Raw genomic sequence first — 115343 nt, forward strand, 5'->3', positions numbered from 1 at the left:
GTTATTTTGAGGAAAAATTATTCGATAGGCTAGTAATAGCAAGCATTACAGGGTTATGACTAAAAACGGACAATCAATAATAAATTTTATGATTCAGATATTATTTAATGTTTTTAAAAAAAGAAAGCCTATAATTAGTTCATTTCAAAAATATAAAAAGCATTTTGAAAATGAGCAAACTACTTTTATTGATAAAAATTCAAAAATACGTTTTGATGTTCCTGACAAGATTGAAGATAGAAAATATGTGAAAATTGGAGCTAAAGGAATAATAAATGCTAATTTTATATTTGAATCTGAAAGGGGTGAAGTAATTATAGGAGATAATGTTCATTTAGGTTCGGTTACTTTTATAAGCCGAAACAGAATTATAATAAAAAATGATGTTACCATGGCTTGGGGTATTACAATCTATGATCATAATTCTCATAGTATCTACTGGAATGATAGAAAGAATGATAATGAACAAAGCTATAGAGATTATATTAGTAGCGAAGGAAATACAATGGCAAATAAAGATTGGTCTTGTGTATTAGGTGCGCCCATTACCATAGAATCAAAAGTTTGGATTGGTTTTGATGTTTTAATTCTTAAAGGTGTTACCATAGGGGAAGGGAGTGTAGTTGCTGCAAAAAGCGTTGTTACAAAAAATGTAGAAGCTTGGACAGTGGTTGCAGGAAATCCTGCAGTTGTTGTAAAATATTTACCTGAATATAGAAGTACATGAAAATTTTAATAATTGGTTCAACAGGTTTTATAGGGAGCCATTGTGTTACTTATTTTAAGTCAAAAGGAGTTTCCGTTTGGCAAGCTGATGTTAATGATTCGAAGGAATTAAATTTTTATAAAATACAACGAGAAAATTCCAATTATACTGTGCCATTCAAGGAACACAAATTTGATGTTTGTATTAATGCTTCTGGGTCTGCTCATGTAGGTTTTTCGTTTGAAAATCCTTCCAAAGATTTTGAATTGAACGTGATTAATGTTCAAAAAATATTAGTAGCTATTCGGGATTATAATAGTGATTGTAAGTTTATTAATTTTTCGAGTGCAGCTGTATATGGAAATCCTCAAAGTCTTCCTATTTCTGAAAAAAGTGGTTGTAAACCTTTATCACCTTATGGGTTTCATAAACTACAAAGTGAGCTATTGTTAACAGAGTACCATAAATTTTTTGGATTGAACACCTGTAGCTTGCGCGTTTTTTCGGCTTATGGTCCTCGATTAAAAAAACAATTGTTTTGGGATTTATATCAAAAAACATTGCAGGGAGATTTAGTTTCACTTTTTGGGACAGGTAATGAAACAAGAGATTTTATATACATTGATGATTTATTGCAAATAATTGATTTAGTGGTTCAGAATTCTAATTTTGAAGGTGCTATTTATAATGTGGGTAGTAATCAGGAAATATCAATTACGGAGGCGGCACAAGTATTTATAAATGCATTTTCTCCTGAAAAATCTATCGAGTTTACGGGTGAATTTAAACTAGGAGATCCCGTTAATTGGTATGCAGATATGGAAATTCTAAAAGGAATGGGGTTTACTCCCCAATTTAATTTAACTTTGGGACTAAAAAAATATGCAGAATGGCTCAAAGATATAGAGTAGGAATCCTATATAGTTTTAATGAAAATTGGATTGGTGGTTCATACTATATTCAAAATTTGATACGTTCACTTAACTATCTTCCTGTTAAGGATCAAATAAAATTGCAAATTCTTACGGATAATAAGGAAACCTTTTTTGAATTACAAAAAGCAACTAAATATCGTTATTTAAATTTTATTAAATACAAACCTCATTACAATTTAATAGAATCATTGATCAATAGAGTTTCCAAAAAGTTTTTTGAAAAAAAAATTATTGAAAAGAAAGTTACGGTTAATTTAGTGTTTCCATTATACAGTTTGTCTCATGATTTAGAACATGTAAAAAAAATAATTTTCTGGATTCCAGATTTGCAAGAGAAATTTTTGCCTAATTTTTTTTCCTCTAGTGACATACAACTCCGTAATACTTGCTATGAGAAAATGATTAGTTTAAATCATCCTATAGTTTTTAGTAGCTATGCCGCACAAAATGATTTTCTTTCGTTTTATCCGCATGCTAAAAACGAAACAAAAGTAATGCAATTTGCGGTTGTACACCCTGATTTAAATTTGAAAACTATTGATGAGGTAAAGGAAAAATATGCTATTGAAGGAAATTATTTTATATCGCCTAATCAATTTTGGCAACACAAAAACCAAATAGCTATCATTGAAGCTGCAAGAATTTTAAAAGAGAAAGGTGTTGCTGTTCAAATTATTTTTACTGGAAAAGAGCACGATTATAGAAATCCCGATTATACGAATAATCTAAAACAAAAAGTGAGCACTTATGGGTTAGAAAATGAAGTTGTTTTTCTAGGTTTTATTGATAGAATTGATCAATTGTTGTTAATGAAAAATGCATTAGGCGTTGTTCAGCCCTCCTTGTTTGAAGGTTGGAGTACTGTCGTAGAAGATGCTAAAGCATTGAATCAAACCTTAATAGTTTCTAATATAGCCGTTCATCTTGAGCAATTAGAAAATAAAGGATATTATTTTGATCCACATGATTACACACAATTGGCGTTACATCTAATGGAAGTAATCAACAATCCAACTATTAAGTTGAAATATAACATAAATTATCAAGAAAGTATAAAGAGATTCGCTTTAAACTTTAAAGAACTAATTGAAGCAAATTAAAAATGTTTAAACTCTCCATTATAACAATCAATTACAACAACTTGAAGGGGTTGCAACGTACCGTAGAAAGTGTAATTAATCAATCATGGAAAGAGTTCGAGTATATTATTATTGATGGTGGCTCAACAGATGGAAGTAAGGAATATCTAGAAAGTAAAAAAGAGTATTTAGATTTTTGTATTAGTCAGCCAGATAAAGGGATCTACAATGCCATGAATAAAGGAATTAGCAATGCAACGGGAGAATATTTACTTTTTTTGAACAGTGGAGATCATTTATTTTACAAAGATGCGCTAAAAAAAAATAAAGATTTACTTATAGATTATGATTTAATTTATTTTGATTTGCAAGTTGTTAATCAGGCAGAATTTTATATTAACAAATATCCAGAAGAATTACGATTTTCCGACTTGTATTATGGTTCCTTACCACATCCAGCCACTTTTATAAAAAAAGAATTGTTTAAAAAAATAGGATTGTATGATGAAGATTTAAAAATTGTATCCGATTGGAAATTTTTTTTACTAGCATTATTTCAATTTAACTGTACTTATAAAAAAGGGAATGACACCTTTGCCACTTTTTATTTAGATGGTGTAAGTTCAGATTATAATAATAAAAAAAAATTGATTGCTGAAAGACAAAAGGTTTTGCATCATTATTTTGCCCCATTTTTATTAGATTACGAGGAATTGAATAGTGCTAGGATATATACTGGTATGAATCGCTACAAAATGTTAATTGAAATAGAAAAAACAAATATCGGTAGAAAAATAGTTTCCTTTTTTTTTAGATTTTATATTGTTTTATTTTTAAAAAAAAATGTAAAAGAAATTACAGATCGCAATCCCAAAAATCTTTTTTGAGTTAATATGTATAAACAGGTAATCTTTCAAGAATAAAAAAACAAAACTATAATGAAAAAGTATATTAATAAACTTTTGTTTTTGATAGGTTTAAATGACGTAATCGAAAAGATTAGAGGTGAGATTAAATTTTATTATCAATATTATTACAACAAGATTTTTAATCAAGTAGTCAGGAATCAGAATAAAAATTACAAAACGATTCCAATATTAATTATTAGTTATAATCAATTATTTTACTTGAAAAAATTAATAGAATTTTTAACAGAACGTAAGTATACAAATATTGTGATTTTAGACAACAATTCTACCTATGAGCCTTTACTAGATTACTTTAAAACAATAGAATCTAAAGTTGTTTTACATAGATTAAATGAAAATTTAGGTCATTTGGTTTTTTGGAAAAACAAAGAATTATTCGATAAATATTCTAAAGGTTATTATGTAATTACAGATGCTGATGTTGTTCCGGTAGTTGATTGTCCAGAATCTTTTTTACTTTATTTTAAAACAATATTAGATTTCTGCAAAACAGCTACCAAAGTTGGATTTAGTCTAAAAATTGACGATTTACCAACAACGAATTTGAATAGGGAAAAAATAATAAAGTGGGAGTCACAATTTTGGAAAAACAAAGATCATGCAGGCAATTTTATCGCCGATATAGACACGACATTCGCATTATATAGACCAAATTATAACTATAATGAGTTTGATTTTTATAGCGCATGTAGAACACCAAAACCTTTTACAGCCCATCACGGAGGTTGGTATGTAAATTCTAGTCAATTAACCAAAGAGCAACAGTTTTATTTTGAAACCTGTAACGAATCCAGCTCATGGCGAATAGACAAAAACGGTGATTTAAGGAAAAATATTTATAATTAAATTTTTTAAGTGTTTACTTTGCGAGTAATTTTGATACAATCTCAAAAAGTTAAATTTTATTGTTTTTATGGAAGAAATTAAAATAAATTTTATTGATTTTTGGACTGGTTATAATAAAACTAATAATTATTTTTTTAATCTTTTATCAAAAAGATATAAAGTTGTAATTGATGAAAATCCAGATTTATTGTTTTATTCTTGTTTTGGACAGGAATATTTAAAGTATAAATGTAAAAGAATCTTCTACACAGGCGAAAATGTGAGACCTGAATTTTTGGCTTGTGATTTTGCTTTTACATTTGATTTTAGCACTAAAAAAAATCACTATAGATTGCCTTTGTATTCATTATATATTGATACGCACCATATGCTGCCCCAACTAGAAAAAGTAAAAACTAGAGAAGAGGCAACAAAAATATGGAATGCTAAATCTAAATTTTGTTGCATGGTAGTTTCAAATCCAAATTGTGCTAAACGCCTAGATTTTTTTAAGAACCTTTCAAAAATAAAAGAGGTTGATTCTGGGGGTAAAGTGCTAAATAATGTTGGCGGGAGAGTACCTGATAAAAATGAGTTCATCAAAGATTATAAATTCGTAATTTCTTTCGAGAATAGTGAGCAAAATGGATATACTACAGAAAAAATAATGGAACCTATTTTTATGGACTGTATTCCAATTTATTGGGGCAATAAGTTAATTGATATCGATTTTAATTCTAAAAGATTTATTGATTATAATAAATTTCAATCGGAGAATGAGTTAATTGATAAATTGTTAGCCATTGACCAAAATGATGAATTGGCTATAGATATGTTAATGCAACCTACATTTAACCTTGATAAAATATCTCATGAAGAAGAGCATGAACAGGTGTTAACTATTTTGAGTTCGATATTTAAAAGTTCAGATAAACCAATAGCAATTCAGTTTTATAGGCATCTTTTTAGACTGAAATTATTATTTTACAAGAATAAATATCGTGTTTTAAAAATAATAAGATTTAAGAAAAAGCACTAATGCTGTTTTTTTAAAAATGTTTTTAAATTTAAATAATCATGGCCAAAGTTTCAATTATCCTACCAAGTTATAATCACGATAAGTTTTTGACAGCGCGTTTAGATTCAATTGTGAATCAAACATTCGTTGATTGGGAATTAATTATTATTGATGATTGTTCTACAGACAGTAGCCGATTGATTTTGGAACAATTTGTTGCTAGAAATCCGTTAAAAGTAAAGTGTTTTATTACTAATGAAAATAATTCTGGAAGTGGCTATTTATCATGGAAAAAAGGAATAGAATTAGTAGAAACGGAGTATGTATGGATAGCAGAAACAGATGATTATTGTGATGTGAATTTTCTAAATGAAACTGTCCATTTATTAGATTCAAATCCAGCTGCGGCTCTTGTTTTTGTTGGTTCGAATTATGTGGATGTTCATGGTAATTTTTTGTATGATTCTTCCAATAGAACTAAATCTCTTTCAGTAATTAATGGTGGGTGGGCTTTATTTAATAGTGTTATATTGACAAGTAAACTACCTCTAAATCCATTAATTACAAATGGTAGTAGTGTCCTATTTAGAAAACCAATTGTTTCTATACCAGAAAATATATTTTTAAACAGACAAATGTCTGATCTCTTTTTATGGTGTCATTTGTTGAAAACTAAACAATTTGTTTTTTTAAATAAAAATTTGAATAACTTTAGACGTCATGAGTCTTCTACAACAACAATAGCGAATATGAAACATAAACAAGAATTGTATTTTGAATATTCTAATTTTGTTAATTATTTTAATCTGTCTGATACGATTACTTATTTGATTGTTAAAGATTATATTTTGAATTTTTTACTAACTAATCACAATCAAAAAGGATTTTTTTATTTTGATCCAATAAAAAAAATTAAAAGTCTAAATAACCTTAATTTATTATTTTATTTAGGTAGAACCTTTTTTGATTTTTTTGTACTAAAAATTAGCAATAAAGTTCAGTCAATCAAAAGAACTAAATGATTAAAATAAATTGACTATAATTGTTATATGAAAGAAACAAATCCTTTGATTAGTGTCATAATTACTACCTATAATAGAGAAAATTATCTTGAAGAGGCAATTTTATCAGTAGTCAATCAAACCTATACTAGTATTGAAATTCTTGTTGTAGATGATGGCTCATCAGTTAATTATGCTGAATCAATTTGTGAAAAATATGCTAATTGTAGCTATAATCACAAAACCAATGGCGGATTATCTTCAGCTAGGAATTTTGGAATTACACTTGCAAAAGGAGCGTATATCGCTTTTTTGGATGATGATGATTTTTGGGAAAGTAGTAAAATCGAGCAACAAATAGCCATTTTAATTAGTGACTCAACCATTGACTGTGTTCATAGTTCAGCAGCCATTGTGGATTGTAATGGTAAAATGACCGGCAGTTTTATTGGAGCTTCTATTGACAAAGCATACAAACGTTCTGGATATGTTTTTTGGAATGCATTAGGCTGTTGGGTAGTAAAATCACCAACGCCATTGATCCGAAAAAAAGTATTTCAACCTGATTTGCTTTTTGACGAAACCATAAAAGTGGGTGAGGATGTAGATTTTTATCAGCGTATGTTTTATAGGCATAAAGTAAGTTATATTGATAAGCCGCTAGCTTTTTACAGAGAATATGAAAATACAGAACGGTTATCGCTACAAACCGTCAAATATATAGGTATCGAAAACAAGATGTATTTTAACTTTAAGAAAATGGGAATTAAAAACAAATTAATTTTACATTTGATTGCTATAAAATTATTGAAGAGTGCCAAAGAAAATTGGAATTTAGTTCATATTGATAAACCCATTAAAATAAATTGGCTTACTTTGCATACAAGACCTGTTTATGGTTTGAAGAATTATTTTAATCAATAAAAATGCGAGAAGGTTATAATCCTAATAAAGATAAAAACATCCATAAAACGGACTGTTTCCATCAAGTTATAATTCCTGTTTACATACCAAATCAGGAAGGATATTTTAAGGATAGTTTTAAAATTTTGGATTATTGTCTACAATCACTCTTTAAAACATCTCATCAACACACTTATTTTACCATTGTCAATAATGGTAGCTGTACCGAAGTCATTACTTATTTAGATACTTTGCTTCAGCAAAAAAAGATACACGAACTCATTCACACCACTAATATAGGAAAATTGAATGCTGTATTAAAAGGTATTGTAGGGCAACGATTTCAATTAGTTACTATTACGGATGCCGATGTGTTGTTCTTGAATAATTGGCAAAAAAAGACCTATGAGGTTTTTGAGGCTTTTCCAAAAGCTGGGGCAGTTTGTCCAACTCCTTCCTCAAAATCGTTTAACGATAAAACGTATAATATACTATTTGAAAAGTTGTTTTCTAAAAATCTTTATTTTACTGATGTGCTCGACCAAGATGCCTTGAGAGCATTTGCCCATAGTATTGGTAATGACAATTTTTATAAAAAAGCACATTTACAAAAATATTTAGTTGTGGCTAATGGAAAGGTAAAAGCAGTTGTTGGGGCGGGACATTTTGTAACTACTTATAGATTTGAGGTTTTTAAAAAAATAACAGTTACCTATTCAGAATTTGCACTTGGCGGTTTAAGTGAAAATCTATTGTTGGATAATCCTGTTGTTAAGAACGGTTTATGGCGTTTATCAACGCAAGCTAATTGCGCATACCACCTTGGCAATGTACTGGAAAGTTGGATGTCCGAAGTTATGGATACCATCGAGTATGACTTAAAGATGCCATTATTCAACTTCCCAAAAGAAATAAAGTCTGAAAATAAGTGTTTTTTGTGGATAAAAAATGATTTATTTGCCATAATATTTTATAGAAAAGCAATTAGGCGATGGTTTTTACAGTATAAAGGATTGTCGAAAAATGAGGCAAATGACTATTGATACGTTTCGCACAAGAATAAATTTGATTTATGTATAATAAAATTTTATATTTTGACACGTGTTTGATGGTTTTATAGAATGAATACATTTATAATTTATGAAAATTGCCAAAATAATTATTACCGAACAGTCCATACCTTATGCTAAAAATGGCTCTTGGACACAACGATTAGAACATTTTTTTACAAGCGATTACAATACTATTAACTATTGTATTTGTGGTGAAACGAATCAAAACATGGTGTCATCTACCGTTTTCTTTAAAGTAAAACAATACAAATCTAGAATTATACTTAAATTTTTTCCTAAACTACGGTTTCGTAATTATATAATTAAGATACAAGAATTAGCTCAAAAATACGATCATCTTATTCTTTGTGTTGTTGATAACATAAAACTTAAAAATGCAATAACTGATTATATTGATCGAAAAGAAATTAAAAAAAATAATACAGTATTGTTTTACAGTTGTGGTTTCTCCTATTTTTTAGAAGAAGAAGAACAAAAGAAATTACTTAAATATTGCGACGAATATATTTTTTTGACACAAAGTAGTTATCAGTTTAATAAAGTTAGATATTCAGAATTTATTCCAGAAATAACAATATTGAGTAATCCAATTGAAAAAGAGGAATTTTATCAAGTATCAAAAATTGAAAAAAAAAATCTAATTGAACAATATGGATTAGAAGGAAAAATAATCTTTTTGTGGCTTTCACATGATAGAGAAAAGAAAGGGTTAGATTTAGTATTACATGCATGGGAAGCTTGGAGTTATTTAAGGGAAGACGTGCAGTTGCTAGTAGTAGGTGCTAAAAGGGATTATCAGCAAAAAAACGTTCAGTTTTTAGGACAAGTAAATAGTGATAGTGTTACTTTATATTATCAAATGGCTCATGTATATTTGTTCCCAACACTATGGAAAGAGGGTTTTGGTTTAAGTTTAGCACAAGCCATTTGTTGTGGATGTTATTGTATCGCTGCCGATAATGGAGGTGTTTCTGATTTTTTATTAGAAACGGATGGTGTTTTGATAAATAATCCGAATACAGTTTCGGATTGGGTAAAGGCGATGGAAAATGCTGTAATAGCTATTCAATCAGGTTGGAGTAATACTTCAGCAGGAAAACAAATTTTAAATTATAAACAATGGGAAACTCAATTTGATGCGATTTTTAAAAAATGGGAAAACAGAATAAATAAATAGCCTATGTGTGCCATTAGTGGAATAGTAAATTGGTTAGGAACTAAAGAGTCAGATAAAACAAAAGTGATCACATCGTTAGCCGCAATGGAATATCGTGGGCCTGACTTTTCGGCTATTCAACAAAGAGAATTCACAGTTTTAGGTCATAATCGATTAGCTATTGTGGATTTAAACCCAAGATCAAATCAACCAATGACCACTATTGATAATCGTTACACAATTGTTTTTAATGGTGAAATATATAATTATACTACTTTAAAAAACGACTTAAAAAGTCAAGGAATAGCATTTAATAGTACCTCCGATACCGAAGTTATATTGAAAGGTTTTGTTAAATATGGTAACTCTTTTATTGCTAAATTGAGAGGAATGTTTGCTTTTTCAATTTGGGATGAATATACAAAAGAAATGCTACTAGCAAGAGATCGTTTTGGAGAGAAACCTTTTTATTATATGTATGAGGAGGGTCTGTCTTTTGCGTTCGCTTCAAATCTTTCTGGGATAGTTGCTTTAACTAATCAAAAATTAAATATTAATAAGCAAGCCGTTTATGAGTTATTGAGTCAGCAATATATTACTAATGAAAGCTGTATTTATGATGGTATAAAGAAGCTAGCTCCAGGGCATTATATGACTATTACCGCTTCGAATTGTGTTGTTAATTCATATTGGCAGCTGGATTACAGCGATAAATTAGATTTAAGTTATGAGGAAAGTAAAAATACGGTTCATCAATTAATATCGGAATCTGTATCAGAACAATTGATAGCAGATGTTCCTGTTGGCCTTTTTTTGAGTGGTGGAGTGGATTCTTCTATTATAGCTGCTGTGTCTTCTAAAAAGAAAAAAGATATTACTGCAATCACAATGTCTACGCCGGACGATAAAAAGTTTGATGAAGCAGAAGCAGCTTCTTTTATCGCTATAAAATTAAAAATTAATCATAAAATTGTTTTTCTTGACAAAAGTTGTGTCAATGAACTTCCTTATATCTTAAAAAATATTGAGCCACTGGCAGATGTCTCTTTAATTCCAACTATGGCAATCGCTAGAGAAGCTAAAAATGATTTTAAAGTAATGCTTTCGGGGGATGGGGGTGATGAAATTTTTGGAGGTTACAAGCAGCCGGTACTTTTCAATCAAACAAATTTTAAAGAGACAGTTTGGTCAAAAAGACTGGCGAGTTTGGTTGTTAAAAACACGCATTATTTCCCTTTTAATTATTTAGAGTCTAAAATAAATGATGAGCGAATTTATAAATGGGGAGGTTTAGATACTTATTTTTCAAAACTAATACTGCAGCCCAGACAAGGAAAGAAAATACTAAAAACAACACAAATTTTAAAAAACTCAAATGAATTTTATTTGAATCAAGCTATTAATTTTACATCAGATGAAGCTGATAAATTGTTGTATGTAGGTGTAAAATCAAAACTTGTAGGCGATTTTTTGTACAAGATGGATAGTGGTAATATGCATGCTGGGATAGAGTCTCGTGCCCCTTTTTTAGACCATCGTATTGTTGATTTTACGGCTAAACTGCGAATAAAACAATTAATGCCTAACGGAATTGATAAAGAAATTTTGAAAAGTATTGGAACAGAATACCTGCCTAAAGAGGTTTTTTTAAATCCTAAAAAAGGATTTTCGATACCTTATTATGAATATCTTAAGACAAGTTGGGGCATACTGTTAGAGAAGTTTATAAAAGAAGGAATATCTTCGGAATTGGGTTTAATTGAACCAAATTGCGTTTTAGAATTAGTCAAAATATACCGATTGAAACCTAGTTTTAAAATAGGAAAGTTACTGTATAGCATTTTGGTTTTTGAAATATGGTTGCGTGTTTTTCATTTAAAGATGGATCCTAATGAAATTAATTTGAATGTATAATTATAGAAAAAGTATTTTTGGAATCGAATCATAACAAAAAAAAGTAAGATAAAAATAAAATTAAAAAGTCTCAAAATGAATAAAAAATTACAACGATTAGTGAATGCTATCCAAATAAGGTTTATCTCTCCTTTTCGTCACAATTACCTCCCGAAAGAAAAACAAGTACTTGTTTATTTAGGGGTACATACTGGAGCTGGATTGGATGAGTTAATACAATCTTATGCCGTTTGTTATGGGTTTGAAGCTAATCCTGAATTATATCATTTGTTGCTGAAAAAGTATAAAAAGTATAATAATATCCATATTATTAATGCAGCAGTAACAGATTATAATGGAGTAGTTTCATTTAATATTAGTAGTAATAACGGAGCCTCATCATCGGTTGGTGCTTTTAAAGCAGGTTGGAATGATAGTATAAAAATGGTTCGTACAATAAAAGTTCCTGCAATACGCCTTTCTGATTTTTTAAATGAAAAAAGCATTAATTTTATAGATACCTATTGTTCTGATATTCAAGGAAATGATTTGACCGTATTAAAAACATTAGAGTCGCTCATTAGAGCTAAAAAAATTGGAAGTATATCTTGTGAAACATCCAAAGATAAATATGAAAATATTTATGAGTTAGGCGATAATAGTGAGTCTGGATTCAAAGCATTGTTAGGTGAGAATTATTATTTAGCTGCCAAAGGATGGGGGATATTAAAAGATGGAGAGTTTGTTGAGGTAGATGATAATTGGTGGGAAATGGATTGTAAATGGAATTTAAAACCAGAATAAATAGTGTATTGCTTTTGTTTAGTAAAAATATTTTAAATCACTTTTTATTAGGAAGAAGTATAAATTATTTTTTAATATAAAAGCATTGTTTTGTAATGTTCATTTGTTATTTTATATTTTAAAATTACCAATAACTGGAATTATTCGAGGTATTACAATTTTCAATTGCTCAAAAAAAGTCAGATTTTAGCCCCTAATTTTCTGCTTTTTTTATGGGTTTTAACGATTAAATAAACACGTTACCGATTTTTATTTAGCACTGAAGAAAGGATTAGGAAGTAGCTGTTTTTTTGCACAGAGTCTTTTTTAATCGAAATATACTTTTTTTATCTTTTCTACAAGAACAAGACTTTTTTTTGATATATCAAGATGTAATGAGAACAAGGTCAAGACGTTGTTTGCATTGCGTCAAGACGAATTGAACCTAATGAAGTTGTCTTTTTTACATAAAAAAAGATATCGGACACTGGAATATCCTTGGTCTTACAATAATCAATCGCAATTGATTATGAGTTTCTTGTCATTTTTATTGAAGGACAAACCTACTAGCATCGTGAGTAGCTTTTTAGCAGGACGGAATAAAATATGTCTTTTGGTGATAGCTGCGCTTCTGAAGCTATTTCCTTTTCCTCGGAACTAATTCCAACCTGAAAATTGCCTAACCGTCGCAGTTTTACTATACAACCTTGGTCTAATTCACTAGCAATATTGTGCTCAAGCGACAATAAAACTGCGTAACAGTCCGAAGCGGTAACGGTGCATTGGTAGGGAATCAACTCTACGAGTCTATTCAAACCGACTTCGTTATCTGCTTTTTCAGCGACATAAAATTTTTCGGGAGCCTTGAATCTCTCGGGTTCTTCCTTGGAAGAATTTGACACTTAATATTCATTTTTGGTATTAAATGGTTATATATAAAATTTCACTTTAGTATACTTGTTAAAGTAGCTAACTGACTTAACAAAGATAACTTCAATTTGTGGTCAATAATACTATACTTATTCACAAACGAAGCTAGTTTTAACAAAACAGTGTAAACAAACGGGTTTATTATATTTTTAAAGTTGGCTTAAATGCTTAAAAACGAAATTGTAAATATGATTTTTTAATCATTCAGTTCTCGGTGCAATTTATATTTTTAAGCAGTCGCTTTAAAATAAAAATCACTTGAACAAATGTTTGGTGCTCAACGTTTTTTTTTATTTAGGGACTTCTGTTCGAATGATTTCTGCTTGTAAAGAGGACAAACTATAGAATCAAAAATCGTTTATTAATTTTAAAAATTATTTCATTCGGTATTTATAAAAAAGTATTTTTACAGCTTGATACTAGTATAATGAAAACAATCGCAATAATTCCAGCACGTGGCGGATCAAAACGACTATTGCATAAAAACGCCTTGTTGCTGGATGGAATACCCTTGGTAGCACATAGTATTTTATATGCACAGCAAAATCATTTGATTATAGATGAAATTTATGTTTCGACAGATGATAATGAAATAAAAAAAATAGCTTTACAATATGGTGCTAAAGTGATTGATAGACCTCCTAGTATTTCGGGAAGTTTTGAACCAACAATAACTGCATTGCAACATACATTACAGCATGTTGATTCCCTTATTTCAACAATAGTTTTATTGCAGCCAACCAATCCATTACGTCCAAAAAACTTGCTGAAAGAGGCTTTTAATTGTTTTGAGAATAACGACTGTGATAGTTTATTTACGGTTACTAGAAATCATAATAAACTAGGTAAAATAATAGAAAATAAATATTATCCCTTTAATTATAGTTTTGGGCAACGCAGTCAAGATTTGGAACCTCTTTATTTTGAAAATGGATTGTTGTATATTACTAAAGCTGCATTTATTTTAGAGCATAAAATTATTACAGAAAATGCATTTCCTTTGGAAGTAAATCATATTTTTGCTTCAGTTGATATCGACACACAAGATGATTTTGAATATGCGACGTATTTAATTAAGAAAGAGTCTCGACTGTGAATATAATTAAAAAGGTATTATTATCTTGAGTTCAATAAAACATAACTTATAATTCATTTATGAATCCATACATAACAATAGCAGGTAGGAAAATAGGAATAGACTATCCACCACTAGTAATAGCCGAAATAGGCATTAATCACGAAGGCTCTTTAGCAATTGCAAAAGCTATGGTAGATGCTGCTTTTAGAGCAGGAGTTGAAATGGTGAAACATCAGACCCATATTGTTGCTGATGAAATGAATGGTGCTGCCAAAAAAGTTATACCAGGAAATGCCAATGTTTCGATATATGAAATTATGGAACGTTGCTCCTTGAACGAATCTGATGAGTTAGCACTAAAAGGATATGTTGAAAGTAAAGGAATGATATTTATATCAACTCCATTTTCTCGAGCTGCAGCTGAACGATTGAAAAAATTTGATATTCCTGCCTATAAAATTGGTTCAGGTGAATGTAATAATTATCCTCTTTTAGAGCATATTGCGTCTTTTGGTAAGCCTGTTATATTGAGTACTGGGATGAATACTATTGCGAGTATACAAAAGGCGGTTGCTATTTTTGATAAATACAATGTTCCAGTTGCCATACTCCACACAACCAATTTATACCCAACTCCAATTCATTTGGTTCGTTTAGGCGCTATGACTCAAATGCACGAAGCCTTTCCTGAAAAAGTATTTGGGCTATCTGATCATACTTTAAATAATAATGCTTGTTTGGGAGCGGTAGCTTTAGGTGCGAGTATTTTAGAACGCCATTTCACTGATCACATGCAACGAATTGGTCCTGATATTATATGTAGTATGGATGAACAAGCAACTGCCGATTTGGTATTGAATTCCAATGAAATATGGCAGATGCGTGGTGGTGTTAAAGCTCCTGCTCTTGAAGAACAAGTGACTATAGATTTTGCCTTTGCCACGGTTTGTACTATTCAACCTATTAACAAAGGCGAGGTACTATCCAAAGAAAATATTTGGGTAAAACGACCTGGTACTGGAAAGATTTTAGCAGAAAATTATAATATAGTTTTAGGGAAAATAGCTTTAAGAGATATTGGCAATGACGAGCAACTTGATTTTGTAGATTTTGAGTAAGCCTAAAAAAATCCTTTTCTTAACTGGAACTCGTGCTGATTTTGGTAAGATAAAATCTTTGATTGCCATACTTGAGGAGGAACAGTCTTTTTTGGTACATGTATTTGTAACGGGTATGCATCTATTACATGAATACGGCTACACTCTAATAGAAATTGAAAGATGTAACTATAAAAACGTACATACTTTTGAAAATCATACGCATGAAAGTACGATGGATTTAACTTTAGCTAAAACCATTGAAGGATTATCGCAATACGTAAAAGAATGTGAGCTAGATATGATTGTGATTCACGGCGATAGGGTAGAGGCTTTGGCAGGTGCCATAGTAGGTTCTTTAAATAATATTTTGGTGGCGCACATAGAAGGCGGTGAAGTTTCAGGGACTATCGACGAATTGATTCGTCATGCAACAAGTAAAATGAGTCATGTTCATTTTGTGGCTAATGAGGCAGCCAAAAATAGGCTAATTCAAATGGGAGAATTAGCAACAGCTGTTTTTACAATAGGTTCGCCTGATTTTGATAGTATGTTAGCAACAAATTTACCAGCTCTGAATAAAGTGAAGGAATATTATGAAATTGAATTTGAAAAGTATGCCATTGTTATGTTTCATCCAGTAACTACAGAAGCACTATTCATGGAGAAATATAGTACTGATTTTGTGAATGCATTACTATATGATGATCATAATTATATTGTAATTTTTCCTAATAATGATTTAGGAAGTAAAACTATTATAGCAGCATACGAAAAATTGAAAAGCAACTCGAGATTCAGGATATTTCCATCCCTACGATTTGAATATTTTTTAACCTTGTTAAAAAATGCTCAATTTATTATTGGTAATAGTAGTGCTGGTATTCGAGAAGCACCTCATTACGGAATACCTGTTATCAATATTGGTACCAGACAACATAATCGTTCGTCTAATACTGCTATACTTAATGTGAATTATTCTAAAAAAAGTATCATTAGCGTGCTTTCAACAATTGATTTGTATCAAGCATTACATAGCAATGAGGATTATGGCTCTGGAAATAGTGCACAATTATTTTTACAAACTTTAAAAGCTTCTTCAATTTGGAAATTAAATCACCAAAAACAATTCAGAGATATTTGATTATTTTTTTTAAGAATTATAGTATTAACTTAATGTTCTTTTCTTTATAAAACGTTTGTATAGAGCATATATAAACAAACAAAAACATACAAATTTTGGAAAATAATTATTTAAAACAGCTACAGAAAGAGTTTTTAGTACGAAAAGAGTCCGCTTTTCGGTTTGGAAGCATGGGAGACGGTGGCTATTATATTTCGCCCAAAAATATACTTGAGGCGGATATTCTGTTTAGTGGAGGTATCTCGTCCAATACTGAATTTGAGTATGATGTGTTTCGTTATAATAAAAATATTCAAATTGTTATGGTGGATCCTACCGTTTCTAGAACAAAGTTAGCAGCAAAGGCAGTACTACGCTCTTTTTTAGGAAAAAGCGAGAAATTACGGTATGGTATAAATACGTTGGTTTTTATGTTGATGCTTCGATCTGGTAGAGCATGGCACATCAAGAAATGGTTGTCTAATTCAACTGGGATTTTAGATTGTATAAAAGAAAAAACAACTATTTTAGAAAACCAAAAGATACTCCTAAAGCTGGATATTGAAGGGAGTGAATATGATTTGCTAGACGAAATTCTAACCCATCTTCATTTGTTTAATTGTATGGTATTTGAATTTCATGATTTAGATAAACAAAATTTAGTATTATATGATTTTCTCAATAAATGTGCCTTACATTTTGATATGATTCATTTGGAAGTTAACCCTTGTGGAGGATTTTCAAAAAACGGACAGCCCAAAGTGGTGGAATTGTCATTAGAAAGAAGACTTTAGTTTTAACTTTATTTTTGTTTATTTTGTTGCTTAAATTAAATTATGTTCTTCAATTCCCAGTCCTTTGCTTTATTTCTACCAATCGTTTTTGTACTGTATTGGTTTGTTTTTAATAAAACCAAAAATGCGCAAAACGCCTTGCTTATTGTGGCGAGTTATTATTTTTATTCCTGTTGGGATTGGCGGTTTTTATTTTTGTTGGTGTTCTCGACTTTTTTAGATTATTATACGGGGATTCAAATTGAAAAAAGTACCCACGAAAAAACACGTAAATTTTGGTTTTGGTTGAGTATTAGTGTTAATCTTGGATTTCTAGGTATTTTTAAATACTACAATTTTTTTGCCGTTTCGTTTTCGGAATTAGTCGGTGGTTTTGGATTTCAGGTGAGTCCCCTGCTCGTTCAAGTCATATTGCCTGTTGGGATTTCTTTTTATACGTTTCACGGATTGTCGTATGTGATTGATATTTATTACAAACGCATCAAAGCCGAGCGAAATTTTGTTGATTATTCGCTATTTGTGAGTTATTTTCCGCTGTTAGTGGCTGGTCCAATAGAAAGAGCCACTCATTTATTGCCACAAGTAAAAGTAAAAAGAACCTTTGATTTTGACAAAGCCAAAGAAGGAATCTATCAAATCCTATGGGGGCTGCTCAAGAAAGTCGTCATAGCCGATACTTGTGCCACGTATGCTAATGCTATTTTTGACCATCAAGCGGGTATGAATTCGTTGTCGTTACTATTAGGAGCGGTATATTTTGCCTTTCAAATTTATGGAGATTTCTCGGGCTATTCGGATATGGCATTGGGGATGTCCAAACTATTTGGATTGGATTTGTTGCGTAATTTTAATTACCCGTATTTCTCCAGAGACATCGCCGAGTTTTGGCGTCGTTGGCACATTTCGTTGTCATCTTGGTTTCGGGATTATGTGTATATTCCGTTGGGTGGCAGCAAGGGAAGCAAAGCCAAACAAGTACGCAATGTGTTTGTTATTTTCCTGTTGAGTGGTTTTTGGCATGGTGCCAATTGGACGTTTATCGCTTGGGGATTCATCAATGCTTTGTATTTCTTACCGTTGTTATTGCGGGATAAAAACCGTTCGAATCTGGAAATGGTTTCCTTACATTGGAATTGGAATTCGTTTAAAGACATCTTGCGAATGGTAACCACCTTTGGACTCACGTGTTTGGCATGGATTTTTTTTAGAGCCAAAACCATACAAGGCGCATTCGATTATATCATTCAAATGGCAAGCAACCGCAAATTTGCCCCACAGTATTTAGAAAACGAACGCTATAGCTACGAAATTTTGCTGTTATTAGCGGTCTTTATAGCCGTAGAATGGCGTTACAGAAATCAATTAGAACCCTTATCAGGAAAGTACAGTTGGCTAAAAGTGGGCGTTTGTATCGCTGCTATTGTGGCATTAGGAACGTATTCGGATTATAAAGAGTTTATTTATTTTCAATTCTAGTTCTCGGTACAATTTATACCTTTCACGCTGGGCGCATGCAAGGTATAAATCACTCGAAATGACGGGTTCTCGGTACAATTTATATCTTGCACGCTGGGCGCATGCAAGGTCTAAATCACTCGAAATGACGGGTTCGCATAACGAGGTTTTATTGATTAACGAGCGTCAGTTCGAGTGGTTTTATATTGTAAAGCGTTAGCTTTACAATATAAAATTGTATCGAGAACACGGACGGGTTCTCGGTACAATTTATACCTTTCACGCTGGGCGCATGCAAGGTATAAATCACTCGAACTGACGAGTTCGCACAACGAGGTTTATTTTGTTAACAAGCGTCAGTTCGAGTGGTTTTATGTTGTAAGGCGTTAGTTATACAATATAAAATTGTATCGAGAACTGACGGGTTCGCATAACGAGGTTTATTTTGTTAACGAACGTCAGTTCGAGTGATTATATGAAAAATGCGATAGCTTTTTTTATATAATCGTATCGAGAACAAGGGGGGGAGCATCCTTTTTAAAAGAAAAACATTAAATTAAAATGAAGCGTTTTGTATTATTGGTTTTGAAAATGGGTATTGGTATTGCTTTGATTGCAATACTATTAGACCTATGCTACACACAAGTGTACCTGCACGACGCAAAGCGCAACAAAGTAGCAATGGTATACCATAGTAAACCCACTAGGTATGATGTGGTAATATTGGGTTCCTCGCGAGCTAACAATCATTTTGTGGCACCTATGTTCGAAAAAAAAGGATTGAAAACGTTCAATTACGGCATGAGTGGTGGCCATTTATTTGAAGCTTCGTTAATGTTGAAAGTAATGCTGGAGCGAGGATACACATTAAAAAATGTAGTATTGGAAGCTGATTTAAGTCTCGCCAACGAACAACAATCGGAGTTGGTGGCAGCTAAATTTTTGCCTTACTTGCACGATTCCAAAACGATAGCCACCCATTTTGCAACGCAACCTAATTTTTGGGCTTGGTATTACCTCCCGTTTTACCGCTACATTGCTTTTGAGCCTCAAATAGGAATGCGAGAGGTGTATGCTACAAGTACACAAAAACAAACCAATGTTTTGGATAATTTGGGCTATTATCCGTTAGGGAAAAAGCCAAATGCAAACATGAAAAATAATTTAACCAATTTAAAGCCTTTGCATAACCGATATTACCAAGAAATAAAGCAAATTTGCAAAACCCATAACATTCATTTGATAACACTAATGACGCCTATGTGTACTAATGTTGTTGGAATAGACTATTTTGATAAGGTAAAACAGCTGTATCCTGAAATCTATAATTATGAAAATGCAGTAGAAGGGGATCAGTATTTTTCGTCTTGTGGGCATCTGAATGATGCGGGAGCGAGACGGTTTACAGCGAGAATTATAAAGGACTTTTTTAATAAATAAAATCTAACGATAAAATCTTTAAATTTGTGAGGAAAATGAAAAGGTAATATTAGAATTTAAATTTTATAAATAGTAAAATAAATAAGGTGGTATTTAAATGAAAACTAAACCTAATAAAGTTCTTTTTTTAGTACCCGATGGTGTAGGGGTACGCAACTATTTGTATTCAGATGTTATTGAGCACCTCAAAGATAGTACAACGATTTGTGTGTGGTCAGCCCTTCCCAAGGTGGCATTTGATGCAGTGGAACAATGGCATGGCATTGCTATTGACTATCAATTTTTAGCCTTACAAAAGCAGGGTATTCGTTCCAAAATTGCAACGGAATCCGCAACCTATGCCCGATTGCTTCGGAATGCACAGCTAGTAAACAATCCAACCATTCTTTCTAATTGGAATGACTCCAGCGCCAATTGGAAACAATATCTTCAAAAAAGAATCACGAAGTCCATGGGATTCTGGGCTTCTAAAAAATACAGCCGCATACTTTGGCTCGAAAAAGTAAGTATGAATTCTTGGAACGATACGGCGGTTACCCGATTAGAGCAACGATTAGAAGCGTTACAACCCGACACTGTTTTTATTACCCATCAACGCGTGGCTGGACTTATGCCCGTTTGTATCGCAGCACAAAGGCAAAATATAAAAGTAGTAAGTGCCATCTATTCGTGGGATAATTTGCCCAAGGCACGTTTGGCGGTACAGGCCGATTTTTATTTAGTATGGTCAAACTATATGAAAAATGAAATGCAATTGTACTACCCCGAGATTTTACCAGAAAAATCTGTGGTTACGGGTACCCCTCAATTTGAGTTTTATTCCCAAAAGAATCGTATAATCTCCAGAGAAGCTTTTGCTGCACGCTATAATTTGGATGCCTCCAAAAAGTGGCTTTGTTTTAGTGGAGATGATACTATTACCTCTCCTAATGATGATTTGTATTTGAAAGATATAGCCGAAAGTATTCAAGCTACCTCTTTATCAGCTAGTGTTCAAGTTATTTTTAGACGTAGTCCAGCGGACTTTTCGAATCGCTATGATGTTGTTTTAAGCGATTATCCTACTTTGATAAAAGCGATAGACCCTTTTTGGAAGAATTTCGGAACCGGTTGGGGAAGTAATTTTCCGCAATTGGAGGATGTTACCTTATTAGTCAATTTGGCTTTTCACTGCGAATTAGTCCTAAATGTAGGTTCCACGATGGCACATGATTTTGCCATATACGACAAGCCTTGTTGCTATTTTAAATACAACCATGCTGCATCCCCTCATTGGAACGTGGAAACGATTTACAATTTTCAACATTTTCGAACCATGAAAAATCTGGATGCAGTAGTATGGATAACTGCAAAAGAAACTCTTGCAAAGCAACTGGAAGTAGTACTTCTTCGTCCAAACGCAGTAGCTATAGAGCGAAAAGTATGGTTGCAAACTATAGTACAGCATCCGTTAGAAGCGAGCAGTTCAAGTATTGCTAGTGTTTTAATACCCTCAAAATTAGTACTAGCATGATACAATTATATACTGGAACCGATTTTAATGAGCCTCAAAATACTGGATATGCCCATCCTTTGTTGCAATATTTGTTTTTAAGATTCGAAAAATTAGAGGAACTTTTTCAACTCACAGCTATGTTAGCAACTGCTGATTTTGTTGTTTTACCGTTGGCAATAGAGTATTTTCAAACTACAGCACAAAAGCACTATTTGCACGCTTTTGTAACAACAGCGAAACAAAATAACAAGCCTATTTTGCTTTTTTCGACGGGTGATTTTGGGACAACGCTACAGGAAAGAACAATTTTCACCCTGCGTTTAGGGGGCTTTGATAGCCTGCTCAATACTCGAACCGAAATCATGTCGCCCTTTATTGAGGATCCCTTATTGCTATTAGGTTTGAAATTTAAAACACTAGCTAAAACTCAAGAGCCGCAAATTGGTTTTGTAGGTCATGCCAATGGTGGAGTATTAAAATATGGTAAAGAGATACTTTTGTTTGCAAAGGGAAATGCAAGGCGTCTAATTGGAAAGGACACTACTGATTACCAACATTTCTATCCATCGAGTTATTACAGAAACAAGTACTTGAAAAAGATTCAAAAAAAGCAAGGTATAGTTACTCACTTTATCTTTAGAAAACACTATCGGGCAGGAATAGTTACTATGGCTGACAAAAGAGAGACTTCACTGGAATTTTATACTAATATTTTTCAAAATCAGTATGTGTTCTGTTTGCGTGGAACAGGTAATTTTTCGGTTCGGTTATATGAAACACTTGCTTTAGGACGAATTCCAGTACTTATCAATACCGATTGTAGGCTACCTTTTCAAACCCAAATCAATTGGAAGTCCCATTGCTTGTTTATAGAAGAGCACGACGTAGATAAGATCGGGGAGAAAATACTTGAATTTCACAACACACTTACCCCTACTGCGTTCGAAAAATGGCAAAAGGACAATAGAGCATTGTGGCAAACCTATTTTACCAAAGAAAACTATTTTGTTCAGTATGCCAAAGTAGTTCATGATTACCTCTTAACAATAGCGAATGATTAAAAAAACTAAAAATAAAATCAGTGTTGCTTACAAAGAAATGCGAGCTGGTTTTCGGTATCTGTCTGTATTAAGAAAACCAAAGTCAATAGCGAGACCCCGCATTATTTTTTGTTGTGATGGTCTGTTTTCTCATGGTGGCTTATTGGATCGTATGAAGGGTATCATCTCTTTTTATGAAGTATCTAAACAATTGGGGTATGATTTTTACATTTATTTTAGTGACCCATTTCAATTGGATGAATTTTTAGAGCCTAACGTCGTTTCTTGGAAAATACCACTTGCTGAAATGAATTTTAGTTTTTTTGATACCAAAATTTGGTATCGGATGAATGTTTTTGATTGCCATTCCATTTCCGAAATAGAAAAAGCAACCACTACCAATTATTTGGTCTATGCTAATGTAGATTTTTTAGCCACACTGCATCCCCAGAATTCACAACAGGATAATGAAAGGCTTTGGAGGGATAATTTTAACGAATTATTTCGTAAAACTAGTCTTTTAGCAAATGAATTAGTAAGTTTACCCCAAGTGGAGCGATTGGTTTTTCATCTCCGTTTTACAAGTTTGATGGGTGATTTTAAAGATACGACACAAAAGGTATTAAATGCAGCAGCGCAAACCCTTTTGATACAAGAAATTAGAAATAAAATGGATGCTATTGCCAATCAATACCCACATCAAGCGATTTATGTGCTTTCGGATAGTTATTTGTTTTTAGAATACATACAAAAAAATACCCCTTATGCAGTATTAGCAGGGCAGCCGGTACATATTGATTTTACAAATAAAATGAAAGCTTCAAATAAAACCCATTTAAAAACGTTTTCAGACTTTTTTTTTATGGTCGAAAGTGATACTATCATCATGTTGCGACTTCAAGGCATGTACTCGAGTAGTTTTTCGAGGTATGCAGCTATTTTAGGAAACAAACGTTTTTTAATCATTCAATCATAAAAGAATATGCACGTATGTTATTTAACCAATGAATATCCAAAGCCGGGCTATCCTCACGGAGGGATAGGTAGTTTTGTAAAAACGGTAGCAGCTCCATTGGCGCAACGGGGTTATCAAGTAAGCGTCATAGGTATAAATTATACCGCGGATCAGGAGGAATTATTAGAAGACGGAGTTCATATTTATAGAATAAAAAAAGAAATAAAGAAAGGCTGGACATGGTGGCATAATTTTAATAGAATTAGTAAAAAAATTGCTGCTATTCACCAAGAGCAACCCATTTCTATAGTTGAAACATCGGAGTTGGGATTGGCATTTTTAAAAAAAGCACCAGGTATTAAATATGTGATTCGGTTGCATGGAGGACATCATTTTTTTGCCGAATCAGAGGATCGAAAGGTAAATTTTTGGAAAGGCTGGCAAGAAAAACGTTCTTTTCGAAAGGCAGATGCTTTTGTAGCAGTTTCTAATTATGTAAAAACACATACTGAAAACTATTTGAGCTACCACAATAAAGAAGTGACGTTGATTTCATACCCAATAAATACCAGTTTGTTTCAACCTCTTGGGATTCCTATTGTCAAGCATCAAATTGCTTTTGCGGGTACCGTTTGTAAAAAGAAAGGAATAGTTGAACTCATCAGAGCATTTGAACTGGTGAATCAAAAATTCCCCAAAGCTACTTTGATGATTTATGGAAGAGATTGGCTTTTTCCTAACGGTGAATCGTTTATTAGGATGTTAAAACAAACCGAAATGACTCGTTTAGGAACTGTTGCGGATGCGATTACTTTTGTTGGTCCAGTTGCCTTTGAAAGTATTCCAGTAAAATATGCTCAAGCTGAAGTATGTGTTTTTCCTTCTCATATGGAAACGCAAGGTCTGGTTGCTCCCGAAGCTATGGCTATGGGAAAAGCAGTTGTTTTTACACAATTAGGCCCTGGTCCAGAAACAATAGTTGATTTGGAAACGGGGTTATTATGTGATCCCTATTCTCCAGCTGATATTGCTAAAAAAATAGTATGGGTTTTTGAAAATCAGTTGGCTGCAGCCACTATGGGAAATAAAGCAAAAGATTTCGTTACACATAAATATGGGCTGGAAACAATTCTTGAAAAAAACATTAATTTCTATAATGCTATTTTAGATTAATTCGCTATGACACTCCTGAATTTAATTGTTTCTGATTATAAAAAGCATCAAAAATACGGCGCCACTTTTTTGGTAATTGTATTTTTGACCCAAGGTTTTTGGGCTGTTTTTGAGTACCGAATTGCTCATTTTTTTTTCAAACGATTACGAATTCCAGTAATAAGACAAATTTTACTTTTTTTATGCTTGCTTTGGCAAAAAGGAATCGAGATGATAACAGGGATTTCAATACCAGCCTCTGCTTGTATCGGGCATTCATTTTACATTGGACATTTTGGTGGTATCATAATTAATGCAGCTGCACAAATTGGATACAATTGTAATATTGCTCAAGGGGTAACTATTGGAGTCTCGGGATTAGAGGACAAAAGAGGTGTGCCAATTGTTGGGAATTCAGTTTTTATTGGGGCAAATTCAGTAATCGCAGGTAAAATAACTGTAGGGAACAATGCAGTAATTGGTGCTTGTTCATTTGTAAATACTTCTATTGCCGAAAATACTGTTGTTTTGGGAGTTCCCGCGGTGGTAATTTCTCAAAAGGGATCAAAAGGGTATATTTAATGAAACTAGTTGTAATTTCCTCTGCTCCATTTATCTATAAAAAAGGAATCGTTTATGCGTATAGTCCCTATGTTAACGAATTACTTATTTGGCAAAAACACACTGATTCGATAGTGTTTTGTTGCCCTACTTGGCGCAATGATAATGGACTTTTAATAACTGAAGTTCCTTTTAAAATCAAAAAACAGTTTGTTCTTCTTGATTTTAATTTGAAAACTTTGGCGAGTAGTTGTGCTGCTTTTTTTAATTCGTTTTATAATCTCTTTGTCCTATATAAAGTCATGCAACAAGCGGATCACATTCACCTGCGATGTCCTGGGAATATAGGTTTGTTAGCCAGTATGGTACAACTACTATTTCCAGCAACGCCTAAAACGGCAAAATATGCAGGTAATTGGGATCCTAAATCCCAACAGCCTTGGACGTATCGGTTACAAAAATGGCTTATTAGTAATCCGTTTTTAACACGCAACATTCAGGTTCTGGTATATGGAGAATGGGAGGGCAGTAGCAAAAATATCAAACCCTTTTTTACCGCTACGTATACCGAAGCTGATAAAACTCCCGTATTGCCTAGAAATTGGAGCACTACAATTCAGTTTGTTTTTGCAGGTACTTTGGTCAAAGGTAAAAATCCGCTGTACGCCATACAACTAGTGGAAGCATTGCATCAAAAAGGACATGATGTGCAGTTGACACTCTATGGCGAGGGGGTTTTACGGACTATTCTAGAGGAATACGTTGCTGCACAGCAGTTACAAGACGTCGTTCGATTAGCGGGCAATCAAACGAAAGAAACGGTGCAAAAAGCGTATCAAGAAAGCCATTTTGTACTCTTACCTTCTGATAGTGAAGGCTGGCCTAAAGTCATTGCCGAAGGCATGTTTTGGGGCTGTATTCCCCTGTCAACAGCAGTTTCCTGTGTGCCGTATATGTTGGATTACGGGCAAAGAGGGGTGTTGTTGGATAAGAAACTTTTCCATGACAGTCAGCAACTAATAGCGCTATTACAATCTCCAACTCGTTTAGCACTGGTTCAAGAAAGTGCCACCAGCTGGTCTAGAAGGTACACTATGGATGTTTTTGAAACAGAGATTAAAAAAATACTACAACCATGAGGGTTTTACAACTAATAGATTCATTAGCTGCAGGAGGAGCCGAACGAATAGCGGTGAATTATGCCAATGGGTTATCGGAACAAATTAGTTTTTCTGCTTTGGTGGCAACTCGGGACGAAGGGGAGTTAAAAGAGCAGTTACAAGAAGTTGTATCGTATTTGTTTTTGGGTCGTAAAAGCACTTTAGACTTCAATGCTATTTTTAGATTGAAGGCTTTTGTTAAAAGAAATGAAATTACCATAGTTCACGCCCATGGTACGTCTTTTTTTACTGCTTTCTTACTCAAAATAGTGTATCCAAAAATCAATATAATTTGGCATGAGCACTATGGGGCTAGAGTAAAAGAAACCCTTTTGGAGAATTGGATTCTTTTTATTTGTACTCGTTTTTTTAATTCAATTTTGGTAGTTAATTTAGAATTAGAGCAGTGGGTACGGGATACTTTACGATTTAAAAAAGTATTCTTTATCCCGAATTTTGCTGTTGAATGCGATAGTGCTGTCAAGGTTACTTTCTTGCAAGGCGAAGCGGGTAAGCGAATAGTATGTTTAGCCAATTTAAAAAATCCAAAAAATCATTTGGCATTAGTAAACGCTTTTCACGAATTGCAATTGCAGCAGGAAGGGTGGAGTTTGCATTTTGTTGGGAAAATCTACAATGATGCCTATTCCGATGCTATTAAAGCTTACATTGCTACTAATTTATTGCAGGATTGTGTGTTTTTATTAGATGTCCGTAGCGATGTGACGGCAATATTGTCACAAGCGACCATTGGTGTTTTGGCTTCAACTGCCGAGGGTTTTCCAGTTTCGTTATTAGAATATGGTTTGGCAAAGCTGGCAGTAGTCTCGACAAATGTTGGATATTGTTCTGAAATCATTCAAGATGGGGTTACAGGTTTGTTGTTTGATCCAACAGTCCCACTAGATTTGCAACACCAATTGTATAATATAATAGCGGAGTCAAATGAAAACAGAACTAAAATTGGGCTAAATTTGCAGAAAGTTGTTCAAAGTCACTATTCAAAAGAAGCACTATTGCGATTATTGCAAGCTTACTATAAATAAATTTAGCAACTAAAAAATTGTTAACTACTTTTAATTCTTTTTAAAAAAACTATTTTTCAAGGCATACGTTAATACTATAATCACTAATGATAAAAGAAGATTTATCCTATTTGAAATGGGTACTCATACATGTCGCCATTGGTGTTGCAGTTCAGTTTGTACCTTTTATTTCTAAAATTTATGGAATTGGAATGTATCTTTTCTGGATTTTATACATCATCAAAAAACAGAATAAGCATAATGAGGTACTTATTGCTGCTGCCTATATTGTGGGAAGCGAAGTTTTTTTGCGCATGACGCATGGTAACCCATTGTATGAGATCACTAAATATGGGGTCATGGTATTCCTCTTTTTGGGGATGTATTACAGTGGTTTGTCGAAAGGGGCAGTACCGTATTGGGTGTTTTTAATTTTACTAGTACCTAGTGTGGTAATTTCAACTTTTGTGTTGGATTTTGAAACCAATGTAAGGAAGGCTATTATGTTTAATATTTCTGGTCCTTTGTGTTTGGGGTTTGCCTCATTATATACTTTTAGACGCAAAATCTCTTTGGAGCAAATGAATACCATCCTCTTGGCTCTTGGAATGCCAGTCATAAGTTGCATGACGTATATTTTTATTCATGCTCCTAGTACCAAAGAAATTATAACAGGTACCAGTTCTAGTTCAGCGGCATCGGGAGGATTTGGTCCCAATCAAGTAGCCACAATATTGGGACTTGGAATGTTTATTTTTTTTTCCAGGATTGTTTTGTGTTCTAAATCAACTTTGCAAGTAGTCATTAATGCTATTTTAGCACTTCTTATTGGTTATCGTGGCTTGGTTACTTTCTCTAGAGGGGGTATGATAACTGGGGTTTTGATGTTGGGGTTATTGGTGGTGTTTTTGTACCGTAAATCAAATTTTAATGGGCGCATAAAATTAAATTATATTGTAGTACTAATTAGTTTTGTGTTGTTTGCGGGTTGGTCATACACAGCCTTGCAAACTAGTGGCTTGATTAACAAGCGTTATGCCAATCAAGATATTAATGGAAAAGAAAAAGCTAGTAAATTTACAGGTAGAGAGGACATAGCCAATGCTGAAATTGATTTGTTTTTTAAAAATCCTGTTTTTGGTGTTGGTGTTGGGAAAGGTTATGAATTGCGGAAAGCTGAATCTGGAGATGATGTGTTGTCCCATGATGAAATTACTCGTATGTTGGCAGAGCATGGTTCACTTGGGATTTTGGGGTTGATGATTTTGTTTTTTACGCCTTTGTTTTTATACATAGAAAATAAGTTCAACATGTTTTTGTTGTGTTTTGTTGTATTTTGGTTCTTAACCATTAATCATGCTGCTATGCGTACCGCAGCACCATCATTTGTATATGCTTTGTCCTTGCTGAATGTGCAACTGGGTGCGCCTGTAGTTAAGAAAAAGGAGGGTTCTCGATACGATTTATAGGTTTCTAGCTTGTCGCTAGAAAGATATAAATCACTCGAACTGACGGGTTCTCGATACAATTTATACCTTTCTAGCTTGGCGCTAGAAACCTATAAATCACTCGAAATGACGGGTTCTCGATACGATTATTAAGATAAAGGCTCGTGCCTTTATCTTAATAATCACTCGAACTGACGCATTTTCATTACGAGGTTTTGTTGTTAGCAAACGTCAGTTCGAGTGGTTTTCTGTTCTAAAGCGTCCAGTTTTTGAGGAGAAAATTGTACCGAGAACACGGGTGGGTTCTCGATACAATTTATACCTTTCTAGCTTGGCGCTAGAAACCTATAAATTACTCGAACTGACGCATTTTCGTAACTAGGTTTGGTTGTTAGCAAACGTCGCTTCGAGTGTTGATAAAAGAGTCTTTATTATTAACTAACGTCAGTTTGAGTGATTTTCTATTCTATAGCGATAGCGTTAGAATAGAAAATTGTATCGAGAACACCTACGTCAGTTCGAGTGATTTTATTTTTAAAGCGTCTGCTTTAAAAATAAAATTGTATCGAGAACCAATTTGCTTATGAAACAATCCTTTGTTTATATTTTAGAGTGTTCCGATGGTAGCTTTTATAAGGGTGTTACTAGTAATTTAGAGGGCAGAATGATACAGCATCATACAGGCTTTTATCCTACTTGTTACACCGTCAACCGTAGGCCTTTGCAGTTAGTTTTTTATTGTGAATTTACTGACATTACTATTGCTATCGCCAAAGAAAAACAAATAAAAAAATGGTTAAGAGCCAAAAAAAGAGCTTTAATCAATGGAGATTTTGAAAGCTTGATTAATTTGGCGAAAAAGCACTTCAACTAGTTCTCGATACAATTTATACCTTTCTAGCTTGTCGCTAGAAACCTATAAATCACTCGAATTGACGCATTTTCATTACGAGGTTTTGTTGTTAGCAAACGTCAGTTCGAGTGGTTTTCTGTTCTAAAGCGTCCAGTTTTTGAGGAGAAAATTGTACCGAGAACACGGGTGGGTTCTCGATACAATTTATACCTTTCTAGCTTGGCGCTAGAAACCTATAAATCACTCGAAATGACGGGTTCTCGATACGATTATTAAGATAAAGGCTCGTGCCTTTATCTTAATAATCACTCGAACTGACGCATTTTCATTACGAGGTTTTGTTGTTAGCATACTTCGGTTCGAGTGGTTTTCTGTTCTAAAGCTTCCAGCTTTAGAACAGAAAATTGTATCGAGAACCATTAAAAATGCAATTTAAACCCTTATTTTTTTAGAACTTCCCAAAAAGTCACTGAATTTTAGAAAGTTGGATTTTTATTCTTTGCAAAATGACTAAATTGCGCTCGATTTACTTTATAAAACATGGCTATCAAATACAAAATGCATTTTGAAATTTCGGAAAGGAAAGTGATTTTACGCCTTTTCGATGTGCTATTTGTTTTAACGGCACTTTACATCGTTGGCTATTTCTTTGAATTTGATTATTTTACCATTTCGGTGAACAATTTTAACTGGACGATAATTCTGGCGGTTTACCTTAATCTGTTTGGGTCTATTTTTGAAATGTACAATTTACAAGTGGCAAGTAATCAATTCTTGGTGCTGCGAAGTACTATTCTTACTGCTTCTTTAACAGTGTTGGTTTATTTGTTAACGCCTTATTTTTCGCCCACATTGCCCAATAATAGAATTCAAATGCTGGTGTTTTATCTAGCGGTTTTTTTGGCATTGTTTGCTTGGCGAATGTTCTATGTATTGTTTTTGGCTTCCAATCGATTTGTGCAAAATGCCCTTTTAATTTGTGACAAAGAACAAGTAGAAGAGCTTATCTTGGGATTAGAAAATATAGATCCCCATTATAAAATTGTAGCCTATGTCAATTCCGATGAAGCTGCCGGTAATGATTTTGAATATCATTATGTAAAAAACATTCCAATAAACGATATGGTGCGCTACGTTACCGAGAATCATATTTCTGAAATCGTAATTGCCTCTCAAAAACCCGAAGGAATTACCGTAGATTTATACCACCATTTGCTGTATTTATTAGAATCGGGAAATATTATTCGCGAATACACCCAAGTCTACGAAAACAAAACGCAACGCATTCCTGTACAGTATATAGCTAGAGATTTTTATCGGTTTTTCCCATTTAGCAGAAGCAACAACAACCATTTGTATTTGATAGTGGTACGTGCCTTTGAGATTGCTTTTTCTTTGACAGGATTAGCAATTGGGGTAGTGTTATTGCCTTTGATTTTGATAGGTAATGCGATTGGTAATAGAGGAAAATTATTTTATACGCAAGAACGAGTGGGTAAGGATGCCAAAGTCTTCTCTATTCTAAAACTGCGCACCATGATCAAAAACGCCGAGTCAAATGGTGCCGTTTTTACTACAACGAATGATGTGAGAATTACACCCTTTGGTACTTTTTTACGCAAAACCCGATTGGATGAAATTCCGCAATTTGTCAATATTTTAAAAGGCGAAATGGCTGTTGTTGGGCCACGTCCAGAGCGTCCTGTTTTTGTAGATGAAATTGCTGCTATGATGCCTTTTTATGAAACGCGTCATGTTGTAAAACCAGGTTTAACAGGTTGGGCGCAAGTCAATTATTCCTATGGTGAGACTATTGAAGACAGTTTGATCAAACTGCAATACGACCTGTATTACATCAAGCACCGCAGCATTTATTTGGATTTGAATATTGCTTTCAAAACCATTACTACCGTTTTATTTTATAGAGGACAATAAGTTGTATTGGTTTCTCTTTCATACTATTGTCTTTTTTTCCATTTGGGTTACTCCTTTTTTCGGTTTTGTTGTAGCAATCGAAAGAGCAATAGGCTGCTGTTAAGTACTAATGGAATCACAATAAACAAATGGGCTTTATTGACTAGAATAAGTACATAAATGCCTAGCGATAATAGGTTGAACACCGCCAAGTTGGTTACCCATTTGGTGTTTTTGCTACATGTAAAATAAAGCAATGCCAGCAAAGTGGGGTTAAACAAGAGGATGTTGTAATTGTATTCGAGTTCCAAATGATTGGAATATACCCCCATAAACAGAAAAAAGAGGCCTAACAGTCCCATCAAAATCAGGTAGATGACATCGATTTTTTTATTTCGTACTCCGGCAATCAGCAACAAAATGAGGCAATAACTAAAGGCATTATTCCACCACGAAAAAGGAATTTCTTTGGGGTAGGACAAAATAGTTTGAACGGGTTTGCTTATTTTTTGGTTGGCATAACGGGTGGTTTTTAGGTTTTCTAACAATTCAAACGGTAAGAAAAGGGTTGTGGCTTGCGCATCTACTTTTTTGCCAAAAATGATACTGGTTCCTAGTTGTTCATAAAAATGATGGTCAAAATAAGGATACAATATCGCTCTGTAAGTTGAAGTGGTGGTCGCTTTTTTGGTAATCATACTGCCTCCTAGAGTGGTGTTCAGGAGATCAATAACCATCGAAGTACAATTTTTATCAATAAATTTATAGGTATAATACCGTTCGTCTGATTGTAAAGTGGCATTGAGTTTGTCAAAAAGCTTTTGTTTCATAGCAACGGATATGTTGAGTTCTTGCTCGTAAACACTGCGTTTTTCGTATTGGTATTCCTTGATAAAATCCGAAAACGGATAGGCTACCATAAAATACTGTAAATCGCCTTTGGCAAATTTGGCCACAAAATTGGGCGTGCTAAAATCGAAAGCACCATAGTTATATGCTACATCAATAGCGTTGTAGGGATCACTAATGTGAATGGCGGTATGCCCAAATAGCGAGTAGGATTCGTTTCCTGTGCCACAAGTGACGACGCTAATTTTGGCATCCTTGGACAGCAATAGGTTTTGACTAAAGCTAGTCATACCAATCAAAAGGAACGTTATTATAAATGGGGTGTGTAGGTGTAGAATTCGTTTCATACGTGTTTTTTATACTATAATAACAATCTAAACGCAGTCAAAAGTCATTAGCGTTTTAATTTCTAAACATCCCTAAATCGACTTTAACCGAAAAAATATTGGAATACAGCGACGCACTTTGGTTGCCCAAATCGGTTAGTGCATAGTCAATTTGAATGCCTTTGTACTTGAATCCCAAACCAATATTAGGTTGAAATCCTACTTTTTGGGTGCTGTCTAATTGTTCCACTTTTTGAAAATTTCCCACACCAGCTCTCAAAAAAACGAGGTCAGTATAGCCAAATTCAAGTCCCAAAGCAGGATCAATACTAACAGCTTTACTGGAAATAATGTCATTGGTTCGTGTGAAACGCATGTTCATATTGGCTGCTGCCAAAAGACTGTAATCGTAGTGGAATAGGAATTTCTTGGAGAGTCCTAGTTGTGCTTTTGGAGCGGTAATTTCGGTGCTTTCGGGTAAGTCTTGGTTTTGACCTGGAATGGCATTGGCAATTTTTTTATAGGCTACTTCGTCGATATTCCAAATGTTATAGGTAGTGGTGATATCCCGAACCATTAATCCAAATTGCCAGTTGTCTCTTTCGAATTGCAGAGCAACGTCAAAACCAAATCCCCAAGAATTGGCAAAATCGCCAATGGTACGCCGAATCACTTTGGCATTGACCCCGTATTGAAAGCCTGGTACAGGTAATTTTCGAGCGTATGAAAACGTAAAACCATAATCGGCAGTAGAGAACAGGCTGATTCTATTGTAGTCAATGTTGCCCTGACTGTCAATTAAATCGGTGGTATTCAAGATATCGTCTACCCCAAAACGGATTAACGAAATCCCCCAAGCGCTCCGGTCGTCTATGGGTTTGGCGTAAGCAATGTAATCATATTGCGCAATATTGGCAAAATAATTAGCGTGCATAACAGCTACTTGATGGTCTTCGAGATGGGTTAAACCCGCTGGATTCCAATAGCCCGCATTGACATCAGTAGTCGAGGCAACTACGGCATTGGCCATGCCCAGTGCTGCTGCATCGACGCCAATATTCATAAACTCATTCGAGTATTTACGAACGGTTTGACCAAAATGGCTTTGGCTGACCAAAAGCAATAGGAGTGCTAGAATTTTTTTCAATACTACTTATTTTTACTGCAAAGACACAGTTTTTAATGATTTTTTTACTGCTATAAACCTTTTTGATCCTTTCATAAAAGGATTTTGTTGGGCTTACCCAATGGAGGCTTTCTTTTTTTGTCAAAAATATAATTTTTTACGGAGCTTATTCGGTCATTGTTAGTTAAATAATGCGAATCCCGAAATAGCCTGCAAAATCTCTATAGAAAACGCACTTCTCTTGAAGTTATTATACTAAATTTGTCTCTTATTAATTGACTTAAAAATGACTATAAAAAAACACATCCCAAATGGGATTACCCTGTTGAATCTTTTGTGTGGTTGTATTGCGTTGACTTTTGTGGTAAAAGAACAATTTGAAATCGCTTTTTATTTGGTTTGTCTGGGTATTTTTTTAGATTTTTTTGATGGTTTTTTTGCCAGATTATTCAAAGTTTCTAGTCCTTTGGGACTTCAATTGGACTCCTTGGCGGATATGGTCACCAGTGGTATAGTCCCTGGTTTGGTGATGTATTATATGATGTTGAGTTCTTTTGGCACTACAAATACTGCGGGCTTTGGTCAAGCGCATCTCTTGTCATTATTAGGTTTTGTAATCACTTTGGGATCGTGTTATCGTCTAGCTAATTTTAATATAGACACACGTCAAACCGATTCTTTTATAGGTTTACCCACACCAGCTAACGCTCTTTTTGTTTTAAGTTTGCCGTTAGTCTTGCATTATTCGGATTCGATTATTGTTCTTGAAATCTTGACCAATTATTGGGTTTTGTTGTTGATTGCGGTGGCAAGTGCGGTTGTTTTGAATGCCGAAATTCCGTTATTTTCTTTAAAAATAAAAAAATTGAGTTGGAAAGATAATACCTTTCAAATTGGTTTTCTATCCTTTTCGGTGTTGCTATTGGTTTTCTTTCAGTTTTTAGGAATTCCGCTAGTAATTATAACCTATGTGCTCTTGTCGTTACTGCACAACCGCTACTTTAAAGCGTAGTTTCTTTTTTTTAATGAAAAGAAAAGGCTCCAGACAATCCGTCACTTATTCTAGAAAGACAACCAAAAAGAAAACGGGTTCGGGCAGCTGGTTTCAGTATTTGGGGATTTTTGTAGTTGGGGTATTGTTGTTAGGAATTGGCTATCATTACCGTACAGGTTTTGCGTATTATTTGGGTTTTAAATCCCATAAAACAGAGGGAAGTACCGTATTCTCGGAAGTTCGAAATCTTAAAATTTTAGAATTGCACGAAGGTAAATCCATTGGTATTGATGTGTCCGAGTACCAAGGAACAATTCGCTGGTCGTATGTGGATACCATTGAAAAAAAATACCCACTGGATTTTGTTTTCATCCGTGCCACGGTGGGCAAAGACCGGCTGGATCATTGTTTCGAGAAAAATTGGAAAGGTGCCAAAGCCAATAAAATGATTCGGGGGGCATACCATTATTATCGTCCCAACGAAAATTCATTGGAACAAGCGACACTTTTTATCAAAACCGTTACCTTACAAAAGGGCGATTTACCTCCCGTTTTGGACATCGAAAAGCTTCCTAAAAACCAATCGATGACCAATTTGAAACTCGGATTGAAACGATGGTTGAAAATTGTAGAATTGCATTATGGCGTAAAGCCAATACTCTACACCTCCGAAAAATATTACGATGATTTCTTGAAAGCCGAGTTTGGGGAGTATCTTTTTTGGATTGCGAATTACAATTTTTACCGAGAAACCATTCAAGACGATTGGTTGTTTTGGCAGTTTACCGAGAAAGCCAAAATACCCGGAATACAAGGCAATGTAGACGTCACGATTTACAACGGCGATCTGGCACAATTGCAGTTTATTACTGTCGAGGATTATACTAATTAGTTTTTTGTATTGACAATCTGTGGTAAACTTATTTATAAGCGGTTGTTTTAGAGCCGTTTTGCAGTCAAATCCTAAACTTTTTAATCTGTGAAAATCTGTGAAATCTGTGGCAAAATAAGGGAGTAACGCTTCTGTCAAAGACTGAACGCTTACTTTGAATTCGGGGCTCTTTTTTTCTTTTTTCAAAAGCGTTAGCTTGGAGCCGTTTCGTAAAAACGCAATTAGTCAATTTTTTTTGGTAGTATTGCACTTTAGTACTTTTTTTTAAAATAACACTTTTTTTAATGCAAGACAACAGCAACACGAAACCTATTAATTCGGTTCAACACGTACTTTTTGGTAGTTTGATAGGCACCACAATCGAGTTTTTTGATTTTTATATTTATGCCAATGCTGCGGTTTTGGTTTTTCCACAACTATTTTTTCCGGGTGCCGATGCTACTACCTCCATACTTCAATCGCTTGCTACTTTCTCGATAGCTTTTTTTGCGCGTCCTATTGGTTCGGCTGTTTTTGGTCATTTTGGGGACAAAGTGGGACGCAAAACCACCTTGGTAGTGGCGTTGTTGACTATGGGAATTTCAACAGTTGCCATTGGGTTATTGCCGACTTATGCGAGTATTGGGATGGTGGCACCGCTCTTATTGATGGTGTGTCGTTTTGGTCAAGGATTAGGACTTGGTGGCGAATGGGGAGGTGCTGTATTGCTGGCCATAGAGAACGCCCCTCCCGGAAAACGGGCTTGGTACGGCATGTTTCCGCAATTGGGTGCGCCTATTGGTTTGTTGCTTTCAGGAGGAACTTTCTTGCTGTTGAGTGATACGTTAACTAACGAACAGTTTTTTGATTTTGGCTGGAGAATTCCGTTTATTGCCAGTTCCCTCTTGGTAGGAGTTGGGTTTTATATCCGATTAAAAATCACCGAAACCCCTTCGTTTGTCAACGCAATCGAAACCAAAAAAGAGGTTAAAATCCCAATGCTCACCCTTTTAAAATCCTATAAACGAGAACTTGTTTTTGGTACATTGGCAGCGGTAGCCACCTTTGTAACGTTTTATTTAATGACTGTTTTTAATTTGAGTTGGGCAACGACTAAATTGGGATTTGCACGACGTGATTTTTTAATCATCCAGCTTTTTGCCATTTTGTTTTTTGTGATTGGCATACCGCTTTCGGCACTTTTGGCAGATCGTTTTGGTCGCCGATGTGTGTTGCTGCTCATCACTGGTGCTATTGCCGTTTTTGGATTCACGTTTTCGTTCTTTATGGATTCAGGAAATACGACTTTGATAACTGTTTTTAGTTGTTTAGGAATGGGGCTCATGGGACTCACTTATGGGCCATTAGGAACTTTTTTATCGGAGTTATTCCCTACCGAGGTGCGGTATTCAGGCGTTTCGGTAACGTTTAATATGGCAGGAATTATAGGTGCTGCTTTTGCTCCTATGATTGCCATTTGGTTGGCGAGTGATTATGGTATTGGGGCAGTTGGGTATTATTTGGCTGTTGCTGCTTTGATTAGTTTTGTTTCGCTTTTGGTAATTTCTAGAAAAACACATCAGTTTTAAAAAACTTTTATGATGCATAAAAAAAGGTCTTCTGAAAAATTTTGAAAGACTTTTTTGGTTTTAAAATATTGAGTTGTTATCTATATACTTCTGTGTGACTTCCTATGTTTGGTCTTCTTGTAGTTTGCTATACTTCTGGATTCACACAATTTGGGTAGCCGCTATTTTTCTGTCCGTGTACAAAACAACCTCTTTTATAACTAATTTTTGAATGGCAGAAATTAAGATTTCCATTAATTTGTAATTTGGTTGTTTGTTTTTCACGGGTAGTGAAACTTTTTCAGTTTGTATTTTTCTATTACTAATACTATCTCCCCAAGAATATTTACGCCCTAAACTTTTGTTAATGCAAGTTGCAAGATATAATTGGTTTAATTTATTTTTTTCATCCTCTTTTCTTAAGTTTAAAATTAAATTATGACTATCATTTGAATAAAAATCATTTTCTTGGTATGTAACAACAAAAGTTTTACCACCTATAAATACACAATTACCCTTATCTAAATACTTTTCATCATACGAAATGTAAGAACTAATAGCATTGTTTTCTGTACTTGCACACAAATAAGGTATTTCTCCACTATTTTCAATAATATCTCTTGATAAAATATTTTTGGTGTTTTTAACATCAAATATGTCTAAAACATTAAATTCATCAAATTTCTCATTATCAAAATTTTTCAAAACCTCCTGTTCTTCGGATGTTAAAGTATAATCTTTTAACCTATTGATTGATAAATAGGTTTCTAGTTTAGCTAAACGTTCGTTTTCTAGTTGAGAAATAAAGGTATCCATAAAATCAAAATCTATATTTCCGTTTCTTTTTGGAAGTTGAATTTTTTTAGATTTAATTTTTTCCCAACCTGCTTTATTTGACCAATCGTAATTGCCTAAAATTGTTTTTGAAATAGAACTAGTTAAATACAAATAGTGATTTTCTGTAAGTAAATTATTTGTATATATCCAGTTAATAGCATAGGCATCTTGTAAAACAGTAAATTCTTTATTTTGATAAAATGTAGCACCTGTATTTGCACCGTTTGCAGAAATTGAAATTACATTTTTTAATATAGTTGTATTTTCCTTTGGTACAAAATTATTCAAACCTTGATTTTGAATTCCAGCTGTCAAAGCAGGTAAAATGAACTCTTTTGTTGGTTCACTGGGTAAATCAGTTGTTTTGAATTTTAAATATTTAACTTTGATTTTTTCAAACAAATCCTCAATTTTATACTCTCCCCACTCAACTTTTTCTAATTTTTTGTTAAGTAGGGAATCTACTTTCCCACACTTTCGTCTTTAATATTTTGTTGTTTTAGGATAGTTGAAACTTCCCAAGCCAAATAATCGCTAACGGTTTTTTTGAAATCTTGCAATGTGGGCTTTTCATCTTGTGGCGCAGATTGGTTCCAATCGGCTCCGTTTTTTGGGTCTATTGTTGCTTCGTGGTATTCCTTATTTGTATAAATATTGAGTTTGCTTTTTCCCAAACGCACCAAGTTTACCAACTCTTCATAGCGTTGTTTGGCTTGGTTGGTATCTTTTAAGTTATTGCTTGTTTTTTTGCGGTTGGTTCGTGTGTAACCATCAGAAGAAAAATCGATAAATTTTACCATTTCTTCTTTGTGGTGCTTTTCGTTTACTTTGAAAACATATATATTGGTTTGAACACTTGCTTTGCCTATAAATATATCAACAGGCATTTTGATACTTGCCAAAAGGGTGTGTTTTTCTAAAATTCTTTTGGTGTACTCTTTGGCTCTTCCTGAACCTGCGGAGTTTTGAATGATAATAGCGGCGTAGCCTTTATTCATCATATCTAACGCTTTTTCGACAAAGTTCATTCCGTTTCCGTTGGCAGAATAGGGCGGATTGAGTATAAAAGCATCGGCTGGAAACTTGCTGTTTGTTTTGCCAAAACCATAATTTCCGTCGAAATCTAATAAGGAATCTTTGTTTAGAATGTTTGAACTTCCGTCGCCCATTAAAATCATATTTAGAATGGCTAACATATACACGCTTGAAAGCAACTCTAAACCCAATAATTGTTCGGCTTTTATTTTGATTTCTTTTTGGGTTAATTCTTCTGGTGAAGTAATGGTATTTTTTGCATCGTTCAGCATTTCGTTCATTGCCGAAACTAATAAACCAGCCGAACCTGTGGCAAAATCCCAAACGTATGAATCTTTGTTTACACGAGCCAATTTTACCAAAAGATTGGAAACATAAGAGGGCGTGAGTACCACATCATTTAGTTTGTCTTGACTAAAACCTAACCAGCCGTACATTTCGTTAAAAAGTTTTCCTGTAAAATCGGTTGTTAAACCAATCTTGTAATATATACCTAAATCGTCGACGATTTTTGTAAATACTCTTTTTAGTTGGCTTTCGCCTTCTACAATTTTATTTATATTTTCTGTTGTTAACGTATTTTGTAAGGTGCGAAGAATTAGATTTTTCTTTTCTTCGGGAATTTCTTTAGCATCGAGAAAGGCTTTAATTTTTCTTACTATAATATCGCCATCGGTATTGCCAATTTCTATAGAAGATTTGAAATCGGTTTTTTCGAGTGGTGCAACTTTGCCTGGAATTCCGAGTGTCGCAATAATTGAAGCGGCAACGAGATAAACACGATCGTTTTCGCCTAATCCTTTTTCGTTGTCGTAAATATCGTGATTGAGTTTTCGTAAACTGGCATCAATTTCTTTTTCGCGTTGTTCTTTTAGTTTGTCAATTTCTTCTTGTGATAATTGTAATGTTTTTACTTTTTCAATGAAAGCATCGAAATTTTTGGGTGCTAAAAAAGAAAAATCGGAGAATTCGCCCACTTTTTGCCCAACGCCAAAATTGTTTTTCGAAACAAAATAGACACCAATTTGATGTTTAATATTTCCCGCCTCGTCTTTATGACCTGTCATTCCGATTGCAATAATGTCTGTATAACTGGTGTGATGCAATACGGCATTGGCATAATGCACCGCTCCGTTTACAGCAAAGGAGTTGATGTTTTTTAGATTCGGTTCGTTTTTGGCAGTTTTGTTTTCAACTTGATGGTTTGCATCAAGTTTTATTAAACTGTTTTTGTAACCCTTGTACTCAATAAGTATAGGATAGAAGTTTAAATTTTTGTCTTGCAATAGTATTTTTGCATCTACACGATTTCCGCCAACACCACCATTTTTGGAATAGTAGTCAGAAAGTGCTTTGTCAATTTCAGAATTTACAGATTCTTGCTCTAATTTATAAGGTAACTTATAGTTTTTTAGCCATCCGTTGGCTAAATCTGCAATATTTGGTTCTACTGATTGTGACATTTGTTTTATTTTACAGATTTTTTTCAAATGTAAAAATAAAATCGGTTGTAAACAATCGATTGAATACAATCGGTTAAAAACAATCTCGACATCATAATTTTATATTATGAAAAGGATAAGAAAAACAGAAATTCCACAAGCTGTTATTGAACTGGGTAATAGGATAAAAGATATTATTAAAGAGAAAAATCTTATGCCTAAAAACGTGGCATACGATGCAGGATTAGATGTTGAAAATTTGAGGAAATATATTAAGGGAATTCAAGAAATGAAGATTACTACTATGCTGAAAATTGCATCAGCTCTTGAAGTAGAACCATCCGAACTAATCAAGGATTTAAAAATCGATTTTGAAAAATAACGAATGTAATTATTTAGTAGAAACAAAGTTTTCTTTGTATTTTGTAATCTATTAAGTGCCCTACTATTCTTTAGCATTACTGTTGCACAATAAAAAAATAATATAAATCCAGACTTCCTCTGGGTTTTTATTTTCAATAATTTTTCTCGTTGTTATTTTAAAATCTTTAAAACAAGCGTAATTATCCCTTATTTTTGCATAAAACAATCGCACTTTTGAAACCAAAACTATTCCTCATCACGCCCCCGTTTACCCAACTCAATACGCCGTATCCAGCAACCGCTTACATCAAAGGGTTTCTCAATACGATAAACATCGAATCGGTTCAAGCGGATTTGGGTATTGAAGTGATTTTGAAATTGTTTTCGAAAGAAGGCATGCAACGTTTGTTTGCAATTCGCAACACCAAATCGTTAACACCTAACGCCCAACGCATTCTAGCTCTTCAAGACGAATACATTAAAACCATCGATTCGGTTATTGCATTTCTGCAAGGCAAAAACCCCACTTTGGCGCTTCAAATATGTCAGGAAGATTTCCTGCCGGAGGCTTCGCGATTTGTACAACTCGAAGAATTGGATTGGACTTTTGGAACGATGGGAACGCAGGATAAAGCCAAACATCTGGCCACGTTGTACCTCGAAGACATCTCTGATTTTATTGTAGAATGTGTTGATTCTAATTTTGGTTTTAGTCGGTATGCAGAGCGTTTGGGGCGTTCTGCCAATTCGTTTGATGAATTGTATGCCGCTTTGCAGCAAGAACCAACGTATATTGATGGGGTTTTACTTTCGATTTTAAAACAAAAAATAGAAACCATTCAGCCTACGATGTTCTTAATTTCGGTGCCGTTTCCAGGCAATTTATATGCGGCTTTTCGCTCGGCACAATGGGTCAAAAAGCACTATCCTAGCATCAAAATTTCGATGGGTGGTGGTTTCCCAAATACCGAATTGCGGTCGCTATCCGATCCTCGAGTCTTTGAGTTTTTTGATTATATCACCTTGGACGATGGCGAATTGCCAATCGAACTGTTATGCAATTTGATTTCTAATCCCCCTCCTTTGGAGGGGTTAGGGGAGGTTAAACGAACTTTTCTTCTTGAAAACGGAAAAGTAGTGTACAAAAACAATTCCACTCGAAGCGACTACAAACAATCGCAAGTCGGTACGCCGGATTATTCAGATTTGCTTTTGGATAACTATATTTCGGTAATCGAAATCGTGAATCCCATGCACCGCATGTGGAGCGACGGTCGCTGGAACAAACTCACGATGGCGCACGGTTGTTACTGGGGAAAATGCACGTTTTGCGATATTTCGTTGGATTATATAAAGGTCTACGAACCTGTTGCTGCCAAACTTATTGTAGATCGAATCGAGGAGTTGTCTCAAAGTACGGGACAAAACGGCTTCCATTTTGTAGACGAAGCCGCGCCGCCTGCCCTCATGCGGGAAGTGGCACTAGAAATCCTGCGACGCAAACTCGCCGTAACTTGGTGGACGAACATCCGGTTCGAAAAAAGTTTTACCCAAGATTTGTGTTTGTTGCTAAAAGCTTCGGGTTGTATAGCCGTTTCAGGAGGTCTCGAAGTAGCATCTGACCGATTGTTGCAACTGATTGACAAAGGCGTTACAGTCGAACAAGTGGCTCGAGTTACTCGCAATTTTACGCAAGCGGGTGTCATGGTACACGCCTATTTGATGTACGGATATCCCACACAAACGATTCAAGAAACGGTTGATAGTCTGGAAATGGTACGTCAATTATTTGAAGCGGGGGTATTGCAATCGGGATTTTGGCATCAGTTTGCCATGACGGCACACAGTCCGGTTGGAATGTACCCAGAGAAATTTGGTGTAGTAAAAGAAACCAAAACCGTTGGAACTTTCGCCAATAACGATATTAATTATGTCGACAAAACTGGAATCGACCATAATAAATTCAGTTTTGGATTAAAGAAATCACTTTTCAATTTTATGCACGGCATTTGTTTGGACTACGAATTGCAAGATTGGTTTGAATTCAAAATTCCAAAGACAAAAATACTTCCTGATTTTATTGCCAATGCTTTAGAAGAAGCCAATCCGTTTGCGATAAAACCCACCGCAAAAATCGTTTGGCTAGGAGGAAATCCAGCTGTTGCCCATTTTACCAAATCCAAAAAAGGAAATTCTTGGGAAATGATGACATTGACTTTTCACGATAAAAAAGAAAGCTTTACCATTCAAACCAATAAAGAAGAGGGCGAATGGCTGGTAGCACTACTCCAAAAAACGGCCATAAAAACAGGGAATAAAGGCATTACTTTTCAAGAAATAAAAGCGGATTTCGAAACTCATTTTGAAGATTTCGAATTGTTTTGGTATGCTAAACCAGTGCATACTTTACGAGAATTTGGATTGTTGGTGTTGTAACTTTTGTTTTAATTTTGAGTTACCCTAATACCGAGAATCGCTTTCTAAATTACAAGTATTCATTTTATTCTAGTATTTAAGGTTTTTTTTTGTTTTGTCACCAATAAAACGCTCCTTTTATAAACAGCAACGCAATACACTATGGCTTGGTGTTTTTTTATTATCATTTGACATTTTAGTATCTTTTATCCAAAAGTAAAAAGCGTAATTTTGTTTTTATATTTAATTTTTTGATGCTAATAAATTATGAATTTTAAAAATAAATGCAATTTAATTGTACTATTGTTATTTTCGATGGGAATGGTTGGTCAACAACAAGACCCCAAGAACACTCTTTTTACATACGCAGGACGTGTCGAAAAAGGAACCGACAATAAAGTCATTCTCATTGGGTCGGCCTCATCGGTTTCGTTTGATTTTACTGGAAAATCGGCTGTGATTTGGTTGCAAAGTGTGGATTCTTGGGAACATCAAAACTATGTTTCTCTAGAACTGGACGGCAAGTATATGGGAAAAATCCGAATTGAAAAAGGCGAAAAACAAGCGGTTCCTATTGCAACAACTACCAATCAAAAAACACACCGCCTTACTGTTTACAAAGCGACCGAAGCTACTAACGGAGGCGTTTTATTTGCTGGAACAACCGCAAAACTAGTTCCCTGCAAAACGCCTACAAACAAAAAGAGAATAGAATTCATAGGCGATTCTATCACCTGCGGTTTTGGCAACGATACGGCTGCGATTCCTTGTGGCACGGGCGATTGGTATGATCAACACAATGCGTATTGGGCATATGGCCCCATACTTTCTAGAGCTTTGAATGTGGATTATGTGTTGAGTTCGGTATCCGGATATGGCATGTACCGCAACTGGAATGACGAGCACCTTGACGAAGCGATTATCCCAGATGTGTACGAAAATTTATACCTCAATAAAGACCAATCCAAACCCTATGATTTTGCTTTTCAACCTGATTTGGTGAGCATTTGTTTGGGAACAAACGACCTCTCGGAAGGAGATCATAAAAAACCGAGATTGCCTTTTAACGAAGAAAAATACGTTTCAAATTACATTGCTTTTATCAAAACGGTTTACAAACACGCTCCCAATACTCGAATTGTCGTGCTGAATAGCCCCATGGTTTCTGGCGATAGGAATGTGATTTTGGTCAATTGTTTGCAAAAAGTACTACTCGCTTTTGAAAACGATAGCCAACATAAAAAAATTGCTTTATTTGAATTCCAACCCATGAAACCCAACGGTTGTGGTTCGCATCCCGATATAGCCGATGATAAAATCATGGCGGCAGAAATGAATTCTTTCTTTAAAAAAATACTCGATGAAAAATAGCATCATTACTTTCTTTTTTGTACTACTATTAGCGAATACTGCTTTCGCAAATGTGACGCTGCCAAACGTGTTTTCGGATAATATGGTCTTGCAACGCAATAGTGAAGTGACTCTGTGGGGCTGGGCAAATCCGCAGGAAGAAGTCGTAATTACCTCAAGTTGGAATCACGAAACCTACAAAATTAAAGCCAGCAATCAAGCCCAATGGGAAATTAAAATTCCAACTCCAAAGGAAGGCGGCCCTTACACGATTGTCATAAAAGGCTACAACGAAATCGTGTTGAAAAATATTTTGATTGGCGAAGTGTGGGTTTGTTCGGGACAATCGAATATGGAAATGAACGCCAGTTGGGGAATCGAGAACGGTGACGAAGAGGTAAAAAATGCTGCAAATCCCAACATCCGTTTTTTTACAGTTCCCAAATTGACAGCTACAACTCCACAAAATAATCTGTCAGGAACATGGACGGAATGCACGCCAGAAACAATGAAATATTTTAGTGCGGTGGGCTACTTTTTTGCCAAAAGACTGCAGGAAGACTTGAAAAATGTTCCTATCGGATTGATTTCGTCCAATTGGGGCGGTACACCAGCGGAGATTTGGATGCCCGAAGAAGTGATTCAAAACAATGCCGTTTTATTGGCATCGGCCAAAACTCGAAAGGAAGAAACCTATGGGCCAAACCAGCCTGGACGTGCTTTTAATGCTATGATTTATCCTTTGACAGGATTCAAAATTGCAGGTGTATTGTGGTATCAAGGCGAATCGAATGTGGGTTCCACGGTTTATGACCAAACACTTTCGGCTTTAATTGCTTCATGGAGGCAATTGTGGAAAACTGATTTTCCGTTTTATTTCGTTCAAATTGCTCCGTATAAATATGGCGAAGATCATTTTGGTGGCGCAATAATCCGAGATGCACAACGAAAAGTGTTGCAAGAAGTGCCTAATACTGGAATGGTTGTAATCAGTGATGTTTCGACGGTTGAAGATATTCATCCTAAAGACAAGAAATCAGTGGGAACTCGATTGGCGAATTTGGCTTTGGCCAAGACCTATAAAACCAATACTAATGTGGTAAACGGGCCTCTTTTTTCGGCTTTAAAAATTGAAAAAAACAAAGCAATTGTTACTTTCGATTTTGCCGATGGTTTGTATTTTGCCAACAAAAAAACAAATCAATTTGAGGTTGCTGGAGCCGATAATGTATTTTATGAAGCAACCGCTTTTATCAAAAAAAACACCGTTATTTTACAATCGGACAAAGTAAAACTACCTCTTAAAGTTCGTTTCGCTTGGAGGAATACCGCGCAATCGCAACTTTTTAATAAAGCGAATTTGCCAGCTTCGTCCTTTATAACCGAATGATTTTTATTTTCTTGCGCCATTTGGAAAGCTATTTAGGATTGGAAAATCTAAAAAAAATCGCCTAACTTGTAGGGTTATAAAAACCATTCGAAAAATAAAAAATAAACTATGAAAAACAAACAATTAATTACGATAGGGCTTTTTGCTTTATTTACCAGTACCACTATGATTGCACAAAACAAATCCTATTTAGACAAAACAAAACCAACAGAAGAACGCATCGATTTGCTAATGAAGCAAATGACTTTAGAAGAAAAAGTGGGGCAAATGAACCAATACAATGGTTTTTGGGAAGTAACAGGACCAGCACCAAAAGGCGGCAATGCCGAGTTAAAATACAAGCATTTGCGTGACGGTTGGGTGGGGTCTATGTTATCCGTTCGAGGCGTGAAGGAAGTGCGATCCGTACAGAAAATTGCCGTTGAGGAAACGCGATTGGGAATTCCGTTAATCATAGGTTTTGATGTCATTCATGGCTACAAAACCTTGAGTCCAATTCCGCTGGCAGAAGCTGCAAGTTGGGATATGGAAGCCATAAAAAAATCAGCTCAAGTGGCTGCAGACGAAGCTTCGGCAGTTGGAATCAACTGGACTTTTGGTCCTAATGTTGACGTTGCCAATGATGCCCGTTGGGGACGAGTGATGGAAGGAGCTGGCGAAGATCCTTATCTAGGAAGTAAAATCGCTACAGCAAGAGTAACTGGTTTTCAGGGAGATACAAAAGCTGACTTGCTTAAAGTGAACACGATTGCGGCTTGTGCCAAACATTTTGCCGCCTATGGCCTAGCCGAAGCAGGATTGGAATACAATACGGTCGATATTAGTAATTCTAAATTGTATAATACTGTCTTGCCTCCGTTCAAAGCCGCAGTTGATGCAGGTATTCGTACGTTTATGAACTCGTTCAATATCTTGAATGGTGTTCCTGCTACTGGAAATAGCTTTTTGCAAAGAGAGATTCTAAAAGGAAAATGGAAATTTGACGGTTTTGTGGTTTCGGATTGGGCTTCGGTTCGGGAAATGATTCCGCACGGATTTGCCAAAGATGGTGCCGAAGCAACGCAAAAAGCCGTAACTGCTGGTTCCGATATGGATATGGAATCGTATTTATACGTAGCCGAATTGGCAAAATTAGTTAAAGAAGGAAAGGTAAAAGAAGCTATGGTGGATGATGCTGTGCGTAGAATTTTACGTGTGAAATTTGAACTAGGATTATTTGACGATCCATACAAATATTGCGACGAAGCTAGAGAAAAATCGGAAGTGGGTAGCAAGGCCAATAATGATGGGGTTTTGGACATGGCCAAAAAATCAATTGTTTTGCTTAAAAACGCCCCCTCTCCTTTTGGGAGGGCTGGGGAGGGGTTGTTGCCCTTAAAAAAATCGGGTCAAAAAATTGCTTTAATTGGTGCTTTGGCCAATGATAAAAACAGCCCTTTGGGAAGCTGGAGAATCGCATCGGATGACAACACCGCCGTTTCGGTTCTGGAAGGCATGCAACAGTACAAAGACAACCAATTGACGTATGAAAAAGGTGCCGATTTAACCGTTGGGAAAACAGCTTTTATCGACGAATTGGTTTTTAATACCACCGACAAAAGCGGGTTTGATGCCGCCCAAAAAGTAGCTGCTAGCGCTGATGTAGTCGTTATGGTGTTAGGGGAACATGGTTTTCAAACGGGTGAAGGACGCAGTAGAACAAGCCTTGATTTACCGGGTGTTCAACAAGAATTATTGGAAGCAATTTATAAAGTAAACCCTAATATTGTTTTGGTTTTAAACAATGGTAGACCACTTGCTTTGCCTTGGGCTGCGGAACATATTCCAGCCATTGTTGAGGCTTGGCAACTAGGAACGCAAACCGGAAATGCGGTGGCGCAAGTGCTATATGGCGATTATAATCCGAGTGGAAAATTGCCCATGTCTTTTCCAAGAAACGTAGGGCAATGTCCTATTTATTACAATCATTATAGTACTGGAAGACCTGTAAATGCTGAAAAAAATGTATTTTGGTCGCATTATACTGATGTAGAAAAAACACCACAATTTCCGTTTGGTTTTGGATTGAGTTATACCACTTTTGAGTATAAAAATTGTAAAGTAAATAAATCCGCTTTCGCAAAAGGGGAGTCGGTGAAAATTTCGGTTGATGTGACTAATACGGGTAATTATGACGGAAAAGAAGTGGCGCAATTGTACATTCAAGACGTAGCCGCAAGTTTAGCCAGACCCGTGAAAGAATTGAAAGGTTTTGAATTAATCAATTTGAAAAAAGGCGAAACCAAAACAGTTTCCTTTACATTAACGGACAAAGAACTTGGTTTCTTTGACAACGATGGCAAGTATCTGGTAGAACCTGGAACTTTCAAAATTATGGTTGGAGGAAGCTCTGACAAAGGATTGGAAAGTAGCTTTGAGTTGCAATAAAAACCTAAAAAAATAGATTTTTAAACACATAGAATGACTAAAGTTTTATGTGTTTTTTTTTTACCTTTAATTTTTATTTTTCAACCTTTAAAAATACAAGAATGAAATACAATAGATGTGGAAAAAGTGGTTTGTTATTACCGCAAATTGCTCTTGGTTTATGGCATAACTTTGGCTCGGTTGATGTTTTCGAAAACGGAGAAAATATCGTTAAAACTGCTTTTGATAAAGGGATAACTCATTTTGATTTGGCAAATAATTACGGCCCAGTTCCAGGATCGGCGGAGACGAATTTTGGTAAAATCCTAAAAAATAATTTTCAAGGCAACTTGCGTGATGAAATCGTAATTTCGACCAAAGCAGGTTATGGCATGTGGGCTGGCCCTTATGGCGATTGGGGTTCTCGTAAATATTTGTTGTCGAGTTTAGACCAAAGTTTGAAACGGATGAATTTAGACTATGTAGATATTTTTTATTCGCATCGGTTTGATCCCGAAACGCCTCTTGAAGAAACCATGATGGCACTCGATTATGCCGTGCGAAGCGGGAAAGCATTGTATGCGGGAATTTCGAATTATAATGCCGAGCAAACTCAAGAAGCTACCGAAATTCTGAAACGATTGGGAACGCCTTGCTTGATTCATCAAGAAAAATACTCGATGTTTGTTCGAAAATGTGAAGCGGGATTACTCGACGTTCTGGAAGAAAAAGGAGTGGGCTGTATTGCTTTTTCGCCATTGGCACAAGGACTTTTGACCGATAAATACCTGAAAGGAATTCCTGAAGATTCTCGAGCACACAATCCAAATGGGCATTTACAACTCGAAGAAATCTCCGAAGAAAAAGTACATAAAATCATTGCCTTGAACGATTTGGCGAAAGCCAGAAACCAATCTTTGGCACAAATGGCTTTGGCTTGGGTGCTCAAAGACAATCGCATCACATCGGTTTTGATTGGGGCGAGTTCTGTAGGGCAATTGAATAATAATATTGAGAGTTTGCAAAATCTGTACTTTTCATCGGATGAATTAGTTGCGATTGAGGCGATTTTAGGGTAAGAAAAAAGGGAGCAAATACAGTATTTGCTCCCTTTTTTCTTTAAAAATAGTAGCTTATTTCAAGCTTATAATCGCGGATATTCCTCCTCCGCTTGCTAGATGAACCGTCATTTTGGTGGTTGAATCTACTGTGATTTTTTCTCTTTTATAATCTACGGCTGCTTTATCGGCATTTAGACCATCTGTAAATACATCAGCTTCGTATGTTTTTCCTTTTTCAAGGAAAGAGAAATCAATTGTAATGTCTCGAGCATCCCAATTGGTGATGGCACCAAGATACCATTTCGTTTCTTTTTTGCGAGCTATTGCTACGAATTTACCAACTTCGCCATCTAGAGCTACCGTTTCATCAAAAGTTGTTGGGATTTTGGCAATAAAATCAGTGCTTTCTTGCTCCTTCATATAGGCAGTTGGACTGTCTGCCAGCATTTGCAAAGGCGCTTCGAATATAGTGTACAAAGCCAGTTGGCGGCAACGGGTACCTTGGCTTTTTGGGTTGGAATGATCGGGTTTGAATTCGCTTTTTGTCGTATTTCGCATCGCACCGGGCGTATAATCCATTGGACCAGCCATCATCCGGATGAACGCAATGGTGCATTCATAACCCGGAACATCGTCGTTAGGAGTCCATTTGCTGTTTTCTAGTCCTTTTACCCCTTCAAAATTAAGAATGTTTGGGAATGTTTTTTGCAAACCAGTAGGTTTATACATTCCATGATAATCTAGCAAAAGTTTATTGGCAGCAGCAATTTTTGCAATTTCGTACAGCGAAGTAACCATTTTGGCATCATCACGATCCATAAAATCTACTTTGAAACCTTTAACCCCTTGATCGGCATAGGTTTTTAGAACAGATTGGGTGTTTTTGGTTAATGAAAACCACGAAGCCCACAAAATAATACCTACCTTTTTTTGTTTTCCGTAGTCAACTAATTCTTTTACATTCAGGGCTTTGTTTAGGTCTAATAAGTTGTCATCGGCACTCCAACCTTCGTCAATGATGACATATTCGAGTTTGTTCGCTGCTGCAAAATCAATGTAATATTTATAGGTTTGGGTATTGATTCCCGCCTTGAAATCGATGTTGTAAATGTTCCAATCGTTCCACCAATCCCAAGCTACTTTGCCGGGTTTTATCCAGCTTGCGTCCCCAATTCGGGATTGTGAAGCCAGTTTTTGAACCATATCGTTATTGGCTAACTCTTTGTCGTTTTCGCTAATAACCACAATGCGCCACGGAAAATTTCGAGTTCCTTTGGTCTGCGAAATATAATCCGCTCTTTTGGTCACAATTCTATTGATGTTGTTGTAGCCACCATTGGCTTCTTCTAGAGGAAATTGGGCAAAATCACCCACAAAACTAGTGCTTTTTGTCGGATTAGGAATCACATACATTCCGGGATAATCCTCGACATCTGCTTCTAGGAAAACGGCTTTTTTATGATTGGAATATTGTGTTAAGAAAGGCAAAAAAGCCAACGCATTGGGCGTGAATTCAGATATTTTTTTGTCCTCATACAAGGCTTCGAATGAGGAAATATAGGGGTCGATTGGGTTTCTTAAATCCCGAACATAAGGCATTAAAGTGTTGTAATCTTGATCGAAATTTAGAACCACTTCCTCGGATTTTACTGTAATGTCCTGCTTCTTTTTGGTGATAAATCGGTACGCTACGCCATCATCAAAAGCGCGGTATTCAATACTATAATCACCTTTGAAATTCAATACCAGTTGGTTATACTTATTCTCGACGGTTTTCTTTTTGTAAATAGGCGTTTCAAATGTGGTATGAATACTTTCTTTCTTGGTGTTTAAAAGTATTGGATTTTTACCCAAAATTTCGGCTTCATTTAGGGTCATAGCCATTGGCGAAGCCATCAAAATATTGCTTTTTTCGGCAGTAATAGCCCACGTTATTTTGTCCGAAAGTGCGATGCTAATTTCGATTTTTCCGTTGGGAGAAAGCAATTGAAAATTTTGTTTCTTTTGCGAAAAAGCATTGGTAACAAGCAACAAGGCTAGGAGTAAAAGGGTTGTTTTTTTCATAAGGGATAGTTTAGAAACTTAAATGTATGTATTTCTATTTTAATTCCAAATTGAATTTTTTTACAATCTCCAAAGTCGATTTATCCGATGAAAAAACAGAGTTCAAGCCCTGTGGTTCCTGCGGTGGATCCGTAGTCAAAGGGTCTCCGGGATTCCATTTTCCGTCTTTGTTAACCGCTTTTCCTTCGCCACCAAAACCCCAAAAATTAGCAGCTTGCAAGGCACCTTTTTTGGCAACACTTTCTGCAACTCGGCTAAAAATATAGTTATAAAAAATATCCCTATTGCTTATTGCTGCTGTGGCAACCAACGCTTCGTTCTCTCTAGGTAGACCAAATTCCTCAATAATAATTGGTCTTTTCAAATGATTGGCAACCGCAACATGCTCATCGATATATTTCCCAGCATTTTCTAGCGTTGTTGGCAAGGTTTTTTCGGCATTATCGGCCTTAAACCAATTCCAGTTTTTAGGCCAAATGTGCATGGTTAAGTAATCTATATTTTTATTGGCATGCGTTTTCTCGTAGGTTTCCATGTTGTCATTGGAACTGTTTCTGCCTTCGGAACCCGTCGAAATCAAATGGTTTTTGTCTAAACGATCCATTAAGTTGACTATATTGTTAAGCCAAATCGTGAATTTCCCTTCGTTTTCGGGTGTGAAACTACGGGGTTCATTCCCCACTTGCCACGCCATAATGGTATTGTCTTGGGTATATTTTCTTTTGGTGTAGGCATTAGTTCTGCTCATAATAAATTTCACATCAGCATTCAAAGCTTCCATACACGATTCGCAACTATAGAACTTGGCGGTATATTCCATGAACTGCGGCCAGGTATTAGGCGGAATCGCAGGAACGGGAATCGCACCTTTGCCGCTCCATTCTAGATATTGTGACATTCCGCCAGACCATTCCCAGTTATTGGTCAAGTACAACACGGCATACATCTTGCGTTTGCCCATCTCGGCAATCAAAAAATCCAAGCCATCCAGTAAATCTTGATCGTATTTTCCTTGCTCGTATTGCAAAGCGGGGCGAACGGTATAATCGTATTTTCCGCCATCGGCACCTACTAAAATTCGCAGGTTATCAATACCATTTTTGCGCATTACATCCAGCTCCCGAAGCAATCTCTTGCGGTCACCCACTTTCTTGGAAGCCAGTAAACTTCCGTACCAATAATTGGTTCCAATGTACGCATACGGTTTGTCCCCTTTAAAGAATTGAGTTCCTTTTACCGTAATTCTGGGTTGTTGTTTTTGTGAGAAACCCACATTTGCACTAAAAAGACAGAGCAATACACCCGCTATGGCAATTGATTTTTTCATATAATTTGTTTTTTTAATTTTTTACACCTTGGTTATCAGGCAATGTCATTAAGTTAAGAGATTTTCGATTGAAGATTAATGATTTTTGATTTCAGATTTGGTGTTAGTAAACAAAAAATTGTCGATTTTGAAGGTCTCGGACATCTGAAATCAAAAATCATTAATCAAAAATCTACAATCAAATTTATTGATTTTCCCTTAACTTAATAACAATGGGTTATTAGGAGCTATTTCCTGCTATTCGTTACAAGTCCTCACCCCAAAAGCAAAGTTTCTAAACGGTAAAAGGAGCTTCCTCTGGTCGCTCTTTTACCGCAAGAAACTTTTGCTTTTGGGTCTCCGGGCTTTTCACTCCTATCAGGGCTAGGGCATTGGGACGGATTTAGAAACTATTTTTTATTTAGGCAAAACATACATACTTGGCAGCGTATTTACGAGAGCAGATTTGGTTTTTGTAGCAAAATCTTTAAAATCTTGCGCATTAGCGGCAGTAGGAGTAGGCACATAGTAATTATTTCCGCCATTGTTCCAAAACATGACATAACTAATTTCGATACTATTTGCTGTCAAAGCATTGTATAAATAAGTAGAAAACCATCCTGAAACCGCTGTTTTTGTAGCTGTTACTTCGTAGCCCGTTTCGGTCATAGCAGCTATTTTTACTTTGGTTTTAGCCAAATCAGAAACCATTTTCAACTTTGCATTTGCTCTGTCAGACCCTGCTTGTCCTTGGTTGTTTAGATCGCCATAATTGTCCATTCCCAGAACATCTATATAGGCATCGCCTGGATAGCGACTCAAATAATTTGCCGAAGTCGTATAGGAATTATCAGGAGAAAAAGCATATAGAATGTTATGAACCCCTTTAGTATCTCTCAAATAAGTTACCGTAAATTGATATACCGCTTTGTAGTCCTCGGCCGAACAAAAGCTTGCTCCCCACCAAAACCAACTGCCATCAAACTCATGGAATGGTCTAAAAATGATTGGAATCAATTCGCCATTAGCTCCTTTTAAATTAGAAACTACGCTGGCCACTTTGTCTAGTTTGGTTTTGTACCACGCATGGTTTGTCCCACCAGGCAAAATACTCTTGAAAGCAGTTGCTTTTTGTTCCTCGGTTAAGTCTGCGGCATAAAAACTATCTTCTTTATTGGGTTCTCTCAAATGCCAACAAAAGGTGTTGATCATTCCGTTGCTGTAGGCAAGTTTTGCATCATCAAGAGTCTTTTTTTCTTGTTGGTAAAACCAATTGTTGCTTTGACCATTATTATTTTTATCCGTAATGAACATAAAATCCGAACCCATAAGTGCGGGGTCAAAACCAGTTGTTTTCTTGATGTCAGATAATCCTGTGGCATCCTTATAAAACCCACTATAAGCGGCTTGTTGTCCAATGGCGAACTTGGTTTTGGCAAGCTTTTTTAAATTATAAAACAAAGCCACCGTCTCTGTCGTAGCAGCTGGATCGACCATATATGTTTTTACGTTTTGGGTTGTAAGCGCATCAGTAACAACAACGGGAACTGGATTGGGATCTATGACTAGGGTTTCGTCTTCTTTACTTTTGGAACAACTAGCAATTACCACAGCAATACTGGCAATTATAAATTTTGTATATTGAATTTTCATTTTTTTGGAGGTTTAATTTTAGATTTAAATTTTATTGGTTGTCCATTTTTATTTGAATGTCATCCGCTACCAGTGTTCCGGTGCAGGCGCTCAAAGCAAGTATGATTCTAAATTTTTTGGTACCATCAGGAATGGGAATGTTTTTTTTGAAGTATGTCCAATCCGTTGTTCCTGTAACCGTTCCCACGAGTTGGTCGTCACTTGTTTTTATTTTCCCGTCTCTAGTTAACTCGATAATAAACATGCCGTTGTTCCAAGGATCTTTGCCTTGTTTGATGTCTTTGGCTTTAAGCCAACCCGAAATTTCGATTGTTTTTGTTCCTGCTGGCACATCGGCAGTTTGGTCGATTGCCGTCCATTCCGCAACGGTTGCCGTTATCGTTACCGCTGCATTTCCTGCTTTTTGGTCAGTAGTAAGGACAATTCCTGTTCCGTTCCAGTTTTGTAACCCGGCTTCAAAACTGGCGTTTACAAAAGGTTTTGGTATGGCTTCTTGCGCGATTGCTTCGGCTTGCATGATTTTGTTATATTCGTCCTCGGTAACGGTTACTGCTTTGATTTCGTCAAAAAATACAATGCCAGGCGTACTTTGTAAGGCGATTAGCATTTTGATTTTTTTGGCACCTTGGGGTACAAGAATAAGTTTTGAATACAATTTCCAATCTGCAGTTCCTTTGACTTGGGCAATGTTTTCGGAAACAATTTGCTTGTCGGCACCGTTTAGGAATTCGGCGTTAACAATGCCAGCACCATAGCTTTCGCCACCTTGTATGGCATCTCCTTTGACATAAGCGCTAAAGGCAATGGCATAGGTTCCTTTTGGAATGTTTATTTTTTGATCGGCACCTTTCCATTCTTTACCTACATATTGTACAATCATACAGGATCCGGCACCTACTTTCTTGACAACCCCATTTTGATTCAAGTTATCTGCCCACCAACCATCGGTGTTTTGATCAAAACCACCGTTAATGACTAGGTTTTTTTGAGCAAAAGTAAGCGAAGTGCTCATTGCGATTAGGATGTATAAAAGTGTTTTCATAGGGTTTGGATTGTGTTAAAAAAGGAGGAAGGCAGTATTAATTTGGAATGCGCTGAATCAATTCGATGCAAGCTCTACTGTTGTGATAGGGACATTTCCAAAAACCGGCTTTGTCTTTATCCATTTTGGAATAATCATCGTTTATGCCCCAAAACCATTCGCCGTTTTGGGTGTCTAGGATGTGGTTTTGTATAAATTCCCAATTTTTAAAAACAATATCCAAATAGTCTTGATTTCCAGAAAGCTCCCAAGCATTGAAGTACCCAATTAGTAATTCAGCTTGTGGCCACGAGTGTTTTTCGGCCATCATTTGGTTGGTTTCTGGGTCAAATTCATACCACAATCCACCATCAGTGTCGATTCCCTCCTTGGTCGCATTAGCAATTAGAAGGGCATGTTTTTTATACCGTGCTATTAAATTTTCGTCGCCTACAATTTGGGCACATTGGAGTAGGAGCCAAGCTGCTTCTATGTCATGACCGTATGAGATTACATCCTTTTTTTCGACCCAATTTTCGTCAAAAAACAAGTGTAAATGTCCCGTTTCTTCATTCATAAAATGCACATCGATGGTGGTAAGCAACTCGACGATGTCGTTTTTCAAGCTTTCGTCCTGCCATACTTTGTACAAATTGGCATAGCCTTCTACAATATGCAAATGCGTATTCATTGTTTTCTTTTCGTTGGCATCTTTTTCGCTCAAACGCAAATCCTCGATGGGTTGCCAATCTCTAGTAAATGCTTCTAGATAGCCTTTGTTTACAGGATCATAACTGTGTTCTTGTATTTTTTGGTACAAATGAATGGCTATTTTTAATGCGGATGTGTCATTAGAAATAGCATAATATTCAGCCATGCCGTAGATGATAAATCCTAAAGCATAGATTTGGTTTTTGGTATCTTTTGGAAATCCATCATGCGTTAGACTCCAATAAAAACCACCAAATTGTGTGTCATAAAAATTCGTTTTGATGTATTGAAACGCTCTTTTTGCGATTGCCTTTTGGTTTTCGTCCTTTGTAATTTGGAACGAAGCCGCAAAAGCCCATAAAATTCTGGCGTGCATGACAGCCCCTTTTTCGGCGGTTGTATTTACGTGATTATTACAATCGATTTGACCTATAAAACCGCCATTTTCTAAATCCAATGTATGGTTTGACCAATACGAAATAATCGCATTAAGTTCAGCTGTGAGCTCGGTTTTAAGTGTTTTTAATGGTGTTGTCATGCTTTAAATTATACTGTTTTTTTATTTTTTTCTACTTGTTCGATAATCGTATTTACCGATCCAGCAGAGGTAAAAGTATCTTCGGGAGAGTTCGTTACATAATCTACTAATTGCGCTACCGAAGAAACGGCAACATGCATACGAGTATCCGAGGAAGCGTAATAAATAAATACGGTACCGTCATTGTCTTCGATCCAACCGTTTGAGAACAACACATTGGATACATCACCAATGCGCTCTAAACCTTCGGGAGCCATAAAATGTCCTGCTGGTAAATGGGTAACTTTTGAAATATCATACAAGTCCGTCATGAACATATATAAAGTGTAGCGTAGTCCGGCAGCCGTGTTTCGAACTCCGTGGGCTAGGTGCAACCAACCTTTATTGGTTTTTATAGGAGCGGGGCCTAGTCCGTTTTTCAATTCATAAACGGTATGGTATTGTTTGCCATAAATGATTCTTTCATCATTTACAACGGGATTGGTCATGTCAATAATAAATCCTAATCCAATGCCGCCACCATTGCCTACATCGATAAATCCATCTTGCGGACGCGTGTAAATAGCATATTTTCCGTCAACAAATTCGGGATGCAAGACTACATTGCGTTGTTGTCCCGTATTCGAAATTAGGTCAGGAAGGCGTTCCCAGTGGATTAAATCTTTGGTGCGCACAATTCCAGCATTTGCAATAGCGGTACTGGTATCTCCTTTTGGCGCTTTTGGATCTTTTCTTTCGGTGCAAAAAATACCGTAAATCCAGCCATCTTCATGGTTTATTAAGCGCATATCATATACGTTCGTATCGGCTTCTTCGGTTTGTGGAATTACGCACGGTTTGTCCCAAAACTTAAAATTATCGACACCATTAGGACTTTCGGCAATAGCAAAAAACGATTTTCTATCGGCACCTTCTACACGAGCAACTAGAATGTAGGAAGCTCCCCATTTCATTGCGCCAGCATTGAAGGTGGCGTTAATGCCTATTCGTTCCAAAAGCAATGGATTTGTTTCTGGGTTGAAATCATATCGCCATTCTAAAGGGGCATGTTCTCCGGTTAAAATAGGATTTTTATAACGGGTATAAATTCCATTTCCTACGGTATTTTGAGGTTCGTTTTTTCGGGCTAATAAAGCATTGAATTGGTGTTGAAGTTCCAACTTTCTTTTTTCTAAATCCGTATTCATTTCTTGTGTATTCATAATTAAGAGTTCTAGTAAGGCGTATTATTTTATTAAATTTCTTTTGGTATTCAGTTCTTCTTCTATAGTTTGCAATTTGGATTCGGTAAGCGGGTAGAAAAGTATAAATACTACTGATAGTACAGCTGCCACCGCAGGTAGTAGGCTCAACATCAATTGAATTCCGTGTTGGGTAACGGCAGTTTGCTCGATATTTGCCTGAAATCCGTAGTATCCTAACAGCCATCCTGTTGCAGCACCACCTATAGTCCAGCCAAATTTTTGAGACATAGACGATGCCGAAAAGATAAGTCCAGTAGCTCTTCGGCCTTGTTTCCATTCCGAGTAATCCGCACTATCCGCATACATGGACCAAATTAAAGGGAATACACAGCCTGCGCAAATGCTGATTAAAACTTGGAAAGCCATGATGAGTACCACATCTCCTTTTCCGAAAAAATAGAAAACAACACTTAAAATTGCGGCTAAAGTCATGGCTCCAAAAAAAGTATTTTTTTTACCAATTTTATTCGCAATGGGCGTGGCTATTATAACTCCAATAATGTTTGCTGCTTGTCCTAAAACTAAATAGAGCGAAGTAGGCGTCATGGCAAAATTTTCGCCAAAAAGCGTAAAACTATAATTAACGGTACTGCTCACGTAGTATTTAAAATAATAAACAGCAGCTCCATCCCGAATAGAATTGAAAATTAAAGCACCCACTCCAGCACCCAAAAGAATCCACCAAGGTTTGTTTTTTAAGAGGTCATTCAAATCCTCTTTTAAATTTGGTTTTTCGTCATTGATAGGTTCTACTCGCTCTTTGGTCAAGAAAAAACAAGCCCAAAAGAATAAAGTGGTAATAACTCCAAATACGATTATGGTATACAACCAGCCCGTTTTTGAGTTTAAACTTCCTCCAAAATGAGTAACAAGTGGCTCTATTAACCAAAGCGCCAGTAGGCTTCCGCCAAAGGCAAAAACCATGCGATACGAGGAAAGCGTTGTACGTTCTTTCCTGTCCGATGACATTACGCCAAGTAACGATGCATAAGGCACATTAATGATAGAGTACACCATCATCATGAGTGAATAGGTTACGTAGGCATATATTATTTTCCCTTTTTCGTCAAAATCTGGGGTGTAAAAAGTCAATATTCCGATTAATGCAAAAGGTATGGCAGTCCATAATAAATAGGGTCTAAATTTTCCCCAACGGGTCTTGGTACGATCCGCAATAATGCCAACTAATGGGTCAAAACAAGAGTCCCAAATACGGGTTACCAGAAACATAGTTCCCACCACAGCAGGGGCTAACCCAAATACATCGGTATAAAAAAACATAAGATACATGCTGAATATTTTCCAAAACATGGATGAGGCTGCGTCGCCTAATCCGTATCCTACTTTTTCTTTTAAGCTTATTTTTTCATTCATTTTTTAATTGGTTTTAGGTTTTTGGTTGTTAGTTTTTTTTATAGAGATGGGCTTTGGCAGCTTCTTTTTCAAAAAGAGTTTTTGGAAGTTGGTAGAAATTTACAAAATCTTTTTCGCTTATTTGTCCCGTGTACGGCGCATAGTAGTGCATTTTTTGCTCTTTTTCTTGCCATCCAAAATTTCTCCAAAGCAGAACATACGAAATTTTGTAATCGCCAATTGCTTTTAGCAATGTATCCGTCCACCATTGTGCATACGGAATTCCTTCATAGCCCGCTTCGGCAAAAGCAATTAATTTATGTTGTTCGTGGGCAATTTCATCGATAATTTTAAATTGTGATTGGCACTCGTCTATAAAAGAAGTACTTTTTGTAGGATCGTTGTACTGGTAATTGTCAAAACTCAAAACATCAGCAAATTCAGTACCTGGATAGTTTTCTAGAAAAACTTCTCTGGTCTTAAAACCTCCAGTATTGTAGACGTAAATTAAGTTGTGAACCCCTTTTTTTTGCAAATAGGCGAATGAAAATTTCCATAAAGTTTTAAATTCTTCCGAGGTGCAGTTTTCTTTTCCCCACCAAAACCAGCCTCCGGTCAATTCATGAAAAGGGCGGTATAAAACAGGAATTGCTTTTCCTTTGGCGTCTTTTAAGGACAATAAAAAAGCCGCTTCTTTGTCCAGCCAAGTTTTGAATGTAGCATGATTTTCGCCACCAGGCAAAATGCTTGCTAGCGATTTAGTACTGTTGTCCCAAGCTGTTTTTCCAGTCATGGGATTGTTGAGGTGCCAACTGATGGTGTTAATACCGCCTCTTTTTTGAACCGCAATGATGTATTGTCTTATTTTGTCAAAAGGAACGCCGTCAAGATTTGTTTTGGAGTCGTTTTCAATACCGCCTAAATCCCATCCGTATAGGGCTGGAAAATCACCTACAACATCTTTTACATCGCTTCTTCCGTCCTCATATTTCCAGTTCACACCGTAGGCTAAATCATCTTGATGCCCAAATAAGAATCCTTTTTGGGTTAATTTATTCAAATTTTGGTATAAAATTTTGGTTTCAGAAGTCGCTTTTTTGTCGGATAAAGTTAATTTAGTATCAACACGTTGTGCTGTTAACGAAAATGAGCTTCCCAGGACAAAAGAAGTAAGTAGTACCGCAATGGTTTTTTTCATGTATGAAGTTGTTTAGGTATGAGGTGTTTTTTTAGTTGAATTTTGTTTTGTTGGTTTTGTAAAACCGAAATCTCACATTTTATTTTTTTGTTAATTTCATTATTAAAAGTATAAAATTTATAGTGATAAAAAATGATTTGTGTTTATTAAGACAACTGTTTTTATAAAATCAATAATTCTATTTTTCAAAGATAATTGTAAGCCTTCTTCTTATTTAGTATTATATTATCAATTATATATCATATTATTGCAAAAAAAAATACGATATGAGCAATTTGAAAAATTTTTATAGAGAAATAGCTCCGTTGTCTTCCGGAGATAGTTTTTTGGTGTTTGATAGAGTCAAGGATAATTTTGATTTTCCAGTGCATTATCATCCTGAATTTGAAATTAATTTCATTAAAAATGGACAAGGAGTTAAGCGTGTTGTTGGCGATAATATTGAGGAAATTGGGGATATAGAGCTGGTTTTGGTTGGGCCAAATCTCTATCACGGCTGGGAATTGAATAAATGTAAAAACAAGGAAATTCATGAAATAACCATACAATTTCATAACGATTTGTTTCATGATTCGTTATTGTCTAGACGAATTATGGCACCAATCAAGGAAATGTTTAATCGCTCGATACATGGTATTTTATTTTCAAAAAAAACAGCCGAAGAGCTTTATGACCGCCTAATTAAAATTTCAAAATTAGACGGAATGGATTATTTCTTGGAAATAATTTCTATCTTGTATGACTTGGCTAATTCTAGAAATCAAAGGCTATTGTCAACATTTACAGTTGATTACGATACGTTTGATGATTATGACAAAATGAAATTAGTCTATGATTATGTACAAAAAAACTTTGCCGAAAAAATAACACTCGAAGATGTTTCAAATGTGGCTAGTATGTCTAGTATTTCCTTCAATCGCTTTATCAAAAAACGTACTGGTAAGACATTTGTCAATTATATTAATGATATTAGAATTGGATATTCGGCTAGGTGGCTGGTAGAGAAAGACTTAAGTATATCTGAAATTGCTTTTCGCTCTGGTTTTAATAATATAGCCAACTTTAATAGAAGTTTTAAAGCCATTAAAAAACGAACTCCAAGCCAGTACCGTGATGATTTTTCGGGGCTAAAACGAATTTTATAATCCTTCCCTTTTTTTATAAAAAAGATACGAAATCGATTGAAACCCTTATGAGTATTGACTTCGCAATTGTTGTTATCGTAGTGTTTTGCTGTTTTTTTTATACATCTACTAATTTTTGGTTATTAATATTGAGTATGTCGCATGTGACATTGCGTTAAAGTAAAAATATTATCAATAAATGATATAATACTATTACTATACTGTTTTGTTGTGTTATAAATTTGTTAATTATAAACCAACTTAATTAATACCTATTTAACTTTTGATTTTTCATAGTCAGAAATTAATAAACTTAACTAACTAAACATTTATTATGAAAAAACTATTGTCTAATTTAACGCATTGGAAAGGCAATTTGAGAGCATTTCCGTTATTGTGTTTTTTATTACTAGCAAGCAATTTTATTGCTGCGCAAATCAAGGTTCAAGGTGTTGTTTCCGATCCAAATGGAATGACAATACCAGGTGTAAATATATTAGTAGTAGGGTCGAAAGAATCCGTGTCGACTACTATTGATGGGAAATATGAAATTGTTGTCCCAGCAAATGCCACTTTATTGTTTTCTTTTGTGGGATATGTTTCTCAAAAAGTTGCGGTAAAAGGTGCTACTAAACTTAATGTAACCCTAAAATCAGCTACCGAGGATTTAAAGGAAGTTGTTGTAAACGTAGGGTACGGAACTCAAAAGAAAAAAGACGTAAACAGTGCTATTTCAAGTATTAAAAGCAAGGATTTAGGAGATTCTCCTCAAGTAACTTTGGATCAAATGATGCAAGGAAGGGCAGCTGGGGTTACTGTTACCAATAATTCTGGACAACCTGGCGGGGATGTATCGGTAAAAATACGAGGTACAACTTCAATTGGAGGGACTAATGAACCTTTGTATGTAATTGATGGTATTCCCATTTCTGGAGATGCCACTAATTCATCTACAAGCGGGAGACCTTTGGCTGGAGCATATACTGGTTCCAATGCTGCAAGTGTTACCGTGAGTCCGTTATCCTTGATAAATCCTAATGATATTGAGACAATGGATATCCTTAAGGACGCATCAGCTACTGCAATTTATGGTTCTAGAGGGGCAAATGGTGTGGTTGTAATTACAACTAAATCAGGAAAAAAAGGCACTGGAAAATTAACCTACGATACGTATGTTGCCTCACAAGACCAAGCTAAATTGTTGGATGTGATGAATTTAAGACAATTTGCTACGCAACAAAATGCGTTGGCATTGCAAACTGGTAGAACGGATGCTTTACGTGCTGAGTTTGCAAAACCAGAGTTGTTGGGCGAAGGGACAAATTGGCAAAAAGAAATTTATAAAACAGGAGTATTAATGAGTCATCAATTGTCTTTTTCGGGAGCCAAAGATGGGATGAGTTACTACGTTTCTGGGGGGTATATTAATCAAGAAGGAACTGTCATCGGGTCTCGATACAAGCGGTACAACTTCAAAACCAATTTAGATACAAAAGTAAAAGAATGGTTGAAAATGGGTGTAAATATTTCAACGGGTATTTCTAATGAGGACATTACACTCAACGGATCGTCAAATGGAATTGTAAGTACTTCAATACTAGGAAGTCCAGATGTTGCCGTGAGAAACACAGATGGAACGTATGCTGGGCCACCTCCATCAGTAGCTGGACGTCCAAGTTATAACTTTATAAACCCAGTTGCAGCCGCATTTCTTAAGACCAATAATCTTATCCGAAAAAGCTTCATGGGTAATTTTTATTCCGAAGCAAAGTTAGCCAAAGGGTTAGAATACCGTTTTGAATTTGGAGGTAGCACTGAAATTAGTACTAACGAGGAGTTTAATCCTACCTATAAATGGGGCGCTTCTACTAATGAGCACGCAAGTCTTATTGAGAGAAATCAAAGTTGGTATAGTTTAAACATCAAAAACTTACTTACATATAAATTGACTTTAGGAAAAAGTAATTTTAATTTATTAGCGGGTCAGGAAGCCAATGATTCTCATTGGGAAGGAAGTGCCGTTGGGGTAAGTGACTTTTTGTCGAATGATTTGACGACGATATCTCTTGGTGATAAAGCTTCATTAGTTTATGGGGATTATAAAGGGAGTGCCGCTTTGTATTCTTATTTTGGAAGATTAGTTTATGATTTTGACGGGAAATATGGGTTGAACGCAACCATGAGAGCTGACGGTAGTTCTAAATTTGCCGAAGGGCATAAATGGGGTTATTTTCCAGCAGTTTCGGTTTCTTGGAAATTATCTAATGAATCCTTTATGGAAAACACCAAACAATATATTGACAATATCAAGTTTAGATTAGGATACGGAGAGACTGGAAATCAAAACATTGGTGGTGGTGCTTACTTGTCTAATATTAGAAAACTGGGTACTTTTGAAGGAAATGGATTCTTGGCTGATAATATTTCTAATCCAGCATTGCAATGGGAAACCTCAAAACAAGTAAACCTTGGTTTGGATTTTACACTGTTTGATTCAAAATTATCTTCAACAATCGACGTATACCGAAAAAAATCAGAAGGGTTTTTATACAAATTGCCTTTACCTATGTATTTGACCGGTTTAGAGTCCTACCAAGGCGGAATAAATGCTCCTATGTCTAATGTGGGAAGCATGGAAAACAAAGGAATTGATATTACATTGACGTATGCTAATAAATTTGGTAGTGATTTCTCTTGGAACTCCACCTTAATTTTTTCTAAATACGTAAATAAATTATTAGAAATTACCAATGGACTTAATCTACAAAGAGAAGCTACGCTTACTTCAAATGATGCAAAAACAGTTACAAATACTGTTGTAGGACAACCAATTGGTCAGTTTTATGGATTACAATCTTTAGGATTAATTCGTACCGAAGCACAATTGGCATCGGCACCAATTCCGCATCTTGGAACCAAAGACGAACCAAGTCAACTGGGGGATGTTTTGTATAAAGATCAAGATGGCGATGGTAAGATAACGAATAAAGATTATGTGAGTATGGGGAATCCTCATCCTGATTTTACTTACGGTTTTACTAATAGTTTTAAATACAAAACATTTGAATTGTCTGTAATGCTACAAGGTTCTCAAGGAAATAAAATTTTGAATTTAACTAGAAGAGCAGGAACAACAAACTCACAATTATATCAAAATCAATTGGCCGAAGCTGCTGATTTTTGGACTCCGGATAACATTAATGCCAAATATCCAAGACCAATTCTTGACGCCAAAGGGCATGCAAATATGGTTATATCAGATCGTTATGTTGAGGATGGTTCTTATTTAAGAATTCAAAATATAACATTCGCTTACTCCTTGCCATCGGAATTGGTGGCCAAAGCTAAATTATCTAAAGTGAGACTTTACACAGGGATTCAGAACTTATATACATTTACGAAATACTCTGGTTATGATCCAGAGGTAGGTTCTTTAAACCAAGATGCGTTACTTTCAGGAGTTGATAATGGACGTTATCCTTCTCCAAGGACTTTTACATTAGGTTTAAATGTTGAATTTTAAAAATAAAACAAAATGAAAAAAAATAGTATAAATATAAAAAGAGCAATCTTATTTTTTGTCCTTGCATTATCGACTTCCTGCTCAAAGGATTTTCTAGATCGTCCTTCGGAAGATGGATTTGATACCTCCAATTTTTATTCCTCGGATGAGCAAGTCGTTCGTTCTACCTCTGCTTTGTACGGAAAAATTTGGGCACCATTTTTTACTAAATGTTTCTATGCACTTTCAGAGGTGTCTTCTGGAAATTTATATGCTGGTGATGACGGAACAGAATTAATTAAGTTTCAAGCCTCGTCAGAAAGTCCTTTGTTGTTAAACCCTTGGGGAACTTGTTTTGGTGTTGTAGCACAATCGAATAACTTAATAAACACTCTTAAAGCTTCAGTTGGGCCAAATGTTTCGCAACCTGTTCTTGAAAATACCCTTGCCGAAGCCCACTTTATGCGTGCTATTGCCTATTTTTATTTAGTAAGAATATGGGGTCCAGTACCAATTATTGAGAATGGTTTGGATTATGTAACCAACCCAAATATCAATAACAATAGAGTTGAAGATGTTTATACACTAATCGAAAAAGATTTGCAATACGCAGCAGATAATCTTCATACAAAAGTAAGAGGAGCTAATTATTCTCAAAACATTAGAGTTTCAAGTGGTTCAGCCAAAGCTTTTTTGGCCAAAATATATTTGTACCGTAAAGAATATGCTAAAGCAAAAGCCTTATCAGAAGAAGTAATCAACAGCGGTGAGTTCAAATTGATGGCTAATTACGGGGATCTTTTTAGAATTAAAAATAATAACAATGAGGAATCTATTTTTTCTTGGCAATGGATTGCTGATGGAGGCTACCAAGATGCAAATTTTTCAAATGTTCAATATGGTCCTGATGTACTGAATGAAGTAAGTTATGGTGCTACTTATATCCCGTCAAAAGATATCATAAAAGCTTTTGAAACTGGCGATAAACGCAAAAGAGAGAGTATCATGACGGATGGGGATTATTATCCTGAATTGACCCATGATGGTGGCGTTGGTTTTACGTGTTCAAAAGCCAATGGTTTTCTTGATGCAACGGGCGCCTTGGTAAAAAAATATGTGGTAGGCAAAATATCTGCCGAGACTGGAGCACAAGATGCTTGGGGTGGTACCAATTCCTGTAACTATATCATGCGTTACTCTGATTTGTTGTTAATTCATGCCGAAGCTATTATGGCTGGAAGTGCGGAGACGACAGATGCTGCGGCTTTGGTTTCTTTCAATCAAGTTAGAAATAGAGCTGGATTACCCTCCAAAACCAAAATTACGCATGCCGATATGATGCAAGAACGAAGAGTTGAACTCGCTTTTGAAGGAGAATATTGGTATGATTTAGGGCGTTTGCCAGCAGCCGAAGCAATCTCGATAATGTCAAAACAAGATAGAAGTGCCTATTCTAAAACACCTGCTTACTACACGCCAACCGAAACGGATCTTATCTATCCTAAACCAAGTAACGATGTAAACAAAAATCCAAAACTTAACGAGCCACCAGTTCCTTATGTTTTTAAATAATTAATCTAAATAAACAAAATATTATGAAAAAATTAAATTTTTCACATTTGCGGAGCTTCCTTGCAATAGCTTCCTTGTTCTTGATAAGTTGCCTTGCGTCATGTAACAATACAGATGATAGCGCATCGACTACGACAACAATTGAGAGTGTTAATACAGCATTAAACACACCTACTGATGGATCACCTGTACAAATTGACGTACCTACCCAAACTGGACTTCCTAATAATACCTATTTTATAAAAGGAACTGGATTCTTGACGCTTCAAAAAGTATATTTCAATGGAGTGGAGAGTTATTTTAACCCAACACTAGTTACGGATACCGTAATTGTGATCACAATTGATCAAGATACCCCTTATGAAAATGTATCTAGTGAGTTGAAAGTGGTTACAAAAAATGGTACAGCAACATATCATTTTGTGATTGCACCCCCAGCACCAGTTTTAACAAGAGGATTTAGCCCAGTAAATGCAGCTGATGGTTCTACAATGACTATTTATGGGGACTTCTTTCTAGATCCAATTGTTACTTTTGGAACAATTCCTGCTACCGTAATTTCATCCACTTTGACCGAAATTAAAGTTAAAGTTCCAGTAGGTGCCGATAAACAGTTAGTATCAGTAAAAACTATATCAGGAACAGCAACCTCTACGTATGCTGTTGGTACTGCAATTTTTGATGAGGTTGGTTTTTATGGTCTTGATTTTCCTAGTTGGAACAATCATACAATTGTATCGGACGAAAAAGCAGATCAGGGGCTCGTTTACATCAAAAAGAAAATGGATGCTTGGGGCAACATACAAGGAAACTGGGGTTGGTATGATAAAATTGCCGATTATAAAGGAATAAGATTCTCGATAAAAGCAGAAAGTTCGGGTAAGTTAAGGTTGATTTTTAATGGTGGTTGGAGTGATGATGTTGCACCAGAATTGGATGTTACTACTGAATGGACAACCTATGAATTCACGTGGGAACAGTTACAGAATGCAACAAGAGTTCAAAATATTTCATTTAAAAACACCTCAAAAAGTGGAAATGATGGTATTGAAAATACTTTTTACATAGACAATATAGGATTTGTTTTGAAAAAATAATTTTTGTTTTTTTTGAGTTAGTTTTAAGAAATTCCCTAATCTGAGCAATTAGGGAATTCTTTTTTATAGCTATTTCAGTTGGTTTAAGGTGAAATTCTTTGCCGTAAATTAACTGTTGTTATAGTTCGTGGATTGTAAAGGATGTATTTCTTCCCCAAGAAAAGAATGCTTCAGCAAGGGTGTTTCAAAATAAAATAATAGCAACAATTGAAAAAAAAGTATCACTATCTTTAGTTACTATTCACTATTCTTGTAGGTTGAACAATTCATTAGCTCGTTAAAAATCATTAAATGAAAAATTCCCATAAAAACCTTTTCTTATTCCTTATATTCTTTAGTTGCTGCCTATCCGTTTTTTCGCAATCCAATACCAAGAACCGCGAACACATTTCCATCGACAAAAATTGGCAATTTGCCTTCGGACATCCCTTTGATACCGCCAAAGATTTCGGGACAGGAACGGGTTATTTCTCCTATCTGGCCAAAACTACTTATGGCGATGGAGCATCGGCAACCGATTTTGACGATCGCTCTTGGCGAAAACTCGATTTGCCACACGATTGGGCTGTCGAGCAAGGTTTTAGCGAAAAAGCCAGTTACAGTCACGGTTTCAAAAACATAGGAAGACCCTTTCCAGAAACCAGCATTGGCTGGTACCGAAAAAAAATAAACATTCCCGAAGCCGATTTAGGGCGTAGAATCCACATTGCCTTTGATGGTGTTTTTCGCAATTCAAATGTTTGGTTCAACGGGCATTATCTGGGCAATAATCCATCGGGATATTTGGGTTTTGAATACGACGTAACCGATTATATCAACTATGGAGGCCAAAATACCATCGCCGTTCGAGTCGATGCGATGATGGAAGAAGGCTGGTTTTACGAAGGTGCCGGTATTTATCGCCACGTTTGGATCAACAAAACCAATGCGTTGCACGTTCCCGCAGACGGAACTTTTGTAACCTCCAAAATCACTAAAAACACGGCTCAACTAACTTCAAAAGTTTCAGTGATTAACGAAGGTACTAAAACTCAAAATTTCAAAATCGTTCAAACTGTTTTGGATGCAACAGGAAAACCAATCGCCACAGCCACTATCGATAATCTGAATTTGCGACCAATGGAAACCAAAGAATTTGAAGCAGAATTAACCGTTGCCAATCCAAATTTGTGGTCGGTCAATACGCCGTATTTGCATAAAATGGTAACCAATATTTATTCAGGAACAGCACTAACCGACACCCAAACCACCACTTTCGGAATCCGAAGCCTGCGTTTTGATGCCAACGAAGGTTTTTTTCTGAACGGAAAACATATTAAAATAAAAGGAACCAATAATCATCAAGACCACGCAGGTGTTGGGGCTGCAATGCCCGATGGTTTGCAAGATTTTAGAATTTCCACTTTAAAATCTTTTGGGTCTAATGCTTACAGATGTTCGCATAACCCGCCCACTCCGGAGCTTTTGGATGCCTGCGACCGCCTAGGAATGCTAGTCATTGACGAAACCAGATCGATGGGAATCACAAACACCCAACTAGGAGAATTAAAACGAATGATGCTTCGAGACAGGAACCATCCAAGTATCATCAGTTGGTCTATCGCCAACGAAGAATGGGGAGTTGAAGGGAATATCATTGGGGCTAGAATGGCACGAACTATGCAGGATTATGCCAAAACCATCGACACCACCCGTGGAATTACAGCCGGAATTAGCGGCAATTGGGACAACGGAATTGCCACTGCCGTAGATGTTGTGGGCTACAATTACATCAAACACGGCGGTAAGGAAACCACCGACAAGCACCACCGTGAATTCCCGAATCTGGCCAGTTGGGGAACCGAGGAAGGTTCGACTTTTGCCACCCGAGGTATTTATTTTGAAGACAACCAAAAAATGTACAAACCCGCCTACGATATGCCGCAATCGCCCAACGCACACAGCATCGAACAGGGTTGGAAACACTACGATTCCAGAGCCTATCTCGGCGGAATGTTCATCTGGACGGGCTTTGATTACCGTGGCGAACCCACGCCTTACGTTTGGCCTGCAACGGGCTCTTATTTTGGAATGCTCGATCAATGTGGGTTTTACAAAGACGATGCCTGGTACTTAAAATCGTGGTGGGGAAGTGAACCCGTTTTGCATCTTTTACCGCATTGGAACTGGAAAGGCAAAGAAAATCAACCCATCGATGTTTGGGCATACAGCAATTGCGATGCCGTAGAATTGTTTCAGAACAAAAAAAGTTTAGGAAAAAAAACAATGGAAAAAAACGGTCATCTCGAATGGAAAGTCAACTACCAAGCCGGAACTTTGGAAGCTATTGGGTACAAAAACGGCAAGAAATTCCTAACCGAAACCATCAAAACCACTTCCGATGCCGTAACTATTGGTTTGCAATCGAACACAAAAACAATTCAAGCCAATGCGACTGATATTGCTATAATGACCGTCGATACCAAAGATAAATCAGGACTTTTTGTTCCTACTTCCGAAAACGAAGTAAGCTTCACCATTTCGGGCCCAGCCAAAATAATTGGCGTTGGAAACGGAAAACCAACTTCGGTAGAACCCGACCAGTTTTTAGAAACCATAACTGTTGTTCCTATCTCGAATCTGAAAGAAAAAATCGTTAATTCCATTGCAGAAGCTACAGAAACTGACGATAATTTAGATATTTCCAATTGGGACAATGCTTTCAAAGACAGTCGGGACACCATTTTTGCCAAGAAAGTAAAAGCCATTATTTACAGAGCCCATTTTGATTTGCCCGAAAATTTCAATCAGGCTAAAATCAACTTTTCTTATAACCCCATCGGCAAATCGCAATCTATTTATATTAATGGAAAACAAATTGCCAACAACATTCCCGAAAACAAAAATGGAGACAGTTTTATCTTGGATAAAGCCAATCTTCGGGCAGGAAAAAACAGCATCGTTATCGTAGCCGAGCCTTTAACCTATAAATATAGTTGGAATCCCGTAAACACCAGTCCTGGAACCATTCAACTCATTGCTGCTGCACCCATTTGCAAACGAACCTTGTTTAGCGGTTTGGCACAAGTGATCCTGCAATCCACAGGCGAAGCAGGCGAAATAGTTTTGACTGCAACCAGTAATGGACTCAAAAAAGGGGAAATAAAAATAAATGCAACAAAACCATAAAGGTTATTTGGGCGTGACCCTCCGTAAAAACTGCGGGTCGGGCTGTACGTTCCCGCTTTTTTATAGCTGGCAGAAAAAGCCAGCTATAAAAAGAGCTCCACTGCCATCCCTCACGCAAAACAAGGGAAAGCAAGACCATCCTATTGAAAATAATCTGCGTAAATCTGCAAGATCTGCGTGCCAAATAAAAAAACAAACCACTATAATTAAACACAATCTAAAATGAAAAAATTACTCCTCATACTACTTTTAAGCGGTAGTATTATTCAAGGTTTCTCACAAGGAAATAAGCACGCTCAAGGAGCAGGAAAATTTGAAGGACTTGCCATGACACCGCCCATGGGTTGGAACTCTTGGAACACTTTTGAAACCAACATCGACGAAAAATTAGTCAAAGAAACTGCCGATATTATGGTCTCGTCAGGTATGGTAGCAGCGGGCTACACGTACATCGTTCTCGACGATGGCTGGATGGCAAAGGAACGCGATGCAAATGGGGATTTAGTACCAGATCCAATCAAATTTCCGAGCGGCATGAAAGCGTTAATAGATTATGTACATGGCAAAGGATTAAAGTTTGGTTTGTACAATTGTGCAGGGACGCAAACCTGTGCGAGTTACCCAGGAACACGTGGTTATGAATATCAGGATGCTCGTTTTTATGCCAAATTAAACATCGATTACTTGAAATACGACTGGTGTAATACTGCAGGAATCAATGCTCCCGAAGCGTATGCAACGATGAGTAATGCTCTTAAAACTGCTGGGAGACCTATCGTTTTTAGTCTTTGCGAATGGGGCGACAACAAACCTTGGGATTGGGGAAAACCTATTGGAAATCTTTGGAGAATTTCGGGAGATATTTATCCTTGTTTTGATTGCGAGTTCCATCACGAAGAAGGAAATTGGTCCTCTTGGGGGTTTATGAAAATTGCCGAAATGCGCAAAGATATTCGTAAATTCTCCGGTCCCGATCATTGGAACGATTTTGATATGATGGAAGTGGGCGACGGAATGACCAATATTGAGGATAAAACTCATTTTGCCATGTGGTCTATGCTCGCATCACCCCTGATTGCTGGAAACGATTTTAGAAAAATGTCCAAGGAAACATTGGCTATTTTGACCAATAAAAATTTAATTGCTGTCAATCAAGACAAATTAGGAATTCAGGGCTTCAAATATTCGTCACAAGATGGATTGGATATTTGGGTAAAACCGTTATCCGATGGGAATTGGGCCATTACCTTTGTGAATAGAAGCGATGTGACCAAAAAAATTAATTTCGATTGGAAGAAAAACCCAATCAAAGATGCTGATTTTGGTTACGAAGCCGATTTTAACAAAATCATTTTCAAAATAAAAGACCTTTGGGCAAACAAAGAGATAGGAACTACCAAGAAAGTATTTGCTGCTGATTTGGCTTCGCATGATGTGATTACGCTGAAATTAACAAAATAAAACAGGATGAAAACTAAAATAATACTGCTCGTTTGTTTACTTATTTTTGGTTTATCGAATGCCCAATTTGTAAAAAACCATGGCAAGTTAAAAGTTCTGGGAACACAATTAGTAGATCAAAATAATGACCCAATTGTACTTCGAGGAATGAGTTTTGGCTGGCATAGTATGTGGCCAAGATTCTATAATCAAGGAGCTGTAAACTGGCTTGCCAAAGATTTTAAATGTACCGTTGTGCGTGCCGCAATGGGAGTAGAGCTAGGTGAGCAACCGTATATAAAAGCACCTGATTTTTCAAAAGCGAAGGTCGAAGCAGTGGTTGATGGGGCTATCAAAGCGGGGATTTATGTTATCATAGATTGGCACAGCCACAACATTAATTTGAAAGAGACAAAAGTTTTTTTTGCCGAAATGTCTAAAAAATATGCTAAATATCCCAACATTATTTATGAGGTATATAACGAACCCGATTACGAAACTTGGGACGAAGTCAAAGCCTATTCGGAGGAAGTGATTGCCGTAATTCGAGCCAATGACCCCGATAATATTATTCTGGTAGGTTGCCCACATTGGGATCAGGACATTCATTTGCCTGCAGCAAATCCTATAAAAGGCAATACTAATTTGATGTACACGATGCACTTTTATGCTGGAACACACACAAAAGAATTGCGTGATCGAACAGATGAAGCAATCAAAAGTGGTTTGCCCGTTTTTGTTTCTGAATCGGCGGGGATGGAAGCCACGGGCGATGGCCCTTTGAATCTTGTGGCTTGGAAAGAATACATTGATTGGATGGAAACCAAGAAATTGAGTTGGATTACTTGGTCGGTTTCAGATAAGGATGAAACGTGTTCGATTCTTAAAAAATCTGCCCAGTCAGAAGGGAATTGGAAAACCGAAGATCTCAAAGAATCTGGAATTATAGTCCGAGATTATTTAAGAAAATACAATACTCAAAAATAATTAGTTTGCCACTATTTTTTGAAACTCCATTTGTAAAAGCAAATGGAGTTTTTTTTTGAAATACTTTTTTTTGAAAAAAAACAGCAATGGGGGTAGGGTTTTTTTAGACAAAAGTGTTTTATCATAAGAAACCAAAATAGGCACGTTGAATTGGAATTTTAAAAAAAAACCAACTTGTTAATTTAAAGTAATGCTATTAGAATGGGATTGCCATTCATGGGATTTTAAAATGGAATAAATATGAATTTGAAAATTATTTTTTTAAGTGTTATCCTTTTTTCTTTTTTAGCACAAGCGCAACAAAAAGATGTTTTTGATGTAGCCAGAAAAGGAACATTGGTAGAGATGAAAGCTATATATGATCAAAGTCCCGAGCTTATAAATACAGCAAATGAAGGGAAATCTACACCGCTACTTTTGGCTTGTTACCGCGGGAATCAGGATGTCGCTTTGTTTTTGAGTGATAAAGTCAATAATATTGACTACAATTCTGGAATGGGAACGCCCTTGATGGCGGCGGTTATGTCTGGCAATTTGGTCATTTTAGAAAAACTTATTGCACTTCATGCCAATGTAAATTTGGCGGATACTCAAGGCAAAACAGCATTGATTTATGCGGCTTTTTTTAACAAAAACGACGTTGTAAAAGTATTGCTCAAAGCGGGTGCCAATGCAAAACTAAAGGACAGTGATGGTAAAACAGCATTAGACTTTGCAAATTTTAACAAAAACACCGAGTTGATTATATTATTAGATCACTAAACATAGATTGATATGAACAGAAAAGAATTTTTTGCAAGAGTAGGTTTTGGAGCAGCAGCAATTTTAGTTCCTGCTTGTATTGCAGGTTTAGCAACCAGTTGTCAAAGCGAGGGATCACCAAGTGTAGCTCCGTCAAATGTTGATTTTAATGTTGATGTGAGTTCCGGTTCGCTAGCGACCAACGGCGGTTTTATGGTGAGCAATGGCATTGTTATCGCAAGAACTTTGACTGGAAGCTATCTAGCAGTATCGGCTTCTTGTACGCACCAAGGGACGAATGTGAATTATGATTCAACTGGCAATAAATTTGTTTGTCCCAATCACGGAGCACAATTTAGTAGCACAGGTGCTGTTACTCAAGGTCCAGCTTCGAGTAATTTAAAAATGTACAACACTGCATTGAGCGGTAACACTTTAAGAATTTATTCCTAAAATAATATCTTGAATGTAGTACAACTGTTTTTGGTTTAGGACAAAATCAATTAAAACCCTTTTTGAAGCAGTTGTATTTGATTTATAAGGACATACAATATTGAAAAGAAAACATAAAAAAACACTTATTTAACAACTTTTAAAAATTATAAACATGAAAAAAATCTACCTACTAGTATTGATTATTGGATTAACCACAGTATCATTTGCGCAAAATAAATCAACCGGAGTAGTAACGATGGGAACAATAAGTTTGAAAATTGATTTAAATCAAACTACTTCTTTGGTAACCTATACCATTACGGGGCCAACCACAAAATGGTTTTCTATTGGTTTAAATACAACATCGATGACCGCAAGCACGGATTGTGTTACGTATGGCACAGCACTCTTGGATCAATCGCTTCCGGGAGGTCATGTTGCCCCAGTCACGGATGCGACTAACAATTTAACATTAGTTTCCAATACAATAAGCGGAACCGTTAGAACGATTGTTGCCACCAGACCATTTAACACTAGCGACGCTAAAGATTATACGTATGCGTTTAGTTTGACTAATTTGAATGTGATTTATGCAATAGGTTCTTCTACCAATGTTGCGAATCAGCACCAAACATTTGGCAGTAAAACACTAACGTTCACTACTGTTTTGGGTTTGGCTGATAATACCACTTTGGACAAAGTAACCATTTATCCCAATCCTTCAACAGGGGTTTTTATGATTTCAAAAAACAATGCCACTACAGTATCAAAAATCAAAATCTTTGATTCTACCGCTAGACTTGTCAAAGAAATAAATGTGACCAATGATAAAGAAACAACCATCAATTTATCTGGTTTTGCCAAAGGCATTTATTTTGCCGAAATAGCAAACGAGGATAGTAAAGTGGTTAAGAAATTAGTAATAAAATAATAATTATGAGCAAAAAAGTAAAAATAATTGGGATTGTAATCGTGTTGATTGGCGTAGTGGGTTTGGGTGTGTTCCAATATGTGATGCATGGAGGAGAACGGAATTTAAGCACCGAAACAACTGATTTTACGCTCACTTCCAAAGCTATTTCGGATGAATTTACCGCTGATATTGATGGCTCCAACAAAAAATACCTCGAAAAAGCAGTGGCCATATCAGGAACGATAACAGCGGTAACTGCAACAGGAATTACTCTTGACACAACCATTATTTGTAACCTGAAAACTCCCGATGCGACTATTCAAAAAGGCAAAGTCGTTACCGTAAAAGGACGAGTGGTTGGGTACGATGATTTGATGGGCGAGTTGCGATTAGACCAATGTTTATTACTAAATAATAATTAAATAAATGAAAATGAAAAATTTTTTATCTTTTGTACTTGTGTTTTTTACGGTTGGATTTGCCGCTGCGCAAGATGATTTGTTAAATCAATTAAATGCAGAAAAATCAAATGTGAAAGACGTTGAAACTACCGCTTTCAAAGGACTGCAAATATGCAACATGCAATCGACAAAACTTGCGGCCAAAGGCGAATGGTACATGGTGGTGTCGCATCGGTTTGGGGATTTAACCCATGGTTTTGATAATTTCTTTGGGCTGGATAACGCCTTAACAAAAATTGGTGGTATTTATGGTGTGACCAATTGGTTGTCCTTGGGTGCTTCGAGACAAACTTATAATAAAACCTATGAACTAACAGCAAAATATAAATTTGCCAATCAAGAAGTGGACGGATTTCCTGTAGCCATTGTAGGGTACAATACCATGGATATTAACAGTGCATTAAAAACCGCTCAATACCCGTATTTGAAATTCAATGACCGCATGGCTTTTACGACACAACTATTGGTTTCCAGAAAATTTTCTAAATCATTAACGGTTGAGTTGGCACCTATTTATGTGCATAAAAATTTATATGATCCAGCCTTGGAACAAAAGAATTTGTTTTTGATTGGTGCAGGAGCACGTTATAAAATAGCCAAACGATTGAGTGTGAATCTAGAATATGCCGCTAGAGCCTCTATGCCAGAAAATTTTGTTTCTCCGTATCACAACCCACTTTCGGTTGGTTTAGATATAGAAACGGGCGGACACGTTTTTCAACTCGTGTTTTCTAATAGTCAGCCTATGAATGATGTGGCGGTGTTTTCGAACGCCTCGGGCAATTGGAACGGTGGTAGTCTTTATTTTGGATTTAACATGTATAGAGTTTTTTAAAAGAAAATAAATAAATTATGAAAAAAATAAATGTAATACTACTATTTGTTAGTGCACTATGCTTTGTTTCCTGCGATTCGGTTACTTATGATCAAATTTCCGAGGTGAATACGAATCCAACCTATGCTGCTAATGTGGGGCCAGTTTTTCATTCCAATTGTTCGGGTTGTCATAATTCAGGGGGACAATATCCATCGTTAGCCAATTATACTGAAGTGAAAGATGCCGTAGAAAACGGAAATGTTATTTGTAGAATCGATACCCAAACCTGTGGCTCCGTAATGCCTACAAGTGGCCGAATGAATCAGGGAACTATTGACATGATTAAACTTTGGGCGACCAATGGATATCCAAATTAAAACATAAAAAAAATGAAAAAAATAACACTTTTGGCGGCAATACTTTGCCTTGGTAATGTGGTTTTTGCCCAAAAAATGATGACACGTGTAGGCGAAATAAAATTTGAAGCTTCAATGCCCGCTTTTGAAGAAATTGCCGCAAAAAACAGTACTGTTTCTTCTATTTTAGACCAATCTACTGGCGATTTTGTTGCTTTGGCTTTGGTAAAAGCATTCAAATTCAAAGCACCTTTGATGGAAGAGCATTTTAACGAAAATTACATGGAATCGTCTCAATTCCCGAAAGCTACTTTTAAAGGAAAAATAGTAAATTTTGATTCCAAAAAACTTTCGGCTTCCAAAACAACCTATGATTTAGAAGGCGATTTGACCATTCACGGCGTTACCAAATCGATAAAAGCCAAAATTATTCTCGCCACTACAGCGGGTAAAATTAGTGCAGCAACTACTTTTTTAGTAAAACCGCAAGACTATAAAATTGATATTCCAAATCTAGTAAAAGGAAAAATTGCCGAGAACGTAAAAGTAGCTATTGATTTTTTGCTTCAAGCGAATTAATTGGCACTTAAAAATACTATTTAAACCAAAAACTCCATTCGCATTGAATGGAGTTTTTGGTTATATAAGTAACAATCATTGTATGATGACGTATTTTAAAAATTAGAAAAAATGTCATAATAGAATGATTTTGAACTATTGTTGATAATATTGCTTCTTTTGACTTTACGACATTAAAACTTTCGACTTACTTAGTTGTGGATTTTCTATTCCAAATGAGCATCAGCAATAAGCAAAGCTTCGGATATAATGGACAAACCTTCGTCTATTTCAGCTTTGGTAATGCACAAGGGCGGCGCAATAAAAATGTATCCCCAACGAACAAAAGTGTACAATCCCAAAGCTCTCAATTTTCCAGCAATAGCATTAGTAACCTTCAAATCATCTCCTGCGCCATTGTAAGGACAAATGAGTTCGCCTGTCGCTTTATTTTTTAAAACGTCCAAACAGCCTAGCAATCCGGTGTTTCTAAAAGTTCCCATCGAAGGGTGTTTGGCTCGCATTTCCTCGATTTTGGATTCTAGATAGGTGCTCATTTGACGGGTATTTTCAATCAAATTATCACTTTCGTAAATGTTGATAACGGCTAATGCTGCTGCCATTGTTACAGGATGTGCATTGTACGTAAGCCCAATCATCATGGGGGTATTTTCGAATTTTGCAGCAATGGTATCGGATACCATCAAGCAACCTAATGGGAGATAGGAGGACGTCAATCCTTTGGCCATACAAACCATATCGGGTATAATAGCATGATTTTCAAAACCAAACCATTTTCCTGTTCGACCAAAACCACTCATTACTTCATCGGCAATAAAAAGGATGTCGTATTTTTCGCAAAGTGCTTTTATGCCTTTGAGATAGCCTTTTGGATAATGCAAACAACCAGATGAACCACTTTCGCCCTCAAAAATAAAGGCAGCAATATTCGTTTTTCCTTCAAAATGAATGACTCTTTCTACATATTCAAGGCTCAAACTTAATTTTGTTGCCTCGTCTAGATTTTTCATTCCAAAAAAGTAATACGGATCATCAAGCAAAACGGTATTGGTCATTTGTTGGGAATCATTAGCTAATTTTCTAGGATCTCCACCCACAGACATACCGCCTATAGAACCACCATGAAACGCACGATAACGACCAATTATTTTATGGCGACCCGTGTACAAACGTGCTAATTTTATAGCATTATCCACAGAGGAAGTACCGCATAAAGTAAAGAACGCTTTGTTTAAGTGACCCGGACAAATTTCGGCTAATTTTTTAGCCAACTTTGCTCTAATTTCGGTGGTGCAGGATGGGGTTACAAAACTCACTTTTTGCATTTGCTCCACTACAGCTGCAGTAACTCTTTGATCGCCATGACCAATGTTTACCGACATTAATCCGGACGAAAAATCAATGATTTTGTTGCCATCGCAATCGTATAAATAAACGCCTTCGGCTCTTTCTATAGCGATTGGGTTGACACTTGCTTGGGCTGACCAAGAAAACAAACTGAATTCTTTGCTGTCACTTACTATTTGTTCTTTGCTTAACATTTTTTGTTTAATTATAGTTTTAATTATTTGACTGTGAGGTCGTAACTGTACAAAACTTCGTCTCTTACAAAACCCATTTTGTGATACAATCCTTGTGCTATGATATTGTTTTTGGCAGTTCTTAATCGGATGAGATTGGAACCTAATTCTTTGGCGAAAGCAACAGTTTCTAGAATAAGCTTTTCGCCAATGCCACTTTTTCTGATTTTTGTATCTACAAAAAGGTCATTTAGAATCACTATTTTGTTCAATGCCAATGACGAAAAAGTCACATAAAGTAATGTAAATCCAATGGCGATATCCAAATTAGAATCGTCAAAGGCTAGGAAAATCGTCGCTTCATTGTTCGTAATGCGTTCCTTTAAATAGGTTTTATGCTTTTCATAATTGGAAGGTTTTTTATAAAACACCACATATTGATCAAATAAATGGGTTACTTGGTCTAAATCGAGTATTGTAGCTTTTCGTATCATGATTGTCTTTTTTATAGGTTTGAATCTTAAAATTACAATTTTTTTTTAAGATTTGGATTTCTTTCCTTTAAATAGAATTGCAGCCATTATTTTTAACTCATCCAATTCGTTCCCGCTTCTGGGTTCCATTTGGTGGTGGTTTTCTTTTCTTTGGTAAAAAAACCAATCGAACTTTTGCCTGTAATATCACCAGAACCGAAGCGAGATTCATTCCATCCGCCAAAACCAAAAGGTTCGCGAGGTACAGGAACGCCAATATTTACGCCACACATTCCCGCCGAAGCATTTTCGGTTACATAATTCGCTAAACCACCACTTTGTGTAAATACGGAACACGCATTTCCATACGGATTTGCATTTTCTATTGCCAAAGCTTCGTCAATTGTATTCACACGAACAATAGCGAGAACGGGGCCAAAAACTTCTTCTCTAGCAATTTTCATATCGGCTGTCGCATAATCGATAAGCGTTGGGCCTACATAAAAACCATTTTCTTTTCCAGGAACTATTGTATTGCGTCCGTCAAGAATTATTTTGGCACCTTGTTGTTCCGCTTCAGTAATATAGTTTTCAATTCTGTCTTTGGCCGCTTTTGAAATTACAGCTCCTAAAGTTGTACCACATTGAATTTTTTGAGCGTCACCTATTAATTTGTCAAGAATCGCATCGCAATTTCCTACTGCAATTAAAGTCGCCGCTGCCATACAACGCTGCCCCGCGCAACCACTCATAGAAGCAATAATATTAGACGAAGCCATTTCAGGATGAGCGTCAGGTAATAATAGGATGTGATTTTTGGCACCACCAAGCGCTAAAACTTGTTTTAAATTTTGACTCGCTCTTTGGTAGACAATTTTGGCTACTTTGGTCGAACCCACAAAAGTTACCGCATGAATTTCGGGATGGTCACAAATATTTTCTACGGTCGTTTGCGTGCCATTTATAATATTAAAAAGACCGTCAGGAAGTCCTGCTTCTTTCAAAAGTTTTGCAGTGTATTGGCTACTTACGGGAACAGATTCGGAAGGTTTTAAAATAAAAGCATTACCAAGAGCAATGGCATTTACAATCGTCCAATGAGGTACCATTGTTGGAAAATTAAAAGGAACAATAGATGCTACAATCCCTAAAGGAACTCTGGTTGAGGAGCAAAAAACACCCTTGCTCACTTCCATGTTTTCGCCGTTTACAAATTGTGGGAGCGAACAAGCAAACTCGGTTAACTCGATTGCTTTATCAATTTCGGCTTTGGCCTCACCGTGAATTTTTCCGTTTTCACGATAAATAATTTCAGTAAGTGCTTCGCTGTTTTTTTCTAATAATTGTTTGTATCTATAAAAAACTTGCGCTCTTTCTTTCAAAGTTACTTTCTGCCAAGCTTTTTGTGCTTTTTGTGCATGTAGAATAATTTCGTCCAAATCTTCCCTAGTCGATTCGTTGAAAGTGGTTAATGTACTTCCGTCTAATGGGGAAATAACCGTATGAATTTGTGTTGAACTTCCCGATTTGAAAGCTCCGTTTATAAAGTTTTGTACTTCGTTATAGGTCATAATTACAGATTTATTTTTTTTCAAATATACAATTATATTCAAAAAAATAAAATTTATTTTTGCATGTATTAAAAATATTGTTAGATTTACAAAATAATATCGCTATTGTTAATTTATTTACAATATTAAGAAGTGTTTACTTTATTGTCTTTTACTTGTAAAAAGTACTGTATTTATAGGTAACTTTAGGAACTATTAAACCAAAACCAAAAATTACTAAAACCAAAAAATCTATGAAATCAATCTCAACTATTATTGGAGTCGGCTTACTGCTTCTGGCTGGACTTTGTTATTTTGTCAATTGGCACGCGCTTGTACCTGCATTTACGGTATTGGGTGTTGCTATTATTACTAGAAAAGCGTTAGAACCACTTATTATAGGCTGTGCTTTGGGCTTTATTTTATTAGCCATGCAAGGCGGATCCAAAGAATATTTTCCAGAAGGAGAAGGAATGATTTTTCCATTGAATATGTTTGACGGTTTGTATTCATCCATTGCGAGGGATGCGCATGATCAAGGATTGATTTGGGTAATTTTAGTTTGTATATTATATGGTGCTTTTGTCCAAATGGTGGTTGCTTCTGGCGGTATCAAAGCAGTAGGTAAATATTCAGAAAATCATGTAAAAACCAAGAAACAATCCCTCTTGATGACGTATTGGTTGAGTTTTTTCTTTTTCTTGGATGATTATTTTAGCGCTTTATCCGTAGGAAATACGATGAGACCCATAACCGATAAATTTGGAGTTTCTAGAGCTAAATTGGCTTTGGTATTAAGTTTTGTGTGCGTTCCATTGACTATTATTTTCCCAATTTCTACTTGGACTATTTTTTACGGTTCACAATTAACAGCGATTGAAGGTGGTGTAATGGACGCTGCTGGACATGCGATTACAAGTCCTATTGAAGCCTTTATGCACACCATTCCGTATAATTTTTCGGCTTGGATTTCCTTGATTTTAGGAGGATTAGTGGTGTACGAATTCATTCCTGATTTCAAAGGAATCAAACAATTAGAATCAGAAGTTGTTGTTGAAGAGAAAAAAGAAAAAATAAATAAAAAACCGAAGAAAGAGGGCAAAATGGTGTATTTCATAATGCCCCTGTTAGTTTTGATTTGGTGTACTATTTTGCCTTATCCTTGGGATTTTGATTACTGGGGAAGTGCGTTTCAATATGACATCAACTATATTTTTGGGAGCATCGATGCTTTAAGAGGAATTGCTACCGCTTGTGTATTTACTTATTTGTACTTCTTGGTATTCAAAATTGTTGATTTTCATAAAATATCAGACAATTTTGTAAAAGGATTAGAAACTATAACATTTGTATTGGCGGTTTTAGGATTTACCTATTTGTTGAAAGATGTTCAAAACGCATTGGGATTCAACGAGTTTGTTGCGTCACACTTGGAAGGCATTAGCTGGTTGAACAGTGCAACATTGCCATTTATTTTTTTTGCATTGGTAGCATGGATTTGTTGGGCAACTGGTTCAAACTGGGGAATTTATGCCATTCTTGTGCCTACAGCAGCTATTTTGTCCACTCAAGTTCACGCTAATTTTTGGTTGACGCAAGGAGCGTTAGCATCAGGAACTGTTTGGGGCGCGGCGGCTTGTTTTTTCTCGGATAATAGAGTTTTGACGGCACAATCGTGTAAAGTAGATATGATGAAACATGGGATTTCTCAATTTCCATATCAACTTATCATCTTTGGAGTATCATCGGTATTGTATTTAATAGCAGGATTTATTTTGTAATTTAAAAAAAAAGTATAAATGATTCATAAAGAAATTTTTAACAATGAATTTCTAATCAGAAATGCTACGACTGCCGATGTGGTTCAGATGGAATTTGTTCAAAAACAATGTTATCCTTCTTTAGACCAATCAGAGTTATTAAATAGAGATCACTTTATGAATCATATTAAAATTTTTCCAGAAGGGCAATTTGTTGTCGAAAGAGAGGGAGAGATAGTGGGGTCTGCCAGTACCATGCGGATTTTTTTTCCAAAAGAAAACCATTCGTTTTTAGCGACCACAGATAATTTATGGATTACCAAAACCCATCAAAAGGAAGGAGATTGGATGTATGGACTCGATATGGGAATACTTCCAGAGTATAGAGGTTTGGGGCTTTCGAGAGAGTTGTATTTAACCAGACAAGAAATAGCAAAAAAGTTAGGATTAAAAGGTCAAATCATTGCTGGAATGACCATTGGATACGGAAGAGTAAAAGACAGAATGACAATCGAGGCCTATTGTTATGCCTTGGAAATTAAAAAGTTTACAGATCCAACGGTTACACCACAACGGAAAGCAGGTTTTAGATGGATAAAACCATTGTACAATTATATCAATGATCCCGAAGCTGGATTTGCTTGTATCTTACTATATTTTCCTGTTGATGAGAATTATAAATTGAAATTAGAGGCTAAAGATGGTATATAAAGAGATTTTAAATGGTGCTTTTGTGGTCAGAAATGCCACGCTTGAAGATGCTATTCGGATGGAATTTGTGCAAGCAAAATGTTTTCCAACTTTGCATGAAACCGAATTAATGAATAGAAATCATTTTGCAAATCATGTAAAAGTTTTTCAAGAAGGACAGTTAGTTGTTGAAAAAGACGGATTGGTAATTGGCTCTGCGAGTACCTTGCGATGTGATTTTCCAGAACACGATAGTACTTTTCTAGAAGAAACGGATAATTTATGGATTACAAATGCCCATATTACTAACGGCGACTGGATGTACGGTATAGATATGGGGGTTTTGCCAGAATATAGAGGTTTGGGTTTGTCTAAAGAAATGTATAAAGCGCGTCATGAAATTTGCAAACAATTAGGTATCAAAGGACAAATCATTGCCGGAATGACCATTGGCTACGGGAAAGTAAGCGATCAAATGTCCATTGAAGAATATTGCAAAAGACTAGAAAATAACGAATTTACAGATCCAACCATTACCCCGCAACAACACGCAGGTTTTAGATGGATTAGAGCAATTTACGATTATATAAATGATCCCGAAGCTGGAAACGCAAGCATTTTAATGTATAATCCAGTGGATGAAAAGTATTATTTGTAACGAAAAAAAAGAAAAAAAACAGATTAAAAAAATTAAATTAAAATTAAAAATGGGAACTCAAATTAAAAAAGTATCAGAAATTCCAGGACCAAAAAGCAAAGAAATATTAGCAAGAAGAGCAGCTGCTTTGCCATCAGGTTTAGGAAAATCTACCGAAGTGGTTGTTGAGAAAGCCGAAGGAGCTTTGGTATGGGATGTTGATGGAAATCAGTTGATTGATTTTGCAGGAGGAATTGGAATGGTAAATTTGGGACACCGACCACAAGTTGTTGTTGATGCAATTAAGGATCAATTAGAAAAATACATACATACCGGTGCATTAGTAACCACTTTTGAACCGTATTTGGATTTTGCCGAAATGCTAAACGGAATCACGCCAGGTGATTTTCCTAAAAAAACATTGTTGGCTTGTTCTGGTTCCGAAGCCGTAGAGAATGCCATTTCAACGGCTAAATATTATACCAAACGCCCAGCAGTTATTTGTTTTGAAGGTGCCTACCATGGTAGAACAATGCTTACTTTGAGTTTGACTAGTAAATACGGTTTGTTCAAAAGAGGTTTTGGAACTTTTGCACCCGATATTTATCGTTTTCTGTCTCCAAATCTGTACAGAAAACCAGCAAATATGACCGATGACGAGTACATTGATTATTGTATTGAACGTTTCGATCAAAATTTAATTTCGCATGTAGATCCTTCTGCAGTAGCTGCTATTATCATTGAGCCTGTGCAAGGTGAAGGTGGTTTTATTCCAGTTCCAAAACGTTTTCTAGAGAAAATCAGAAAAGTGTGTGATGAACATGGCATCGTTTTTATTGCAGATGAAGTACAATCTGGAGCTGGTCGAACAGGGAAATTTTTAGCAATCGAACACAGTGGCGTTATTCCAGATATCGTGACAATGGCAAAATCTATTGGTTCAGGAATGCCAATAAGCGCCACAACTGGTAGAGCCGAAATCATGGATGCCCCCCATTTAGGTGGAGTTGGAGGAACCTATTCAGGAAGCCCGCTTGCAGTGGTTGCTGCACATGCAACCGTTAAGGAAATCAATACTCCCGAGTTTTTAGCCAAAGCAACTCACGTAGGTGATATTATAGTTAGCCGACTAACTGCAATGAGCAAAAAGTTTGAAGTAATAGGAGATGTTCGAGGATTAGGAGCCATGTTGGTAGTTGAATTTGTAAAAGACAGAACGACCAAAGAACCTGATATGGATTTTGCAATGGCAGTAATCAAAAAATGTGTTTCTAACGGTTTGATTTTAATTCGTGCTGGTTTATATACAAATTGTATTCGTTTCTTGCCTCCAATTGTAATTACTGCCGAACAATTGAACGAAGGAATGGACGTAATTGAAAATGCTATTGCAGCCGTTTTAGCGGAAAGAAAATAAATAGTCAAATGGCGAATGTCTTAAAGCCCAAAAGGAAAACAGACATTCGACTTTATAACTTTACGACATTCGATTTTATGACTTTAAGACTATTTTATAACGCCAACATCATTACTATGGATTCCGCTTTGCCCAAAGCGGAGGCCATGGTAATTAATGATTTGGGCAAAATCGAAGCCATCGGAATCGAAAGTGATTTACGAAATCAATTTGGTTCTTTTTCAGAAGAAATGAATTATAACGGGCAAACTATTATTCCAGGATTAAATGACGCTCACATTCACGTTTGGAAAATTGGTCATCTTCGAACGTATATGCTCGATGTTCGTGGCGTAAAATCTATTGTTGAATTCAAACAAAAACTAAAGGATTTTGCAGATAAAAATCCAACTTCCAATTGGATTATGGCACGCGGAATTAACGAAATGGTACTCGATGAAAAACGATTACCGACCAAAGAAGATTTGGATGAAGTGATTGTCGACAGACCCGTTTTTGTAATTAGAACTTGCGCTCATATTGGTATTGCTAATTCCAAAGCCATGGATATTTCGAATGTTGATGCCACTACTGAAGTTCCTTTTGGAGGCGAAATTCGTAAAAACCAAGACGGAACACTACAAGGTATTTTTACCGAAAGAGCATTGGGATTGATTATGAATAACATTCCCGCCTTTACTTTTGACGAATATAAAAACATGATTCTCGAAGCGCACGCCTATTTGTTAAGCCTCGGAATTACTAGTGCTACAGATCCAGCAGCAAATGAAGAATTATTGGCGGCATACATTAAATTAGATCAAGAAGGATTATTGAAAGTGCGAATGAATGTTTTCCCGCTTCGGATTCCTGATGGAAGTGACGATATTCAGGTTTTGCCAGAACAATATGAGTCGGATTTTTTACAAATCAAAACGGTTAAGTTTTTCTCTGATGGCGGATTAAGTTCAGCAACAGCAGCTTTGAATATTCCTTATAAAAATACGGACGGTTACAAAGGGGTTTTGAGATTGGATTATGACACCTTTTACGAAACTGCTAAAGAAGCGGTAAACAAAGGATTTTCAGTAGCCACTCATGCCATTGGTCATCAGGCAGTCGATTTGACCTTGAAAGTGTATAGCGATTTATTCAAAATTAACCCAAATTTAAAACACAGAATTGAGCATGTTGGTTTTTTATCCAATGAAAATATTCAAGATTTCAAACGAATGAATATGACCGCAGCAATGCAACCCATATTTATTTATGAATTGGCCAATAATTTCAAAAGTACCTTGCCTGATGCGTTGTTGGATGTGGTGTATCCTTGCAAAACAGTTTTGGACAATAAAATTAATCTAGCATTATCTACTGATGGTCCTGTAGTAAAAGAAATAAATCCTTGGGTCAATATAGAAACAGCTGTGACTAGGAAAGCGGCTGATGGCTCTGTCATTGGCGAAAGCCAAAAAATTACGGTGCAGCAAGCATTGAAAGCCTATACCGTTGGAAGTGCAATAGCAGATAATTTAGAACATAAAAAAGGAAGTTTGACTGTTGGGAAATATGCCGATTTTATAGTTTTAAACAAAAATCCTTTTGAACTTTTGGATGTTTCTACGGTTGAAACTTTAGAAACTTGGATTAACGGCAAAATAAAACACAAAAAACAGCTTTAATTATTATAAATAAAACAAAAAAATCATTTTTTGTTGCAAATAAATTAATTACATTTGGCTTATTATTAATTTTTTACAAAAAAAATAAAATGAGCGCATTAGACGATGAATTAGATTACCAAATATTGACACTCCTTCAAAAAGATGGTAGAATGTCATTTACCGAAATTTCAAAAGAAATAAATGTTGCAGTAAGTACCATTCGGCACCGGTATATCAATTTAATTGAAGATGGAACCCTGAAGATAATAGGTAGAGTCGATCCCAACAAAATCGGGTTCAATGCCTATGCGAGTATTTTGATTTCGGTTAAACCAAAGTCTTACATGAATACTATTTTCGAAGCGTTAACAAAACTACCAGAAATTAGTTTTCTAGCTTCGGTTTCTGGAGATTTTGATATAGAAGCGAACGTTATGTGCCGCGATATGGAACATTTGAATGAACTAATAGGTGAGAAAATTCATGTTTTGGAAGGCGTTTTTGATACCAAAACCAATATGTACATGAAAATATACAAGTTCTCACAACCCGATTTAGAATTAGCAAAATTATCAAGCAAGCAAAATGAATAATACAGACAAATTATACGAAAGAAGAAAAAAAAGTGTACCAAACGCTTTGGGAATTTTCAATCCATCGAGTATTCAATCCGCCAAAGGAGCTATAATTATCGATGCCGACGGCAGAGAATTAATCGATTTTGCAGGCGGAATCGGTGTCAATAATGCAGGACATGGCGTACCAGAAATTATTGAAGCCATCAAAAATCAAGCAGATAAATTTATTCATGCTTCCTTCAATGTTTCGGTTTACGAACAATATTTAGATTTAACCGAAAAGCTATGCGAAATTTTCCCTCATGGCGAATCGACCAAAGTGATGTTGACCTTATCAGGAGCCGAATCGGTTGAAAATGCCATTAAAATCGCCCGTGCCGTTACCGGAAAATCAGGTGTAATTTGTTATGATGGTTCTTTTCATGGACGCACCATGATGGCAATGACCTTGACCTCTAACGTAAAATACAAAGAAGGAGCTGGCCCTTACGCACCCGAAGTGTACCGATTGGAATATCCGTATTACAAACCGAGTATGAAAAATCGAATGACGGAGGAAGAATTTGATGATTTGATGATTATGAAGTTGCATAAAACATTTTCATCAACGGTTTCGATTACACAAACTGCTGCAATTATTTTGGAATTGGTTCAAGGTGAAGGTGGTTTTACCGTGGCTTCCAAAAAATATGTGCAGTATTTACGAAAATTTTGTACCGAAAATAATATTTGTTTGATTTTTGATGAGGTGCAATCTGGCTTTGGTCGTACCGGAAAATGGGCGGCTTACGAGCATTATGATGTGACTCCAGATTTGTCTACTTGGGCAAAATCAATGGGTGGCGGAATGCCAATAGGTTGCGTTATTGGCAAGCAAGAAATTATGGATGCCATAAAACCAGGACTTATTGGAGGTACTTATTTAGGCGGGCCTTTGAGTTGTGTGGCTTCCTTGGCAAGTATTAATTACATGCAAAAAAACAATATCAATGCTGCTGGTGAAAAAGTGGGTAACATTGTTCGTGATAAATTCAACCAATGGCAAACTGCATATCCAAAAAACATTACAGATGTTCGTGGATTGGGCGCCATGTTGGCCATCGAATTTTCTAACCCAACAACAGGAATGCCTGACGGTGTTGCCACAAAAGCAATTGTAGATAAATGCCTTGCCAAAGGTTTAATTGTAATTACCTCTGGAACCTACGGCAATTGTATTCGAATATTGAGCCCTTTATTTATTGAAGACGAAATCTTGGAAAAAGGCTTGGCAATTTTAGAAGAAACGATTCAGGAAGTCATTTCATAAATTTTAAAATCCGTAATAATCTGTGTTTTCGCGGTAGCGAATCCGTTTTATCAGCGTACAATTTTTAATTAACAACATGAGAAAACAATATATAAATGGTGAATGGTGTGACGCAATTGACGGCGCAACATGGGAAGTACAAAGTCCCGCTACCGAAGAAATTTTAGACAACGTACCTTTTGGAAACGCTACTGATTGCAAAAAAGCCATTGCATCGGCTTCTATTTCATTTCAAACTTGGAAAAAGACAACGCCGTATTATAGAGCGGAATTTTTGAAAAAAACGGCCGATTATATTCGGGCAAATGCGGAGGCTTTCGCCAAAGAAACATCATTGGAAACAGGAAAACCAATGCTCGAATCTCGTGGGGAATGGCAAGTTTCAGCCAACCTTTTTGAATGGTATGCCGAGGAAGGAAAACGCAGTTATGGCCGCGTGATTCCATCCAGTAGAATCGATAAACGTTCCATGGTTATATACCAACCATTAGGTGTTGTAGGTGTCATTACCGCTTGGAATTTCCCCGCTTATAATCCTGCAAGAGCAGTTGCAGCCGCATTAGCAGCGGGTTGTAGTGTCGTAATGCGTGGTTCAGAATTTACGCCTTTGTCGAGTTTTAATTTGGCAAAAGCCCTACATGAATCTGGAATTCCAAAAGGAGTTTTCAACCTAATCAACACGGAACCAGTTTCAACAGGAACAGAGATGATTGAAAATCCGTTATTGGCTAAAATCAGCTTTACGGGAAGCACACGTGTTGGTAAGATTTTGATGGACGGCGCTTCTAAAACTTCGACTAAATTATCCTTGGAATTAGGAGGAAATGCGCCTGTAATTATTGATAAAGATGTTGATGTTGATGCCATTGCGCACCAAGCAATAATAGCCAAATTAAGAAATTGCGGTCAAGTTTGTGTTTCGCCACAGCGTTTTTATGTGCATTCCAGTATTTTTAACCAATTTGTTTCGGTTGTAAAAGAAGATATTTCAAAATTGAAAACGGGTGTAAATGGTGGTGACATCGATTTTGTAGGGCCGTTAATTAATAAAACACAACAAAACCATTCCTTGGCAATGCTTGAAAAAGCCAAAAGTGAAGGAGCAATTATACATATTGGTGGAGAAAAATCAGAAAAAGGATTTTTTGTACATCCAGCATTAATTGAAGCGAGACAAAATCAAGGGTTTATAAAAACGGAAGTTTTTGGGCCATTAATGATCGTAATTCCGTTTGATACACAAGAGGAAGTTATCGAATGGGCAAATGACACGGAATATGGTTTGGCTTCCTATGTTTTTACCAATCATATTAAAAATGCAAATGTGTATGCCGAAAACCTTGAATTTGGTATGGTGGGCATCAACGAATGGGCTGCTCATGGAACGGAATTGCCTTTCGTAGGAATAAAAAGCAGCGGAATTGGTCACGAATCGGGTTCCGAAGGATTGAAAGAATATTTAGAGATGAAATTGATCAGTTACGGAAATATGTCTTAATATATACCTGACAAGTTTTAAAAACCTGTCAGATATAAATCATCAAATTATGAAAAAAGAAATTTTAGGCAAATACATTTTGCAAACCGCCACGCCAGAATATGCCAATCAAGAAGCAGAATTGCAAAAAATTGTTTTTCCAACTTTATCGGAAGAAGAATTGATGACCGAAGCGCAGTATAAAAGACATATTGAAATTTTTCCTGAAGGGCAAATGATAGTTTTGGATGGCGACAGAGTTATTGCAGCGACAACTACTTTGATGCAGAATTATCACAAAGGACATCATACTTTCTTGGAAATTTCAGATAATTTATGGTTGGGAACACACGACCCAAAAGCCGACTGGCTATATGGTTTAGACGTTTCTGTTCATCCTGATTATCAAGGAAAAGGAATTGGTAGAGAAATCTATAATGCGCGTCAAGAAGTGGCTAGAGCAATGGGAACTAAAGGTCAAATGACCGCCGGAATGCCTATTGGATTTGATAAAGTAAAAGACCAAATGACAATTGCAGAATATTGCGAAAAATTAATAAAAGGCGAAATTATTGATCCAACTGTTACTGCTCAAACCAAATGTGGATTTATTCTCGTAGAACCATTATTTGATTATTTAGATGACCCAAGGAGCGGAAATTGTTCGGTTTTGATGTATTGGCCTTTGGATCCAAATACAAAATTGAGCGAACATCATTAAAAAAATACTCCAAGAATGCTCCGTAAAGTCTCCGACTTTGAGGATGTGATCAACGGTCTTTGACCGAAGTTAAACTGTTTTTCTATTAACAAAAACTATAAACCACATGAAAAAAATTGCATTATCAGTATTAGTAATTGCAGGCTTGTTTACAAGCTGTGGCAAAAAAACAGAAGAAGCTAAAGCTGAAACGATTGATTTAGAAGCTTTAAAAGGATCTACTTTGAACATTCTAGCTTGGGAAGGATATGCTGATGCTTCCTTTACCAAAGCATTTGAAGAAAAATACGGAGTTACTGTCAAAGGAACTTATTTTGGTTCTTCTGATGAATTGGTTTCCAAATTACAAAGTGGTGGTGGTGCAAGTTATGATGTGATTACGCCTTCTTCGGATGTAGCGGGATATATTGTTTCTTCGGATTTGGTGGAGCCATTAGCAACGGATGAATTAACAGCTTGGGCAACACTTTCTCCTGTATTAAAAGGAATGAAAGACGTTCAAAAAGACGGTAAAACATACGGTATGCCTTTTACTTGGGGGCCCGATTATTTAATTTATAATGCGGATGTAATTAAGGAAACGCCAACCTCATGGAATCTTTTCTTTGACCCAAAATACAAAGGAAAAATCGCCATGTACGATGATATTTCCTCTATTTATTTAGCCGCACAATTGTTGGGATATGACAAAACGGATCAATCGGTTTTATACAATTTGACCGAAGAACAATTGGCTGCTTGTAAAGCAAAATTAGTGGAATTAAAACCACAAGTGCGTAAAAACTGGGCTTCGGCTGGGGAATTAGACAATTTGTTCAAAAACAAAGAAGTAGTTGCTGCCGTGGGATGGCCATTGACACCTGCCAATTTAAATAAGCAAGGAATGAACATCAAAGCTGTAATTCCTAGTGAAGGCGCTACAGGTTGGATTGACCGTTTAATGATTGTTAAAGGTGCTAAAAACAAGCAATTAGCCCAACTTTGGTTAGAGTATGTTTCGCAACCAGCAGTTATGGCACAAATAGCAGAATTCACACAATATTATGTTTCAAATCCCGCTGCAAATGCGCTTTTGACTCCAGAAACTCAAAAATTAATGGATGTGGCGAGTATGGATTCTATGTTTAAAACCTTGAATTTCTGGCAACCTGTGAAAAATAGAAAACGCTACAATGAAATTTGGAGCGAAGTAAAAAATCAATAAATAATTCTATCAACCTGCAAGGTTTTTAGAGCTTTGTAGGTTTGATTTATTGAGATTTAAAAATGAATAAACAAGAATTATTTGCTGATTTAAAAGTAGTTGAACTTGCCGGAGTTTTGGCTGGTCCAGCGGTTGGAATGTTTTTCGCCGAACTCGGAGCGACCGTTTTTAAAGTGGAGAACCCATCCAATAATGGTGATATAACGAGGAGTTGGCGTTTGGAAACAGAAAGTGAAAATGGGCAATCGGGCTATTATAGTAGTGTGAATTATATCAAAAAAATCATTTGGGCAGATTTGAAAAAAGCAGATGATTTGGAAATAATAATGGGCCACATTGCTACTGCTGACGTTGTGATTTCAAATTTCAAACCTTCATCGGCTAGAAAAATGGGATTGGATTCGGAAACTTTGAGAAATAAATTTCCAAAATTGATTTACGCTCAAATTAGTGGTTATGGTATTGCAGATGATACTCCCGCATTTGATGTGGTTTTGCAAGCAGAAGCGGGTTTTATGTACATCAATGGAGAAGCGGATGGAATTCCGTTAAAAATGCCAATTGCATTGATTGATATTTTGGCAGCACATCAATTAAAAGAAGCAATATTGGTGGCTTTATTGCAACGTTCTAAAACTGGTTTGGGTTCAATTGCACATATTTCGTTATATAATGCGGCACTTTCATCATTGGCAAATCAGGCGACAAACTATTTAATGGGCAATGAAATTCCACAACGAATGGGAAGTTTACATCCAAATATTGCGCCTTACGGAGAAACATTTTATACCAATGATGGAAAAGCAATTGTGCTTGCTGTTGGGAATGACAAGCAATTTGTATTGCTATGTAAATGCTTGAATATAAAAAATGTTGCAGATTTCGATTTGTATAAATCAAATTCTCTTCGGATTCAAAATCGAATGGAATTGGGGAAAATATTGGCAAAAGCATTTTTGAAATTTGATAGCACAACACTATTAGCAGCCTTGAAAAATAATAATGTTCCATGTGGAGATATTCGTTCGATGGACGAAGTTTTAGATAACGAAACCGCGCAAAAATTGATTTTATCAGAAACCTTAAAAGACGGCCAAATCACAAAACGAATGGCTACGGCAGTTTTTGATATTTATTAAATAAAATAGAGGTTTTCCTGCAAGGTTTTTTTTAACCTTGTAGGTATATTTGATAGTTAGGCATCATTTTAAAACAACTTTATGGAAAAACCATTTAGATTAGAAGAAGGTATATATTTTGAAGATTCTAAACAAATGCTTGTTTGGGGAGAAAGTTTTGAAGAATTACATAAAATTGATAATCCAGAAATAAGTGAAAATGGTGACACCCTAAAATGGTATGGTAAATTATGTTTAGACGGTCAAAAGTTAAATGTAATTGTATATAAAAACCAGTACACGAATAAAAAAGGAATTCTAGAACTTATAAATTTTGAAGAAGAAAAAGAAAATCAATTAACAATTTATAAAACCGCCGAAAAATATTCTGCTTTCTTTGAAAAATATTTTGGAGAACCAAGTCAGACTAAAACAATATATGGAAGAACTACAGAGCTTTGGAATATTAGTGATTTACAAATAATTCTTGGAATTGGAGAAAGATTTTCAGACTTTCTAATTTTTGGAATGCATTATGGTGAAAATTTTTATTAGCTCAAAGAATATTAAAACAAAGCTTCGGTACGAATGAATACCTACAAGGTTAAAAAAAACTTGCAGGAAAAAGAGAAATAGTAAATACATTAATAATGTATTTGCTGTATTTCATAAAAGGAAATTACAAATGAAAAAAAGAAGTAAATACCTATTGATTTTTCCACTTTTACTGTGGTTATTCCTGTTTTTGGTATTGCCATATCTTTTCATTTTGACACAAAGCATATTAGCAACAGATGATTTTGGTAAAGTGGTATATACCTTGAATTTTGATTCTTACATCAAGATTTTTACCAATCCTTTGTATTACGAAACGCTCACAAGAACCTTTATTTATGCCATAATCGTAGCTTTGGCTTGTATTGTATTAAGTTTGCCTTTGGCTTATTTTATTGCTTTCAAAGTGACCAAACACAAGTCGTTTTATTATACTTTAATCGTTTTGCCTTTTTGGATGTCCTACATTGTTAGGGCTTATGCTTGGAAAATTATTCTTGGAGAACAAGGTGTTTTGAATTCCTTTTTTATGTATTCGGGGGTGATTAAAAAACCCTTAAGTTTTATTTTATATTCTGATTTCTCGGTACTACTTTGTTTGATTTATATTTTTTTGCCTTTCGTTTGTATTCCTATTTACACTTCATTTGAACAAATATCCAAATCATTGGTAGAAGCCAGTAAAGATTTAGGAGCGAATTCTTGGACAACTTTTAGAAAAATTATTTTTCCTTTAATCTTACCCGGAGTCATATCTGGTGGGACATTAGCATTAGTTTTAACACTTGGAGATTTTCTTGCGGCATCGCTTTTGGGAGGACCTAATACCCTTTTTATTTCGAATATTGTTCAAAATTTATTTGGTACTTCCAATGACAAACCATTAGGGTCAGCAGTTGGAGTGGTTTTATTAGTTTTGGTTTTTCTGTTGTTAGAAATATCCTCTCGTTATGAGAAAAAACACGAAACACAGTAAATAATTAGCAATTTCAAAATTCAATAGTAGTATAAACAAGCAATTAGAATAAAAATTTTAAATGGGAATAATGCCAAAAGTAAAAACAAAACATGAAAAAAGTTAGAGCCTTTATTATCTCCTTTTCAGCCTTTTCGGTGTTGTGGTTTTTGTATTTTCCTATAGTCATTATTATGTGGTTTTCATTCAATAAAGACTCTGTTTCTTCGTTTCCTATTGCTCATTATTCCATGGATTGGTATGTAAAATTATTTCACAATCAATCGATGATGCAAGCGGTACGAGTTAGTTTTTTTATTGCTATTTCCAGTACAATTGCAGCATTAATTATTGGAATTCCATCGGCGTATGCCTTGCACAAATACAATTATTTTGGAAAAAGTCTTTTATTGAAAATTATTTTATTGCCCATCACGCTTCCCGGAATTGTAACAGGTGTGGCCATGTTGAGCTTTTTTCCAATGCTGGGAATTCCATTGTCATTAGAAGCGGTTTTAATTGGACATACCACTTTTTTGATAGCCATTATGATTACCCAAATTTTGGCACGTTTCAAGAAATTAGATCCGTATTTAGAAATGGCAGCTTTCGATTTGGGCGCAAGTCCATTGCAAGCTTTTTTTAAAGTCATTTTACCCAATATAAAAACAGCTATTATTGGTGCCGTTTTATTGTCATTGGTGCTTTCTATGGATGAAATTCCAGTGACATTTTTCTTGATTTCAAGAGAAAATACCTTGCCAATTGAGATTTACGGAATGATGCGTCGTGGCATTACACCCGAAGTGAATGCAGTAGCGACTTTGGTTTTTTTGGTATCATCTACGGCGATTTTTATGTCGTTAAAATTTAATAAGGAGCAGTAAGCATGAGTAAATTAGAATTAAAAGGAATCAGTAAATCATTCGGAAGTTCGCTTATTGTAAACAACTTGGATTTAGAAATTCAGGATGGAGAATTTTTGACCATTTTGGGGCCAAGTGGATGCGGAAAAACGACCACTTTGCGAATGATTGCCGGTTTTGAAACGCCTGATAAAGGACAAGTTTTACTCAACAATCAAGATATTTCGCAGTTACCTCCTTATAAAAGGAATGTCAATACGGTTTTTCAAAATTATGCTTTGTTTCCCCATTTGAACGTGGAAGAGAATATTGCTTTTGGTTTGCACCAAAAAAAATTAAGCAAATCCGAAACGAATAAACGTGTAGATGAAATGCTGGAATTGGTTCAAATGGAAGCTTTCAAAACCAGAAAACCTTTTGAAATGTCGGGCGGACAACAACAAAGAGTTGCCATTGCCAGAGCGATTGCACCTGATCCAGAAATTTTATTGTTGGATGAGCCACTTGGCGCTTTGGATTTGAAATTGAGAAAACAAATGCAATTTGAGTTGAAACAATTGCACAAAGATTTGAATAAAACCTTTGTGTATGTGACGCACGATCAGGAAGAAGCATTGACAATGTCTGACCGAATAGCGGTGATGAATCAAGGAATTATCGAACAATTGTCCGATAGTCAAACCTTGTATAATTTGCCAAAAACCAAATTTGTAGCTGGATTTATTGGCGAAGCGAATTTGATTCTGGTGCAAATAGAGAATCAAAAGTCGTTTTCATTTGAGGCTAAAACCTATGAATTTGAACATAAAAATATAGACAAACAAGGTGTATTATTCATCCGCCCCGAAAATGTTTCTTTTGACGCCATTTCCGAAATTGCAATGAAAGTTACAATTGAAGATGTCATTTTTGTGGGCAATCATCGCAAGTATAAATTGGTTACGGCATCAGGTCAAAAAATCATCAAAACAGAGGATTCTTCTGTAGCGTTGACAAAAATTATTGGACAGTCGGTGACTATTTATTTGTCGCCTAATTTAATTCAGATTTATAATTCATAAAATAAAAATTATGTATAAAATGTATATCAACGGCGCTTTTGTAGATTCGGTTTCCAAGAAAACCAGAAACATACTAAATCCTGCTACAAAAGAGGTAATAGCAACCGTTCCAGAAGCACAAATCGAAGATGTAAATGCCGCTGTCGATGCAGCTAGAGCCGCATTTGACGGAGAAGAATGGAAAAGTAAAACGGCTCAAGACCGTCAGAAAATATTATTTTCCATCGCTGGGAAAATAAGAGAAAATTTCGAAGCTTTCGTAAAATTGGAAGTAGAAAATAATGGTAAGCCCATTCGCGAAGCTGAATTTGATATTGATGATGCCGCTTCTTGTTTTGAGTTTTATGCTGGATTGGCTACAAAAATTCACGGCGAAACGATGAGTGTGCCAGGAAATTCATTTAGTTATGTAACGCGAGAAGCGATTGGTGTTTGTGCGCAAATTATTCCGTGGAATTTTCCGTTTTTGATGTGTGCTTGGAAATTGGGACCGGCAATCGCAGCAGGAAACACGGTAGTTTTAAAACCATCCGAAGTGACGCCATTGACGGCTTTGTTTTTGGCACAATTAATAGATGAATTAGACATTCCAAAAGGAGTAATTAACATCGTAACTGGTGATGGCCCAATTGCTGGAAACGCTTTAATCAGTAACACCAAAATTGATAAAATTGCTTTTACTGGAGGAACTTCAACAGGAAAATACATTGGTAAAATTGCTGCCGAAAATCTCAAAAAAGCAACATTAGAATTGGGTGGAAAAAACCCAGTTGTCATTTTTGATGATTGCAAAATGGATTTGGCTATCGATTGGGGATTGTTTGCGGCTTTCGCCAATAGCGGTCAGGTTTGTACAGCCGGTTCCCGAATTTTGATTCAAGACACAATCTATGACGAGTTTGTAAAACAATTTGTAGCAAGAGCGAAAAATATAAAAGTGGGTGATGGAAGTGATGCCGAAAATACGATGGGACCAATCGTTTCTCAAGCTCATTTTGACAAAATTAAAGCCTATATCGAAGTTGGAAAAAGTGAAGCTACATTGGCTTTTGGAGGAAACTCCGATGATTCAAAAGGCTTTTTTATAGAACCAACCATTTTTACAAACGTAACTCCAAATATGCGAATAGCCAGAGAAGAAATTTTTGGACCCGTTGTAGCATTATTAAAATTTTCGACTGAAGAAGAAGCAATTGCAATGGCAAATGATACCGAATATGGTTTGGGTTATGGATTATTCACGCAAGATGTAACACGTGTTCATCGTGTGATGCCAAAAATCCGAGCAGGAATTGGTTGGGTAAATTTCTACCATCCTACGTTCAATGAAATGCCTTGGGGCGGTTACAAACAGTCCGGAACTGGCAGAGAATTAGGATTGTACGGCATCGAAAATTACCTCGAAGTCAAACAAGTCAACATCAATTTAGACACTGATCCCGTGGGTTGGTATTAATAATTTAATGATTGAAAGATTTAACAATTTAAAAATTAGGAATAACAGAATTTAAAATCTTTCAATCTTTCAATCTTTTAAATTTCTATTAAAATGATATTCAAATCTATAAATCCGTTTACGCAAGCTGTAATTGCAGAGCACGAAGTTTTGACTAATGCCCAATTGAATCAAAAGTTGGAATTGGCGGCAACGGCTTTCAAAAGCTGGCGTACGACCACTTTTCAAGAAAGAGCGGATAAAATGCAAAAAGTAGCCGATATTCTTCGTGCCAATAAAGACGAATTGGGATTGCTTATTTCGAATGAAATGGGGAAAATCCTATCGGAAGGTATAGCCGAAGTGGAAAAATCAGCTGGAAACTGCGATTTTTATGCCGAAAATGCCGAGAAAATGTTGAAAGACGAGCACTATAATACGCCGTTCAAAAGCATGTCGGTTTATGATCCGTCAGGGGCAGTTTTTGCGATTATGCCTTGGAATTATCCGTTTTGGCAAGTGTTGCGGTATGCGGCTCCAGCGATTATGGCGGGAAATGTAACACTTTTGAAACACGCTCCAAATGTTATTGGCTGTGCCAAAGCTATAGAAAATGCCTTCTTGGAAGCAGGTTTCCCAGAGGGTGTTTTCCAACAAATAAACATTGATATTCCACAAGTAGAAACCGTTATTGCGGCCGATATTGTGTCTGGAATTACCTTAACGGGTAGCGAAATGGCCGGTTCATCGGTGGCGGCATTGGCTGGAAAACACATCAAAAAATCAGTTTTAGAACTTGGAGGTTCTGATGCGTTTATCGTTTTGAACGATGCCGATTTAGAGAAAGCCGCCACTGTAGCCACGCAATCTCGAATGCTCAACGCAGGTCAAGCCTGTATTTGTGCCAAACGCTTCATCGTAACCGAAAAAGTAGCCGATGAATTTGCGTCGCTTTTTGCACAAAAAGTAAGTGCGCTGCAGCAAGGAAATCCTTTACAGAACGGCATCAATATGGGGCCTTTGGCACGAATTGATTTGGCGGAGAAATTAAGTTATCAATTGGAGCATTCTTTACAACAAGGAGCCAAAATTTTGGTGGGTGGTGAGCGAGAACATTGTAATTTCCAGCCCACATTAATAGATTTTGTAGATGCCAATAATATTGCTTTTCAGGAGGAAACTTTTGGACCACTGGCAACCATAATTCGGGCAAAAGACGAAAATGATGCCATTATGATTGCTAATAATCACCGCTATGGATTGGCTTCGGCGATATGGACAGTAGACAGAGAGAAAGCCTATCATTTAGCCAGACGCATTGATGCTGGCAATGTTTTTGTGAATTCCTTGGTGCGTTCGGATTCCCGAATTCCCTTTGGAGGAATAAAAAAATCAGGCTACGGAAGAGAATTATCCGAGATAGGAATCAAAGAATTTATGAATATGAAATCAGTGATTATTGAATAAAAACAAAGTGCATTTAGATAGCTAACCAAACCAAACTCCTATGAAAAATCCAAAATCAACCGTTTTAAAGAATATTCTTTTGAATTTAAAAATGGCTCAATTTTCGAATGAAAATCCAGAAATTGAAGTTGAAAAAATAATCGCTTTCAAAAATGCTGATGCGGTAACCAGAAGGAAATTTGTTGCAGATGTGGCTAAATTTGGCTTACTGACTGGAGTTATTGGAACGTCAATAATTAGTTGTAAAAAAGAAAATACTCCTGAAAAAACAATAATTTCTGACGAAGGAGAAGGCATTGCAAATGCAAATGATAAAAAAGTTGTTGTTGTTGGTGCTGGAATGGCAGGTTTAAATGCTGCTTATCAATTGAGTAAAGCGGGAATTAATGCCACGGTTTATGAAGGAAGTTTTAGAGTTGGCGGTCGTATTTTGACTCATTATAACGATGCGTTGCAAATGGGGATTCATCCTGAATTTGGTGGTGATTTTATCGATACAACGCATGCGGATATGATTGCTTTGTCCAAAGAATTCAATTTAGAATTAATCGATATGTATGCCGAATCGAAAGCGGCAGGTTTAGTTCACGAGACATTTTTCTTTGATGGTAGACATATTCCTGAAGAAGAAATTATAAAGGAATTCAAAAAAATCGCACCAAAATTACACAAAGACACCGAGAGTTTAGGTGAAGATTATGATACGCCAGCCGCATTAATTTTGGACAAAACTTCTTTGAAAGAATACATAAAATCCTTGAAATGTGCTCCATGGTTGAAGGAGGCTTTGACAGCGGCTTATTTGGCTGAATTTGGTTTGGATACTTCGGAGCAATCGGCTATCAATATGCTCGATATGATTGATACGGACACTTCCGAAGGATTTAAGATTTTTGGAGATAGTGACGAAAAATACCGAATCAAAGCTGGAAACTCGAAATTGATTGAAAATATTGCTTCAAAATTGCCCAAACCTGTTGTACTAAATTCGATGCTTACGGCTATTACCAAAAAAGAAGAGAAATATATTTTGTCGTTTAAGGGTAAACAAGATGTCGAAGCTGATTTTGTAATTCTAACCCTTCCGTTTACGATGCTCCGTGACGTGCAACTGGATTTGCCAGATATGACTCCCGAAAAAAAGAACTCGATTCAAGAGTTAGGGTATGGACAAAACAACAAACTGTTTTTGGGATATCAAAATAGACCTTGGCGAGAAGGTAAAAACAAGTTTTATGGCTACTTGTTTCACAAAGACATTCACGATGGTTGGGATTCTAGTAGTATAAAAAGCGTCGAAAGCAACAAAGGTGTGTATTGTTGTTTCTTTGGCGGCGATGAATCCATCCGCTTGGCAAAAGTGGCCATAAATAATAAATACGCCCCAGCCAACCACATTTGGAAAACCGATTTGCCACAAGCAGAAATTAATAAATACATTGGTACAATGGAAACCGTTTTTCCAGGGTCAAAAAAAGCGTATGTGGGCAAACATGTATTTGCAGCTTGGTCCACCTATCCATGGGTAAAGGCGAGTTATACGTGCCCAAAAGTGGGACAATGGAATACGGCTATGTTGCATACGCAAGAATCAATTGGAAATGTATTTTTTGCGGGGGAGCATTGTAGTGTAGAATTTCAGGGCTATATGAATGGCGCTGCCGAGACAGGAAGGGTTGCTGCAGAAGAAATTGTCAAATTAATTAATAAAAAAGTCTAATCTAAAAAAGTACAAACCAAAACCAAATTAATAATTAAAACCAAATTAAACATGAAAAAAGTAATTGTAATTTTTGTAACGCTACTAACAAGTGGTCTAACATTCGCGCAAGATGCACCTGTAACAGCACCAGCAGAGACGGAAGCGCCAGAACCAAAGTTGACAGCAGCTGTCGATGTTGTGTATCCTTATTTGTGGAGGGGAATTAAATATTATGGAGATAAAATCGCTTTTCAACCCTATTTGAATTATGCTGTTACCGATAAATTATCAGTAGGAGTATGGGCAACAACCAATTTTTCTAATGCTGCCGATGCTTATAATGAGTTTGACTGGAATATTTCTTACCAAATTTCACCAATAGTTAAAGTGATGTTGAGTGATTACTATTGGCCCGCAACGAAAAAAAATATGGATTGGGAAAGAAGTAGTTATTTTGATTATTCCGAAGGATCAGCACAGAGTTTGGATCTTTCCATTTTGTTAGATTTTTCAGATAAAGGAATTCCTTTGGATTTTCAATGGAATACTTTCATAGGAGGAGGAGATTATAAATATGACGCCGATGGAAATGTTGATGGAAGAGCTTTTTCTAGTTATGCCGAAGTTGGTTATACTAAAACATTTGAAAGCGTTGGAATAGATGTTCGCCCTTTTGTAGGTGCAGTTGTTATTAACGGTGGATATTATGGCGCTGACGCAAGTGGTAAATCTGGTTTTACATTTTCTAATGTTGGTGTCAACGTTGCCAAAGAACTTAAAGTTGCCAAAAATTATAGTATCCCTGTATTTGTGAGATATACTAATAATGATTATGGTATTCAAAAGTTGGATAGCAACGGCGATTTGACCAAAACGGTTAGAAATTTCTTTTCATGCGGGATGACATTTAGCATAAGATAAAAAGAGTCTAGTTATTTTTTAACCTTAAATTCAGTATTTACTACAGAGATTGAATTTAAGGTTTTTTTGTAGCACTTATTTTTAGATTCTTTTTTACACCCCCATTTTTTTAGGGGGTATTCATTTAAATAGTATAAAATATTTTTTTAATCTTTTTTTTTGTGATTAATAAAGATAGGTGTGGTGTTTTAAATAGGGTTTGTTTTAAAAAAGTCTATTATCGTTTTTTTAAAATATCTAAATTAAAATACGAAATACTTAAAATTAGTCGGTGATTTTTAGATATTGACAATTCTTTTTAGAAAAATATAAAAAAATTTTGTTGTTAATTAAAAGTTAATAAATTCGCTTCAGGATAAAGAAAAACAACCAAATTCGAACGTCCGATTATTAAATTTATAAACTAAATAAAGTAAACATGAAAAAAGTAATTACTATTTTATCATTAATTTTGACTACAAGTATAGCATTTGCTCAAGATGCTGAAAAGCCTTCTCCATTAGAAATTTCAGGTTCAGGAGATTTATATTACAAGTATGATTTTTCTAAAACTGGAAACATTCCAACAAGTTTTGCTAATGAGCAAAATTCAGTATCATTAGGGATGCTTGATGTTATTTTGAAAAAATCTATGAAAAAAGTGTCTTTTGTTGGAGAAATATCTTTTGGGCCAAGAGGTCAATTTCAATCAATTCCTAACGCTGATGGTACTTATAATGACTCAAACTCGAATTCATTTCACCTTCAAAATTTATATGCTACTTATGCCGTTTCAGACAAATTTAGTTTGACAGCAGGGTATATGGGGACTTTTATAGGTTATGAGGTAATTTCTCCTTTGGCTAACTTTAGTTATTCTACTTCGTATTTATTTACCAATGGACCATTCCAAAATGCGGGTATCAAAGCTAATTATAAAATATCTGACAAGTTTGGGGCAATGCTTGGTTTGTTTAATGACCAGTGGAACAAATACCAAGCAGATCCAATTAAAGGATTGAATGCTATTGGAGGTCAATTATCCTATGCTGGAAAAGGAACTAGTGCCTACCTGAATTTTATGGACGGTTCCGTAAGTGGAACAATTGTTGATTTAACTGCAACATTTCAAGTTTCTGAAAAATTCAAACTAGGTGTAAACGCCGCTGATTTTTCTAACGATGGTAAAGTAGGTTATACAGGAGCTGCTTTGTACCCATCTTATGCAATCACTGATGCTTTTGCTTTAGGATTACGTGGTGAATATTTTAAATACAAAGAAGGTTCTGGAGATACATCAGTAACTGCTTTTACTTTTTCAGGGAACTATAAAGTAGATGGACTAACTATTATTCCAGAGTTTAGATTAGATAGCAATTCAGACAAAGTATTTGTTGACTCTAATATGGCTCCTACAAAATCTGCATCTCAATTCCTATTAGCTGTTGTTTATGGTTTTTAACACAGTAAGTTAAGGAATAATACAGAATTAAAAACTTTTTTTTTACTGCCAAGATGCTTTCGAGTGTTTTGGCAGTTTTTTATTGCTTATTGTTCAAATCACTTCAATGGTTTTTTACCTGAAGTAAACTTCTACCAAGAATTGTGTGGAAAAAAAATCCAGCTAGAGATTACACCAATGATAAACTTTTTAATTGAATAAAGCGATTTTTAATAATTATAGAGGAATCATTTAACACCATTTTTTTTCTGTGAATTTTACCAATACTATTTTAGAGGCAGTAAATTGGTAATTATAGCTACTTTTACAAATTCTCTAATTCCAATCAATAAGTTGAAGAATAGAGAACGACCAGATTGAACTATTTTGTAATACAGATTGGCATTAGTTTTAAATAACAAAAAGGCTTTTGAATACCTCAAAAGCCCTTTTGTTATTTTAAAAACTACATTACTGTTTCTTATAAATAGAATAAATAATGTTGATTGTTTTTTGATCTAAAACAGCATCTACTTCTGATTTTACATAATGCAATTTGAATGCTTTGATGGCTGCAGGAAGATTTTTGGTATCGTATCCAATGATGCGCAATCCTAATTCGGGATTGAAATCCGCGGGAGCTTCGTCTAGAAAGTTGTCTTGCCACAATCCAAATCCTTTTTCGGCTAATAATTGCCAAGGAAATAAAACGCTCGGGTCTTGTTTTCGTGTGGGCGCAATGTCCGAGTGGCCTATTATGTTTTGGGTGGGAATATTGTAGTCTTTTTTTAATTTAGTCAAAAGTGCCAATAAACTATTAATTTGCAATTCCGAAAAAGGTTCTAATCCATTATTGTCCAACTCAATACCTATGGAGGACGAATTGATATCGGTGTTTTTGCCCCAACTGGAATTTCCGCCATGCCAAGCACGCAAATAATCGTTGAGCATGTGGATCACGCGGCCATTATCAGCTATGACATAATGGGCGCTCACTTGACTGGCTGGTTTGGTAAAGGTTCGCAATGTTTTTTCTAACGAATCTTGTGCCGTATGGTGTATGATAATGAAGTTGGGTTTTCGTAAATTAAAATTCACCGTACCAATCCACTCGGTAGTTACGCCGTTTTGCAAAGGTGTAGGCCCCATTTTTGAAATCGAATCCTGAAAAGTATGCAGTTGTTTGGTGTACAAGGTGTCAACACTTTGTGCGGTGTTGGGCACATTTTGTAGTGGTACCGTTTCCTTGCTCGAAATGGTTTCTTTTAATTTATCAAGCTGATTTTCATATACTTTTTCACTCTTTTTGTACGGATTTGTGGAGCAAGAAACAACCACGATAGCAAAGGCAAGGGTACTTAAATATTTTTTCATACTGCTTTATTTTGCGTTTATAATAGGGGTATTAATGCTTTTTGGCTCTTTTAGTTTTACTTTCTTCATTCATAAGTTTGTATTTTACCTTTTGATCAGCATCTAAAAATTCCATGATTTTTCTATCGGTAACTTCGGAAAGTGCTTGAATGTCTTTCATTTTGTCTTCTTGACTCGATTCTTGCTTGATAATAACTCCTTGTGCTTTTAAACTTTCAATCAAAACATTGGCAATAGCAATTTCCTGAAGTGCATCAAGGTTAAGTTCTGGTTTTATTTTTTCCATTATTTTGCTAACGGTAACTTCTACAGGAATGACCTTTGGCGCTTCGGGTGTGTCGTGATTCATCTGGCTCATGCGATTGCTACCATAACCGTTACCATTATTTCCGTAACCGTTGCCATAACCACTGTTGCCATATTGTGCCGTAATTGTATTTGCCGAAAAAAGAATTCCTGAAAGTACTAATAAGAATCGAAATGTTTTCATGTGTTCGCTTTTAGATCATTTTAAACGGGTTCTCCGTATAAATCAAATTCGGTGGCTTCAATAATTTTTATCATTACAAATTCACCTGTTTTTACATAATGCTTGGTGGCATCAATCAATACCTCATTGTCAACATCAGGACTATCAAACTCTGTTCGCCCTACAAAATGTCCACCTTCTTTTCGGTCAATAATGCATTTAAAGGTTTGTCCCACTTTTTCTTGGTTTAAATCCCACGAAATTTGCGATTGCAATTCCATTATCTCATTGGCACGGTCTTGTTTTACCGTATCAGAAACGTCGTCTTCGAGTAAGTAGGCATGCGTATTTTCTTCGTGCGAATAGGCAAAACAACCCATTCTGTCAAATTTCATTTCTTGTACAAAATCTTTAAGAATCCTGAAATCTTCCTGCGTTTCACCAGGATAGCCTACGATTAATGTGGTACGAATTGCCATTCCAGGAACCGCAGCCCGGAAATCTTTTAATAATTGAGTCGTTTTTTGTTGTGTTGTTCCGCGACGCATCGATTTCAAAATAGAATCCGATATGTGTTGCAACGGAATATCGATATAATTACAAATTTTTGGCTCCCGTTTCATAACCTCCAAAACGTCCATCGGAAATCCAGTTGGAAAGGCATAATGCAAACGAATCCATTCAATACCGTCTACTTTTACTAATGCTTCCAGTAATTCGGCAAGGTTTCTTTTTTTGTAAATATCAAGTCCATAATAGGTCAAATCTTGCGCAATCAAAATCAATTCTTTTACGCCATTTTTAGCCAAACCTTCGGATTCTTTAACTAGTTTTTCAATGGTTTGCGATACATGCTTTCCTCGCATTAACGGAATTGCACAAAAACTACACGGTCTGTCGCAACCCTCGGCAATTTTTAAATACGCATAATTTTTGGGCGTAGTCGTTAACCGTTCTCCTAATAATTCATGCTTGTAATCCGCACCCAATGCTTTGAGCAAAGCTGGCAACTCGGTAGTGCCAAAATATTGATCCACATTTGGAATTTCTTTTTCTAAATCAGGGCGGTATCTTTCGGATAAACAGCCGGTTACAAATACTTTATCAACCAGTCCTCTTTCTTTTTTATCGGCATATTCCAAAATCATATTTACTGATTCGGCCTTGGCATTATCTATGAATCCGCACGTATTTATAACAATAATATTACCTTCGTCTTCCGGTTTTGCCTCATGCGTCACCTCTTTGCCACTGGCACGAAGTTGACCCATAAGTACTTCACTATCATACACGTTTTTCGAACACCCAAGAGTGATCACATTTATTTTGTTCTTTTTTAAAGACTTCGTTCTCATAAATATAAATAATCCTGATACTATAGGATTTTGCAAAATTACGGTTTTTATTTAAACCTAACCCAATTCTGTTTTTAAAAAGGACTACTTTTTAATGGTTTCGAGTGGCTTTGGAGCACAACTTTAGCGATTTCATAACAATCTAGTCCCGCTTTCCGTTAAATCTTTTTATGTCATCCAGTCGGTTCGCTGCCGCAAACACACTGGATGGCATAAAAAGGATACCACTTCAATCGGGGCTATGCCAAAAATCTATTTTTTTCAACGAGTCTCCCCCAGAAAAAATAAAAGCCAAATCGATTCCGAAATGGCTTTTGTTTCTATACGATACGACTGAAATTACAATTCAAACAATAGGGTAAGTGAAACCGTATTGGTCACTGCGTCTATCGAAGCACCATCTGTAAATCCTTGATTAAAAAATCCTTGTTGCGAATTTCTTTTGGCGTAAGCATAGGACAAATCTACTTTTGTTGCGCCAAAATTATATCCCAAACCACCAGAATAACCTGTTAAATCACCTACAGTTGTTTTGTTTTTATACGGACTTTGGTCGTGGCGGTATCCTGCTCTCAAACTCAAAGCTTCTATTTTGTATTCGGCACCAATTCGCAATTCTCCCGTTTTGTCAAGAACAGCATTCAAATCAGTATTTAAACCACTAAAATAAGCATCATTTTCTGGTTTGAACTTGGTGCTGCTATAGTCTTTCATTGCGTAATCAATGCTTATTAATCCTTTTTTGCCAAAAACGTATGCAAAACTTCCAGTGAGTTTACTCGGTGTTTGTAGTTTATAAGGATCGTAATAATTGGTTATTTGTGGATCAATATTATCTACGGGTAATTCTCCAGCAGTATTGCTGCTTACTACCGCCAATTTTTGTGTCAACTCATCACTTAAATGGTACCAAGTTGGCGATTCGTAGGATAGTCCCAATCGCATCTCGTTAGTGACTTTTGCAATAGCGCCCAATTGAAATGAAAACCCAGTACCATACGTGTACAAGTCATTACTAAAACGCAATCTATTTACTTTGTCTTCTATGGTTAATGTATTGTTGTTGTCTTCATAAAAACGGGAGGATTGTGTGTAATCCGTAAAATGAGAGTTTAAGTTGATTCCTAAATACAATTTGTCTTTGTAAGATGTGGCGGCATTAAAGGATAATTTTCCGTTGTATCCTTTGGCATTGATGCTGTTTTCATGGTAATAATTTCCGCCTACCCGAACACTAGAGTTGTAGGAAGTATTGCTTCCAGAATTACTAACCGGATCTATAACATACCCTTGATAGCCCAAAAACGCTTGTTGTGCTCCGTGTCCTAAATCTTCGTAGTTGGAATTTTGTAATATATTCAAAGGAACACCAGTAGCATAACTCAAAAAATAACCATCAATAGAATGGGTTGGATTTGTTCCTGCCGAAAATACCGAATTGTCATAATTATTGACGTTGTCATAATTGACTGCAATTGCTACTTTTTTCCAGTTACTATTGGAATTATTACTTTTGAACACAAAAACGCCACCCGCTTGATTGAGGTCAAATGAATTGTTTTTTTGGCTAGTTTTGGTATCAAAATAAGCCGAATTATTTTTGGTGCTAAAATTACTTAAGGTAAAAGCGACTTGGTTATTCGAAAAAATGGCTGACCCCGCAGGATTCACATTTATCGCCGATAAATCGCCACCAAGTGCACCAAAGGCACCACTCATAGCTCTAAAACGAGCTGTTCCATTCATATTGTCTTGTGCGTAACGCATGGCATCTACAATTTCTTGTGATTGTGCAACCGAAATTGTTAAGCAGGCTAGTAGTAGATATAGGTTTTTTTTCATTTTTTGAATAGCATTAAATTAGGATTTTTTTTCAAGAAAAAGAGTCGCCGTTTATCCTCTACCTCTTCCGCCGCCGCCAGATGGTCTACTACCGCCGCCGCCGCCAGAGGATCTGTTGCTGCCACCGCCGTTGTTACTTGGGGAGTAGGAACGTGTGGGGGTGTAACTTTCGGTGCGTGTACGGGTTGTATTTTGTGGTTGGTATGTATTTGTATTTGCTCTAGTTCTACTTGGAGTAGTGTTATTATAAGAGTTATTATTATTGTATTGATTGTTGTTGTATTGATTGTCGTTTCTTCTTGTAAATGTTGGGCTTGTACGATTAATAGTGGTGGTGTTTCTTCTAAAATCTACAGTGTTGTTCCCTCTATTATAGCTGTTGTTTTGGTAAGATGAATTTCTAGAACTGTAGCTTCTGTTGCTATTTACGCCGTTGTAATAATTGGAACCTCTGCGGCTATGATTATAGGAGTAATTAGTGTTGTTGTAATAACCATTGCCTGAGTATCCCCAACCGTAATTAGGATACCCCCAGCCATAACTTGGATATCCCCAACCATAACCGTAGCTTGGATATCCCCAACCATATCCTGGGTATCCATATCCGTAATTAGAATATCCATATCCATAATACGGATTGCCCCAACCAAAACCGATAGACATACTCCAATTAGGGGTATAGTTTATAGTCGTTTCGTCCGTAGTGCTGCCCCAACTAGCATAACCATAATTATCAGCTGGAATGCTATCATTTATAGTATTGTAATTGTTGTAAGTGTCAACATCCGTGAAAATTTCGGTAGGTTGGTTGTTGTTTTGCAAAGAGCTGAAATACTCTTTGTATTGGTTGTTGCTGTTGTCTTGCGAGCGTTCTTGTGGTTTTCTAGTATAGCTATTGCCATAAACACCATCACTATCATAATAGGAACTGTTTTGGTAGGAACCACAGGAAGAAGTCAAAAGGATCAAAAACCCAAGTATTGTATAAATGTATGCTTTTTGAGGAGTAAAAATATTAGTTTTCATATCTATGGGATTTTTATTGTTGCACATTACAAAAATAGTTAGTTTTGTCGAACTATTTACTTAAGATTTAATTAAACAATATTTGTGCCAAACTATTCGAAATGAGTAAGAACTTAACTACAAGAGCAGAAGATTATTCAAAATGGTATAACGAGTTAGTCGTAAAAGCCGATTTAGCAGAAAATTCAGGGGTTAGAGGGTGTATGGTTATTAAGCCGTATGGATATGCCATTTGGGAAAAAATGCAAGCAGAATTAGATCGCATGTTCAAAGAAACGGGACATCAAAACGCCTATTTTCCTTTATTCGTGCCCAAAAGCATGTTTGAAGCAGAAGAAAAAAATGCCGAAGGGTTTGCCAAAGAATGCGCTATTGTAACTCATTATAGATTAAAAAACGATCCCGATAAACCGGGGAAATTAATGGTAGATCCTAATGCCAAACTCGAAGAGGAATTAATTGTTCGTCCTACGAGTGAAGCAATTATTTGGTCTACATATAAAGGTTGGGTACAATCTTATAGAGATTTGCCGTTACTTATTAACCAATGGGCAAATGTGGTGCGCTGGGAAATGAGAACACGCTTGTTTTTGCGTACCGCAGAATTTTTGTGGCAAGAAGGGCATACCGCTCACGCTACTCGTAAAGAAGCCATTGAGGAATCCGAGCAAATGATGCATGTCTATGCTGATTTTGCCGAAAATTTTATGGCAATACCCGTTATAAAAGGATTGAAAACGGAAACAGAACGTTTTGCAGGTGCTGATGAAACCTATTGTATCGAAGCATTAATGCAGGACGGAAAAGCACTTCAGGCTGGAACATCACATTTTTTAGGACAAAATTTTGCAAAAGCATTCGATGTGAAATTTGCAAATGCCGAAGGAAAACAAGAATACGTTTGGGGTACCTCTTGGGGAGTTTCTACTCGTTTGATGGGTGCCTTGGTCATGACGCATTCGGATGACAAAGGATTGGTTTTGCCTCCTAATTTAGCCCCAATTCAAGTGGTGGTCGTGCCAATTTATAAAACCGATGAACAATTAGAAACAATTACTGCAGTTGTGAAACAATTAGTTTCGGAATTTAAAAAACAGCGAGTAACCATAAAATTCGACGATAGAACTACTCAAAAACCAGGATTCAAATTTGCAGAATGGGAGCTAAAAGGAGTTCCAGTTCGAATTGCAGTGGGGCCAAAAGACATTGAAAACGGTACTTTTGAAGTGGCAAGAAGAGATACTTTGACTAAAGAAGTAGTTTCTAAAGACGAAATTGTGACCTACACTACTGATTTATTAGCGCAAATTCAAAAGGAATTATTCGATAATGCTTTGAATTATAGAAATACACACATCACAGAAGTGAATAGTTTTGAGGAATTCAAGAGCGTTCTTGATGGTAAAGGAGGCTTTGTTTCAGCACATTGGGACGGAACAGCAGCTACCGAAGAAAAAATCAAAGAGTTGACCAAAGCTACTATTAGATGCATCCCGTTGGATAGAGTGGAACAAGCGGGAAGCTGCGTGCTTACTGGGGCTGCGTCAGTTGGAAGGGTGTTGTTTGCGAAGGCGTATTAAAAAAAATATTTTTTTTTTGACTCTACTATTGCGCTTCTCAAAAATAGTTGTATTTTTGCATCCGCATTAGAGAAGCAAGGCCCGTTCGTCTATCGGTTAGGACGCATGGTTTTCATCCATGTAAGAGCGGTTCGATTCCGCTACGGGCTACTAATTCTTTTTATGCTGCTTAAATTTCTAAACTTTTTAGAAAAATGGCCCGTTCGTCTATCGGTTAGGACGCATGGTTTTCATCCATGTAAGAGCGGTTCGATTCCGCTACGGGCTACAAATTCAATTGTAGTAGATTGAAAATAACTTAGAAGGAATGGTCCGTTCGTCTAGGGGTTAGGACGCCAAGATTTCGTCTTGGTAACAGGGGTTCGATTCCCTTACGGACTACAAATAGAAAAAATAAATAAGTCAAAAAAATAATAAAATGGCAAATCATAAGTCAGCTCTAAAGAGAATTAGAAGTAACGAAAAGAGAAGAGTATTAAACAGATACCAACATAAAACTACTCGTAATGCAATCAAAGCATTAAGAATAGCAACTGATAAAGTAGATGCTGCGTCTAAATTGTCAAGTGTAATTTCTATGATTGATAAATTAGCAAAAAAGAATATCATTCATGATAACAAAGCTTCTAATTTAAAATCAAAATTGACAAAGCACGTTGCTAAATTGTAATAATTTACTCTTTGCATTATATAAAAAAGCTTCTAATTTATTTAGAAGCTTTTTTTTTTGTTACGTATTTTACTCTAGTTTGTTTTTGACGTATTCTAGCATTGCAATTGATATTGGTTTAGACAAAAAATCAATAACCATTGGGTAAGTTCGGGCTCTTTCTAAATCTTCGGGGTCTATTGTTGAGGATAAAACAATTATTTTTATGGAATTGAAGTCGGAATATTCGGCGGTGTTAAAATGATCCAAAAACTCCCAGCCGCCCATTATAGGCATGTTGAGGTCTAGGAAAATCAATTGTGGACTTTTGAATCCTTTGCCTTTGCTTAAGTATTTAAGTTCGTTAAAATGTTGCAGTGCAACCTCACCATTTTGAGCACTTATTATTTCGTTTGAAAATAATGATTTTGTGATTACTTTTTTGCAAAGCATCATCGTTATGGGGTCGTCATCAATGCACATGATTAATTCAAACATTTTATTTGTTTTTAAATGTTAATGAAAAAATAGTTCCTTTGTTTACTTCGCTTTCTATGCTTATGGTTCCCCCCATTGATTCTACTTGGGATTTGACCAAATACAATCCAAGACCTTTGCTGTCTGGATAATTATGGAACCTTTGGTATAATCCAAAAACTTTGTCTCTATTTCTTTCTAAATCAATTCCTATTCCGTTGTCTTTGAAAGTCAGGATAATATAATTGTCAATTTGTTTGGCGTTTATGGCTATTTTTATTTTTTTATTTTCGGATCGGTATTTTATAGAATTGGTTAGTAAATTTAGTAAAATACTTTCGATGTACGCTTTGTTCGTGTATAAAAAGGAAACGTCATTGAAATTAATTTTTATGATAGGTTTGAGAAATTCGATTTGGTAACTAAGTTGATTGAAGGTGTTTTCGAATATGTCTTTTAGTGAAATAGACTCTTTAGGGATGGAAAGATTGTCTTTTATAACAATGACTTTTACTAAATCGCTTATGGTTTCGTTTAGTAATTGTGTTGATTTTTTGAATCCATTTAGAATTTCTTGTAACTCTGGATCCTCAATCGTAATGTCTTCAAGTAAGTTCAGTAGTCCAGTAAGGTTAGATAAAGGTGCTCTTAAGTTGTGCGAAGTAATGTAGGAAAACTGTTTTAAATCTTTATTGTTTTGAGTCAATTCTCGTATTAGTTGTTCTTTTTCTTTTTCTTGTTTTCGTTCATCGGAGATGTCTCGTTGTATCGAAACCCAATGCGAAAGCTCGTTATCGCTGTTGTAAATAGGAATCATCGAGAAGCGAACCCAGTATTCGTCTCTATTCTTTTTGTAACTAATAGTTTCAATTTGGCATTCTTCTTTGTTGTCAATTGCCTTAATTAGTTTTTCGTACTCTTTCATATCTGATTTTGGACCAATAAAAATATTTGGAGATACTCCAATTATCTCATCGTATTGGTATCCAGACATATTCGAAAATTCGGGATTTACATATACAATTAGAGGGATTTGTTGTTCTTTGGAAGCGGCTTTTGTAATTACAATCGAATCTTTGGCTTGAGTGATTACGGTTTCTAAAAGTTTAAGGCGTTGTTCTTCCTCTTTTTGTTTGGTAATGTCTTGGATGGCTCCAATCATCCGGATGGCTTTCCCGTCTTTATCTTTTAATAAAAAACCTCTATCTAGTACGTATTTATAGGTGTTGTCAGCACATCTAAAACGGTATTGATCTTGCCAATTTTCGGTTTTTTGTTCTATAAAGGAATAGAGTTTAACAGACATTTTTATGCTGTCCTCTGGATGGATTTTATCAAACCACCAAGTGGAGTTTTCGACTACTTGGTCTTTCTTGTATCCAAAAATAACTTCGATCCCTTTATTCCAAGTAATGTAGTCTTCTTGAATTTTCCAGTCCCAAATGGTGTCGCTGGTTGCTTTGGAAACGATATCGTATCTTTCGTTTGATTCTTTTATTTTGGTGTTACTGTTTTTTAGTTTTTCAAAAATTCTATTGTTTCGAATGTCGTTTTTTGATAAAATAAAATGGTATAGTATTGCTGTAAAAGCGATTAGTATAATGTCCTTGATAAAGCTGTAAAATGCGTAATGAGTGGGTAGGCACTTCAAGAGTAATTTATGACAAATAATAGCCATAAACAGGGAGAAAAGGATGTAGAATATGGTTATTTGATTGGTTTTATTTTTCATTACTCAAATATAATTAAATATTATGAAACTATTAAAAGCATTCAAAATTATTGAGAATTATTTTTGAAATCGGGTTTTAAAGTTGCTTTTTTACTACTAATAAGTTAACAAAACGGCAAACTATTGTATAAAGGTTTTTTATATCAAAATAAAGTGTACCTTTGCACCCACAAAAAATCACAGATGGAAGCTATTAGAAACATTGCAATTATTGCCCACGTCGATC

The 115343-nt window shown here is 35.9% G+C and carries 99 protein-coding genes, 3 tRNA genes and 1 pseudogene (1 of these 103 running past the window's edge); 79 read left to right on the plus strand and 24 right to left on the minus strand.

The genetic code is table 11. The annotated features are described in order from the left end of the window. Window positions 1-88 precede the first annotated feature (88 nt). The 12 genes from FNW21_RS03860 (at window position 89) to FNW21_RS03915 (ending at window position 12322) form a co-directional block, all read left to right on the plus strand. A complete protein-coding gene (locus FNW21_RS03860; protein ID WP_144255739.1) occupies window positions 89-727 on the plus strand; it encodes an acyltransferase in 639 nt (212 codons plus the stop codon). After that, window positions 724-1617: an NAD-dependent epimerase/dehydratase family protein gene (locus tag FNW21_RS03865; protein WP_144255430.1), complete on the plus strand. Its 894-nt coding sequence runs from the start codon at window positions 724-726 to the stop codon at window positions 1615-1617. The genes FNW21_RS03860 and FNW21_RS03865 overlap by 4 nt, the downstream gene beginning before the upstream one ends. Further along, window positions 1596-2741, plus strand: a complete 1146-nt coding sequence (locus FNW21_RS03870) for a glycosyltransferase family 4 protein (protein WP_144255431.1) — start codon at window positions 1596-1598, stop codon at window positions 2739-2741. Before FNW21_RS03865 ends, FNW21_RS03870 begins: the two co-directional genes overlap by 22 nt. Window positions 2742-2743: 2 nt before the next feature. Next, complete coding sequence (locus FNW21_RS03875; RefSeq protein WP_144255432.1) at window positions 2744-3607, plus strand: glycosyltransferase family 2 protein; 864 nt, start codon at window positions 2744-2746, stop codon at window positions 3605-3607. A 51-nt stretch (window positions 3608-3658) separates the two neighbouring features. Continuing rightward, entirely contained in the window at window positions 3659-4495 is an 837-nt protein-coding gene (locus FNW21_RS03880) for a glycosyltransferase family protein (protein WP_144255433.1), read from the plus strand. A gap of 67 nt (window positions 4496-4562) precedes the next feature. Next, entirely contained in the window at window positions 4563-5513 is a 951-nt protein-coding gene (locus tag FNW21_RS03885; protein WP_144255434.1) for a glycosyltransferase family 10 domain-containing protein, read from the plus strand. A 38-nt stretch (window positions 5514-5551) separates the two neighbouring features. Continuing rightward, on the plus strand, window positions 5552-6514 hold the full coding sequence (locus tag FNW21_RS03890) for a glycosyltransferase family 2 protein (RefSeq protein ID WP_144255435.1): 963 nt from the start codon (window positions 5552-5554) through the stop codon (window positions 6512-6514). Between the two features lie 27 nt (window positions 6515-6541). Further along, window positions 6542-7417 (plus strand): glycosyltransferase family 2 protein, encoded by an 876-nt coding sequence (locus tag FNW21_RS03895; protein WP_144255436.1) that lies wholly within the window; start codon window positions 6542-6544, stop codon window positions 7415-7417. A 2-nt stretch (window positions 7418-7419) separates the two neighbouring features. Then, window positions 7420-8439 carry a glycosyltransferase gene (locus tag FNW21_RS03900; protein WP_144255437.1) on the plus strand — a complete coding sequence of 340 codons (1020 nt, stop codon included), beginning with the start codon at window positions 7420-7422 and terminating at the stop codon, window positions 8437-8439. A gap of 97 nt (window positions 8440-8536) precedes the next feature. Further along, window positions 8537-9646 carry a glycosyltransferase family 4 protein gene (locus FNW21_RS03905; protein WP_144255438.1) on the plus strand — a complete coding sequence of 370 codons (1110 nt, stop codon included), beginning with the start codon at window positions 8537-8539 and terminating at the stop codon, window positions 9644-9646. A 3-nt stretch (window positions 9647-9649) separates the two neighbouring features. Continuing rightward, a complete protein-coding gene (asnB, locus tag FNW21_RS03910) occupies window positions 9650-11539 on the plus strand; it encodes an asparagine synthase (glutamine-hydrolyzing) (protein WP_144255439.1) in 1890 nt (629 codons plus the stop codon). A 75-nt stretch (window positions 11540-11614) separates the two neighbouring features. Next, entirely contained in the window at window positions 11615-12322 is a 708-nt protein-coding gene (locus FNW21_RS03915; RefSeq protein ID WP_144255440.1) for an FkbM family methyltransferase, read from the plus strand. Window positions 12323-12867: 545 nt separating this feature from the next. On the opposite strand, the gene FNW21_RS03920 is transcribed toward FNW21_RS03915, so the two are convergent. After that, window positions 12868-13203: an HU family DNA-binding protein gene (locus FNW21_RS03920; protein ID WP_235889588.1), complete on the minus strand. Its 336-nt coding sequence runs from the start codon at window positions 13201-13203 to the stop codon at window positions 12868-12870. 455 nt (window positions 13204-13658) lie between these two features. Between FNW21_RS03920 and FNW21_RS03925 the strand changes: the two genes are divergently transcribed. The 18 genes from FNW21_RS03925 to FNW21_RS04000 all read left to right on the plus strand — a co-directional run bounded on the left by FNW21_RS03925 (window position 13659) and on the right by FNW21_RS04000 (window position 31842). Further along, window positions 13659-14327, plus strand: coding sequence for an acylneuraminate cytidylyltransferase family protein (locus tag FNW21_RS03925; RefSeq protein WP_144255441.1), 669 nt, complete (start codon window positions 13659-13661; stop codon window positions 14325-14327). A gap of 59 nt (window positions 14328-14386) precedes the next feature. Continuing rightward, window positions 14387-15427, plus strand: a complete 1041-nt coding sequence (locus tag FNW21_RS03930; protein WP_144255442.1) for an N-acetylneuraminate synthase family protein — start codon at window positions 14387-14389, stop codon at window positions 15425-15427. Then, the gene (gene neuC / locus FNW21_RS03935; protein WP_185963877.1) at window positions 15420-16550 is read left to right on the plus strand and encodes a UDP-N-acetylglucosamine 2-epimerase; all 1131 of its coding nucleotides are present in this window, start codon (window positions 15420-15422) and stop codon (window positions 16548-16550) included. The genes FNW21_RS03930 and neuC overlap by 8 nt, the downstream gene beginning before the upstream one ends. A 95-nt stretch (window positions 16551-16645) precedes the next feature. Next, window positions 16646-17323 carry a hypothetical protein gene (locus FNW21_RS03940; RefSeq protein ID WP_144255444.1) on the plus strand — a complete coding sequence of 226 codons (678 nt, stop codon included), beginning with the start codon at window positions 16646-16648 and terminating at the stop codon, window positions 17321-17323. A gap of 42 nt (window positions 17324-17365) precedes the next feature. Further along, a complete protein-coding gene (locus FNW21_RS03945) occupies window positions 17366-18799 on the plus strand; it encodes an MBOAT family O-acyltransferase (RefSeq protein WP_144255445.1) in 1434 nt (477 codons plus the stop codon). A 58-nt stretch (window positions 18800-18857) separates the two neighbouring features. Continuing rightward, window positions 18858-18998 carry a hypothetical protein gene (locus FNW21_RS16265; protein ID WP_185963878.1) on the plus strand — a complete coding sequence of 47 codons (141 nt, stop codon included), beginning with the start codon at window positions 18858-18860 and terminating at the stop codon, window positions 18996-18998. A 341-nt stretch (window positions 18999-19339) separates the two neighbouring features. Continuing rightward, window positions 19340-20218, plus strand: coding sequence for a hypothetical protein (locus FNW21_RS03950; protein WP_144255446.1), 879 nt, complete (start codon window positions 19340-19342; stop codon window positions 20216-20218). Between the two features lie 97 nt (window positions 20219-20315). Further along, a complete protein-coding gene (locus FNW21_RS03955; protein WP_144255447.1) occupies window positions 20316-21731 on the plus strand; it encodes a glycosyltransferase family protein in 1416 nt (471 codons plus the stop codon). After that, on the plus strand, window positions 21728-22774 hold the full coding sequence (locus FNW21_RS03960; RefSeq protein WP_144255448.1) for an exostosin domain-containing protein: 1047 nt from the start codon (window positions 21728-21730) through the stop codon (window positions 22772-22774). The genes FNW21_RS03955 and FNW21_RS03960 overlap by 4 nt, the downstream gene beginning before the upstream one ends. After that, window positions 22767-23729: a hypothetical protein gene (locus tag FNW21_RS03965; RefSeq protein WP_144255449.1), complete on the plus strand. Its 963-nt coding sequence runs from the start codon at window positions 22767-22769 to the stop codon at window positions 23727-23729. The genes FNW21_RS03960 and FNW21_RS03965 overlap by 8 nt, the downstream gene beginning before the upstream one ends. A gap of 6 nt (window positions 23730-23735) precedes the next feature. After that, window positions 23736-24881 carry a glycosyltransferase family 4 protein gene (locus tag FNW21_RS03970; RefSeq protein WP_144255450.1) on the plus strand — a complete coding sequence of 382 codons (1146 nt, stop codon included), beginning with the start codon at window positions 23736-23738 and terminating at the stop codon, window positions 24879-24881. 6 nt (window positions 24882-24887) lie between these two features. Beyond that, window positions 24888-25442 carry a serine O-acetyltransferase gene (locus FNW21_RS03975; RefSeq protein ID WP_144255451.1) on the plus strand — a complete coding sequence of 185 codons (555 nt, stop codon included), beginning with the start codon at window positions 24888-24890 and terminating at the stop codon, window positions 25440-25442. Next, window positions 25442-26560 carry a glycosyltransferase family 4 protein gene (locus tag FNW21_RS03980; RefSeq protein WP_144255452.1) on the plus strand — a complete coding sequence of 373 codons (1119 nt, stop codon included), beginning with the start codon at window positions 25442-25444 and terminating at the stop codon, window positions 26558-26560. The genes FNW21_RS03975 and FNW21_RS03980 overlap by 1 nt, the downstream gene beginning before the upstream one ends. Next, a complete protein-coding gene (locus FNW21_RS03985) occupies window positions 26557-27627 on the plus strand; it encodes a glycosyltransferase (RefSeq protein ID WP_144255453.1) in 1071 nt (356 codons plus the stop codon). Before FNW21_RS03980 ends, FNW21_RS03985 begins: the two co-directional genes overlap by 4 nt. Before the next feature lie 86 nt (window positions 27628-27713). After that, window positions 27714-29075 carry an O-antigen ligase family protein gene (locus tag FNW21_RS03990; RefSeq protein ID WP_144255454.1) on the plus strand — a complete coding sequence of 454 codons (1362 nt, stop codon included), beginning with the start codon at window positions 27714-27716 and terminating at the stop codon, window positions 29073-29075. Window positions 29076-29084: 9 nt separating this feature from the next. After that, window positions 29085-29207 (plus strand): hypothetical protein, encoded by a 123-nt coding sequence (locus FNW21_RS16650; protein WP_262710609.1) that lies wholly within the window; start codon window positions 29085-29087, stop codon window positions 29205-29207. Between the two features lie 430 nt (window positions 29208-29637). Beyond that, the gene (locus FNW21_RS03995) at window positions 29638-29928 is read left to right on the plus strand and encodes a GIY-YIG nuclease family protein (protein ID WP_144255455.1); all 291 of its coding nucleotides are present in this window, start codon (window positions 29638-29640) and stop codon (window positions 29926-29928) included. Window positions 29929-30447: 519 nt separating this feature from the next. Beyond that, window positions 30448-31842, plus strand: a complete 1395-nt coding sequence (locus tag FNW21_RS04000) for an exopolysaccharide biosynthesis polyprenyl glycosylphosphotransferase (RefSeq protein ID WP_144255456.1) — start codon at window positions 30448-30450, stop codon at window positions 31840-31842. Between the two features lie 47 nt (window positions 31843-31889). On the opposite strand, the gene FNW21_RS04005 is transcribed toward FNW21_RS04000, so the two are convergent. Both FNW21_RS04005 and FNW21_RS04010 read right to left on the minus strand, forming a co-directional pair. Next, window positions 31890-33017 (minus strand): Lnb N-terminal periplasmic domain-containing protein, encoded by a 1128-nt coding sequence (locus FNW21_RS04005; protein ID WP_144255457.1) that lies wholly within the window; start codon window positions 33015-33017, stop codon window positions 31890-31892. 55 nt (window positions 33018-33072) lie between these two features. Beyond that, the gene (locus tag FNW21_RS04010; RefSeq protein ID WP_449404245.1) at window positions 33073-34143 is read right to left on the minus strand and encodes a putative type IX sorting system protein PorV2; all 1071 of its coding nucleotides are present in this window, start codon (window positions 34141-34143) and stop codon (window positions 33073-33075) included. Between the two features lie 265 nt (window positions 34144-34408). Between FNW21_RS04010 and FNW21_RS04015 the strand changes: the two genes are divergently transcribed. The 3 genes from FNW21_RS04015 (at window position 34409) to FNW21_RS04025 (ending at window position 37576) form a co-directional block, all read left to right on the plus strand. Then, window positions 34409-35134 (plus strand): CDP-alcohol phosphatidyltransferase family protein, encoded by a 726-nt coding sequence (locus FNW21_RS04015; protein ID WP_144255458.1) that lies wholly within the window; start codon window positions 34409-34411, stop codon window positions 35132-35134. 13 nt (window positions 35135-35147) lie between these two features. Continuing rightward, entirely contained in the window at window positions 35148-36008 is an 861-nt protein-coding gene (locus FNW21_RS04020) for a glycoside hydrolase family 25 protein (protein WP_144255459.1), read from the plus strand. A gap of 284 nt (window positions 36009-36292) precedes the next feature. Further along, complete coding sequence (locus FNW21_RS04025; RefSeq protein ID WP_144255460.1) at window positions 36293-37576, plus strand: MFS transporter; 1284 nt, start codon at window positions 36293-36295, stop codon at window positions 37574-37576. 141 nt (window positions 37577-37717) lie between these two features. Here the strand turns inward: FNW21_RS04025 and FNW21_RS16655 are convergent, their stop codons facing one another. From FNW21_RS16655 to FNW21_RS04035, 3 genes and pseudogenes are all read right to left on the minus strand, one after another. Continuing rightward, on the minus strand, window positions 37718-38260 hold the full coding sequence (locus tag FNW21_RS16655) for a restriction endonuclease subunit S (RefSeq protein ID WP_262710611.1): 543 nt from the start codon (window positions 38258-38260) through the stop codon (window positions 37718-37720). Window positions 38261-38332: 72 nt separating this feature from the next. Next, a pseudogene (locus FNW21_RS16660) lies at window positions 38333-38812 on the minus strand (restriction endonuclease subunit S); the annotation flags it as partial. Window positions 38813-38853: 41 nt separating this feature from the next. Then, the gene (locus FNW21_RS04035; RefSeq protein ID WP_144255462.1) at window positions 38854-40890 is read right to left on the minus strand and encodes an HsdM family class I SAM-dependent methyltransferase; all 2037 of its coding nucleotides are present in this window, start codon (window positions 40888-40890) and stop codon (window positions 38854-38856) included. Window positions 40891-40996: 106 nt separating this feature from the next. Between FNW21_RS04035 and FNW21_RS04040 the strand changes: the two genes are divergently transcribed. The 6 genes from FNW21_RS04040 to FNW21_RS04065 all read left to right on the plus strand — a co-directional run bounded on the left by FNW21_RS04040 (window position 40997) and on the right by FNW21_RS04065 (window position 49872). Further along, a complete protein-coding gene (locus tag FNW21_RS04040) occupies window positions 40997-41251 on the plus strand; it encodes a helix-turn-helix domain-containing protein (RefSeq protein WP_144255463.1) in 255 nt (84 codons plus the stop codon). Window positions 41252-41466: 215 nt separating this feature from the next. Next, the gene (locus FNW21_RS04045) at window positions 41467-43668 is read left to right on the plus strand and encodes a B12-binding domain-containing radical SAM protein (protein ID WP_144255464.1); all 2202 of its coding nucleotides are present in this window, start codon (window positions 41467-41469) and stop codon (window positions 43666-43668) included. A 246-nt stretch (window positions 43669-43914) separates the two neighbouring features. After that, window positions 43915-45018, plus strand: a complete 1104-nt coding sequence (locus tag FNW21_RS04050; protein WP_144255465.1) for an SGNH/GDSL hydrolase family protein — start codon at window positions 43915-43917, stop codon at window positions 45016-45018. Further along, a complete protein-coding gene (locus FNW21_RS04055) occupies window positions 45008-46387 on the plus strand; it encodes a sialate O-acetylesterase (RefSeq protein ID WP_144255466.1) in 1380 nt (459 codons plus the stop codon). Before FNW21_RS04050 ends, FNW21_RS04055 begins: the two co-directional genes overlap by 11 nt. Window positions 46388-46495: 108 nt before the next feature. Next, the gene (gene bglX, locus FNW21_RS04060; protein WP_144255467.1) at window positions 46496-48814 is read left to right on the plus strand and encodes a beta-glucosidase BglX; all 2319 of its coding nucleotides are present in this window, start codon (window positions 46496-46498) and stop codon (window positions 48812-48814) included. 101 nt (window positions 48815-48915) lie between these two features. Next, window positions 48916-49872, plus strand: coding sequence for an aldo/keto reductase (locus FNW21_RS04065; RefSeq protein WP_144255468.1), 957 nt, complete (start codon window positions 48916-48918; stop codon window positions 49870-49872). A gap of 54 nt (window positions 49873-49926) precedes the next feature. On the opposite strand, the gene FNW21_RS04070 is transcribed toward FNW21_RS04065, so the two are convergent. The 8 genes from FNW21_RS04070 to FNW21_RS04105 form a co-directional block, all read right to left on the minus strand. Continuing rightward, window positions 49927-51918, minus strand: a complete 1992-nt coding sequence (locus FNW21_RS04070; RefSeq protein WP_144255469.1) for a glycoside hydrolase family 97 protein — start codon at window positions 51916-51918, stop codon at window positions 49927-49929. A gap of 34 nt (window positions 51919-51952) precedes the next feature. Beyond that, the gene (locus FNW21_RS04075; RefSeq protein WP_144255470.1) at window positions 51953-53245 is read right to left on the minus strand and encodes a glycoside hydrolase 5 family protein; all 1293 of its coding nucleotides are present in this window, start codon (window positions 53243-53245) and stop codon (window positions 51953-51955) included. Window positions 53246-53641: 396 nt separating this feature from the next. Further along, window positions 53642-54877, minus strand: a complete 1236-nt coding sequence (locus FNW21_RS04080; protein WP_144255471.1) for a glycoside hydrolase family 26 protein — start codon at window positions 54875-54877, stop codon at window positions 53642-53644. 31 nt (window positions 54878-54908) lie between these two features. Beyond that, window positions 54909-55919 carry a carbohydrate binding domain-containing protein gene (locus FNW21_RS04085; protein ID WP_144255472.1) on the minus strand — a complete coding sequence of 337 codons (1011 nt, stop codon included), beginning with the start codon at window positions 55917-55919 and terminating at the stop codon, window positions 54909-54911. A 37-nt stretch (window positions 55920-55956) separates the two neighbouring features. Further along, window positions 55957-57147 carry an AGE family epimerase/isomerase gene (locus FNW21_RS04090; RefSeq protein ID WP_144255473.1) on the minus strand — a complete coding sequence of 397 codons (1191 nt, stop codon included), beginning with the start codon at window positions 57145-57147 and terminating at the stop codon, window positions 55957-55959. Between the two features lie 8 nt (window positions 57148-57155). Beyond that, on the minus strand, window positions 57156-58349 hold the full coding sequence (locus FNW21_RS04095) for a glycoside hydrolase family 130 protein (protein WP_144255474.1): 1194 nt from the start codon (window positions 58347-58349) through the stop codon (window positions 57156-57158). Window positions 58350-58373: 24 nt separating this feature from the next. Continuing rightward, complete coding sequence (locus FNW21_RS04100) at window positions 58374-59765, minus strand: MFS transporter (protein WP_144255475.1); 1392 nt, start codon at window positions 59763-59765, stop codon at window positions 58374-58376. 28 nt (window positions 59766-59793) lie between these two features. Beyond that, window positions 59794-60942 carry a glycoside hydrolase family 26 protein gene (locus tag FNW21_RS04105; RefSeq protein ID WP_144255476.1) on the minus strand — a complete coding sequence of 383 codons (1149 nt, stop codon included), beginning with the start codon at window positions 60940-60942 and terminating at the stop codon, window positions 59794-59796. A gap of 266 nt (window positions 60943-61208) precedes the next feature. Between FNW21_RS04105 and FNW21_RS04110 the strand changes: the two genes are divergently transcribed. The 14 genes from FNW21_RS04110 (at window position 61209) to FNW21_RS04175 (ending at window position 78134) form a co-directional block, all read left to right on the plus strand. Then, the gene (locus FNW21_RS04110) at window positions 61209-62087 is read left to right on the plus strand and encodes a helix-turn-helix domain-containing protein (protein ID WP_144255477.1); all 879 of its coding nucleotides are present in this window, start codon (window positions 61209-61211) and stop codon (window positions 62085-62087) included. A 313-nt stretch (window positions 62088-62400) separates the two neighbouring features. Continuing rightward, the gene (locus FNW21_RS04115; protein WP_144255478.1) at window positions 62401-65589 is read left to right on the plus strand and encodes a SusC/RagA family TonB-linked outer membrane protein; all 3189 of its coding nucleotides are present in this window, start codon (window positions 62401-62403) and stop codon (window positions 65587-65589) included. Window positions 65590-65601: 12 nt separating this feature from the next. After that, window positions 65602-67140, plus strand: a complete 1539-nt coding sequence (locus FNW21_RS04120) for a RagB/SusD family nutrient uptake outer membrane protein (RefSeq protein WP_144255479.1) — start codon at window positions 65602-65604, stop codon at window positions 67138-67140. A gap of 23 nt (window positions 67141-67163) precedes the next feature. After that, a complete protein-coding gene (locus tag FNW21_RS04125) occupies window positions 67164-68237 on the plus strand; it encodes an IPT/TIG domain-containing protein (protein WP_144255480.1) in 1074 nt (357 codons plus the stop codon). Between the two features lie 291 nt (window positions 68238-68528). After that, window positions 68529-71405, plus strand: a complete 2877-nt coding sequence (galA, locus tag FNW21_RS04130) for a beta-galactosidase GalA (RefSeq protein ID WP_144255481.1) — start codon at window positions 68529-68531, stop codon at window positions 71403-71405. A gap of 222 nt (window positions 71406-71627) precedes the next feature. After that, window positions 71628-72866, plus strand: a complete 1239-nt coding sequence (locus tag FNW21_RS04135) for a glycoside hydrolase family 27 protein (RefSeq protein ID WP_144255482.1) — start codon at window positions 71628-71630, stop codon at window positions 72864-72866. Window positions 72867-72872: 6 nt separating this feature from the next. Further along, the gene (locus tag FNW21_RS04140; RefSeq protein WP_144255483.1) at window positions 72873-73832 is read left to right on the plus strand and encodes a glycoside hydrolase family 5 protein; all 960 of its coding nucleotides are present in this window, start codon (window positions 72873-72875) and stop codon (window positions 73830-73832) included. A gap of 240 nt (window positions 73833-74072) precedes the next feature. Next, a complete protein-coding gene (locus FNW21_RS04145) occupies window positions 74073-74594 on the plus strand; it encodes an ankyrin repeat domain-containing protein (RefSeq protein WP_144255484.1) in 522 nt (173 codons plus the stop codon). A gap of 12 nt (window positions 74595-74606) precedes the next feature. Beyond that, window positions 74607-75026: a QcrA and Rieske domain-containing protein gene (locus FNW21_RS04150; RefSeq protein ID WP_144255485.1), complete on the plus strand. Its 420-nt coding sequence runs from the start codon at window positions 74607-74609 to the stop codon at window positions 75024-75026. A gap of 154 nt (window positions 75027-75180) precedes the next feature. Beyond that, complete coding sequence (locus tag FNW21_RS04155) at window positions 75181-75939, plus strand: T9SS type A sorting domain-containing protein (protein ID WP_144255486.1); 759 nt, start codon at window positions 75181-75183, stop codon at window positions 75937-75939. 5 nt (window positions 75940-75944) lie between these two features. Then, window positions 75945-76343: an OB-fold protein gene (locus tag FNW21_RS04160; RefSeq protein ID WP_144255487.1), complete on the plus strand. Its 399-nt coding sequence runs from the start codon at window positions 75945-75947 to the stop codon at window positions 76341-76343. 10 nt (window positions 76344-76353) lie between these two features. Beyond that, window positions 76354-77217: a DUF5777 family beta-barrel protein gene (locus FNW21_RS04165; protein WP_144255488.1), complete on the plus strand. Its 864-nt coding sequence runs from the start codon at window positions 76354-76356 to the stop codon at window positions 77215-77217. Window positions 77218-77234: 17 nt separating this feature from the next. After that, a complete protein-coding gene (locus tag FNW21_RS04170; RefSeq protein WP_144255489.1) occupies window positions 77235-77576 on the plus strand; it encodes a hypothetical protein in 342 nt (113 codons plus the stop codon). A 12-nt stretch (window positions 77577-77588) separates the two neighbouring features. Further along, window positions 77589-78134 carry a YceI family protein gene (locus FNW21_RS04175; protein WP_144255490.1) on the plus strand — a complete coding sequence of 182 codons (546 nt, stop codon included), beginning with the start codon at window positions 77589-77591 and terminating at the stop codon, window positions 78132-78134. 206 nt (window positions 78135-78340) lie between these two features. Here the strand turns inward: FNW21_RS04175 and FNW21_RS04180 are convergent, their stop codons facing one another. The 3 genes from FNW21_RS04180 to mmsA all read right to left on the minus strand — a co-directional run bounded on the left by FNW21_RS04180 (window position 78341) and on the right by mmsA (window position 81698). Continuing rightward, window positions 78341-79675, minus strand: coding sequence for an aminotransferase family protein (locus FNW21_RS04180; protein WP_144255491.1), 1335 nt, complete (start codon window positions 79673-79675; stop codon window positions 78341-78343). 23 nt (window positions 79676-79698) lie between these two features. Then, a complete protein-coding gene (locus FNW21_RS04185) occupies window positions 79699-80148 on the minus strand; it encodes a GNAT family N-acetyltransferase (RefSeq protein ID WP_144255492.1) in 450 nt (149 codons plus the stop codon). A gap of 92 nt (window positions 80149-80240) precedes the next feature. Continuing rightward, window positions 80241-81698, minus strand: a complete 1458-nt coding sequence (gene mmsA, locus FNW21_RS04190; protein ID WP_144255493.1) for a CoA-acylating methylmalonate-semialdehyde dehydrogenase — start codon at window positions 81696-81698, stop codon at window positions 80241-80243. 233 nt (window positions 81699-81931) lie between these two features. Here mmsA and FNW21_RS04195 point away from each other — a divergent pair, with 233 nt between their 5' ends. The 20 genes from FNW21_RS04195 to FNW21_RS04290 all read left to right on the plus strand — a co-directional run bounded on the left by FNW21_RS04195 (window position 81932) and on the right by FNW21_RS04290 (window position 104634). After that, window positions 81932-83458 carry a Na+/H+ antiporter NhaC family protein gene (locus tag FNW21_RS04195; RefSeq protein WP_144255494.1) on the plus strand — a complete coding sequence of 509 codons (1527 nt, stop codon included), beginning with the start codon at window positions 81932-81934 and terminating at the stop codon, window positions 83456-83458. An 18-nt stretch (window positions 83459-83476) separates the two neighbouring features. After that, window positions 83477-84148: a GNAT family N-acetyltransferase gene (locus FNW21_RS04200; protein WP_144255495.1), complete on the plus strand. Its 672-nt coding sequence runs from the start codon at window positions 83477-83479 to the stop codon at window positions 84146-84148. Beyond that, the gene (locus FNW21_RS04205) at window positions 84138-84785 is read left to right on the plus strand and encodes a GNAT family N-acetyltransferase (protein WP_144255496.1); all 648 of its coding nucleotides are present in this window, start codon (window positions 84138-84140) and stop codon (window positions 84783-84785) included. Before FNW21_RS04200 ends, FNW21_RS04205 begins: the two co-directional genes overlap by 11 nt. Window positions 84786-84834: 49 nt before the next feature. Continuing rightward, a complete protein-coding gene (locus FNW21_RS04210; RefSeq protein WP_144255497.1) occupies window positions 84835-86181 on the plus strand; it encodes an aspartate aminotransferase family protein in 1347 nt (448 codons plus the stop codon). A 77-nt stretch (window positions 86182-86258) separates the two neighbouring features. Then, window positions 86259-87842: an amidohydrolase gene (locus FNW21_RS04215; RefSeq protein ID WP_185963879.1), complete on the plus strand. Its 1584-nt coding sequence runs from the start codon at window positions 86259-86261 to the stop codon at window positions 87840-87842. 89 nt (window positions 87843-87931) lie between these two features. Next, window positions 87932-88417: an Lrp/AsnC family transcriptional regulator gene (locus tag FNW21_RS04220; protein WP_144255499.1), complete on the plus strand. Its 486-nt coding sequence runs from the start codon at window positions 87932-87934 to the stop codon at window positions 88415-88417. Continuing rightward, on the plus strand, window positions 88410-89711 hold the full coding sequence (locus tag FNW21_RS04225; protein ID WP_144255500.1) for an aspartate aminotransferase family protein: 1302 nt from the start codon (window positions 88410-88412) through the stop codon (window positions 89709-89711). Before FNW21_RS04220 ends, FNW21_RS04225 begins: the two co-directional genes overlap by 8 nt. Before the next feature lie 76 nt (window positions 89712-89787). Continuing rightward, window positions 89788-91209, plus strand: coding sequence for an NAD-dependent succinate-semialdehyde dehydrogenase (locus tag FNW21_RS04230; protein ID WP_144255501.1), 1422 nt, complete (start codon window positions 89788-89790; stop codon window positions 91207-91209). Between the two features lie 49 nt (window positions 91210-91258). Further along, a complete protein-coding gene (locus FNW21_RS04235; RefSeq protein WP_144255502.1) occupies window positions 91259-91909 on the plus strand; it encodes a GNAT family N-acetyltransferase in 651 nt (216 codons plus the stop codon). A 106-nt stretch (window positions 91910-92015) separates the two neighbouring features. Then, a complete protein-coding gene (locus tag FNW21_RS04240; RefSeq protein WP_144255503.1) occupies window positions 92016-93113 on the plus strand; it encodes an ABC transporter substrate-binding protein in 1098 nt (365 codons plus the stop codon). Window positions 93114-93175: 62 nt separating this feature from the next. Further along, window positions 93176-94252, plus strand: coding sequence for a CaiB/BaiF CoA transferase family protein (locus FNW21_RS04245; RefSeq protein ID WP_144255504.1), 1077 nt, complete (start codon window positions 93176-93178; stop codon window positions 94250-94252). Window positions 94253-94333: 81 nt separating this feature from the next. Then, window positions 94334-94786: a hypothetical protein gene (locus tag FNW21_RS04250; RefSeq protein WP_144255505.1), complete on the plus strand. Its 453-nt coding sequence runs from the start codon at window positions 94334-94336 to the stop codon at window positions 94784-94786. Window positions 94787-94916: 130 nt separating this feature from the next. Further along, the gene (locus FNW21_RS04255; protein WP_144255506.1) at window positions 94917-95762 is read left to right on the plus strand and encodes an ABC transporter permease; all 846 of its coding nucleotides are present in this window, start codon (window positions 94917-94919) and stop codon (window positions 95760-95762) included. A gap of 92 nt (window positions 95763-95854) precedes the next feature. Continuing rightward, a complete protein-coding gene (locus FNW21_RS04260; RefSeq protein WP_144255507.1) occupies window positions 95855-96628 on the plus strand; it encodes an ABC transporter permease in 774 nt (257 codons plus the stop codon). Window positions 96629-96630: 2 nt separating this feature from the next. Then, window positions 96631-97668: an ABC transporter ATP-binding protein gene (locus tag FNW21_RS04265; RefSeq protein WP_144255508.1), complete on the plus strand. Its 1038-nt coding sequence runs from the start codon at window positions 96631-96633 to the stop codon at window positions 97666-97668. A 10-nt stretch (window positions 97669-97678) separates the two neighbouring features. Beyond that, on the plus strand, window positions 97679-99124 hold the full coding sequence (locus tag FNW21_RS04270) for an aldehyde dehydrogenase family protein (RefSeq protein ID WP_221932047.1): 1446 nt from the start codon (window positions 97679-97681) through the stop codon (window positions 99122-99124). Between the two features lie 93 nt (window positions 99125-99217). Further along, on the plus strand, window positions 99218-100570 hold the full coding sequence (locus FNW21_RS04275) for an NAD-dependent succinate-semialdehyde dehydrogenase (RefSeq protein ID WP_144255509.1): 1353 nt from the start codon (window positions 99218-99220) through the stop codon (window positions 100568-100570). 40 nt (window positions 100571-100610) lie between these two features. Further along, window positions 100611-102290, plus strand: a complete 1680-nt coding sequence (locus FNW21_RS04280; RefSeq protein WP_144255510.1) for a flavin monoamine oxidase family protein — start codon at window positions 100611-100613, stop codon at window positions 102288-102290. Between the two features lie 51 nt (window positions 102291-102341). Then, on the plus strand, window positions 102342-103193 hold the full coding sequence (locus FNW21_RS04285) for a TorF family putative porin (protein ID WP_144255511.1): 852 nt from the start codon (window positions 102342-102344) through the stop codon (window positions 103191-103193). Between the two features lie 418 nt (window positions 103194-103611). After that, on the plus strand, window positions 103612-104634 hold the full coding sequence (locus tag FNW21_RS04290) for a porin (RefSeq protein WP_144255512.1): 1023 nt from the start codon (window positions 103612-103614) through the stop codon (window positions 104632-104634). 450 nt (window positions 104635-105084) lie between these two features. Here FNW21_RS04290 and FNW21_RS04295 read toward each other — a convergent pair whose 3' ends face one another. The 5 genes from FNW21_RS04295 to FNW21_RS04315 form a co-directional block, all read right to left on the minus strand. Next, window positions 105085-105987, minus strand: a complete 903-nt coding sequence (locus FNW21_RS04295) for an N-acetylmuramoyl-L-alanine amidase (protein WP_144255513.1) — start codon at window positions 105985-105987, stop codon at window positions 105085-105087. Window positions 105988-106018: 31 nt separating this feature from the next. Then, a complete protein-coding gene (locus FNW21_RS04300; protein WP_144255514.1) occupies window positions 106019-106477 on the minus strand; it encodes a hypothetical protein in 459 nt (152 codons plus the stop codon). A gap of 20 nt (window positions 106478-106497) precedes the next feature. Next, complete coding sequence (gene rimO, locus FNW21_RS04305; protein WP_144255515.1) at window positions 106498-107811, minus strand: 30S ribosomal protein S12 methylthiotransferase RimO; 1314 nt, start codon at window positions 107809-107811, stop codon at window positions 106498-106500. A 339-nt stretch (window positions 107812-108150) separates the two neighbouring features. Beyond that, the gene (locus FNW21_RS04310) at window positions 108151-109653 is read right to left on the minus strand and encodes an OmpP1/FadL family transporter (RefSeq protein ID WP_144255516.1); all 1503 of its coding nucleotides are present in this window, start codon (window positions 109651-109653) and stop codon (window positions 108151-108153) included. A 51-nt stretch (window positions 109654-109704) separates the two neighbouring features. After that, window positions 109705-110679 carry a hypothetical protein gene (locus tag FNW21_RS04315; protein ID WP_144255517.1) on the minus strand — a complete coding sequence of 325 codons (975 nt, stop codon included), beginning with the start codon at window positions 110677-110679 and terminating at the stop codon, window positions 109705-109707. A 101-nt stretch (window positions 110680-110780) separates the two neighbouring features. On the opposite strand from FNW21_RS04315, the gene proS reads away from it, so the two are divergent. From proS to rpsT, 5 genes are all read left to right on the plus strand, one after another. Beyond that, window positions 110781-112259 (plus strand): proline--tRNA ligase, encoded by a 1479-nt coding sequence (gene proS / locus FNW21_RS04320; RefSeq protein WP_144255518.1) that lies wholly within the window; start codon window positions 110781-110783, stop codon window positions 112257-112259. 78 nt (window positions 112260-112337) lie between these two features. Next, window positions 112338-112409 (plus strand) — tRNA-Glu (locus FNW21_RS04325). Between the two features lie 46 nt (window positions 112410-112455). Then, window positions 112456-112527 (plus strand) — tRNA-Glu (locus tag FNW21_RS04330). Between the two features lie 41 nt (window positions 112528-112568). Then, window positions 112569-112640: transfer RNA gene (locus FNW21_RS04335), tRNA-Glu, on the plus strand. A gap of 37 nt (window positions 112641-112677) precedes the next feature. Then, window positions 112678-112929 carry a 30S ribosomal protein S20 gene (rpsT, locus tag FNW21_RS04340; protein WP_144255519.1) on the plus strand — a complete coding sequence of 84 codons (252 nt, stop codon included), beginning with the start codon at window positions 112678-112680 and terminating at the stop codon, window positions 112927-112929. A gap of 69 nt (window positions 112930-112998) precedes the next feature. On the opposite strand, the gene FNW21_RS04345 is transcribed toward rpsT, so the two are convergent. Both FNW21_RS04345 and FNW21_RS04350 read right to left on the minus strand, forming a co-directional pair. After that, window positions 112999-113406, minus strand: a complete 408-nt coding sequence (locus FNW21_RS04345; RefSeq protein WP_144255520.1) for a response regulator — start codon at window positions 113404-113406, stop codon at window positions 112999-113001. Window position 113407: 1 nt separating this feature from the next. Then, window positions 113408-115117 (minus strand): PAS domain-containing sensor histidine kinase, encoded by a 1710-nt coding sequence (locus FNW21_RS04350; RefSeq protein WP_144255521.1) that lies wholly within the window; start codon window positions 115115-115117, stop codon window positions 113408-113410. A 183-nt stretch (window positions 115118-115300) separates the two neighbouring features. Here FNW21_RS04350 and typA point away from each other — a divergent pair, with 183 nt between their 5' ends. Continuing rightward, window positions 115301-115343, plus strand: partial view of a translational GTPase TypA gene (typA, locus tag FNW21_RS04355; RefSeq protein WP_144255522.1) — the 5' portion only. The gene runs 1754 nt beyond the window's last position; the window shows 43 of its 1797 coding nt (coding positions 1-43); its start codon is at window positions 115301-115303; its stop codon lies beyond the right edge, outside the window.

It is taken from the genome of Flavobacterium restrictum, assembly GCF_007097245.1.
GTDB lineage: Bacteria > Bacteroidota > Bacteroidia > Flavobacteriales > Flavobacteriaceae > Flavobacterium > Flavobacterium restrictum.

Excerpts from the sequence above, each read along its gene's own strand:
- FNW21_RS03860 (WP_144255739.1), top strand. The coding sequence starts at position 89 with ATGATTCAGATATTATTTAATGTTTTTAAAAAAAGAAAGCCTATAATT.
- FNW21_RS03865 (WP_144255430.1), top strand. The coding sequence starts at position 724 with ATGAAAATTTTAATAATTGGTTCAACAGGTTTTATAGGGAGCCATTGT.
- FNW21_RS03870 (WP_144255431.1), top strand. The coding sequence starts at position 1,596 with ATGGCTCAAAGATATAGAGTAGGAATCCTATATAGTTTTAATGAAAAT.
- FNW21_RS03875 (WP_144255432.1), top strand. The coding sequence starts at position 2,744 with ATGTTTAAACTCTCCATTATAACAATCAATTACAACAACTTGAAGGGG.
- FNW21_RS03880 (WP_144255433.1), top strand. The coding sequence starts at position 3,659 with ATGAAAAAGTATATTAATAAACTTTTGTTTTTGATAGGTTTAAATGAC.
- FNW21_RS03885 (WP_144255434.1), top strand. The coding sequence starts at position 4,563 with ATGGAAGAAATTAAAATAAATTTTATTGATTTTTGGACTGGTTATAAT.
- FNW21_RS03890 (WP_144255435.1), top strand. The coding sequence starts at position 5,552 with ATGGCCAAAGTTTCAATTATCCTACCAAGTTATAATCACGATAAGTTT.
- FNW21_RS03895 (WP_144255436.1), top strand. The coding sequence starts at position 6,542 with ATGAAAGAAACAAATCCTTTGATTAGTGTCATAATTACTACCTATAAT.
- FNW21_RS03900 (WP_144255437.1), top strand. The coding sequence starts at position 7,420 with ATGCGAGAAGGTTATAATCCTAATAAAGATAAAAACATCCATAAAACG.
- FNW21_RS03905 (WP_144255438.1), top strand. The coding sequence starts at position 8,537 with ATGAAAATTGCCAAAATAATTATTACCGAACAGTCCATACCTTATGCT.
- asnB (WP_144255439.1), top strand. The coding sequence starts at position 9,650 with ATGTGTGCCATTAGTGGAATAGTAAATTGGTTAGGAACTAAAGAGTCA.
- FNW21_RS03915 (WP_144255440.1), top strand. The coding sequence starts at position 11,615 with ATGAATAAAAAATTACAACGATTAGTGAATGCTATCCAAATAAGGTTT.
- FNW21_RS03925 (WP_144255441.1), top strand. The coding sequence starts at position 13,659 with ATGAAAACAATCGCAATAATTCCAGCACGTGGCGGATCAAAACGACTA.
- FNW21_RS03930 (WP_144255442.1), top strand. The coding sequence starts at position 14,387 with ATGAATCCATACATAACAATAGCAGGTAGGAAAATAGGAATAGACTAT.
- FNW21_RS03945 (WP_144255445.1), top strand. The coding sequence starts at position 17,366 with ATGTTCTTCAATTCCCAGTCCTTTGCTTTATTTCTACCAATCGTTTTT.
- FNW21_RS16265 (WP_185963878.1), top strand. The coding sequence starts at position 18,858 with ATGACGGGTTCTCGGTACAATTTATATCTTGCACGCTGGGCGCATGCA.
- FNW21_RS03950 (WP_144255446.1), top strand. The coding sequence starts at position 19,340 with ATGAAGCGTTTTGTATTATTGGTTTTGAAAATGGGTATTGGTATTGCT.
- FNW21_RS03955 (WP_144255447.1), top strand. The coding sequence starts at position 20,316 with ATGAAAACTAAACCTAATAAAGTTCTTTTTTTAGTACCCGATGGTGTA.
- FNW21_RS03960 (WP_144255448.1), top strand. The coding sequence starts at position 21,728 with ATGATACAATTATATACTGGAACCGATTTTAATGAGCCTCAAAATACT.
- FNW21_RS03965 (WP_144255449.1), top strand. The coding sequence starts at position 22,767 with ATGATTAAAAAAACTAAAAATAAAATCAGTGTTGCTTACAAAGAAATG.
- FNW21_RS03970 (WP_144255450.1), top strand. The coding sequence starts at position 23,736 with ATGCACGTATGTTATTTAACCAATGAATATCCAAAGCCGGGCTATCCT.
- FNW21_RS03975 (WP_144255451.1), top strand. The coding sequence starts at position 24,888 with ATGACACTCCTGAATTTAATTGTTTCTGATTATAAAAAGCATCAAAAA.
- FNW21_RS03980 (WP_144255452.1), top strand. The coding sequence starts at position 25,442 with ATGAAACTAGTTGTAATTTCCTCTGCTCCATTTATCTATAAAAAAGGA.
- FNW21_RS03985 (WP_144255453.1), top strand. The coding sequence starts at position 26,557 with ATGAGGGTTTTACAACTAATAGATTCATTAGCTGCAGGAGGAGCCGAA.
- FNW21_RS03990 (WP_144255454.1), top strand. The coding sequence starts at position 27,714 with ATGATAAAAGAAGATTTATCCTATTTGAAATGGGTACTCATACATGTC.
- FNW21_RS03995 (WP_144255455.1), top strand. The coding sequence starts at position 29,638 with ATGAAACAATCCTTTGTTTATATTTTAGAGTGTTCCGATGGTAGCTTT.
- FNW21_RS04000 (WP_144255456.1), top strand. The coding sequence starts at position 30,448 with ATGGCTATCAAATACAAAATGCATTTTGAAATTTCGGAAAGGAAAGTG.
- FNW21_RS04005 (WP_144255457.1), bottom strand. The coding sequence starts at position 33,017 with ATGAAACGAATTCTACACCTACACACCCCATTTATAATAACGTTCCTT.
- FNW21_RS04015 (WP_144255458.1), top strand. The coding sequence starts at position 34,409 with ATGACTATAAAAAAACACATCCCAAATGGGATTACCCTGTTGAATCTT.
- FNW21_RS04020 (WP_144255459.1), top strand. The coding sequence starts at position 35,148 with ATGAAAAGAAAAGGCTCCAGACAATCCGTCACTTATTCTAGAAAGACA.
- FNW21_RS04025 (WP_144255460.1), top strand. The coding sequence starts at position 36,293 with ATGCAAGACAACAGCAACACGAAACCTATTAATTCGGTTCAACACGTA.
- FNW21_RS04035 (WP_144255462.1), bottom strand. The coding sequence starts at position 40,890 with ATGTCACAATCAGTAGAACCAAATATTGCAGATTTAGCCAACGGATGG.
- FNW21_RS04040 (WP_144255463.1), top strand. The coding sequence starts at position 40,997 with ATGAAAAGGATAAGAAAAACAGAAATTCCACAAGCTGTTATTGAACTG.
- FNW21_RS04050 (WP_144255465.1), top strand. The coding sequence starts at position 43,915 with ATGAATTTTAAAAATAAATGCAATTTAATTGTACTATTGTTATTTTCG.
- FNW21_RS04055 (WP_144255466.1), top strand. The coding sequence starts at position 45,008 with ATGAAAAATAGCATCATTACTTTCTTTTTTGTACTACTATTAGCGAAT.
- bglX (WP_144255467.1), top strand. The coding sequence starts at position 46,496 with ATGAAAAACAAACAATTAATTACGATAGGGCTTTTTGCTTTATTTACC.
- FNW21_RS04065 (WP_144255468.1), top strand. The coding sequence starts at position 48,916 with ATGAAATACAATAGATGTGGAAAAAGTGGTTTGTTATTACCGCAAATT.
- FNW21_RS04070 (WP_144255469.1), bottom strand. The coding sequence starts at position 51,918 with ATGAAAAAAACAACCCTTTTACTCCTAGCCTTGTTGCTTGTTACCAAT.
- FNW21_RS04075 (WP_144255470.1), bottom strand. The coding sequence starts at position 53,245 with ATGAAAAAATCAATTGCCATAGCGGGTGTATTGCTCTGTCTTTTTAGT.
- FNW21_RS04080 (WP_144255471.1), bottom strand. The coding sequence starts at position 54,877 with ATGAAAATTCAATATACAAAATTTATAATTGCCAGTATTGCTGTGGTA.
- FNW21_RS04085 (WP_144255472.1), bottom strand. The coding sequence starts at position 55,919 with ATGAAAACACTTTTATACATCCTAATCGCAATGAGCACTTCGCTTACT.
- FNW21_RS04090 (WP_144255473.1), bottom strand. The coding sequence starts at position 57,147 with ATGACAACACCATTAAAAACACTTAAAACCGAGCTCACAGCTGAACTT.
- FNW21_RS04095 (WP_144255474.1), bottom strand. The coding sequence starts at position 58,349 with ATGAATACACAAGAAATGAATACGGATTTAGAAAAAAGAAAGTTGGAA.
- FNW21_RS04100 (WP_144255475.1), bottom strand. The coding sequence starts at position 59,765 with ATGAATGAAAAAATAAGCTTAAAAGAAAAAGTAGGATACGGATTAGGC.
- FNW21_RS04105 (WP_144255476.1), bottom strand. The coding sequence starts at position 60,942 with ATGAAAAAAACCATTGCGGTACTACTTACTTCTTTTGTCCTGGGAAGC.
- FNW21_RS04110 (WP_144255477.1), top strand. The coding sequence starts at position 61,209 with ATGAGCAATTTGAAAAATTTTTATAGAGAAATAGCTCCGTTGTCTTCC.
- FNW21_RS04115 (WP_144255478.1), top strand. The coding sequence starts at position 62,401 with ATGAAAAAACTATTGTCTAATTTAACGCATTGGAAAGGCAATTTGAGA.
- FNW21_RS04120 (WP_144255479.1), top strand. The coding sequence starts at position 65,602 with ATGAAAAAAAATAGTATAAATATAAAAAGAGCAATCTTATTTTTTGTC.
- FNW21_RS04125 (WP_144255480.1), top strand. The coding sequence starts at position 67,164 with ATGAAAAAATTAAATTTTTCACATTTGCGGAGCTTCCTTGCAATAGCT.
- galA (WP_144255481.1), top strand. The coding sequence starts at position 68,529 with ATGAAAAATTCCCATAAAAACCTTTTCTTATTCCTTATATTCTTTAGT.
- FNW21_RS04135 (WP_144255482.1), top strand. The coding sequence starts at position 71,628 with ATGAAAAAATTACTCCTCATACTACTTTTAAGCGGTAGTATTATTCAA.
- FNW21_RS04140 (WP_144255483.1), top strand. The coding sequence starts at position 72,873 with ATGAAAACTAAAATAATACTGCTCGTTTGTTTACTTATTTTTGGTTTA.
- FNW21_RS04145 (WP_144255484.1), top strand. The coding sequence starts at position 74,073 with ATGAATTTGAAAATTATTTTTTTAAGTGTTATCCTTTTTTCTTTTTTA.
- FNW21_RS04150 (WP_144255485.1), top strand. The coding sequence starts at position 74,607 with ATGAACAGAAAAGAATTTTTTGCAAGAGTAGGTTTTGGAGCAGCAGCA.
- FNW21_RS04155 (WP_144255486.1), top strand. The coding sequence starts at position 75,181 with ATGAAAAAAATCTACCTACTAGTATTGATTATTGGATTAACCACAGTA.
- FNW21_RS04160 (WP_144255487.1), top strand. The coding sequence starts at position 75,945 with ATGAGCAAAAAAGTAAAAATAATTGGGATTGTAATCGTGTTGATTGGC.
- FNW21_RS04165 (WP_144255488.1), top strand. The coding sequence starts at position 76,354 with ATGAAAAATTTTTTATCTTTTGTACTTGTGTTTTTTACGGTTGGATTT.
- FNW21_RS04170 (WP_144255489.1), top strand. The coding sequence starts at position 77,235 with ATGAAAAAAATAAATGTAATACTACTATTTGTTAGTGCACTATGCTTT.
- FNW21_RS04175 (WP_144255490.1), top strand. The coding sequence starts at position 77,589 with ATGAAAAAAATAACACTTTTGGCGGCAATACTTTGCCTTGGTAATGTG.
- FNW21_RS04180 (WP_144255491.1), bottom strand. The coding sequence starts at position 79,675 with ATGTTAAGCAAAGAACAAATAGTAAGTGACAGCAAAGAATTCAGTTTG.
- FNW21_RS04185 (WP_144255492.1), bottom strand. The coding sequence starts at position 80,148 with ATGATACGAAAAGCTACAATACTCGATTTAGACCAAGTAACCCATTTA.
- mmsA (WP_144255493.1), bottom strand. The coding sequence starts at position 81,698 with ATGACCTATAACGAAGTACAAAACTTTATAAACGGAGCTTTCAAATCG.
- FNW21_RS04195 (WP_144255494.1), top strand. The coding sequence starts at position 81,932 with ATGAAATCAATCTCAACTATTATTGGAGTCGGCTTACTGCTTCTGGCT.
- FNW21_RS04200 (WP_144255495.1), top strand. The coding sequence starts at position 83,477 with ATGATTCATAAAGAAATTTTTAACAATGAATTTCTAATCAGAAATGCT.
- FNW21_RS04205 (WP_144255496.1), top strand. The coding sequence starts at position 84,138 with ATGGTATATAAAGAGATTTTAAATGGTGCTTTTGTGGTCAGAAATGCC.
- FNW21_RS04210 (WP_144255497.1), top strand. The coding sequence starts at position 84,835 with ATGGGAACTCAAATTAAAAAAGTATCAGAAATTCCAGGACCAAAAAGC.
- FNW21_RS04215 (WP_185963879.1), top strand. The coding sequence starts at position 86,259 with ATGACTTTAAGACTATTTTATAACGCCAACATCATTACTATGGATTCC.
- FNW21_RS04220 (WP_144255499.1), top strand. The coding sequence starts at position 87,932 with ATGAGCGCATTAGACGATGAATTAGATTACCAAATATTGACACTCCTT.
- FNW21_RS04225 (WP_144255500.1), top strand. The coding sequence starts at position 88,410 with ATGAATAATACAGACAAATTATACGAAAGAAGAAAAAAAAGTGTACCA.
- FNW21_RS04230 (WP_144255501.1), top strand. The coding sequence starts at position 89,788 with ATGAGAAAACAATATATAAATGGTGAATGGTGTGACGCAATTGACGGC.
- FNW21_RS04235 (WP_144255502.1), top strand. The coding sequence starts at position 91,259 with ATGAAAAAAGAAATTTTAGGCAAATACATTTTGCAAACCGCCACGCCA.
- FNW21_RS04240 (WP_144255503.1), top strand. The coding sequence starts at position 92,016 with ATGAAAAAAATTGCATTATCAGTATTAGTAATTGCAGGCTTGTTTACA.
- FNW21_RS04245 (WP_144255504.1), top strand. The coding sequence starts at position 93,176 with ATGAATAAACAAGAATTATTTGCTGATTTAAAAGTAGTTGAACTTGCC.
- FNW21_RS04250 (WP_144255505.1), top strand. The coding sequence starts at position 94,334 with ATGGAAAAACCATTTAGATTAGAAGAAGGTATATATTTTGAAGATTCT.
- FNW21_RS04255 (WP_144255506.1), top strand. The coding sequence starts at position 94,917 with ATGAAAAAAAGAAGTAAATACCTATTGATTTTTCCACTTTTACTGTGG.
- FNW21_RS04260 (WP_144255507.1), top strand. The coding sequence starts at position 95,855 with ATGAAAAAAGTTAGAGCCTTTATTATCTCCTTTTCAGCCTTTTCGGTG.
- FNW21_RS04265 (WP_144255508.1), top strand. The coding sequence starts at position 96,631 with ATGAGTAAATTAGAATTAAAAGGAATCAGTAAATCATTCGGAAGTTCG.
- FNW21_RS04270 (WP_221932047.1), top strand. The coding sequence starts at position 97,679 with ATGTATAAAATGTATATCAACGGCGCTTTTGTAGATTCGGTTTCCAAG.
- FNW21_RS04275 (WP_144255509.1), top strand. The coding sequence starts at position 99,218 with ATGATATTCAAATCTATAAATCCGTTTACGCAAGCTGTAATTGCAGAG.
- FNW21_RS04280 (WP_144255510.1), top strand. The coding sequence starts at position 100,611 with ATGAAAAATCCAAAATCAACCGTTTTAAAGAATATTCTTTTGAATTTA.
- FNW21_RS04285 (WP_144255511.1), top strand. The coding sequence starts at position 102,342 with ATGAAAAAAGTAATTGTAATTTTTGTAACGCTACTAACAAGTGGTCTA.
- FNW21_RS04290 (WP_144255512.1), top strand. The coding sequence starts at position 103,612 with ATGAAAAAAGTAATTACTATTTTATCATTAATTTTGACTACAAGTATA.
- FNW21_RS04295 (WP_144255513.1), bottom strand. The coding sequence starts at position 105,987 with ATGAAAAAATATTTAAGTACCCTTGCCTTTGCTATCGTGGTTGTTTCT.
- FNW21_RS04300 (WP_144255514.1), bottom strand. The coding sequence starts at position 106,477 with ATGAAAACATTTCGATTCTTATTAGTACTTTCAGGAATTCTTTTTTCG.
- rimO (WP_144255515.1), bottom strand. The coding sequence starts at position 107,811 with ATGAGAACGAAGTCTTTAAAAAAGAACAAAATAAATGTGATCACTCTT.
- FNW21_RS04310 (WP_144255516.1), bottom strand. The coding sequence starts at position 109,653 with ATGAAAAAAAACCTATATCTACTACTAGCCTGCTTAACAATTTCGGTT.
- FNW21_RS04315 (WP_144255517.1), bottom strand. The coding sequence starts at position 110,679 with ATGAAAACTAATATTTTTACTCCTCAAAAAGCATACATTTATACAATA.
- proS (WP_144255518.1), top strand. The coding sequence starts at position 110,781 with ATGAGTAAGAACTTAACTACAAGAGCAGAAGATTATTCAAAATGGTAT.
- rpsT (WP_144255519.1), top strand. The coding sequence starts at position 112,678 with ATGGCAAATCATAAGTCAGCTCTAAAGAGAATTAGAAGTAACGAAAAG.
- FNW21_RS04345 (WP_144255520.1), bottom strand. The coding sequence starts at position 113,406 with ATGTTTGAATTAATCATGTGCATTGATGACGACCCCATAACGATGATG.
- FNW21_RS04350 (WP_144255521.1), bottom strand. The coding sequence starts at position 115,117 with ATGAAAAATAAAACCAATCAAATAACCATATTCTACATCCTTTTCTCC.